The 87638-nt window shown below is 50.3% G+C and carries 77 protein-coding genes and 1 pseudogene; 39 read left to right on the forward strand and 39 right to left on the reverse strand.

What is annotated here, in order from left to right; translation table 11 throughout:
• Nucleotides 1–986: 986 nt before the first annotated feature.
• Nucleotides 987–1790: a YggN family protein gene (locus tag CX651_RS08335; RefSeq protein ID WP_101055476.1), complete on the forward strand. Its 804-nt coding sequence runs from the start codon at nt 987–989 to the stop codon at nt 1788–1790.
• Nucleotides 1791–2228: 438 nt separating this feature from the next.
• Nucleotides 2229–3176 carry a LysR family transcriptional regulator gene (locus CX651_RS08340; protein ID WP_039034912.1) on the forward strand — a complete coding sequence of 316 codons (948 nt, stop codon included), beginning with the start codon at nt 2229–2231 and terminating at the stop codon, nt 3174–3176.
• 441 nt (nt 3177–3617) lie between these two features.
• Here CX651_RS08340 and CX651_RS08345 read toward each other — a convergent pair whose 3' ends face one another.
• The 8 genes from CX651_RS08345 to CX651_RS08380 all read right to left on the reverse strand — a co-directional run bounded on the left by CX651_RS08345 (nt 3618) and on the right by CX651_RS08380 (nt 10658).
• Nucleotides 3618–5477: a DUF885 domain-containing protein gene (locus CX651_RS08345; RefSeq protein WP_101055478.1), complete on the reverse strand. Its 1860-nt coding sequence runs from the start codon at nt 5475–5477 to the stop codon at nt 3618–3620.
• A gap of 216 nt (nt 5478–5693) precedes the next feature.
• Complete coding sequence (gene hemW / locus CX651_RS08350) at nt 5694–6830, reverse strand: radical SAM family heme chaperone HemW (RefSeq protein WP_101055480.1); 1137 nt, start codon at nt 6828–6830, stop codon at nt 5694–5696.
• On the reverse strand, nt 6830–7432 hold the full coding sequence (gene rdgB / locus CX651_RS08355) for an RdgB/HAM1 family non-canonical purine NTP pyrophosphatase (protein WP_101055482.1): 603 nt from the start codon (nt 7430–7432) through the stop codon (nt 6830–6832). Before rdgB ends, hemW begins: the two co-directional genes overlap by 1 nt.
• A gap of 220 nt (nt 7433–7652) precedes the next feature.
• Nucleotides 7653–8087, reverse strand: a complete 435-nt coding sequence (locus CX651_RS08360; protein WP_101055484.1) for a DUF4426 domain-containing protein — start codon at nt 8085–8087, stop codon at nt 7653–7655.
• Nucleotides 8088–8149: 62 nt separating this feature from the next.
• Nucleotides 8150–8437 carry a DUF167 family protein YggU gene (yggU, locus tag CX651_RS08365; protein WP_037436422.1) on the reverse strand — a complete coding sequence of 96 codons (288 nt, stop codon included), beginning with the start codon at nt 8435–8437 and terminating at the stop codon, nt 8150–8152.
• Nucleotides 8437–8988: a YggT family protein gene (locus CX651_RS08370; RefSeq protein WP_101055490.1), complete on the reverse strand. Its 552-nt coding sequence runs from the start codon at nt 8986–8988 to the stop codon at nt 8437–8439. Before CX651_RS08370 ends, yggU begins: the two co-directional genes overlap by 1 nt.
• A gap of 23 nt (nt 8989–9011) precedes the next feature.
• Nucleotides 9012–9830 carry a pyrroline-5-carboxylate reductase gene (gene proC / locus CX651_RS08375; RefSeq protein WP_101055491.1) on the reverse strand — a complete coding sequence of 273 codons (819 nt, stop codon included), beginning with the start codon at nt 9828–9830 and terminating at the stop codon, nt 9012–9014.
• 132 nt (nt 9831–9962) lie between these two features.
• Nucleotides 9963–10658, reverse strand: a complete 696-nt coding sequence (locus CX651_RS08380) for a YggS family pyridoxal phosphate-dependent enzyme (RefSeq protein ID WP_101055492.1) — start codon at nt 10656–10658, stop codon at nt 9963–9965.
• Between the two features lie 36 nt (nt 10659–10694).
• On the opposite strand from CX651_RS08380, the gene CX651_RS08385 reads away from it, so the two are divergent.
• The 7 genes from CX651_RS08385 (at nt 10695) to CX651_RS08415 (ending at nt 17870) form a co-directional block, all read left to right on the forward strand.
• On the forward strand, nt 10695–11732 hold the full coding sequence (locus CX651_RS08385; RefSeq protein WP_025009461.1) for a type IV pilus twitching motility protein PilT: 1038 nt from the start codon (nt 10695–10697) through the stop codon (nt 11730–11732).
• A gap of 9 nt (nt 11733–11741) precedes the next feature.
• On the forward strand, nt 11742–12854 hold the full coding sequence (locus CX651_RS08390; protein WP_101055493.1) for a PilT/PilU family type 4a pilus ATPase: 1113 nt from the start codon (nt 11742–11744) through the stop codon (nt 12852–12854).
• A gap of 156 nt (nt 12855–13010) precedes the next feature.
• Entirely contained in the window at nt 13011–14120 is a 1110-nt protein-coding gene (locus CX651_RS08395) for a hypothetical protein (protein ID WP_101055500.1), read from the forward strand.
• Nucleotides 14121–14282: 162 nt separating this feature from the next.
• Nucleotides 14283–14774 carry a glutathione peroxidase gene (locus CX651_RS08400; protein ID WP_224866272.1) on the forward strand — a complete coding sequence of 164 codons (492 nt, stop codon included), beginning with the start codon at nt 14283–14285 and terminating at the stop codon, nt 14772–14774.
• A 34-nt stretch (nt 14775–14808) separates the two neighbouring features.
• A complete protein-coding gene (gene hemH, locus CX651_RS08405) occupies nt 14809–15822 on the forward strand; it encodes a ferrochelatase (protein ID WP_100145767.1) in 1014 nt (337 codons plus the stop codon).
• A gap of 172 nt (nt 15823–15994) precedes the next feature.
• On the forward strand, nt 15995–16729 hold the full coding sequence (locus CX651_RS08410; RefSeq protein ID WP_044733990.1) for a tryptophan 2,3-dioxygenase family protein: 735 nt from the start codon (nt 15995–15997) through the stop codon (nt 16727–16729).
• 10 nt (nt 16730–16739) lie between these two features.
• The gene (locus CX651_RS08415) at nt 16740–17870 is read left to right on the forward strand and encodes an aminotransferase class V-fold PLP-dependent enzyme (protein WP_101055501.1); all 1131 of its coding nucleotides are present in this window, start codon (nt 16740–16742) and stop codon (nt 17868–17870) included.
• Nucleotides 17871–17986: 116 nt separating this feature from the next.
• Here CX651_RS08415 and ruvX read toward each other — a convergent pair whose 3' ends face one another.
• The 4 genes from ruvX to CX651_RS08435 all read right to left on the reverse strand — a co-directional run bounded on the left by ruvX (nt 17987) and on the right by CX651_RS08435 (nt 19834).
• Nucleotides 17987–18406, reverse strand: a complete 420-nt coding sequence (ruvX, locus tag CX651_RS08420) for a Holliday junction resolvase RuvX (RefSeq protein ID WP_025009458.1) — start codon at nt 18404–18406, stop codon at nt 17987–17989.
• A 13-nt stretch (nt 18407–18419) separates the two neighbouring features.
• Nucleotides 18420–18980, reverse strand: a complete 561-nt coding sequence (locus CX651_RS08425) for a YqgE/AlgH family protein (protein ID WP_039034899.1) — start codon at nt 18978–18980, stop codon at nt 18420–18422.
• Nucleotides 18981–19007: 27 nt separating this feature from the next.
• Nucleotides 19008–19337 (reverse strand): stress response translation initiation inhibitor YciH, encoded by a 330-nt coding sequence (yciH, locus tag CX651_RS08430; RefSeq protein ID WP_025887568.1) that lies wholly within the window; start codon nt 19335–19337, stop codon nt 19008–19010.
• Between the two features lie 179 nt (nt 19338–19516).
• Nucleotides 19517–19834, reverse strand: coding sequence for a hypothetical protein (locus CX651_RS08435; RefSeq protein ID WP_101055502.1), 318 nt, complete (start codon nt 19832–19834; stop codon nt 19517–19519).
• Between the two features lie 178 nt (nt 19835–20012).
• Here CX651_RS08435 and CX651_RS08440 point away from each other — a divergent pair, with 178 nt between their 5' ends.
• From CX651_RS08440 to tpx, 4 genes are all read left to right on the forward strand, one after another.
• Entirely contained in the window at nt 20013–20570 is a 558-nt protein-coding gene (locus CX651_RS08440; RefSeq protein WP_025009455.1) for a DUF4136 domain-containing protein, read from the forward strand.
• A gap of 749 nt (nt 20571–21319) precedes the next feature.
• Nucleotides 21320–21895, forward strand: coding sequence for an OmpA family protein (locus CX651_RS08445; RefSeq protein WP_146225976.1), 576 nt, complete (start codon nt 21320–21322; stop codon nt 21893–21895).
• Between the two features lie 30 nt (nt 21896–21925).
• Entirely contained in the window at nt 21926–22750 is an 825-nt protein-coding gene (locus CX651_RS08450) for a mechanosensitive ion channel family protein (RefSeq protein WP_025009451.1), read from the forward strand.
• A 108-nt stretch (nt 22751–22858) separates the two neighbouring features.
• Nucleotides 22859–23455, forward strand: a complete 597-nt coding sequence (gene tpx, locus CX651_RS08455; protein ID WP_101055504.1) for a thiol peroxidase — start codon at nt 22859–22861, stop codon at nt 23453–23455.
• Nucleotides 23456–23500: 45 nt separating this feature from the next.
• Here the strand turns inward: tpx and nfo are convergent, their stop codons facing one another.
• Nucleotides 23501–24355, reverse strand: a complete 855-nt coding sequence (gene nfo / locus CX651_RS08460) for a deoxyribonuclease IV (protein WP_101055505.1) — start codon at nt 24353–24355, stop codon at nt 23501–23503.
• Between the two features lie 99 nt (nt 24356–24454).
• Here nfo and CX651_RS08465 point away from each other — a divergent pair, with 99 nt between their 5' ends.
• The 3 genes from CX651_RS08465 (at nt 24455) to CX651_RS08475 (ending at nt 28330) form a co-directional block, all read left to right on the forward strand.
• Nucleotides 24455–26464 carry an ATP-binding protein gene (locus CX651_RS08465; RefSeq protein ID WP_226564515.1) on the forward strand — a complete coding sequence of 670 codons (2010 nt, stop codon included), beginning with the start codon at nt 24455–24457 and terminating at the stop codon, nt 26462–26464.
• On the forward strand, nt 26452–27549 hold the full coding sequence (locus CX651_RS08470; RefSeq protein WP_101055507.1) for a response regulator transcription factor: 1098 nt from the start codon (nt 26452–26454) through the stop codon (nt 27547–27549). Before CX651_RS08465 ends, CX651_RS08470 begins: the two co-directional genes overlap by 13 nt.
• A gap of 238 nt (nt 27550–27787) precedes the next feature.
• Complete coding sequence (locus CX651_RS08475) at nt 27788–28330, forward strand: hemerythrin domain-containing protein (protein WP_039034893.1); 543 nt, start codon at nt 27788–27790, stop codon at nt 28328–28330.
• Between the two features lie 75 nt (nt 28331–28405).
• Here CX651_RS08475 and CX651_RS08480 read toward each other — a convergent pair whose 3' ends face one another.
• The 5 genes from CX651_RS08480 to CX651_RS08500 form a co-directional block, all read right to left on the reverse strand.
• On the reverse strand, nt 28406–28588 hold the full coding sequence (locus CX651_RS08480; RefSeq protein ID WP_071477005.1) for a DUF3545 family protein: 183 nt from the start codon (nt 28586–28588) through the stop codon (nt 28406–28408).
• Between the two features lie 189 nt (nt 28589–28777).
• On the reverse strand, nt 28778–30415 hold the full coding sequence (gene pgi / locus CX651_RS08485; protein WP_101055508.1) for a glucose-6-phosphate isomerase: 1638 nt from the start codon (nt 30413–30415) through the stop codon (nt 28778–28780).
• A gap of 38 nt (nt 30416–30453) precedes the next feature.
• Entirely contained in the window at nt 30454–31407 is a 954-nt protein-coding gene (gene tal / locus CX651_RS08490) for a transaldolase (protein ID WP_101055509.1), read from the reverse strand.
• Between the two features lie 243 nt (nt 31408–31650).
• Nucleotides 31651–32754 carry an OmpA family protein gene (locus tag CX651_RS08495; protein WP_101055511.1) on the reverse strand — a complete coding sequence of 368 codons (1104 nt, stop codon included), beginning with the start codon at nt 32752–32754 and terminating at the stop codon, nt 31651–31653.
• Between the two features lie 287 nt (nt 32755–33041).
• A complete protein-coding gene (locus CX651_RS08500) occupies nt 33042–35408 on the reverse strand; it encodes a phosphoketolase family protein (protein WP_101055513.1) in 2367 nt (788 codons plus the stop codon).
• Nucleotides 35409–35836: 428 nt separating this feature from the next.
• Here CX651_RS08500 and CX651_RS08505 point away from each other — a divergent pair, with 428 nt between their 5' ends.
• Both CX651_RS08505 and yaaA read left to right on the forward strand, forming a co-directional pair.
• Nucleotides 35837–37324: an alanine/glycine:cation symporter family protein gene (locus CX651_RS08505; RefSeq protein ID WP_101055597.1), complete on the forward strand. Its 1488-nt coding sequence runs from the start codon at nt 35837–35839 to the stop codon at nt 37322–37324.
• 112 nt (nt 37325–37436) lie between these two features.
• The gene (yaaA, locus tag CX651_RS08510) at nt 37437–38213 is read left to right on the forward strand and encodes a peroxide stress protein YaaA (RefSeq protein ID WP_101055515.1); all 777 of its coding nucleotides are present in this window, start codon (nt 37437–37439) and stop codon (nt 38211–38213) included.
• Nucleotides 38214–38286: 73 nt separating this feature from the next.
• Here the strand turns inward: yaaA and CX651_RS08515 are convergent, their stop codons facing one another.
• On the reverse strand, nt 38287–39690 hold the full coding sequence (locus CX651_RS08515) for a M28 family metallopeptidase (RefSeq protein WP_101055517.1): 1404 nt from the start codon (nt 39688–39690) through the stop codon (nt 38287–38289).
• Nucleotides 39691–39825: 135 nt separating this feature from the next.
• Between CX651_RS08515 and CX651_RS08520 the strand changes: the two genes are divergently transcribed.
• Entirely contained in the window at nt 39826–40122 is a 297-nt protein-coding gene (locus tag CX651_RS08520; protein WP_025011907.1) for an ArsR/SmtB family transcription factor, read from the forward strand.
• A 63-nt stretch (nt 40123–40185) separates the two neighbouring features.
• Here CX651_RS08520 and rpsT read toward each other — a convergent pair whose 3' ends face one another.
• Nucleotides 40186–40452 (reverse strand): 30S ribosomal protein S20, encoded by a 267-nt coding sequence (rpsT, locus tag CX651_RS08525; RefSeq protein ID WP_025011908.1) that lies wholly within the window; start codon nt 40450–40452, stop codon nt 40186–40188.
• A 255-nt stretch (nt 40453–40707) separates the two neighbouring features.
• Between rpsT and murJ the strand changes: the two genes are divergently transcribed.
• From murJ to CX651_RS08585, 12 genes are all read left to right on the forward strand, one after another.
• On the forward strand, nt 40708–42267 hold the full coding sequence (gene murJ / locus CX651_RS08530; RefSeq protein ID WP_101055598.1) for a murein biosynthesis integral membrane protein MurJ: 1560 nt from the start codon (nt 40708–40710) through the stop codon (nt 42265–42267).
• Nucleotides 42268–42332: 65 nt separating this feature from the next.
• A complete protein-coding gene (gene ribF / locus CX651_RS08535; RefSeq protein ID WP_039034885.1) occupies nt 42333–43268 on the forward strand; it encodes a bifunctional riboflavin kinase/FAD synthetase in 936 nt (311 codons plus the stop codon).
• A gap of 33 nt (nt 43269–43301) precedes the next feature.
• A complete protein-coding gene (gene ileS, locus CX651_RS08540; RefSeq protein ID WP_101055522.1) occupies nt 43302–46127 on the forward strand; it encodes an isoleucine--tRNA ligase in 2826 nt (941 codons plus the stop codon).
• A gap of 11 nt (nt 46128–46138) precedes the next feature.
• Nucleotides 46139–46654 carry a signal peptidase II gene (gene lspA, locus CX651_RS08545; RefSeq protein ID WP_101055523.1) on the forward strand — a complete coding sequence of 172 codons (516 nt, stop codon included), beginning with the start codon at nt 46139–46141 and terminating at the stop codon, nt 46652–46654.
• Nucleotides 46655–46659: 5 nt separating this feature from the next.
• Nucleotides 46660–47082 (forward strand): FKBP-type peptidyl-prolyl cis-trans isomerase, encoded by a 423-nt coding sequence (gene fkpB, locus CX651_RS08550; protein WP_025887209.1) that lies wholly within the window; start codon nt 46660–46662, stop codon nt 47080–47082.
• Nucleotide 47083: 1 nt separating this feature from the next.
• Nucleotides 47084–48037 (forward strand): 4-hydroxy-3-methylbut-2-enyl diphosphate reductase, encoded by a 954-nt coding sequence (gene ispH / locus CX651_RS08555; RefSeq protein ID WP_039034882.1) that lies wholly within the window; start codon nt 47084–47086, stop codon nt 48035–48037.
• Nucleotides 48038–48292: 255 nt separating this feature from the next.
• Nucleotides 48293–48838: a type IV pilus modification protein PilV gene (gene pilV / locus CX651_RS08560; protein WP_101055524.1), complete on the forward strand. Its 546-nt coding sequence runs from the start codon at nt 48293–48295 to the stop codon at nt 48836–48838.
• 4 nt (nt 48839–48842) lie between these two features.
• Nucleotides 48843–49817: a PilW family protein gene (locus CX651_RS08565; protein ID WP_101055528.1), complete on the forward strand. Its 975-nt coding sequence runs from the start codon at nt 48843–48845 to the stop codon at nt 49815–49817.
• Between the two features lie 10 nt (nt 49818–49827).
• On the forward strand, nt 49828–50286 hold the full coding sequence (locus CX651_RS08570; RefSeq protein ID WP_039034932.1) for a PilX N-terminal domain-containing pilus assembly protein: 459 nt from the start codon (nt 49828–49830) through the stop codon (nt 50284–50286).
• Nucleotides 50283–53837 carry a pilus assembly protein gene (locus CX651_RS08575; protein WP_101055529.1) on the forward strand — a complete coding sequence of 1185 codons (3555 nt, stop codon included), beginning with the start codon at nt 50283–50285 and terminating at the stop codon, nt 53835–53837. Before CX651_RS08570 ends, CX651_RS08575 begins: the two co-directional genes overlap by 4 nt.
• An 8-nt stretch (nt 53838–53845) precedes the next feature.
• Nucleotides 53846–54241, forward strand: a complete 396-nt coding sequence (locus CX651_RS08580) for a type IV pilin protein (protein WP_101055530.1) — start codon at nt 53846–53848, stop codon at nt 54239–54241.
• Nucleotides 54238–54537: a TapY2 family type IVa secretion system protein gene (locus tag CX651_RS08585; protein WP_101055534.1), complete on the forward strand. Its 300-nt coding sequence runs from the start codon at nt 54238–54240 to the stop codon at nt 54535–54537. Before CX651_RS08580 ends, CX651_RS08585 begins: the two co-directional genes overlap by 4 nt.
• A 35-nt stretch (nt 54538–54572) precedes the next feature.
• Here CX651_RS08585 and CX651_RS08590 read toward each other — a convergent pair whose 3' ends face one another.
• From CX651_RS08590 to CX651_RS08615, 6 genes are all read right to left on the reverse strand, one after another.
• A complete protein-coding gene (locus tag CX651_RS08590; RefSeq protein WP_071477011.1) occupies nt 54573–54980 on the reverse strand; it encodes a CBS domain-containing protein in 408 nt (135 codons plus the stop codon).
• Nucleotides 54981–55031: 51 nt separating this feature from the next.
• Nucleotides 55032–56780: a GNAT family N-acyltransferase gene (locus tag CX651_RS08595; RefSeq protein ID WP_101055535.1), complete on the reverse strand. Its 1749-nt coding sequence runs from the start codon at nt 56778–56780 to the stop codon at nt 55032–55034.
• A gap of 15 nt (nt 56781–56795) precedes the next feature.
• Nucleotides 56796–57662 carry a UDP-2,3-diacylglucosamine diphosphatase gene (locus CX651_RS08600; protein ID WP_101055536.1) on the reverse strand — a complete coding sequence of 289 codons (867 nt, stop codon included), beginning with the start codon at nt 57660–57662 and terminating at the stop codon, nt 56796–56798.
• Nucleotides 57663–57751: 89 nt separating this feature from the next.
• On the reverse strand, nt 57752–61402 hold the full coding sequence (locus CX651_RS08605; protein WP_146225975.1) for a two-component regulator propeller domain-containing protein: 3651 nt from the start codon (nt 61400–61402) through the stop codon (nt 57752–57754).
• 137 nt (nt 61403–61539) lie between these two features.
• Complete coding sequence (locus CX651_RS08610) at nt 61540–62898, reverse strand: YjiH family protein (protein ID WP_101055539.1); 1359 nt, start codon at nt 62896–62898, stop codon at nt 61540–61542.
• Nucleotides 62899–63188: 290 nt separating this feature from the next.
• Nucleotides 63189–64733, reverse strand: a complete 1545-nt coding sequence (locus CX651_RS08615) for a methyl-accepting chemotaxis protein (RefSeq protein WP_101055549.1) — start codon at nt 64731–64733, stop codon at nt 63189–63191.
• 526 nt (nt 64734–65259) lie between these two features.
• Between CX651_RS08615 and CX651_RS08620 the strand changes: the two genes are divergently transcribed.
• On the forward strand, nt 65260–65967 hold the full coding sequence (locus CX651_RS08620; protein WP_101055554.1) for a DUF998 domain-containing protein: 708 nt from the start codon (nt 65260–65262) through the stop codon (nt 65965–65967).
• Nucleotides 65968–66003: 36 nt separating this feature from the next.
• Here CX651_RS08620 and CX651_RS08625 read toward each other — a convergent pair whose 3' ends face one another.
• Complete coding sequence (locus tag CX651_RS08625; RefSeq protein WP_101055557.1) at nt 66004–66864, reverse strand: U32 family peptidase; 861 nt, start codon at nt 66862–66864, stop codon at nt 66004–66006.
• Nucleotides 66865–66874: 10 nt separating this feature from the next.
• Nucleotides 66875–67876 (reverse strand): ubiquinone anaerobic biosynthesis protein UbiU, encoded by a 1002-nt coding sequence (gene ubiU, locus CX651_RS08630; protein WP_101055558.1) that lies wholly within the window; start codon nt 67874–67876, stop codon nt 66875–66877.
• A 140-nt stretch (nt 67877–68016) separates the two neighbouring features.
• On the opposite strand from ubiU, the gene ubiT reads away from it, so the two are divergent.
• Nucleotides 68017–68535, forward strand: coding sequence for a ubiquinone anaerobic biosynthesis accessory factor UbiT (gene ubiT / locus CX651_RS08635; RefSeq protein WP_101055560.1), 519 nt, complete (start codon nt 68017–68019; stop codon nt 68533–68535).
• A 997-nt stretch (nt 68536–69532) separates the two neighbouring features.
• Here the strand turns inward: ubiT and CX651_RS08645 are convergent.
• Complete coding sequence (locus tag CX651_RS08645; protein WP_101055563.1) at nt 69533–70024, reverse strand: glutathione peroxidase; 492 nt, start codon at nt 70022–70024, stop codon at nt 69533–69535.
• Nucleotides 70025–70139: 115 nt separating this feature from the next.
• Between CX651_RS08645 and CX651_RS08650 the strand changes: the two genes are divergently transcribed.
• Nucleotides 70140–71510 carry a magnesium transporter gene (locus CX651_RS08650; RefSeq protein WP_101055565.1) on the forward strand — a complete coding sequence of 457 codons (1371 nt, stop codon included), beginning with the start codon at nt 70140–70142 and terminating at the stop codon, nt 71508–71510.
• Between the two features lie 123 nt (nt 71511–71633).
• Here CX651_RS08650 and CX651_RS08655 read toward each other — a convergent pair whose 3' ends face one another.
• Nucleotides 71634–72617 carry a DUF4382 domain-containing protein gene (locus tag CX651_RS08655; RefSeq protein ID WP_101055567.1) on the reverse strand — a complete coding sequence of 328 codons (984 nt, stop codon included), beginning with the start codon at nt 72615–72617 and terminating at the stop codon, nt 71634–71636.
• A gap of 233 nt (nt 72618–72850) precedes the next feature.
• Between CX651_RS08655 and CX651_RS08660 the strand changes: the two genes are divergently transcribed.
• Together CX651_RS08660 and CX651_RS08665 are read left to right on the forward strand one after the other, a co-directional pair.
• The gene (locus tag CX651_RS08660) at nt 72851–73366 is read left to right on the forward strand and encodes a GNAT family N-acetyltransferase (protein WP_101055569.1); all 516 of its coding nucleotides are present in this window, start codon (nt 72851–72853) and stop codon (nt 73364–73366) included.
• A 229-nt stretch (nt 73367–73595) separates the two neighbouring features.
• Complete coding sequence (locus CX651_RS08665) at nt 73596–75263, forward strand: GGDEF domain-containing protein (RefSeq protein WP_101055599.1); 1668 nt, start codon at nt 73596–73598, stop codon at nt 75261–75263.
• 105 nt (nt 75264–75368) lie between these two features.
• On the opposite strand, the gene CX651_RS08670 is transcribed toward CX651_RS08665, so the two are convergent.
• Nucleotides 75369–78488 carry an NAD(P)-binding protein gene (locus tag CX651_RS08670; RefSeq protein WP_101055575.1) on the reverse strand — a complete coding sequence of 1040 codons (3120 nt, stop codon included), beginning with the start codon at nt 78486–78488 and terminating at the stop codon, nt 75369–75371.
• Nucleotides 78489–78774: 286 nt separating this feature from the next.
• Between CX651_RS08670 and CX651_RS08675 the strand changes: the two genes are divergently transcribed.
• On the forward strand, nt 78775–79209 hold the full coding sequence (locus tag CX651_RS08675; RefSeq protein ID WP_101055577.1) for a GNAT family N-acetyltransferase: 435 nt from the start codon (nt 78775–78777) through the stop codon (nt 79207–79209).
• Between the two features lie 64 nt (nt 79210–79273).
• Here CX651_RS08675 and CX651_RS08680 read toward each other — a convergent pair whose 3' ends face one another.
• Both CX651_RS08680 and CX651_RS08685 read right to left on the reverse strand, forming a co-directional pair.
• Nucleotides 79274–79783 carry a GspH/FimT family pseudopilin gene (locus tag CX651_RS08680; RefSeq protein ID WP_101055579.1) on the reverse strand — a complete coding sequence of 170 codons (510 nt, stop codon included), beginning with the start codon at nt 79781–79783 and terminating at the stop codon, nt 79274–79276.
• A 104-nt stretch (nt 79784–79887) separates the two neighbouring features.
• Nucleotides 79888–80409, reverse strand: coding sequence for a GspH/FimT family pseudopilin (locus CX651_RS08685; protein WP_101055581.1), 522 nt, complete (start codon nt 80407–80409; stop codon nt 79888–79890).
• Nucleotides 80410–80753: 344 nt separating this feature from the next.
• On the opposite strand from CX651_RS08685, the gene glnB reads away from it, so the two are divergent.
• Nucleotides 80754–81092, forward strand: coding sequence for a nitrogen regulatory protein P-II (gene glnB / locus CX651_RS08690; protein ID WP_025009956.1), 339 nt, complete (start codon nt 80754–80756; stop codon nt 81090–81092).
• A 264-nt stretch (nt 81093–81356) separates the two neighbouring features.
• Here glnB and CX651_RS08695 read toward each other — a convergent pair whose 3' ends face one another.
• The 3 genes and pseudogenes from CX651_RS08695 to CX651_RS08705 all read right to left on the reverse strand — a co-directional run bounded on the left by CX651_RS08695 (nt 81357) and on the right by CX651_RS08705 (nt 83136).
• Nucleotides 81357–81854 (reverse strand): hypothetical protein, encoded by a 498-nt coding sequence (locus tag CX651_RS08695; RefSeq protein ID WP_025887940.1) that lies wholly within the window; start codon nt 81852–81854, stop codon nt 81357–81359.
• A gap of 404 nt (nt 81855–82258) precedes the next feature.
• Nucleotides 82259–82399 (reverse strand): annotated as a pseudogene (locus CX651_RS08700) (transposase); the annotation flags it as partial.
• A 185-nt stretch (nt 82400–82584) separates the two neighbouring features.
• Nucleotides 82585–83136 (reverse strand): hypothetical protein, encoded by a 552-nt coding sequence (locus CX651_RS08705; RefSeq protein ID WP_146225974.1) that lies wholly within the window; start codon nt 83134–83136, stop codon nt 82585–82587.
• A 139-nt stretch (nt 83137–83275) separates the two neighbouring features.
• On the opposite strand from CX651_RS08705, the gene CX651_RS08710 reads away from it, so the two are divergent.
• Nucleotides 83276–84250, forward strand: coding sequence for a transposase (locus CX651_RS08710; protein WP_101055586.1), 975 nt, complete (start codon nt 83276–83278; stop codon nt 84248–84250).
• A 275-nt stretch (nt 84251–84525) separates the two neighbouring features.
• On the opposite strand, the gene CX651_RS08715 is transcribed toward CX651_RS08710, so the two are convergent.
• From CX651_RS08715 to CX651_RS08730, 3 genes are all read right to left on the reverse strand, one after another.
• The gene (locus CX651_RS08715) at nt 84526–85338 is read right to left on the reverse strand and encodes a hypothetical protein (RefSeq protein ID WP_101055588.1); all 813 of its coding nucleotides are present in this window, start codon (nt 85336–85338) and stop codon (nt 84526–84528) included.
• A gap of 81 nt (nt 85339–85419) precedes the next feature.
• Nucleotides 85420–85737: a hypothetical protein gene (locus tag CX651_RS08720; RefSeq protein WP_101055590.1), complete on the reverse strand. Its 318-nt coding sequence runs from the start codon at nt 85735–85737 to the stop codon at nt 85420–85422.
• 495 nt (nt 85738–86232) lie between these two features.
• Nucleotides 86233–86709 (reverse strand): DUF2846 domain-containing protein, encoded by a 477-nt coding sequence (locus tag CX651_RS08730; RefSeq protein WP_101055593.1) that lies wholly within the window; start codon nt 86707–86709, stop codon nt 86233–86235.
• Nucleotides 86710–87638 lie beyond the last annotated feature (929 nt).

Genomic DNA, 87638 nt, shown 5'->3' on the forward strand with positions numbered 1-87638 from the left:
TGGCTCGGAAGGTCACAGTTCCGCCTGTGCCTGAAAATGAGGTGTATGTCTGCGGGCATATAGGTCGCTTCAAACAAGTTAGCTCTCACAGAATTGCACCAACTCCCCCTATGGAGCCGTCGCTGGCGTTGTTGCCAATTAGTTCGAAGGGGCGAACTGGCCCTTGTGCATGGATGCATTTGCACCACGACTTTATGCCGCTGGCACAGCGGCTAGCATTGCTTTCAGCTAAAAATAGCCAAATAACATAGACTGAACTTCCAGCAACGGATGTTGCTCATTGCCTGCCGCAGGCTTATGCACAGGCGATCCTGTGACTCGGCGTTAATACGTCCTTGTAGCCTCGACGAAAACATCCTTGTTTTCGACGGTCACAGTTCCGCCTGTGCCTGAAAATGAGGTGTATGTCTGCGGGCATATAGGTCGCTTCAAACAAGTTAGCTCTTACAGAATTGCACCGACTCCCCTTCGGAGCCGCCGCTGGCGTTGTTGCAAATTGGCGTAGCCGAGACAGGGATGTCGAGGCTCGAAGGTCGAGCAAGGATGCGAGTCCTGAGTGTAGCCAATTTGTTTCATAAGCCAGCGGGGATTTCGGCTACGTCGGGGTGTCCTTGGGGATGCAAGGGGCTTTGGACAAGCAAAGCCTCTTGCTCGGTGTGGTGTGGAACACCACGACTTCAGGCTGCTGGCACAGCGGCTATTATGGCTTTTAATCCCGAATGCAGTGAAGAAAAGGAACTGTCTTGGCCATCCAGAGTATTCCCTGTTAAACCTTTCTTTGGATTCTTGTGTCTTATTCATCATAACGGCTACAAGTTGGCAAAATTTGCCACTCGCAGATGGTGGATTTTCATGTTTTACAGCCTTGCTTGATGTTAATTCATTTAGTATCAGTTAATTATAACTTTGGCACAAAGTCTGCTTTATTCTGAGCCATAAGCGGTAACCAAGTTTACTCGGCAGATTAAAACGAGAGGGAAGACAGAATGAAACAAGCGATTGGTGGAATATCTTTGGTGTGTGCACTGTTTGCGGCGGCGCCTGCTATGGCGATCAACTTTGAGCCAAGAGATGAGCAATGCGAGATGTCGCTAAACTACGACATCTCACTGGAGCCCAAGAAGCTGAGTGTCAGTAATCAAGGGAAAGAACATTATCGAATTGAGCCGGGCCGCCTGTATGTGGAAGGTGAAGAAGTGGTCTTGAATGCCGAGCAGAGCAAGCTTGTCAACGAGTACTCGGATGCCATGGCTCAGCAGTTACCCGAAGTCATCTCTTTGGTGGAAGATGCCGTCACCATGGCGAGCGAGGCCGTGAGCATGGCCCTGACACCACTCTTGGGTGATGCCGCCGCTGCCAAGTTGGATGAAACCATGGGTAGTCTGCAACAGAGAGTCTATGAAGTGGCTCATCGCAATGGTGACCAGTACTTCCTTGGAGCCACTGAAGAGTCGCTGGAAAACGCCTTTGGTGATGAGTTTTCCAAAGAGATAGAGCAACTGGTGCAGCAGTCGCTAGGCAGTTTGATGATGGCCATGGGCAGCGCGATGATGTCAGGTGAGGGCGAAACCTTTGATGAGAAGATCAATGCCTTCAGCCAGAAGATGGAAAAGATGGGCAAGGATATTGAAGTGCAAATGGAGTCCCGCGCCCAGGAGATGGAGCAGAGAGCCGACGCGCTTTGCGACAACTTCCAACGTTTGGTGGTGCTGGAAGACAAGTTACGCAAGCAGGTCCCTGAGCTGGGCGAATTCCAGGTACTGTCCGGCAAGGTTGAACTGCAGCAATAATTTTTAAGCCGTGAGAGCTTAAGGTTCAAAACTAGGAGCCAAGGGCTTATAACCTGAAGCCCGAGTAGTTAACGGCATATTTTTACGATTACTTTGCAATAGTTTCCAATTGAAGTCTTTGACAGTTTAAGCTGGTGATTCCCCCTGTATCTTCCCCTCCCTTGATACAGGGGTTTTTTATTGGTTGTCTGCCGATTATGCCATCACTGCGGCGGTTTTTTTGGCTCAAGGCTATCCTTGGGTTAGAGTCAATAAGAAAGAATTGGTATACTTCGCAAAAATAATAAAACTGACACCCAAGTCAGGACTCAGTGACTCTACCCAGTGCGCTTTCCAAAACCCGGCAGCCCACACCCCATTATGGGGTCTTGACGGTGAGGCCCGTCGCTTTTCCAGGAAAGCTTTTACCAGTGTTGTAAACGGCTTAAGGCGACTTTCATGTTAGAACTGTTAGAACCTATCGCTATTTTCACTCATGTCGCCCGTGCCGGCAGCTTCAGTGCCGCGGCGCGCAGGCTTGGAATATCCAAATCCAAGGTCAGTACCCAGGTTGCCGATCTTGAACATAAACTCGGGATCCAGTTGATCCAGCGAACAACCCGTAGCTTAAGCCTCACCGAAGCCGGTAATCTGCTGTATGTGCAGGGGGAAGAACTGCTCCGGGATGCGGATCAGGCGGTGGCCAGTGTGCACAACCTCAATGATGCCACCCGAGGCGTGCTCAAGGTAGGGATCTCCCAGTCATTCGGCACCATGCATATTATTCCGGCACTGCCCGAGTTTATGACCCGTCACCCGGATCTCGAGCTGCAGGTGAGCCTGTTGGACCATAAGGTTGATGTGGTCAGTGAAGGCCTGGATCTGCTGCTGACCATGTCAGAGCAACTGCCTCTGGGTATGGTGGCCCGCCCGTTGATGAAGTGTCAGTTCCTGCTGGTGGCTTCCCCCGGGTATGTTGCGGCCCACGGTATGCCGGCCCGTCCGGAGCAGCTGGTGGAGCACAACTGTTTGGTTTACCACGGTGAATGGCATGAGCACAGCGTCTGGCAATTCAAGAAGGGCGATGACTACTGTGAGATAGGGGTTTCGGGTAATTTCAGAGTCGACAATGCGCCGGCGCTCAAGTCTGCCGCTGTCAGTGGGCTTGGGGTGGTTTATCTCGCCAGTTATCTGCTGGAAGATGAAATAGAAAAAGGCACTCTGGTGCCCCTGCTTCCCGATTGGCAACTGACCCATCATCTGCCGCTGCAGGCGGTTTATCCCAGACGTAAACACTTGGCCCCCAAGGTGAGTGCCTTTATCGAGTTCATCAAGGATCATATAGGTACGCCACCTTATTGGGACAAAAAATATGCAGATCTGTTTGCCCAACGCCAGGAAAAATAAAGAAATATCGTTCTCATAATAGAACAATGAAAAACACTCAAGTTCCGCTTGGGTGTTTTTTGTTTATATATCATATGGATGTTAGGATTTTATTGGTTTATTCAACCGCTTTATTATTTGATGGGCTTTAAAGATTTTTAATAACCCAGTTGCAGTCTGTTCTGAAATCAATACAATGGTTGCAGTTGATTCGGGTGGAACCAACATACGGGTGTGCCGCGGGACTGACCCCTCCTGCTGTAGACTGCTTGGTTCAACACAGAGTGTTAAGCCCTTATCAATGCCGACCCAGGTTTTCGAACTAAAACAATGTCGGCCTTAAAACCATCATCCTGATTTTGGTTTACCCCGGCCCAGGTGGTCGGGGTATTTTTATGTCTGTTTTCAGGACGGAATCAAGCGCATAAAAAGCCGCTCATGGGAGCGGCAGTTGATTCAGTTTCAAGCCTGGCTTTGCGCGGTTACCCAGTCTTTTACCTCCTGCTCCAGTACATTCAGCGGCAAGGGGCCGTTTTTCAAGACCAGAGTGTGGAAGGCGCGAATGTCGAAACGCTCACCCAGCGCCTCCTTGGCGTAGGCTCTAAGCGCAAGTATCTTGTTCATCCCCACCTTGTAAGCGGTTGCCTGCGAGGGCATAACTATGTGCCGCTCAACCATTTTTACTGCGTCAGATTCGGCATTGGGAGTGTTATCCATGTAATAGGCTATGGCTTGTTCTCGAGTCCATTTCTTGGCATGGATCCCGGTATCTACCACCAAACGGCAGGAGCGCCATAGCTCCATCGCCAATCTGCCAAAGTCTGAGTAGGGATCGCTGTAAAGCCCCATCTCCTTGGGGAAGTACTCACTGTATAGGCCCCAGCCCTCGATATAAGCCGTGTAAGAGCCGAAGCGACGAAAGCTGGGAAGTCCTTCCAGTTCCTGGGCTATGGCTATCTGCATGTGATGCCCGGGGATCCCTTCATGGTAGGCCAGTGCCTCCATTTGGTATTTGGGCATAGCCATTATGTCATAGAGGTTGGCATAGTAAGTTCCCGGGCGACTGCCATCGGCCGAGGGCTGGTTGTAGAAAGCCTTGCCGGCAGATTTCTCCCTGAAGGCTTCCACCTGTTTGACTATCAAAGGCGCTTTGGGCTTTACCTTGAACACTTCATCCAGGCGCGAGTTCATGTTATCGATAAGGGCGGTGGCCTCTCTCAGGTAGGCCCGGCGGCCGGCGTCGTTGTCCGGGAAGTAGAAGTCCTCATCTTGGCGCATAAACTCGAAGAAGGCTTTGAGATCGCCCTTGAAGCCAACTTTGTCCATGATGGCGCGCATTTCGCCGTGGATCCTGGCGACCTCGTCCAGCCCTAATTGATGAATAGTATCGGCGCTCATCTCTGTGGTGGTGGTATTGGCCAGGGCATTGTTATAGAAGGCGCTGCCGCTCGGGAATTTCCAGACTCCATCTCTGCTGTCGGCCCGTTTTTCCAGGGTTTCGAGATAGGCAATCAGCTTTTGGTAGGCTGGCCTCAATTGTTCTTTGAGGGCGATGGCGGCTTGATCCAGCAGTTTATCTTGGGTGTCTTCATCCAGCTTGAGTTTTGCCAACTTGCCCTTGAAGTCGGCCCAGATAGCGCTGTCCGGCTCACCATCAAACGGTGCGCCATGAATAATATTGCGACTGTCTGAAAGTACGTAGGGGAATACGAACTTGGGGGCGACTATGCCTTCCTCGGCGCGAACCTCGAGGGCGGTGATCAGCTGCTCGAACAGTTCAGGAACCCCGGCTATACGGCTGATATAGGCGCGGGCATCGGCTTCGTCGGCTATCGAGTGTTGGTTTATCAACAATGAAGGTACCAGCGAGTGAATGCCGTACATCTGGTTGACCGGGTAGTTGTAGTGGCGGAACTTATCATCGCGGATCAGGCGTTGCAGCTTGGCGGTCAACAGCTCCAGGCTCAACTTGCTCTGTGAGTCCAACTTTGTCGGATCCAGTTGTGACAGACGCTCAAGCTGCTGCTTGGCGCGAGCAAGCGCGGCATCATCGGCCGCATCTCCCAGTGAGTCCCATTTGCCGTAATCTGTCTTGATACCTAGAAAGGTCTGCCGCACCGGGCTGGCGGCGACATCTTCGTTGAAGATGGCTTCAAACAGGGCGTTGGCTTTGGCGGATTCGGCCTTGATGACCTCAGGAGCCAGGTTTGATGCTTGGTTACTCGGCCCGGAGACAGAGGCTTGGGCGAGAAGGGGATAACTGCTGCTTAAAACGGCGCCAAGGGCCAGCGTCAACAGACTTTTTCTTATGGTTATAGGCATGGACAACTTCCTTTTTGCTTGGCAATGGCAGGCCGGATGACGATGGCCCGAGTCAGGAAAGACGCACAGAAACCGCGACTGCTATGGCTCATTTGCGTCTAAAGAAGTTAATCCTAATGAAGTTGAGTAATTAAGTATTGGCGTAAATGTTAGAAAATATTTCCTCTTGCTGCTTTTGCTTTCGCAGCAGCAAGAGGAGGCTAATAAGAGATGGAGTTAACAAAACTGCGACAGCAGATCGTTGACGAACATATGTCCCTTGTTGGTGAGCTTCCAGTAACCGGGAGTGATCTCCACCAGCCCGCGCTCGGTGGCCTGCTGCATGCCTTTATCCAGGGTGTTGGCCGCAACGCCGGTGCGCGCTTCAAATTCGCTCCAGGGGATGGGGCTCATCAGTCGCAGCCTGTTCATCAGGTACTCCAGCGCCCTGTCTTCCGGTAATACATCGCTCTCCTCAAACAGATAATCCTCTGTGGCCAGGTATCCCTTTGGATGTTTTATCTTTACCGTGCGTACTATGCGGTCCTGCTCCGGTAGCGTCAGCTTGCCGTGGGCGCCGCAACCAATTCCCAGATAATCACCGAATTCCCAATAGTTGAGGTTATGGCGGCACTGAAAACCGGGTTTGGCGTAGGCGGATATTTCATACTGCTGGTAGCCAAGGGCCGCGAGTCTTTGCTGGCCCTGTTCATAGATGTGCCAAAGTGCTTCATCGTCCGGCAGTTGCGGCGGGCGCGAATGAAACAGGGTGTTTGGCTCTATGGTGAGCTGATACCAGGACAGGTGCGGAGGATTGAGCGCCGCCGCCGTGTCGATATCGGCCATGGCCTCTTCAAAGCTCTGGTTCGGCAGCCCGTGCATCAGATCCAGGTTAAAGCTCTGGTATCCGGCTGCGGCAACGCCTTTGGCGGCGTTGACGGCTTCGTCCTTGCCGTGAATTCGCCCCAGCAGGTTGAGCTTGTCTTTGGCAAAGCTCTGCACACCGATGGAGAGGCGAGTGACACCTGCGGCGCGGTAAGCGCTGAAGTCATCATGTTCCAAGGTGCCTGGGTTGGCCTCCATGGTGATCTCTATGTCATCGGCAAAGGCAATGCGCCGGTTCACGCCTTGCAGCAGCCTGCCTATCTGGGCAGCATCGAACAGGGAGGGGGTGCCGCCACCGATAAAGATGCTGTGCAGTTGCCGGCCTTGAACATAGTGCAGGTCGGCATCGAGATCGCCAAGCAGGGCATCGACATATTCCTGCTGCGGCAGCTCACCCTGTTTTCCGTGAGAGTTGAAATCACAGTAAGGGCATTTCTGCACACACCAGGGAATATGAATATAGAGACTCAGCGGTGGCAGCGTCAGCATCAGCCGAGGATCCCCTGTTGTTTGAAGGCTTCAAGCAGCAATTTCAGCGCCTTGCCTCTGTGACTGAGATGGTTCTTTTCATCACTGCTTAGCTCGGCGGCAGTTTGCTGGTAGCCACAGGGAATGAATACGGGATCATAACCATGGCCGTTGTTGCCCTTGGGTTCAAAACCTATTTCACCTTCCCAGGCGGCCTGGCAGATGATGGGAGTCGGATCCTTGGCATGACGCATATACACAAGTACACACTGGAAACGGGCGGTACGGGGGGCGGGCGTTGCCTCTATGGCGCCAAGCAGCTTGTTGTAGTTGCCTTCGGCCGTGGCGTTGGCGCCACTGTAACGGGCGGAATAGATGCCGGGAGCGCCGTCCAGAGCATCAACTTCGAGGCCTGAGTCATCGGCGATAGCGGGCAGGCCGGTGATTTCGGCGGCATGGCGCGCCTTGATAATGGCATTTTCAACAAAAGTGGTGCCGGTTTCCGCCACTTCAGGCACATCGAATTGGTTTTGTGGCAACACCTCAATATTGAAGGCGTTGAACATCTCGGCGAATTCTTTGAGTTTTCCCTTGTTGCCACTGGCAAGCACTATCTGTTTCATCTTGGATTTTCCTTATTTCGCAATGCCGGCAATAGTACCATTTTGCAAAAGAGTTTACTCACTCAGCGACAATGAAAAGGTGCGAAAACAAGTAGAGCTGTGGAAGGTTTGAGCCCTAATGGCTGTTGTCGTTTCTCTAAGTCGGCGGCCAATACCCACTCGGGGCGGCCATAAAAAAACGCCGCTTATTCGGCGGCGCTCTATTGACGGAATGCACAGCTCAATCGACGTAGAATTTCTGTTTGAAGGCCAGAGTGGTGTTGAGCTCGTTACCGTGTTTTATCAGGATTTGAAAGTTGATCTCCTGATCGTCGCGATAGGGCACCTCGGCAATATAGTAGATGGCATCACCCTCGCGAATTTCGCGGAATTTCAACTGCATTCTGGCATCGATAAGATTGTTGGCCAGGCCGGATATCTCGACCGGTACTGCCGGATTGCCCTCTTCGCTGGTATCCAGTACGGCGATATTGATGATACCCGTGTAACGGCTGCGTTCTATACCATAGTTCTTGGCGATGGATGGCGTCAAAAAGGTGCTGCCCAGCGCCATATAGTGGATGTCGAACTGGCCGACGGTCTGCTTCTGTTCGGCCTGAGCGACACCGGCCAGAGAGCCGAGACACAAAAGCAGGGTCAAAAATTTGCGCAACATAATGCTTTACCTGAGGTTAAGTGTGTTGAATTGATTATAGTCCCTTGTCTGCTGCCATGGCATCAGAGCAAGGCCTCGATTTCTGCGGGCAATATCTTGGGCGACTCAATACGCACCTGCTTGTGGCGGCCCAGTTCTCCCTTGACTATGGCTATCTGCCCCTTGGGCACCTTGAAGGCTTTGGACAGATACTTGGTCAGGTGGGCGTTGGCCTTGCCGTCCACAGGTGGCGCGGTAATGGCCACCTTGAACTCTTCACCATGCAGGCCAACCAGTTGATCCCGGCTGGCCTTGGGCTGGATATAGAGATTGAGCAGCAGATCCTGCTGCTCCCAGCTAACAGCTTTCATCAGGCAATGGCCCAGAAAGGAATCGTCTTGGCCAGCAGTATGTTGATGAAATTCATCAATACCATCAGCACCAGCAGCGATAAGTCCAGCCCGCCCATGGGGGGCAGGAAGCGGCGAATGGGCGCCAGCAGTGGCTCGGTCAACTGCATCATCACATACTCAATCGGATTGCGGCCCTGGCTGACCCAACTGAGGATGGCGCGGATTATCAGGATCCAGAACAGCAATACCCCAGCCTTTTTAAACAAGGACACCAGGGCAAACATCAAGGTGGCAATCAGGTTGAACGCCTGGCCCGCCATCAGGGTCAGCAAGAGTATTTTGACCACCACAACCAGCAGCGCCAGCACCACAGAGGCCGTATCCAGACTGCCTATGGAGGGCAGTATCCGCCGCATGGGCGCCACAATAGGATGGGTGGCCTTGACGATAAACTGGCTGAAGGGGTTATAAAAATCTGCCCGCACCAACTGCAGCCAGATCCTTAGTATGACTACCATAAAATAGAGGTCGAATACGACTGTAATCAGGTAAATCAATGCGTCATTCATGAAAAGTTTCGCCCTTGGGTCGTTTAGAATTCTTTGGCCATGGCTTCAGCCCTGGCAATACAGTTGTTCATTGCTTGTTTGATCAGTCCCTTGAGATCACTTCGTTGGAAGGTTTCCACCGCTTCATGGGTGGTACCGCCCTTGGAGGTGACATTCTGCCGCAGTTGGCCGGCGCTCAGCTGAGGATTTTGAATCACCATCTGTGAGGCACCCAGCGCCGCCTGCTGCACCAGTAACCTGGCCTTGGATTCATCCAGCCCCAGTTCTTTGGCCGCATCCATCATGCCTTCCATAAACAGGAAAAAATAGGCCGGAGAGCTGCCCGCCAAGGCGATCACCAAATTGAGATCCGTTTCTTTGTCTACCCACAGGGTCTCGCCGCCACTGGCCATAATCTGCTGGCAAAGATCTTTATCCGCCTGCTCAACCCCGCTTGCGGCATAAAGGCCTGTCATGCCATAGCCAAGTTGGGTTGGGGTGTTGGGCATGGTGCGGATAAGCTTAATCTGCTGGCCGAAGTAGTCATTGTATCTGGCGGCTGGGATCCCTGCCGCTATGGTAATAAACAGCTTGTCGGCCAGCGGCAGTGTTGCCAGTTGCTCACACACCTGCTGCATCAGTTGCGGTTTGACTGACAGCACTATGATATCGGCCCAGTCACAGGCGGCTTGGTTGTCTGTGGTGGTGAGGATGCCGAAATCGCGCTTGAGGGCATCGAGTTTAGCTGTACTTGGGTTGCTGGCCTGGATCAATTCAGCCGGATAACCGCTGCCCACCAGCCCGCTGATGATACTGCGGCTCATATTGCCGGCGCCGATAAAACAGATTTTCTTTTGAGCCATGCTGTCCCCTGTCACTTGTGATTGGAGTGTATCCCGCATCGGGTTTGACCGTGCGGGAGATATTAGTATTTGGGCCAATACTATCAAAAACAAGGTCTCAGCGGCCAATCTCAGATCTTATTGGCTGGTTTATCAGCCGTAGTTCCGCTCGCCGAAAATAGCGCTGCCGACTCTAACCATGGTAGAGCCCTTGGCGATGGCGAGTTCAAGATCCTGACTCATACCCATGGACAGGGTATCTACCTGGGGAAACTTGAGCTTCAGTTCGGCAAACAGTCGCTGCATGTGCGACAGCTCCGCCTCAAGCCTTGGGCCTTCACCGGCACTGGGAATTGTCATCAGTCCCCTGAGTCTGAGGTTGGGCAATGAGTCCACCAGGCTCGCCAGCTCAAACATTTCGCTCTGTGTTGCTATTCCTGCTTTGGAACTCTCACCCGAGACATTGATTTGGATACAGATTTCCAGTGGAGGCATGCCTTCTGGGCGCTGCTCCGACAGGCGGCGGGCAATTTTTTCCCGCTCCAGGGTGTGCATCCAATGGAAGTGCTCGGCGACAATTTTTGATTTATTGGATTGCAGCGGGCCGATAAAGTGCCATTCTATATCGGGACAGCGCTGCGCCAGTTCCATGGCTTTCTGTTGCCCCTCCTGGACATAGTTTTCGCCAAAGCAACGTTGCCCGGCGGCATAAGCTTGTTCAATGTCGGCGACCGGCTTGGTCTTGCTGACAGCCAGCAGCTTGATCTCGCTTGCATTTCGGGACGAAATTTGCGCCGCTTGAGCTATCCTGCGCTGGGCTAGTGCCAGTCTGTCTGCTATTGTTGTCATGATGTAAACTTTTTGGTTGAACGGATATCCCAAACTATGGAAATCACTGAATTATTGGCCTTTAGTGTAAAGCATAACGCTTCGGATCTGCACTTATCGGCCGGTGTGCCTCCCATGATACGCGTCGACGGTGAGGTCAGAAAGATTAATGTCCCTGCGCTTGATCACCAAGGGGTTCACAGACTTGTCTACGACATAATGAATGACAAGCAGCGTAAGGATTATGAAGAGTTTCTGGAAATCGACTTTTCCTTTGAAGTTCCCAATCTGGCGCGTTTTCGTGTCAATGCCTTCAATCAGTCCCGCGGCGCCGCCGCGGTTTTTCGTACTATTCCCAGCGACATTTTGACTTTGGAACAACTGGGCGCGCCGGAAATCTTCAAGAAAATCGCTTCATATCCTCGCGGTTTGGTGTTGGTAACCGGCCCCACAGGTTCGGGTAAGAGTACCACCCTGGCGGCGATGATAGATTACGTCAATGAGAACCGCCACGATCATATTCTCACCATTGAAGACCCTATCGAATTCGTGCACCAAAACAAGCAATGCCTTATCAACCAGCGGGAAGTGCACCGCCATACCCACAGCTTTAACGCCGCCCTCAGAAGCGCCCTGCGTGAAGACCCGGATGTCATCCTGGTCGGTGAGATGCGGGATTTGGAAACCATACGCCTGGCGATGACCGCGGCAGAAACCGGCCACTTGGTTTTCGGTACCTTGCACACCACCTCGGCGGCCAAGACCATTGACCGTGTGGTTGACGTATTCCCCGCAGGCGAGAAAGACATGGTGCGTACCATGTTGTCTGAGTCGTTGCAGGCGGTTATCTCCCAGACTCTGATCAAGAAAGTTGGCGGCGGCCGGGTGGCGGCCCATGAGATCATGATGGGAACCCCGGCTATCCGAAACCTTATCCGTGAGGACAAGGTGGCACAGATGTATTCTGCTATTCAAACCGGTATGGCCCATGGCATGCAAACCTTGGAGCAGAGCCTGCAAAACCTGGTGAATCGCGGCTTGATCAGTCGGGAAGATGCCATGGCCAAGAGCTCCAACAAACAAGCGAATTTCTAAGGAGTCCCCATGGACGTCAGACCTTTTCTCAAGGCTATGGTGGAGCGCAAGGCCTCGGATCTCTTTATTACCGCGGCCTTTCCTCCCAGTGCCAAGGTGGACGGTGAACTCAGGCCGTTGGCGGAAAACGCCTTTACCCCGGCGCAGTCGCTGGAGTTTGTCGAATCTTTGATGACGCCGGAGCAGAAAAAGGAGTTTCACGAGACCCGTGAATGTAACTTTGCCGTGGGCGCCAAGGAGCTGGGGCGTTTCCGGGTCAGTGCCTTCTGGCAACGGGAGTCGGCAGGCTGCGTGATGCGGCGCATCGAAACCAAGATCCCTACAGTGGAGCAGTTGTACCTGCCGCCCATTCTCAAAGACTTGGTGATGAGCAAGCGCGGATTGGTGATCATGGTCGGGGGAACAGGTACCGGTAAGTCCACCTCGCTGGCGGCACTTATCGGTTATCGCAATGCCAATGCCAGGGGACATATACTCACCATCGAAGATCCGGTGGAATTTGTTCACCAACATGGCAAGAGCATTATCACCCAGCGGGAAGTGGGTATAGATACCGAATCTTTTGATGCAGCGCTCAAGAGCTCATTGCGCCAGGCGCCGGATGTTATCCTTATCGGTGAGATCCGTACCCAGGAAACCATGGAGTTTGCTCTGTCGTTCGCTGAAACCGGCCATTTGTGTATGGCAACTCTGCACGCCAACAACGCCAACCAGGCGCTGGATCGCATCATGCACCTGGTGCCTGAGAGTAAGCACCAACAGCTGTTGTTTGACCTGTCGCTTAACCTGCGCGGTATTGTGGCCCAGCAGTTGGTGCCCAAGGTGGACGGCACAGGTCGGCGCGCAGCCATCGAAGTGCTTATCAACACTCCCAGAGTGGCCAGTCTTATTCAAAAGAACGAGCTGCACGTGCTCAAGGAGACCATGGCCAAGTCCAACGAGCAGGGGATGCAAACCTTCGATCAGGCGCTGTTCAAGCTCTACTGTGAAGGGGAGATCAGCTACGCCGATGCACTGCATCATGCTGACTCGCCTAACGACCTGCGACTCATGATTAAACTCCACAGCAATGACACCGGCAACTCAGGTTTCATGGAGGGAGTCACCCTGGATATGGACTAATGGGGGCTGCATTTCCCCATAGAATATTGACCATTCTACTTGGATGAAAAGGCGTCACTCTGACGCCTTTTGTGTTGGTATTGAGCGGATTGTTCGAAAAACAACAGTGTTTTTGTTATTGTGTTGCGCCTATTTTGTGAAAAGGATGGAAGGGGAATGCAATTGCGGCAAACCACTTTATTTTCAGCTTTGGGTCTGGCGCTGGCCGGTTGTTTCACTCTGCCGGCCGTGGCCGTGCCGGTTTCCGATGAGCTGGATATCGGCGGGGCGGTACGAGTTAACTATGGCTGGAAAGACTATGATGACGATGCCAAATTGGAGTTCGAGCTGTTTCGTGCCGATGTCAAATACGACAATGGAGAGCTGTTTGCATCGGCTCAGTATCGCTGGTATCAGGATCAGGATGTGATCCAGCATGCCTTCTTTGGCTATCGTTTTTCAGAAAACTCGGACATTCGCCTCGGGGTCACCCAGGTGCCTTTCGGTTTGCTGCCCTATGCGGCTCATTCCTTCTGGTTCGGCGCGACTTATTACCTCGGCTTTGAAGACGACTATGATGCCGGTATTCACTGGCAGTACAGCAAGGACGGCTGGCGCTACGATCTCGCCTGGTTTGCCAATGATGAATATGGCGACGGTAGTCGCTTTAAGCGTTATTCCTTCGATGTTGCCACCACGGAAAATGCTCCCTATGAAGAAGCCGGGCAGTTTAACGCCAGGGTAGAGCGTAGCCTGAAGTATGGTGAGTTTGCCCATAAACTGGGCGCTTCTGTGCAATATAGCCGTTTGGACTACAAGCCAATGGCCGGCGCCGTTGCCGGTGAAGACACAGATGGCTTGGCGGTAGCCGCCCATTGGCAAATGGATTGGCACGCCTGGCAGACTCAGGTGCAGTATCTGCATTATGACTATGACATGCCCGGCGAGCGTTTGGCGCTGTCGGCCTTTGCCTACCCGTTTGAGATAGCGGCCGAGGCCGATGTGCTCACATTTAATTTGTCGCGCAGCATAGATGTTGATTGGGGCCCTATCACTCAGCTCAACTGTTATAACGACTACAGCCAGGTATTTGCCTCGGGTACCGGGTTGGATGATTCGGTGCAGAATGTCACAGGTTGCGCCATCAGCGCCGGTAAGTTTTACTCTTATGTCGACTGGATTGCCGGTAAAAACATGTGGTTTGTCAACGGCCCGGGCATAGGTATTGCCGAAGGCGACAGCAGCTGGCATTCGAGGCTGAATATCAATGTCGGCTTCTATTTTTAATTGCTGAAGCTAAACTGCTGTAGAGTGCAAACAAGAGATTAAACAAATGGAGGTGTTATGGTGAAGGTGTTCAAGCCCATGGCAAGATTGAATTTAACCGTGCCGACATTGAAGGGACTGGCTTTGACTGGTTTGGCTTTTACAGCATGGGTTTTGGCGCCCATGGCGGCTGTTGCCGGTCAGTGCCCCGATTACCTCAATATCAAGTTGAGAAAGCTCCATTCCCAGGAGTCTGTCGACCTGTGTGAACTCACCCAAGGTAAACCTGTGCTTCTGGTCAATACCGCCAGCAATTGTGGTTTTACGCCTCAATTCAAGGCGCTTGAAGCCCTGCATAAGGACTACCGCGAGCGCGGGCTGGTGGTGATAGGTTTTCCATCCGATGACTTCTTCCAGGAAGAAAACCAAGAGAAAGATACCGCCAAGGTGTGTTACATCAACTATGGCGTGACCTTTACTATGGTGGCTACCTCTGCGGTTCGTGGTAGTGATGTGAACCCGGTATTTGCCTATCTGGGGCAGCAGGCCGGCGCGCCCAAGTGGAACTTCTACAAGTACCTGGTCAGTGGCGACGGTAAACAGGTGCAGAGCTTTAACTCCAGAGTCAAACCCGATAGTGATGAATTGATCAAAGCGATTGAATCTGTGCTTTAATATCTGACTTATTGATTTTCTATCTGAGGTGATTTTGGCTAAGTTTATCGGTCTTGATAAAGACAAGGGCCACGCCGGGCGTGGTAAAACCGGGATATTGCTGTTGAATCTGGGGACGCCGGACGCACCGACACCCGCGGCGGTGCGGCGTTATCTGGCCGAATTTCTCTCCGATCCCAGGGTGGTGGAGATCCCCAAGGCGCTGTGGAAGCTTATTCTCCATGGCATTATTCTCAGGGTCAGGCCGGCCAAATCGGCGGCCCTTTACCGTGAGGTGTGGACTGATAAGGGCTCGCCACTGATGGATATCAGTGAGCGCCAGACCCGGGCCTTGGCAGAAAAACTCAAGGCCGAAGGCGTTGAAGCCGAAGTTGCCTTGGCGATGCGTTATGGCAACCCGGCGGTGGGCGATGTGCTCAAACGCCTGCACAACCAAGGGGTTGATAAACTGGTTGTACTGCCGCTCTATCCTCAATATGCCGGCCCTACCACGGGCTCTGCGTTTGATGCCATAGCCAAAGAGTTGACTCAATGGCGTTACCTGCCGTCGCTGCATTTTATCCATACCTACCACGATAATCCGCTGTTTATCGAGGCGCTGGCCGAGTCCATCGAAGCAGACTTTGCCCAACACGGCAAACCGCAGAAATTGGTGCTGTCGTACCATGGTATGCCGGAGCGGAATCTCAAGCTGGGCGACCCTTACTACTGCTTCTGTATCAAGACCTCAAGATTGTTGGCCGAGCGTCTTGGGCTGGCAGAGGATGATGTGATCAGCAGCTTCCAGTCCCGTTTCGGCAAGGCCAAATGGCTGGGCCCTTACACGGATGAAACCATGATGGCTCTGCCAAAGCAGGGGATCACAGATGTAGCCGTTGCCTGTCCGGCATTCAGCGCCGATTGCCTGGAAACTCTGGAGGAGATTGCCGGGCAGAACCGTGAGTTCTTCGAGCAGGCCGGTGGTAAGTCATTCCGCTATATAGCGGCGCTCAACGACAGACCGCGCCATATAGAGATGATGGCGGAGTTGGTTCGTCCCTATCTGTAAGCGCTCTTTCCCCCTATTCAGGGCTGCAATCCGGCAGCCCTGCCAACAATATTTGACACTACCTTTCTTTGCGGATCGCTTCGCTGCCCTTGTTGCCTGCCACGCTATGCCTTAGCTTGGCAAGTTGAATGTTAATTTATGGTTAACAATAGAAAAATAAGGATAAGGCATCATGGATCGCGAGCAGATATATGCCAGCATGGCCGGAGAGGGTCGACTGGATTATGAAAAGTACCTCAATACTCCCAAATTGCTCAGCTGTCAGAAGCCCTATGAGCAGCTGTGTAACGCCGATGAGCTGCAGTTTCAAATAGTGCATCAGTCGGAGGAGTTGTGGATGAAGCTCATCTGTTACACCCTGCTGGAGATTGATGAGCGTATGGCCGCAGGGGAGACCTTTAAGGTGTTGACCCTGTTTGCCCGGGTACATAAGGCGATGGGGTTTCTTATCGAGCAACTGAGTATTCTTGATACCATGTCCATCAAGGATTATCAGGCAATTCGGCTGCAGCTGGGCAACGGCAGCGGTCAGGAATCACCGGGATTCAAAACCCTGTTGCAGCTTTATAAGCCGCTGTGGCTCACCTTTGAGCGAGTCTACCTTGAGCAAAAGGGGCTGACGGTCGAGCAGATATACAACAGTGAATACCGTCACGATGAAAGCTATATGGTGGCTGAGGCCATGATAGAGTACGACCAGCTGTTTCAGCACTTCCGTTACCATCACATCAAACTCATCCACAGAAGCATAGGCATAGACAGCATGTCGCTGAAGGGGCGCAGCACTGAAATCCTCAACTCAGGTATGAAGATGCAGTTTTTCCCTAAACTATGGCAAATTCGCGGTCAGATGACAGATATCTGGGGCGGTGTTTACGGCGTCAAACGCGACTCGATTGCCGACTGAGGAGCCTGGAATGTCGTTGAAATCGCGTTTTCATCTGCCCGAAGGGCACTATTTTTTGTCCCACTCTGTGGGCGCCATGCCAAAGGGCTGCGAAGCTGCGGCCAGCGAGTTTCTCGGCGCCTGGAAGCATCAAGGCGGTGACGCCTGGCCTGTGTGGCTCGAGGGGGTTGAGCAGTTTTTGCAGCAACTTGCGGCTTTGACCCGAGTTCCTGCCAGTGGCTTTTGCCCGCAGCTGAATCTCTCTTCGGCTTTATCCAAGCTGGTCGGCGCCCTGCCGAATGCCAAGCCCGGTCAGCGGATCTTGGCCACCGAACTGGATTTCCCCTCCATGGGGTTTGTATTGCAACAGGCCGAGAAGAAGGGCTACCGCCTGCAGCTGCTTGAGCCGCAAGCCGGGCTGGTGTCTTTGAACCAGTGGCAACAGGCCTTGGGAGAGGATGTGGCGCTGGCCTTTATCACCCATGCCATTTCCGAAACCGGTCAGTTGCAGTCCGTGAGTGAAATTTGCGCTTTGGCCCGAAGCTTAGGAGTAATGACTGTGGTGGATATTGCCCAGTCTCTCGGAGTCATACCGATAGATTTGGGGCAGTGGCAGGCTGATGCTGTCTTGGGTTCCTGCGTTAAATGGTGTTGCGCTGGCCCGGGGGCGGCCTTTTTATGGCTCAGCGATAGGTTGGCCCAGACGCTGGAGCCTGTGGATCTGGGATGGTTCTCCCATGAGGCGCCGTTTGAGTTCGATATCCATGACTTCCGCTATGCCAAGGGAGCAAAAAGGTTTTGGGGGGGCACGCCTTCCGTATTGCCTTACATGCTGGCGGCGGCGTCACTGCAGCAGCTGCGCGCTTTCGGCGATAGTCAAATTTATCAACACAATCAGCGCTTGGGGCAGGGGATCCTGGATTGTGCCCTGAGTTATGAACTCAAGGTGGTGACGCCCAATATCAGCGGCGAGCGCAGTGGCACTGTGGTAGTCGATTTCGCCGATAGGCAGGCGGCGCAGCAAGTGTTCAATAGATTGGGGATCAAGACAGACTTGCGCCCAAGATTCGGCTTTCGCTTTTCGCCGCATATCTATACCGATGGTGAGGATATGGAGGCTTTGCTGCAGGGGCTCAGACAGTTGGGCGGCAAAAGGCTCTGAGAGCTTGTGGGCAGGATCTGGGGCCGATTTAGATGAGACTCATTCCTGGGGAAGCCGAAATAAGATTGGGCCAGCTGCGGCTTAAATTCTCCGGGAGTCTTTAAGCCACTGAGGTTTCAGTACTGGTTCTCGAAATAGCTTTCGATGATCAGCACAGCAGAGACGGCATCGATCTGGCCCTTGGTCAGCGCCTTGAAGCCACCGAGTTCAAATAACCTGGCCTTGGCATCGGCCGTGGTCAGGCGTTCATCCTGGGTGGCCACTTTGACACCGAAACGCCCGGCAATACGGTTGGCAAACTTACGGGCTCTCTGGGTCATCTCCTGCTCTGTGCCATCCATATTGAGTGGCAGTCCCACCACCACGAGATCTGGCTGCCACTCTTCGATTAAAGCCGCTATCTGCTGCCAATCGGGAATACCATCCACTGCCTTGATGGATGTCAGTGGGCTGGCACTGCCGGTCAACTGCTGACCTATGGCTATGCCTATACTCTTGGTGCCGAAATCGAAGCCCAGTACGGTTTTTGCAGTCATTTTGCCTCTGTAATCAAGCGTGTCCCATCTGGCTGGACATTTGCCAGATATCGAATCCCAGTGACTGGGTGGCCTTGAGCCAACGATGCTCATGGGGAGTATTGAACAGTATCTCGGGTGTGGCGGGAATGGTCAGCCAGCTGTTTTCCGCCAGTTCTTGCTCCAGCTGGTGGCGGCTCCAACCCGCGTATCCCAGCGCCACCAGAAAATGTTCCGGCGCCTTTGAGGTGCCAAGAGAGGTGAGAATATCCCGTGAACTGGTCAGCATTATCTCGTCATTGATGGCAGTGCTGTTGGCCCAATAGGGTTGACTGCTGTGCAGTACAAAGCCCCGCTCCGGGTTGACCGGGCCGCCCACCAGTACGCTGTTGTCTACTGATGGCTTGAGGGATACCTCTTCTGCCAACTCCATCTGCAGTAGCAACTCGTCAACTTCAATACCTATGGGGCGGTTGACCATGAGTCCCATGGCCCCCTTGTTGTCATGCTCGCACACATAGATGAGTGAACGCTCGAAGAAGGTATCATCGAGCGAAGGCATGGCGATAAGAAAATGATTTTGCAAACTGTCCATCATACTGCTCCTGGTACTTGTTGCCTGTCAGCCGCCGGCCAGCTTCACCTTGTAGCCCAGCTTCTCCAGCAGGCCCTGGAGTTGCTCTCGATTGTCGGTTTGAATCTCGATATCGAACGCTTTTACTGTGCCGCCGCAACCGCATTGCTTCTTGAGTTTTTGCGCCAGATCTTTCAGCGCCTTGGCGTCTAGTCCCAGCCCTTTGATCACTGAAACACCTTTGCCTTTGCGGCCCTTGCTGTCTTTGTGGATCCGGACGATACCATCGGATGTCGGGACTGTGGCTTGTTCCTTGGGCTGGCTAATACGGCCTTTGTCGGTACTGTATACCAAACTGACATTGGGATCTGTTTTCATTGTTGATGCTGAACTATGGCTTATGGGCGCAGTCTAACAGATTTAGCTTAAGCGCCCAATGGCTTGCTCCAAGCCGCTGAAATCAAAAAAAAGCCACCGTTAAGGTGGCTGGTAAAAACTGAAATTGCGCAGGGAACAAGATCAGTAACCGGCGTGGATGCCGGCAATCACAAGAAATGTCAGGAAAGCAGTATTCCGCCAAGCACTGCCATCACAGATAAAAAGGCGCAGGGCAGCATCAGTATTCTTAGCTTGGGCAACAGTAGTGTCAGTGTCGTCAGGACGAAACCGAAAGCGGCCAGATCAAAAGGTGAAATCTGTTGCTCGACCAATCTGGCACCGAGCCAACCGAGAATGAGCAGCGGCAGGATAAGCAAACGTCTGGCTTGATTGATGCTGCCTATTCCAGCCAGTTGCTGGGTTTGTTGCAGCAAAGAGTTTCGAGTCAGCAAAACACCACTGGCAATAATAAAGAATGCGAGATACCAAAGCATCATGAGTCATCCAAGGTTTAATCTAGATGATAATCATTATCATTTGATGGTGTGCTGAAGTCAAGCTGAATCGGTAAACTAAATTTTGTTAAATTCGGTTGTAGAGCAGAAGATTGAAATGTAAGCTGATTTCATGGGGTTTTGTGGCCATTTTCAGGCCTGGGTAAACGAGGAAATTTCGATGAAGTATCTGATAACAGCCGCAATGGCACTGATGCTAAGTGCTTGTAGTACACTGAATACTGGCTGGGATTATGACCCGGGTGTGAACTTCAGCCAGTACAAGAGTTATGCCTGGGTGGAAAAGCAATCCGAAGACACCAGCTATCATCTGGATGGTTTGATGGATCAGCGAGTACGTGATGCCTTGGATCGGCAGTTGGCACAAAAGGGCCTGCAGATTGCTACCAAGGAAAACGCCGATATCCTGGTTAACTATCTGACCAAGGTAGACAAGAAAATCAATGTCGACACTTTCAACACCAACTATGGTTACAACCCATACTGGGGGCCGGGTTGGGGCTGGGGCGGCAATATGCAGACCCAAACCACAGTACGCGAATATGAAGTCGGTACTTTGATTGTGGATCTGGTGGACGCCAAGTCCGGCAAACTCATCTGGCGCGGATCAGTGGCTGACACCATTCGCGACAGCGATACTCCGCAAAAGCGAATTGCCAAGGTTAACGAGGCGGTTGCCAGTGTTATGAGCAACTTCCCGCCCAAGGTGGAAAAATAACCTCTGAGTTCCACTAGGTCCATTTAGGAAATCCGGTATCGGAATAAAGCGGCGCAAAGCCGCTTTATTGTTTTTTAAGCAGTTCACACAGCAGTTGCCTCATTCTGACATTGACTCTGGATATCTGGCTGACCGATGACTGGAGTACATCTGCATTAGCCTTCAAGCCGCCTAGTTCAAAATCCAGTTTTACGGCCAGCAATTCCCCCCTTGCTCATTGCCTCTTGGACCAAGGGCAGTTCTGTGGACACAGTGACAGGCGTGAGTGTTTTCTTAAGTCTTATGCCATTGAGTGGAACTACTTGTACAACCTGGGGTTTAAGCGGTTTTACGGCAATAACCCTGATGCGTATGGTATTGGACTCAGGTTATTGCATACCCTTGGGGGGAAGGCCGACTCATTTTGGTGACGGTTCCAGCTATTACCTGGGCGCTGGAAGCCGGTATTCTGGGAGCTTCTTATTCTACAACCCCTTGTTTAACTGGCTCTATTACTGCTTGCGGCGCACGTCCATCGGTCCATCAAGGTGTTTTATTAAAAGGTAACTACTATGTAGGAGATTTCTGCTGCAGTAGCAACTCATTACCGCAGATGTTGGTTTATCTTGGCTAAAATTAAAGACGATTATACAATGCGTTAGCCGGTGACCTGTGACTTGGCGCACTAAAGCCAAGTGAACCGGCGGTGGATTGTGTTCTGCCTGAAACTCATCTATATAGTTGAAGGATTGATAGTTAGGGAGGCCTGGGTGAATCGTTATTTGGGCTTGGCGGGGGGGATTCCGCTGCTGTTGCTGAGCAGCGCTGTGCTTGCCTGGGAAGATTCTGACGGTGACGGTGTCCCTGACACTAAAGATGCCTGTCCCGATACCCCGGCACAGGCAGCTGTGAGCGCCAATGGTTGTGTCTTGGATAAGACCCCCTCCATGACGGATATCTGTTTACCGACAACGTCCGGTGGTGTCTATCCCCAAAATTGCGATACAGCCAATCCAATAAGGCTGTATTTCGACTTGGGTTCGGCGCAGATCCCCCTGGCGCAGTGGCCGCAACTTGCCAGAATGAAAGCATTTCTTCATCAATATAAGGTAAACTTGCATATTGAAGGACATGCCGACATCAGCGGCTCAGATGCCATAAATCAACCTTTGTCAGCAGCTAGGGCCGAAAGTGCCAAAATGGTGCTGATTGAGGATTATGGTTTTCCGGGGGCACAATTCAGTACTCACGGATATGGCAGCAAGCAGCCTGCCGCAGATAATACCAGTGTCTTGGGTCGCAGCCTTAACCGCAGGGTTGAGTTTGTGGTCGATTTAAAAAAGTAAGTTAAATAAGGTTTGTAAGGGAGTATTTTAATGGAAAATCTCGAAGGGCTGTTCAAACAAGCGCCCGAGTTAATCGCGGCCTATGGCATCAAGATACTGCTTGCCATTGTCATTTTCTTTGTCGGTAAGTATTTGTCCAATGTGGCCAAGAAAGTCACTGCCAAAATGTTGGGCAAGCGCAAGATAGATCAGACAGTGGTTTCCTTTGTTGCCAATATGGCTTGGGCCGTGGTGTTTGTATTTACCGTTATCGCTACCTTGGGGCAGCTAGGCATTCAGACTGCCTCTCTGGTTGCAGTTCTCGGTGCCGCCGGTTTGGCTGTGGGCTTGGCGCTGCAGGGCTCACTGTCCAACTTTGCCGCCGGTGTCTTGATGGTACTGTTCCGCCCTTGTCGTGTGGGTGACTATGTTGAAGCCGCAGGTGTTGCCGGTACTGTAGATGAAATCACCATCTTCTCTACCCGCCTGAAAACGCCGGACAACAAGGTCATCATAGTGCCCAACTCCACTATCATGAATGGTAGCATCACCAACTACTCTGCTATGGACAAGCGCCGTATCGATCTGGTGATTGGGGTTTCTTACGATGCCGATATCCGTCATACCAAGCAAATACTGACAAGCATTCTCGATAATCACGAGAAAGTACTGAAAGAGCCTGGCTATACTGTGGGTCTGCACACACTGGCTGACTCTTCGGTTAACTATGTGGTTCGCCCTTGGGTGAAGTCCGCTGATTACTGGGGGGTCTACTTCGAACTGATGGAGCAGATTAAACAGTCTCTGGACGAAAACGGCATTGGCATTCCATATCCTCAGATGGATCTGCATGTCAAAGAGCTGCCTTCCAAGTAAGTTCAGCTTTGGACAAAGACCGGCAGATGCCGGTCTTTTTTTACCTGTATTCTGACAATGGGTTATATTAGCCAGGATGAATTTGAACCGGGATTGAGGGAGAAAACTATGTTGAAACTGACAAAGTGGAGCGCCGTGTGTGTATTGGCCTTGGCGAGCGCCTCGGCTATGGCGACGGAAGGGAAGGTGGCGGCCGAAGTCAAAATGGGCGGCCAGAGTGTCACCTTGATGGGTAAGTTGCCCGAGCTTAACCAGCTTGCACCAGGGTTTAAGGTGGTGGATGACAAGTTTGCCCCAGTGACTTTAAGTGACTTCAAGGGTAAGACAGTACTTATCAGCGCGGTTCCCAGTCTGGATACCGGCGTCTGTGCCCTGCAGACCAAGAGATTCAATAAGGAGTTCAGCAAGTTTGATGATTCTGTGGTCATGTTGACCGTCAGTGAAGACTTACCCTTTGCCCAAAAACGTTTCTGCAAGGTGGAGAATGTAAATAAAATCAAAGTATTGTCAGACTCTGTCTGGCGCGACTTTGGTAATAAGTATGGTTTGTTGATCCCAAATCGAGGCTTGCTGGCCAGAGCGATATTTATTATCGATACCAATGGCCAGCTCAAGTACCGTGAGTTGGTGGCGGATGTGTCTCACCACCCGGATTACGATGCGGCGCTCAAGGCCTTGAAAGAAATCAGCCAGGGACAAATATAAGGCTAAGAACACCATGTGTCTCGGCCCTTTGGCGCTGGCTTGGGTTCAGCGGCTGAGGCTTTTAAGCCAGGCAATTTCTTCGGGCCAGATCTCTGGGCGTATGGTTTCTAATATCAAAGGTATCCTCTTGGTGGCGGGGTGGCCGAGAATATACTCGAAAGCGGTTTTGCCTATTTCGCCCATACCTAAGGAGTCGTGGCGGTCGACCCGGCTGCCGAGCCCTGTCTTGCTGTCGTTGAGGTGCATGCCCTTGAGGTATTGAAAGCCCACGATATGGCCAAAGGCATCAAAGCTTTCCCGGCAGCTTTCCTGAGTACGGATGTCGTAACCTGCGGCAAACATATGGGCGGTATCCAGGCAAACGCCGACTCGGGATTTATCCTCAACCCCGTCTATGATCTGCGCCAGTTGTTCAAAGCTGTGTCCCAGGTTGGAGCCTTGGCCCGCGGTATTTTCGATGACGGCACAGACGCCATCACAAGCTGCCAATGCCAGGTTGATTGAATCGCTGATGTTACGCAGACAGTGGTTTTCACTTATCTGTCGCAAGTGGCTGCCGGGATGAAAGTTTAGCAAGGTTAATCCCAATTGTTTGCAGCGAAGCATCTCATCGACAAAGGCATCGCGGGATTTTTCCAGCAGCAAGGGATCCGGGTGTCCCAAGTTAATCAGATAGCTGTCGTGGGGCAGAATTGCCTCGGGTCTGAACCCCAGCTGTTGGCAGTTTTCCTGAAAGGCGGCGATGGACTGTTCGGTTAAAGCTGCTGCCTGCCAGCGCCGTTGATTTTTGGTAAACAGTGCAAAGGCACTGGCCCCTATCTTGTGGGCATTAAGGGGAGCATTTTCCACGCCACCCTGGGCGCTGACATGGGCACCAACCCACCTTTCCTGACTCGTCACCCAGACTCCTCTATAGCGTTTGGCAAGCTGGATAAGTCGCTAATATTGCAAACTTGTCTATGCTTGAATGACTGAAAAACAACGGAAAGGGACTTTAACGTGTTTTCCTCTGCGGCTCAAACCGAATTCCCTGGCGACTGGTCCCGACTGCTGATTGAACTGGCTAAATTGCAACTGGGTTTGACCCAGGGACAGGACGTATTGCCGGCCCTGTGCCAGACCTTGGTTCATACCTCAGGGGCAGAGGCCTTGCTGATGGTGGAGCGTTCAGAGTTAGGGGGCAACGATATGCCTGAGTCAGTCACCTGCTGGTGTCGGGATCCGGTTATCTATCTGACGCTTTGGAGCAGTGTTAATCAGTGGGTCAAAGAAGCGGGCCAGCAAGAGTTGCACCAATGGTTGAAGTTTACCGTCTGGCCCATCAAAGATTCGGAACTATTGCTGTTTTTTCACTCATCGGCTCCCGGGTGGTTTGAGTATTTGGCTGCATGCCAGGCCAGTATCGGCCCTTTGGTGGGCGCCATCTATCAATGTCAGCTCAGTCGCAGTTCATCACAGTCGGTAGAGGATGAACTCTGCTTCAAGGCCGTTATAGACGGTGCCGATAGTTTATTGCTGCTTTTTCGTCTCGAACCTGAGCAGGAACCTATTCTTTATGCCAACCCGGCGGCAACTGCTGTGACCTTATATGCCAACCGGGAGTTGGTGGGTGCCAATTTGACCGCCCTGTTGTTTGAAGGCGAAGAAAGTGATTCCTTTCGAGAACAGTTACACCGCAAGAGCAGTTATAGCGGGGAACTTTGGTGTCATAAGGGCGATGGCGGCAGGGAGTTATTGCATCTCAACTGTTACTGTATTTCCCGAAGTCGGCGTGTATACGCCATTATAGGTCGCGATTACAGCGAGCAGCATCAGTTGCAGCAGGCCGTGGCCAGAACCCAGAAGATGCAGGCCATTGGGGAGTTGGTCGGTGGCATAGCCCACGACTTCAACAATATTCTCGGGGTATTGAAGGGCAACCTGGAGTTAATGCAGCTTAAAACCTCTGATCCCAAAGCTGAAAAATACCTCAATACCGCCTTTAAGGCCTGCCAGCGAGGCACAGATCTGACTCGCAGACTGTTGTCATTTTCGCGCCAGGAACAGTTCAATGCCGCGCCTTGCCAGGTCAATGAGGTGATTGAAGGTTTGCAGGAGTTGTTTGCCAAGTCCTTGACCAGTCAAATAACGCTGAGTATTGAGCTGGCACCGGATAACAAGCCTGTGATGCTCGACAAAGGGGATCTGGAAGACGCCTTATTGAATCTGCTGCTCAATGGTCGTGATGCCATGGAGGGCAAGGGAGAGCTCAAGATCCGTACCGGCAGTTGCTATTTGAGTGGTTATCTGCCCGGGATCGCCATAGGCAAGACCCAGGTGGAGCCCGGGCATTATGTATGGATCAGTGTGATTGATAGCGGCAATGGAATTCCAAAAGCCTTTCAGGACAAGGTATTCGACCCATTTTTTACCACCAAGGACAAGAGCAAGGGCACAGGTCTTGGACTAGCCATGGTGTACGGTTTTGTTAAACGTTCCAAGGGTTATATCGCCATTTTGAATACTGGGGCGAGTGGCACTGAGTTCAGATTATGGTTTCCGCAGAGTCGCAAACTGACACTTGAACCTCAGCTTGGCTCCTACACAAGTGAAGTGCCCAGAGTCAGGCGTCCGATAAAGGCGATAGTGGTGGATGATGAGCCGGAAATGTTGGAAGTAATGGCTGACTATTGCGACCTGCTGGGAATAGAGGCTGAGTTGTTCCACGACCCCCTCATAGTGCTGCAACGCTACGAGCAGCAGCGTTGTGATGCCGAGCTTCTTATCACAGATGTGTTGATGCCTGGCGGTATCAACGGCTATGAACTGGCTCAAAAACTCAATGTTAAACACTCCCTGCTGGTGTTGCTGATCTCCGGTTTTATCCAGAACATAGGGATTTCCAGTGCCGATGAGATGCCGTTTCCGGTACTGCATAAACCCTTTGAACTGACAGGATTGATTCTGGCGCTCAAGCAGGTGGGAATAAGGTTTGCTGATGACAGTAAGGGAGAATTATGGACAATTTAACTGTCTGGGTGGTGGATGATGATCTTGATTATCTGACTTTGATAGAGGAAGTCTTGCAGGATGATTACTTAGTCCAAGTTTTTGACTCGGCAGCAGTTTATTTGTCGGCGTTGGAATCGGCGACACCGGAAATCATCCTGATGGATATCAACCTACCGGATTCCAGCGGTGTGGACCTCTGTGCTCACTTGCAATCACAGGGGCGGGAGGCGTCAGTGGTATTTGTTTCCGGTATGAATACCCTCAATGAGCGCCTTAAAGCCTATGAGGCTGGGGCGGTGGATTTCATCGCCAAACCCTTTGAGTTGAAAGAGCTGTTGGCCAAGGTTCGCAGTGTGGCGCAATATCAGCAGCGCAAACAGTCGCTGATGCAGGCTGAGTCCATGTCGAGAAACATGGCGTTTCAATCCATGAGTGAATCGTCCCAATATGGCTGCGTGCTGCAGTTTTTCCGCCAATGTTTCCTTTGTAATAACTTTCGTGCCCTTGCCGATGCCTTTTTTGAACTGATGAGTCAGCTCAATCTCAATACCTGTCTGAAAATATGCACAGACAGCACCGAGTACTTTGTGCCGGACAATGCCCAGATAAGCCCGATAGAAGCCAATATTTTCGAGCTTTTGGATAAACAAGGACGCTTGTATGACTTTGGTAACCGAACCATGTGCAACGACAAGCATGTGTCATTCTTGATCAAGAATATGCCCGTCGAGGATGAGGTGTTGTATGGCCGCCTCAGGGACGTAATTGCCGTTGTGGTCGAAGGATTGGAGGCCAGGGTATTGGATATAGAACGCCAGCAGATGCTGCGTCGGGTGATGGATAGGTTACACCTGTTGATGAAACAACTGGGCGATTCCATGCAGCAACAGGATCAGCGTTTCTGTGATGCCTTATCGGGGATCACCACAGAAATTCGCAGTAGCTTTCACGTGTTGGACATGACAGAAGAGCAGGAGAGCTATTTTACCTCCATGGTTGAGCGGCACCTGCGCGAAGCCAGCTCTGCCGGTGAAGCATTTAATCGTATCCGCAGTTCTCTCAAAGGAATGTTGGTGATGATGGAGGAAAGTCTGCGGGGCTGATATGCTTGCTAAAGCTTGGATAAGAGCCAATAACAGTATGGCCGGATAGCCTCACGGGACAAACAGTGCTTAGATAATAGATGTTGTACTTACCGCTAATTTATGAATTGTTGATTTAGAAGGTTATTTTCCTTGATCTTTATCATGTCCCTGGAAAACATCTATGGTTAGTATTGAGTAATCTTTGGCCTGTTTACTACTATTACCTAGAAAGGCCCGACTCAAGATGGAGTGCCCTATGCTGCAAAGATTGATGAATGACCACAAGCATATTGCCATATTGCTGAAGTTGCTAAAGGGGAAATACCAGAAGCTGGCCGAAGGTGAGCATGTCAATTTTAATCTGGTACGGGATGTTGTTGAGTACATGCAGGGCTATGCCGAGCATAGCCATCATCCGCTCGAAGACATCATTTATGACTACTTTCTTATCAAGGAGAGCCGTACCGAGCCAACCAGGCGCCTTGAACAGGAACATCAAAAGCTAATCGATGCCTCATCAACCTTGATGGCGACCCTCAACCTTATTCTCAATGATGTCGTCGTGGCCAAGGAAAAATTGGTTACTGAATTAAAAGAGTATGTAGATTTGCAGGAAAAGCACATGCTATACGAGGAAAGGGAAATTTTTCCTCTGCTTGCCAAGAGCCTGCAGGATGAGGATTGGCAGAAGATCCAAAGTATGTGTGAATTGAAGTTGATAGAGGATCCTTTGTTCAGCAGTGATGATAACCAGTTGTTTGATGAGCTGAGAAACTACATTCATACAGCCGATAGATAATTATATATTCTTTAACTTGCATTGAATGGATATTAAAAAAGAGCGCTACGCGCTCTTTTTTAATGACTCTCATATTCAGAGGAGGCTATCGATATCATAATTAAAACTGCTGTCTATCTCCTGTAACTCTTTCAGCAGACGATGCTTGTCTTTCAATGCTTCAATCTCTCGCCATTTACGCTTCTTGCTGGAGCTTCGAGAGCGGCTTGGTCTTTCAACGACTTCATCTAGCGCACTACCATAATCCAAACGATCCATGGCAACCTCCTTTGTTGTATGTTTTATCAACACTTAAATATCATACTTGGCAAACAGGGTGCAAGAAGAATGTTTCTTTTTTGTTAAAGCGAGATGATGCTTTGATGAAGTCGTTTAGATGAGATGGGTGGTAAAAAAATACCAGCCAGTGGAGCTGGCTGGTATTTCTTGATTTGTAAGCTGAAAAGGCTAGATTTTACCTTGTCTGAAGAGATTAATTAGAGCATTGCTGGAAGAGTCTAGATCCTTACTGTCTAGCTCTGCACCAATACGCGACAGTACTTCATTCCCTAGCTTTTTACCCAGCTCGACCCCCCATTGATCGAATGAGTTAATATCCCAGATAGCGCCTTGAACCAGCGTCCTGTGTTCATAAAGGGCAATCAAGGCGCCCAGGGTTATAGGGGTCAACTTGTCCATCAACAAGGTATTGCTCGGCTTGTTGCCTTCCATGACCTTATGTTTGGCAATAAGCTGTTTCTCTGCCTCAGTGAATGAGCTGTCTGCCAGTTCGGCCAAGGCTTCATCAAAGGTTCGTCCCTGCATCAGCGCCTGGGTTTGACCAAAACAGTTGGATGCCAGTTGCGCATGATGCTCCCCAATAGGGTTATGGCTTTGCAGCGGCAGGATAAAGTCAGCCGGGATCAATGCAGTACCTTGGTGCAACAATTGGTGGTAGGCGTGTTGGCCATTTGTGCCTTCTCCGCCCCAAATGACCGGGCCTGTACTGTAATCCACTGCATTGCCGTCCAGAGTGACGGACTTGCCGTTACTCTCCATATCCAGTTGCTGGAAATAGGCCGGAAGTCCTCTGAGGTAGTGGTCGTAGGTCAACACCACATGGGACTGGGCATTGAAGAAGTTGTTGTACCATACAGAGAGCAGGCCCATGATCACAGGCATATTCTGCTCAAGGGGCCTGGATGCGAAATGTACATCCATAGCTCTGGCGCCTGCCAGCAGTGCTTTGAAGTTATCCATGCCTATCAGGGCGGCTATGGGCAAACCTATGGCCGACCAAAGAGAATAACGCCCGCCAACCCAATCCCACATGGGGAAGATATTGTCTTCATCTATGCCAAACGCCGTTGCCTTGGCGACATTGGAGGTAATTGCCGCAAAGTGCTTGCCGATATCTTGCTGTGAGCCACCTTTGGCCAGGAACCACTCTTTGGCGCTGAGGGTGTTGGTCAGGGTTTCCTGAGTGCCAAAGGATTTTGACGACATCAGGAACAGGGTGGTTTCAGGATCCAGCTTCTTCAGTTTTTCACTGATGGCCGTGCCGTCGACATTGGCGACGAAATGACACTGTAGCTTACCGTTCCAATAGGGACGCAGGGCCTCGGAGATAATCTTGGGGCCGAGGAAGGAACCGCCAATACCTATGGAGACAAGATCTGTGATTTTCTTGCCGGTATAGCCGCGCCACTGACCTGAATAGAGCGCCTCGACAAAAGCCTCCATTTGAGCCAGGGTTTGCTGAACTTCAGGGACTACATTGACGCCATCGACGCGAATATCCGCATCGGCCGGTGCTCTCAGGGCTGTGTGCAACACGGCACGCTGCTCCGTGGTATTGATTGCTTCGCCGGCAAACATTGCCGCTATTTTTTGCTCAAGTCCGGCTTCTCGGGCGAGCTTGAGTAACTCCTGCAGAACCGCCTCAGTGAGGCGGTTCTTGGAGAAATCTAACAGCAATCCACAATCTTTAATCGACAGTTGATCAAAGCGCTGCGGGTTTTCGGCAAAGAGTTCACGCATGTGAGGCAGATCTGCACTCATCGCCTTGAGAGTCTGCCAGGTAGCAGATTGAGTCAAATGTGTCATGAGTAGTCCCTGATCTTCAGTTTCAGAACAATCCTTGATTAGCTCAGTTTAGCTTTAAGCATGGTCTCGAGTTTGCCCTGATCTATGGCAAAGTTACGGATACCTTCGGCCAGTTTTTCCACTGCCATGGGATCTTCGTTGAACTCCCAGCGGAACTCAGCCTCGGTCAGTGGCTTGGGTGGCTCTTGGGTTTCAGTGGCCGGTTGCAGCTTGGTTATTATCTGGGTGTTTGAGTTGGCCAGTTCTTCCAGCAAAGATGGGCCTATAGTCAGACGATCACAGCCGGCGAGTTCAATGATTTCACCTGTGTTACGGAAGCTGGCGCCCATAACCACAGTCTGATAACCATGCTGTTTGTAATAGTTGTAAATCTGGGTCACTGAGATCACACCAGGATCTTCACTGGCATTATATTCTTTGCCAGTATCTTTTTTATACCAGTCGAGAATGCGGCCGACAAAGGGTGAAATCAGGTAAACTCCGGCTTCGGCGCAGGCTCGGGCCTGGGCGAAGCTGAACAAGAGTGTCAGGTTGCAGTTGATACCCTTTTGTTCCAGTTCCTTGGCGGCGCTGATGCCTTCCCAGGTGGAAGCCAGTTTGATCAGAATGCGAGACTTGTCGATACCGGCCGCTTCATAGAGTTTAACCAGCTTGTTGGCCTTGGCAATTGAGCCGGCTTTATCGAATGAAAGGCGAGCATCTACTTCGGTTGAAATACGTCCCGGTACCAGCTTGAGAATTTCCACCCCTATGTTGACAGCCAACTTATCTGCGGCGTCTTCCAGTTGTTGCTGTGGATCCTGGCTCTGAGCTTTAGCCCAGGAAATCGCATCATCGATCAGTGGCGCATACTCTGGGATTTGCGAGGCTTTGAGGATCAGCGATGGGTTGGTGGTGGCATCCTGTGGATGATAGAGCTTGATCGCTTCGATGTCACCGGTATCAGCAACTATGGTTGTAACGGATTTGAGTTGCGTGAGTGTGTTTGCCATGAAAAACATCCTTCTCAGATTGCGGCCGTTTACGCGGAAATTGCATTACGCTATTAAAAGCGATTTTGCCTCTGTTTCCAACCAGGATTGAAAAAAAATTACAAAAATGGTGAGAAATTGTCAATGAAGGCCGTTGTCGGTTAAAGGAAGTGTACTCCCATAGCCGAGGGAATTCTAATGACAAAAAAGAGTGAAAATAAAAAAGTCGCTGCAGGGCAGCGACTTTTTCAGAAGAAGTTCAGCTTATTTCAGCAGGGCTTCTTTTTCTTTAAAGCTCAGGAGAGCTTCGATACGGCGGTTAACCTTGTTGGCTTCTGCAGAAGAACCCTGCATCAGCGGCTGGCTTTCACCGTAGCCCTTGGCGCTGATACGGCTGGCATCGATGCCATACTGTTCAACCAGTACTTTGGCAACTGCGTCGGCGCGCTTTTGAGACAGCCACTGGTTGTAATCGGCTTTACCTGGCAGAGAGGCGTGGCCGGCGATTTCCAGATCAGCTTTAGGATACTTGCTCATAAAGTCAGCAACTTTCTGGATTTCAGCCATAGAGTCGGCTTTCAGTACAGATGAGTTGTTATCGAACTCAGCTTTAACTTCCAATGTTTCCAGTTTTTCAACATAGATAGAGCAGCCATTGGCGTCTACCTTGTGGTTGGCTGGTGTGTTTGGACACTGGTCCATATCGTCGTTAACACCGTCGTTGTCGCTGTCAACGGGTTCTACGACCACAGGAGCGACTACAGGGGCTGGTTTTGAAGTGCTGCCGAAACGGTAGCTCAGTTCAAGACCCCAGTAGTTACTTTCCATTTCCAGAGTGTTCCACTTTTCTTCGTCGAGGTTTTCATAACGACGATACTTGGCGGCCAGTTTCAGGTTCTCTGTGATGTTGTAACCGATACCGGCACCGAAGTAAGGCGCAACACCGCTATCGCTGTAGTACTCGCTACCCCATTGTTTGTTGTTGGAAATGTGGTAGTTCATGGCACCGGCTTCAGCAGACAGGCTCCACTTATCGGCGAAAGGCCAGAAAGCCACCAAGCCCAGAGTGGCGCCCTTGACACCAACGTCGTTGAGTTTGTTGCTATAGTCGGTCCATTCGGCACGACCCAGGTCGCGGTACCCCAGTTCTACACCGAAGTAATCATTGAACAGGTAACCTGCAAATACGTCCCAAGCATATGGATCGTCTTCACCACAGGTTTTCATGGTTTTCTGATCACAGTTTGGTTCGTAGTTGTTTACGCCGAGGCCAGCACCGACATACCATGGGCTGAGCTCATCTGCTGCAGATGCTGCAAAAGGCATCATAGATGCAAGCAACAATACTTTAAATGTCTTATTCATCATGTTCTCCAAGTCCATTGCTATTTAATTACCCATATGTCCCGTATAGGAAACACGACTAGCACTTAATGTGGGGTTCCGTTTAGTGTTTTAGCTAGCTGGCTCAATTATCCATTGAAATAAAGCAATTTTCCACTTTTCAAGCGATAATTTTATTGTTCACTATTTGAACTGCTTGGTTTTTTAACAATTGAGACTAAAGAAAAAGCGCCTGTTAGAAGGCGCTTTTTTATTTTTGCAAAACAATTTCTTAACTAAAATTTTTGCTTTTTGTTTAGCTATGGTTCAGCTTAACGGGTCCAAATCCAGTTTTCGATATACTCAGGATCAACACCATTGGCCTTGATATAGTTTCTATGGTCAACCAAACGTTGCAGCATATCTGTGGTAATCGCTACGTGACGGGTCTCATCAATAACACCTTGCTGGAATAATTTGTAAGCCATATCTATTACCAGGTGATAACGAGAAGTACCGTTACGTACGCCCATATCAAATGGCGTGGTGGTTGAGCCTTCTTCTTCATAACCCTTAATTCTGAATCTATGGCTACCTTTGTAATCGAAGATCAGTTTTTTGATGGTGTTTGGATAACCGTGATAGTTAAATACCACACCTTTGTCTTCGGTAAATATCTCATCCATCAACCAAGGCTTTTCCTGGAATTTAAGGCTACCCAGACCACTGCTGTGTAATTCAGTGACGCTGACAAAGCGGATACGCACTCTTGGCAGTAATTCGCGGATTAATACCAATGCCGCCATACACTCCTGAGTGACATAGTCACCACAACCTGCCAAGACGACATCCGGGTTTTCATCAGAGGCAAAATCCCACACCATTACACCTTCTTTGGCTTGTTTACGGGCCTCTTCAAGGCTCAGCCATTGCGGCAGCTCTTTCTTACCGGCGACCAGAATATTCAACTTGTCACGGTCGGCGAAAGCTCGCTCTGTGTAAACCAAAGTGGTGTTGGCATCGGCTGGCAGGTAAGCCGAGATTATCTTGGGGTGTTTCTCAAGCATGGCCCCCAGGAAAGAAGGGTTCTGGTGAGAGTAACCGTTGTGATCCTGACGCTCCAGCAGAGAGGAGAGAACTACGTTACAGGCCGGCAGCGGCTTACGGAAGTGAACCCCTTGGCTGGCATAGACATACTTACAATATTGGTCGGCCATGGAAGACACTACCTGAGAGAAGGATTCATAGGTAGGGAACATGGCGTGACGGCCGGTAACTGTGTAGCCGTGCATCATGCCGAACAGCAGGTTTTCAGATAACAGCTCCATGACCCGACCATCACGGCTCATATCTTCATCCCAGCTTTCAATTGGCCATTGCCAGGCGCGATCTGTGGCTTCAAATACTGCTTGCAGCTGGTTGGAATAAGTTTCATCCGGGCTGAAGATCCGCAGGTTGCGCTGATCTTTATTGAGGCGGAAGGCTTCGCGCATCCACTGACCCATTTTCAGCATGGAGTAACCACGATGGCCTCTTGGGACTTCAGGGCCGTAGGCCAGCTTGGATAGGTCAGGATTGCTGAGGGCGCGCACCACTTCACCACCATAGCTCATCTTTTGACGGCCACAGCAGAGCTCCGCAGGGGGCAGCAGTGACTGGATGTCTTTGTCGAAGACAATCTGGTTCTGCTCGTTGATGGAGTAGAGTTCGGAGAACTTGTAGCTGTCGAGCCAGCCATCTAATGCGGCCAGATGACCTTTGTCGGTGGCACACTTATTGACAATTACCTGGTGAGACTCGCAGTTGCCTTCGAGTTTCTTGCCATCGTATTCGGGAACACCTGTCCAGCCTTTTGCTGTACGCATCAGGATTACCGGCCAACGTGGCTTGACGACATCTTCGCCGTTGCGGGCACGTTTCTGAATATCGTTAATCATCTCATAAGCCGTATCCATCGCCTTGGTCATCTGCAGGTAGACATCTTCTTCCTGCTCGCTGTCCACTATGATGGGATGGTAACCCAGGCCTCTGAATTCAAGTTCCAGCTCTTCGTGGCTCATGCGTCCCATACGGGTAGGGCCGGAAATCTTGTAACCATTAATATGAACAATCGGCAGTATGGCACCGTTGGTGGCGGGAGAAACCAGGCGGTTGGCATACCAGGATGCAGCCAGTGGACCAGTTTCAGATTCGCCGTCACCGACAAGCACTGCGGCAATCAAGTCTGGATTATCCAGCACCGCACCCCAGGCTACAGACAAGGAGTAGCCCAACTCACCCCCTTCAAGGATTTGTCCCGGAGCTTCGGGGTTGGCATGTGAAGGGTAACCGTAAGCGGCGGAGAATTTACGGCAGATATCTTCAATACCGGTTTCGTTGTAGGGGATGGTTTCTGGATAGAAGTGGCTTAGAGAGCCTTCAAGGAAGAGGTTGGCCTGTACGGCGGGGAAACCGTGGCCCGGGCCAACCAGATAGAGGAACGGACGCTTGTGCTTGGTAATCAATCTGTTCACGTTAGCATATACAAAGTTGATCCCCGGGCAGGTTCCCCAATGGCCCAAGAGCCTTGGCTTTATATCACTGTGTTGTAACGGGCGTTTGTACAATACATTGTGCTTGAGGTAAATCTGTGAGGTTGCCAGGAAGTTAGTGGCCCGGACAAATTTCTTCAGTGCACCTATCTCTTGCTTTTGGGTCATATCGTGCCTCGCTTGAGCTAGCTAAAAGTGAATCAGATTATCTTGTGGCTACTATATTTGTAGTTTTATTACAAAAACGTGCCAAACATCCAAGTTTTGAAAGTTTGTTTAGCTGGTGGTTTTTTTAGAAAATTCGTGTGACACCATTGTTGTTCAAGTTAAAACTCTAGTTTGTTCTGGTATTTTTATGGTGAATTTACTGTCGGTCGAGTGATTAAGTGTGATCTTGATCACGCGGTAATTTCAAGTTCCTATGCTATTTTCTTCGCCCTCAAGCCCGGCCGGCATACCTTGGGGTATGTAGGATAATTCGAAAAGAAACTGGCCGATGCTTATCCTTTTTCATTCAGGAAGGAATCTTAACCACAAACTTGGCGATATACCGTCAGAGATGGGCCAGGTTTGTCACGGGAAAGCTTACAATTATGATAATAGAAACCATAGTCGATTTTTTGAACTCTCTGCTTTGGGGAAAACTATTGGTCTATGCCTTGGTGGGCGCTGGCTTGTACTTCACTCTAAGGCTTTTGTTCATTCAGCTCACTCACCTGGGGCATTCTGCCAAGGTGATGGCTACCAGTAGGCAGGGCTGTGACAGCGGCTTGTCTTCATTTCAGGTATTTTGTACCAGTATGGCCGCAAGAGTCGGTGCCGGTAATATGGCCGGGGTGGCCGTTGCCATAGGTGCAGGTGGCCCTGGTGCAGTTTTTTGGATGTGGCTCATCGCTCTGTTGGGTATGGCTACGGCCATGATTGAGTCTACTCTGGCTCAGATCTATAAAGTAAAAGATAAAGATGACCAGTTTCGTGGCGGTCCTTCTTATTATATGGAAAGGGGGCTTGGCCAGCGCTGGATGGGGATTCTTTTCTCCGTATTCTTGATCATCGCCTTTGGTTTGGTTTTCAATGCCGTTCAGGCCAATACCATTACGGGGGCATTGGAAATTGTGTTTGATGTCAAAGAGGCTTACTGGTTTGACATTAAAGCAACTTATTGGATAGGTATTCTGCTGGTGATCACCAGTGGCTTGGTCATCATGGGTGGGCTGCGTAAAGTTGCGCGGGTATCCGAGGTAGTTGTACCTATTATGGCTTTTGCTTATATCTTGATCGCCTTGGTCGTTGTCGGGATGAATATTGAGCAATTGCCGACCATTCTCAAACTGATAGTCAACAGCGCCTTCGGTTGGCAAGAGGCCGCTGCCGGTGGGGTGGCTTATACTGTGGCTCAGGCGATGCAGTCCGGGATCGCTCGTGGTTTGTTCTCTAACGAGGCGGGCATGGGGAGTGCTGCCAACGTCGCTGCCAGCGCCTCACCGACACCAAACCATCCTGCCTCCCAGGGGTTTGTACAGATGATAGGGGTGTTTATGGACACTATTGTTATCTGTAGTGCAACAGCCGCAATAATTTTGCTGGCCGGTGATCTCAGCAGTGTTAATATCGGCGAGGGGGACAAAGGGATCCAACTGACAATAGCGGCATTGACCACTCATGTTGGAGATTGGGGTGGCTTTTTTGTGGCTTTTGCCATCTTACTGTTTTGTTTCACCTCAATAATCGCCAACTACTCTTATGCCGAAACCAATGTGCTGTTCCTTTCCAATAATAGCCGTAAGGTGTTGCCCCTGTTCCGCTTGTGTGTGCTAGGCATGGTGATGTTTGGAGCTGTGGCGAAAATAACCTTGGTATGGAATTTGGCCGATCTTTCCATGGGCTTGATGGCGACAGTCAACATCATTGCCTTGGTACTACTTTCCGGTATTGCCATGCGGGTGATTAATGATTACCGCGATCAGTTGAGTGAAGGCAAAGAACCTGTGTTTGACAAGAGCAAGTTTCCTGAGCTTGAAGAACATATTGAAGAGGGTATCTGGACCGGTGAACCTGTGGTTCGCAGTGACAAAGGCTGGTAACTGAATCCGGCCCCAGATTGGGGCCATCGGAAAAACCACGCTATCAATGCGTGGTTTTTTTATTTACTGCCAGTATCATGGGCAGTTCTATACCAAATAAGACGGAGTGAATATGCTGATTTTGGTTTCACCGGCCAAGACGCTGGATTATGACAACCCGGCGGCGGTATCTGAATACAGCCTGCCACAGTTTCTCGAGCACAGCAGCGAGCTTATTCAGGTTTGCCGGGATCTGACCCCAGCCAATATTGCTTCTTTGATGAAAGTCAGTGACAAAATTGCTGGCTTGAATGCCGCCAGATTCGCCGAGTGGCAGCCTGAATTCACCCCCGAGAATGCCAAGCAAGCACTCTATGCTTTCCGTGGTGACGTATACACAGGTCTGGATGCAGACAGCCTTGCCCCGGAAACGGTTGCTCGGGCTCAGCAGCATCTGCGTATTTTATCCGGACTCTATGGCCTCTTGAGGCCTCTGGACTTGATGCAAGCTTATCGGTTAGAAATGGGTACCTCTTTGGCTAATCCCAGGGGCAGTAACCTGTACGCCTTCTGGGGGAATATCATCACAGATGCCATTAATCAGGCATTGGCTCAGCAAGGGGATGATATTGTAGTGAATTTGGCGTCCAACGAGTACTTCAAGGCGGTTAAGCCCAAGCAGGTTGCCGGACGTATTATCACGCCGGTGTTCAAAGACTGCAAAAATGGTCAGTATAAGGTAATAAGCTTCTACGCCAAGAAGGCCAGAGGCATGATGGCGCGCTACCTGTTGGAGCAAGAGGAACAGAGTCTGGAGCGATTAAAGGCATTTAACAGCGCCGGCTATTATTACAGTGAAGCCGAGTCCAGCCCAGGCTCCCCTGTGTTTTTGCGGGAAGAACAGAGCTGATACCCTTTCCCGCTATATAAAGATAAGAAAGCCGTTCATTATTGAACGGCTTTTGGCTTCTAAAGCGTGTGATTTACTGTTTGGCAGGCAGCGGTCGCAGTTCCAGTTCTGACTGTGCCATCAAATAGGCGAACTGGGCATAGGCCGCAACGTTTTGTGCCAGCGCCTTGGGATCTATCTTGTCCAGGGTATCGTTGGGGGTGTGGTGGTAGTCAAAGTAATCGGTACCATCCTGGCGCAGGGAGGCCACAGGAACGCCACTGGCCGGCAGCATGGAAACATCCGGGCCACCATAGGCGCTGTTGTCACCTGCGGCAACGCCGTTTCGCTGCATTACTTGGGTCAGTTGCTGTAGTTTGGGCAGCACTTGCTCATTGACCTGAAAGTCGATGCGATAGATAGGGCCAGCCCCGAAATCGGATTCGGCGGCGATATAGTGTTTATCCAGCTCTGCAGCGTGGGCCTTGGCATAAGCCTTACCACCAACCAAGCCTATCTCTTCGGCCGCATAGAGCACGACACGTACTGTGCGTGCAGGTTTTTCCGGTAAATCCTGGATAAGCTTACCGGCAGCGGTGACAATCGCGACCCCGGCACCGTCATCTATGGCTCCCGTGCCTTCATCCCAGGAGTCCAGATGAGCGCCAATCAGCACGATTTCATCTGGCTTGCTGCTGCCGGTGACTTCGGCGATGACGTTATAGGAAATGGCACTGCCCTTGTTCTCGGGTGACATCTTTAAAGCGAGGGTGATATCGGCAGATCGCTTGAGCATGGCATTGACCAGATCCGCATCCGGCGCCGACATGGCCGCTGCCGGGATCCGCTTTAAGCCTTCTTCATAACGCATGGTGCCGGTATGGGCCATACGGTCATGATCTGTACCTATCGAACGGATAACTATCGCCAAGGCACCTTTTCGCGCGGCCTCTATTGCTCCTCGTGAGCGGCCACCTACGCTCTTGCCATAACCTTTACCTGTCTTGTGGCGCTCGGTTTTCTGATCGATAAAGACAATTTTCCCGGTAACATCATCAGGATTGGCTTCTTTAAGTGCAGCCAGGCTGTCGAAACGAACTATCTTGGCCGTGATCCCTTCTGCCGGAGTGGCCACACTACCTCCTAATGCCGTGATAACCAGAGGCTGTTGGAAGGGGGCCACTATGCTGGCACTGGCTTCACCGCGTTCCCACACCGGGACTTCCACTGCTTCTTTATAAACACGGTCAAAACCCAGTGACTGCAGCTTTTTTTCCGCCCAGGCAACCGCCACAGCGTCTTTTGGGCTACCAGCCAGGCGAGGGCCAACTTCCACTGTTAAAGATTCCACAATTTGAAAGCCGAGGTCAGAACCTAGGGCTTTTTGCTGCAATGATTCAGCAAGCAGTTGATTTGTATCGGAAGGTGAGGGGGATTGACAGCCAATAAGTGATGAAATCAACAGTGGAAGTAACAGGGCGGTTCGATAGTTTTTCATGTGTTTCCTTTGTTTTTATTAGGTATGTCCCATTTTTGAAAACAATCTAACAAAAAGTGTGCTTTATGTCCCGACTATCTCCGTAAGGCAAGGCTATATTAGGGACGGAGTTTGTATTAGGAGAATAGGCTCGTCATGAATATTGAGTTGATGCAGCAGCGAGCGGACCATGCCGTCGTATTATTGAAGGCGCTGGCCAATGAGAGGCGTTTATTTATTCTGTGCTATCTCCTGAGTGAGGGAGAGATGTGCGTTGGGGAAATGAACAAGAAACTGGGATTGAGTCAGTCGGCTTTGTCTCAGCATCTGGCTTGGTTGCGTAAAGACAATCTGGTGGCAACCCGCAAAGAAGCCCAGACAGTGTACTATTCGCTCAAGAGTGAAGAAGTGCGCGAAATCATCAAGCTGTTGAATAACATCTATTGTCATTGATGTTATTGAATTTCAGATATAAAAAAACCGGCAAATGCCGGTTTTTTTTATGCTTGTATCGAATTAAGCAGCCAGTGCTTTGATACGAGCGTTCAGACGAGCCTTATGACGGGCAGCCTTGTTCTTGTGGATCAGGCCTTTGGTTGCCATACGGTCAAGAATGGGTTGTGCAACAGCGAAAGCTTCAGTAGCCGCTTTGTGATCGCCAGCTTTGATAGCAGCGATAACTTTTTTCACGTAGGTACGCAACATAGAGCGACGGCTAGCGTTGTGTTGACGACGCTTTTCTGATTGAAGCGCGCGCTTCTTTGCAGTCTTGCTATTAGCCAAGGTGCAACTCCTAAAAACTGGATTTGATACTTTTAAAGGCCGAGGAGAATGCCCGGTTTTCGCCACTTTGTCAATGACAATGATTGAATATCCATCATAAAGATAAATTAATCCAACCTGATTTGGCTATCCTCAACCCAACTCGTGTAAGATGTGGCGCAATTCTACCAGCAATTGCTGGCATGTGACAGAGCTTAAGTGGAATTTTTGAGACTTGTCGCCGTTTATGGCGGCCTGAGTCTTCTGGGGGAATATTTGAGCAAAAAATTGGTACGGTCCGGCGCCATTGTCAGCGTCATGACCTTGATTTCCCGTGTGTTGGGATTAATACGGGATGTGGTAGTCGCCAACTTGATGGGCGCAGGCAGCAGTGCCGATGTGTTCTTTTTTGCCAATAAGATCCCTAACTTTTTGCGGCGATTGTTTGCTGAGGGTGCCTTTGCTCAGGCCTTTGTACCTGTATTGACTCAATATCAGGAGAAAGAGTCCAGCGAAGAAGTCAAAATCTTATTATCAAAGGTTGCCGGTACCTTGGGGTTATTGGTGACAATAGTGACCCTGATTGGGGTTCTGGCTTCGCCAATACTGACGGCTTTGTTCGGTGCCGGCTGGTTTATGGCCTGGGTTAATGGTGAGCCTGACGGCGCCAAGTTTGAACTGGCCTCGTTAATGTTGAAGATTACCTTTCCCTATCTATGGTTTATCACTTTCACCGCCTTGGCCGGCTCGATTCTCAATACCCGGGGCCGCTTTGCCGTTTCAGCTTTTACCCCGGTATTTCTCAATGTTGCCATTATCGCTGCAGCCCTGTGGTTGAGCCCCACCCTTGATAAGCCTGAAATAGGTTTGGCCTGGGGGGTGTTCTTTGGTGGTGTGATTCAGTTTTTGTTTCAAATTCCTTTTCTGCTGCAGGAAAAAGCGTTGGTCAAGCCCTCATGGGGCTGGAATCATCCCGGGGTGGTCAAAATCCGTACTCTGATGATCCCGGCATTATTTGGGGTTTCTGTGTCGCAAATTAACCTGCTGCTGGACACTTTTATCGCCAGTTTTTTGGTCACAGGTTCCATCAGTTGGCTCTATTATTCTGACCGCTTGTTGGAGTTTCCGCTGGGGTTATTTGGTATCGCCATTGCCACAGTTATTTTGCCTGCCTTGTCCAAAAAACATGTCAATGCCGAGGGTGAGGGCTTTGGTCGCACCATGGATTGGGGGATTCGCGCCATTCTGCTGCTGGGTTTACCGGCCATGATGGGGCTGATTGTATTGGCTCAGCCCATGTTGATGGTGCTTTTTATGCGTGGCGCTTTTAGCATTAGTGACGTGGAAATGGCTTCCTATTCTCTGGTGGCCTACGGCACAGGTTTGTTGAGTTTTATGCTGATCAAGGTGCTGGCGCCCGGATATTATGCCCGTCAGGACACTAAGACACCTGTGCGTTATGGCATCATTGCTATGGTTAGCAACATGGGTTTCAATATTATTTTTGCGGTGCCATTTGGGTATGTAGGACTGGCGATCGCCACTTCGCTGTCTGCTTTACTTAACGCCGCCCTGTTATATCGAGGTTTGCACCTGGCTGGTGTATATAGAGTTAGTAGGCAAACTATTATCTTTTTTATCAAGACTTTATTGGCAACAGCGGCAATGGTTTGCCTGCTGATCTATTTTTCACCAGAGCAGGCTCAATGGCTTGAGTGGTCATTTATTGAGCGAGTTAGTCATCTGTTTTCCCTGATACTCGGCGGTGCTTTAGGGTACTTTATGGCACTGGTACTACTTGGGATCCGTCCGTGGCGGCTCAAAGCCCGGAACTGAGGGCTGATTCTGCTGCCGAGCTGTTATATAATCCGCCAATTTACGTTTGAGCAGTCATTGATTTCATGGAACTGATTCGCGGAATACACAATATATTGCCGGCCCATCGCGGTTGTGTGCTGACCATAGGTAACTTTGATGGTGTACACAGGGGCCATGCCGAAGTGATAGCCAATCTGGTCAAGAAGGCGCGTCACTTTGGTTTGCCCGCCACCCTGATGACATTTGAGCCGCAACCGCAGGAACTGTTTCGCGGCCAGGATGCCCCTGCGCGCTTGAGCCTGCTTCGTGATAAGGTCAGGTTGCTTGCTGAACTGGGAATAGACAGACTTGTGTGTGTCAATTTCAATCAAAAGTTTGCCCAAATGCCGGCCAAGGAGTTTGTCGAAGAGCTGCTGGTGCGTAAACTTGGGGTCAAGTATCTGGTGGTTGGTGATGATTTCTGTTTTGGACGGGCGCGTCAGGGCAACTTTGAACTGCTTCGAACAGCCGGTGAACAACATGGTTTTGCGGTAGTCAGTACCCAAAGCTTTTTGGTTGGCGATCACCGGGTCAGTTCCACCATGGTCAGAGAAGCGCTGGCCAAGGGCAATCTTGATCAGGCCAGACGTTTATTGGGACATCCCTATACTCTCAGTGGTAAGGTGGCCCATGGCAAAAAGCTGGGCCGGACGCTGGGGTTCCCCACAGCTAATATTGCTATGAAGCGTAAAGTGGTTCCTGTTAGGGGCGTCTTTGCGGTCAGGCTCTGGTGGGACGGCAGTGAGCAATACGATGGTGTTGCCAATGTGGGTTTTCGCCCGACGGTTCAAGGACAAAACTGCCAGTTGGAAGTGCACCTGTTTGACTTTGACGGTGACCTCTACGGGCGTAAAGTAGAAGTGGAATTAGTGGCCAAGATCCGTGACGAGAAACCGTTCGAGTCCCTTGAGGCACTTAAGAAACAAATAATGAATGACGCTGATGAGGCTCGCGCCTTACTCAGCAATGAAGCAGGCTGAGCTCTCTTAGCTAAATTAATGGTATTAGGATCAATGAGCGACTATAAATCAACTTTGAATTTGCCGGAAACCGAGTTTCCGATGCGTGGTAATTTGGCAAATCGCGAGCCAGAGATGTTGAAACGCTGGACCGAGGAGAATCTGTACCAACAGATCCGTGATAGCCGTATTGGCCGCAAGCTTTTCGTTCTGCACGATGGCCCTCCATATGCGAATGGCGATATTCATATTGGTCACTCAGTTAACAAGATCCTCAAAGATATTATTATCAAATCCAAGACTTTGTCTGGCTTTGATGCGCCTTACGTTCCCGGTTGGGATTGTCATGGTCTGCCGATTGAACTCAAGGTAGAACAGAAAGTGGGTAAGCCAGGGCAGAAAATCTCTGCCGCCGAGTTTCGTGACGAGTGCCGTAAGTATGCCGCCAAACAGGTGGATGGTCAGCGCAATGACTTTATCCGTCTCGGTGTGCTCGGTGACTGGTTTAAACCTTACCTGACCATGGATTTCAGCACTGAGGCCAACATCATTCGCTCATTGGCCAAAGTGATTGATAACGGCCACCTGCACAAAGGGGTTAAGCCGGTGCATTGGTGTACCGACTGTGGTTCTGCCCTGGCCGAAGCCGAAGTGGAATATGAAGACAAGACTTCACCGGCTATAGACGTGGCCTTTACCGCTGCGGACAAGGCTAAGGTTCTGGCCGCTTTTGGTGTTGACGCCTACCAAGCCCAAGTCTCCATGGTTATCTGGACCACTACTCCCTGGACCTTGCCTGCCAACCGCGCGCTGTCTCTGAGCCCGGATTTGGACTATGTGCTGGTAGAGGTAGAGTCTGAAGACGGCGCCAAGCAAGCCGTTATTCTGGCTGAAGCCCTGGTGGAAAGCTGTATCGCCCGTTATGGAGTTAAGAGCCATCAGATCCTTGGTCGTGCCAAAGGTGCCGAGCTTGAGTTGATGCAGTTCCAGCACCCTTTCTATGATTTCAGTGTACCGGCGATTCTTGGCGATCACGTAACCACAGAATCAGGTACCGGTGTGGTACACACAGCACCTGGACACGGTCAGGACGACTTTGTGGTTGGCCAGCAGTATGGTCTGGAAGTGGCTAATCCTGTGGGTGATAACGGCGTTTACAAGGCGGATACCCCGCTGTTTGCCGGCAAACATGTGTTCAAGGCCAATGATGAAATTGTGGCGCTGCTGCAGGAAAAAGGTGCCTTGCTGCACCGCGAAGCTTATCGTCACAGCTACCCTCACTGCTGGCGCCACAAGACTCCTATTATCTTCCGTGCCACACCGCAGTGGTTTATCTCCATGGATAACAAAGGGCTGCGTACTCAAGCTATGGGTGAAATTGAGCAAACCCAGTGGATCCCGGATTGGGGACAGAGCCGGATTGAGAAGATGGTCGAGAACCGTCCTGACTGGTGTATCTCGCGCCAGCGTACCTGGGGCGTGCCTATCACTCTGTTTGTTCACAAGGAAACCGAAGAGCTGCATCCAGACAGCGTGGCCTTGATGGAGCGTGTTGCTCATCGCATTGAGCAGCAGGGCATTCAAGCCTGGTGGGATCTGGATGAGTCTGAGATCCTGGGTGAAGATGCGGCCCAATACCGCAAAGTGACCGACACTCTGGATGTTTGGTATGACTCAGGTTCGACCTTCTCATCAGTGGTTGCCGCCCGCCCTGAATTCCAGGGGCAGGGAATTGACCTCTATCTGGAAGGCTCGGATCAGCACCGTGGTTGGTTTATGTCATCACTGATGATTTCAACTGCCATGAACGGCAAGGCTCCTTACAAGCAGGTACTGACTCACGGCTTTACCGTGGATGGCAAGGGCCGCAAGATGTCCAAGTCTATCGGCAATGTGATTGCACCACAGCAGGTAACCAACAAACTGGGCGCCGATATTCTGCGTCTGTGGGTGGCTTCTACCGACTACAGCGGTGAAATGACGGTATCCGATGAGATCCTCAACCGTAGCGCCGATGCTTATCGCCGTATCCGTAACACAGCCCGCTTCCTGCTGGCCAACCTGAGCGGTTTTGAGCCAGAGACAGACATGATCGCCATCGAAGACATGGTGGCGCTGGATCGCTGGGTGGTGCGCCGCGCTGCCAAGCTGCAGGAAGAGTTGTTGGAAGCCTATGATGCTTACAACTTCCACATAGTGACCCAGAAGCTGATGCAATTCTGCTCGGTTGAATTGGGCAGCTTCTATCTGGATATCATCAAGGACAGACAGTATACCGCCAAGCGTGATGGTCACGCCCGTCGCAGTTGTCAGTCGGCTCTGTATCTGATTGCCGAAGCCATGGTGCGTTGGGTTGCCCCTATCCTCAGCTTCACTGCCGATGAAATCTGGCAGTTGCTGCCGGGTAAGCGTGACGCCTATGTGTTTACTCAGGAATGGTTCCAGGGCCTCAAGGCCGTACAGTTGGACTCAGATCTGAGTGATGAATACTGGGCTCAGTTGCTGCAGGTTCGTGATGAAGTCAACAAGGCGCTGGAGCAGGGCCGCCGCGATAAACTGATCGGCGGCGCGCTGGAAGCCGAGGTAACTCTGTTTGCCGATGCAGCGCTGACTGAAGCTTTGGCCAAACTGGGTGACGAGCTGCGCTTTGTGCTGCTGACCTCCAAGGCTGTGGTCAAGCCGCTTGCCGATGCACCTGCCGATGCCCGTGAAACTGAACTGGCATCACTTAAGCTCTGCGTCGCCAAGTCCGAAGCGGCCAAGTGTGACCGCTGCTGGCACCACAGAGAAGACGTTGGCCAGATCGCTGAGCATCCACTGCTGTGTGGCCGCTGTGTGACCAATATCGAAGGAGAAGGTGAACAACGCCTGTTCGCCTGAGGATAATAAACATGCCCGCAGACTGGAAACAAAGTGGCCTGCGCTGGTATTGGGTGGCTGTGTTGGCTTTTTTGGCTGACCAGCTGTCCAAACAGTGGGTATTGGGTAACTTCAAGCTGTATGAGTCGGTGCAGCTGTTGCCTTTTTTTAATCTGACCTATGTGCGCAACTACGGCGCAGCCTTCAGCTTCCTTAGTGATGCCGGTGGCTGGCAGCGTTGGTTGTTCACCGCCGTCGCCGTCGGCTTCAGTGTGTTGCTGACCGTTTGGCTTAGACGGCAATCGGCTGGATTGTGGCGCCTAAACCTGGCTTATACTCTGGTGATTGGCGGCGCGCTGGGAAATCTTGTCGATCGTCTGATGCATGGTTTTGTGGTGGATTTCCTCGATTTCTACTGGAAAACCAGCCACTATCCGGCATTCAATATCGCTGACTCGGCTATTTGTGTTGGCGCAGTCCTGATCATCTGGGATTCATTTTTCGGCGGTGACAAGGCCGCTTCCAAGCAGAATGAAGCCAAGGAGTAACGCAGATGTCTGATGTAAAATCCCTCTTGTGCCACCTGAATATCCTGCTGGAAGACGGTTCGACCGCCGACAGTACCAAAGCCTCCGGTAAACCTGCCAGGCTCAATATTGGCGACGGCAGTTTGAGCCCGGCGTTTGAAGCTGAGCTCCTTAAGCTGAAAACCGGCGATAATCACAGCTTTACCTTGGCCCCTGCCGATGCTTTCGGCGAGTCCAATCCCGACGCCATTCATCATCTGGATCGCAGCCGATTTCCGGCAGATATGACGCTGGAGCCTGGGGTTATTGTCAGCTTTGCTGGCCCTGGCGGTAGTGAAATACCCGGAATCGTGCGGGAGATAGCCGGTGATTCTGTAACAGTCGATCTTAACCATCCGCTGGCGGGCCATCAGGTGACCTTCGAACTGGAAGTATTGCAGGAGCTTTGATATGTCAGTAGCAAAATCTACCGGTCTTAACATATTGCTGGCCAACCCCAGAGGCTTCTGTGCCGGTGTTGACCGGGCTATCAGCATAGTGGAACGGGCGCTGGAACTCTTTTCCCCGCCTATCTATGTGCGCCATGAAGTAGTGCATAACCGTTATGTAGTTGAAGATCTCAAGCAGCGCGGGGCGATTTTTGTCGATGAACTGGATCAGGTGCCCGACAACAGCATAGTGATTTTCAGTGCCCATGGGGTGTCGCAGGCGGTGCGCAATGAGGCCAAGCGTCGTGGTCTTAAGGTGTTTGATGCCACTTGTCCTCTGGTCACCAAGGTGCATTTGCAGGTGACTCGTGCCAGCCGCAAGGGGATTGAGTGCATTCTTATCGGTCATGCCGGCCATCCCGAAGTGGAAGGCACCATGGGGCAGTACGATAACCCGGAGGGCGGTGTTTATCTTATTGAGTCTCCGGCCGACGTGGATGCATTGCAGGTGAAAGAGCCGGACAACCTTTGCTTTGTTACCCAAACCACGCTGTCGGTGGATGATACCCTGGATATTATTGCCGCGCTGCAGAAGCGATTCCCTTCGATTGAAGGGCCCAGGAAAGACGATATCTGTTATGCGACCCAAAACCGTCAGGATGCGGTACGTAAAATGGCCCAGGATGTGGACTTGCTGATTGTGGTTGGCTCCAAAAACAGCTCCAATTCCAACAGACTGCGGGAATTGGCGCTCAAGTCTGGCACTCAGGCCTATCTGGTCGATAATGCCGATGATGTCGAACGTGAGTGGTTTGATGGTGTCAGCAAGGTTGCGGTTACTGCCGGGGCTTCTGCTCCTGAGGTGTTGGTGCAGCAGGTTGTTGAGGCTATAGCCAAACTGGCGCCGAGCGTGGTGACCGAAGTGGAAGGGCGCAAGGAAGACACAGTATTTGCCGTGCCGGTTGAGCTAAGGTAAGAAACCGCGAGTTTATCGCGCTTATTTAAGCGAACAGCATTTTAAAAAGAGGCTATCTAAGCCTCTTTTTTTTATGGAAAAAATACTTCTTATCAGGCTTGAATTTATTAGCGATGCTTGTTACTGGCGATTTACATTCGACTCAACTATCATTAACAGGTATTATTGTTGCGTTTAGCTAACTATAAGATATTAAAGAACTAATAGGCTGAATTTATTGTCAAAAACATGGCGCTGTCTGGAGATTTGACACCTATGAAAAAACGCAGGGAGGGGTTCTCTCTGATTGAGGTTATGGTAGCGCTCGTCATTTTGGTGATAGGGCTTATCGGGATATTTAATTTACATATAGTCGCCAAGCGCGCCAGTTTTGAATCATTTCAACAGACTCAGGCGGCATATTTTGCCAACGATATCCTCAATCGAATGAAGCTCAATAACAAGGTTTTGAGTAGTTATGAGGGCTCCTATGATGGGGGCGAAACTGCCCCGGCTAAATCCTGCGATGTGGGCCTTGGCGCCACTGTGACCTGCACAGCTGCCGAGACTTTGGCTTGGGATCTTTACCAATGGCAGGAGCTTTTTACCGGCGCTGCTGAAAAGGCAGATAGCCGGAATGTCGGTGGCCTCGATAGCGCCACTGCTTGTCTGACTGTCGATGGCAGTGATGTCACTATCGTGATGGCATGGCGAGGCATTCAGGAAACCGCCGGCACCGCTTATGAAGCGACTGACTGCGGCGATAGCCTGGGGAAGCGTCGGCGGGTTTTTATCCTCAAGACTGTGATTAACCAAGGTTAAGGCGATGAGAGTAACAAATTCAAAGCAGTCGGGCTTTTCTCTGGTTGAGCTCATGGTGGCAATGGTTATCAGCCTGTTTCTGACGCTAGGTTTGTTTGCCATGTTCAGTATGTCTGCCACCAATGTTACTACCACAGGGCAGTTCAATCAGTTGCAGGAAAATGGCCGTATCGCGCTGGCTATCATGGTGCCGGATCTGAGCCAGGTAGGTTTCTTCGGAGATATGACGGGTACAGACTTTGTGCTGGATACCAACACTCGGGTCGATAATACAGTTGGGACAGATTGCTCCGGCGAGGGGCTCAACAACGCCACTCTGCCTAATGATAAACCTGCCCACTTCAGACGTCTTTGGGGCTATGAGGCCGGGGTGAGTACCGGCTCACTGAGCTGTGTCAGTTCAGTGATTGATAGGACAGATGTGATTCAGATTAAACGTCTGGTGGGGCCTCCCGGTACCGGCGGTGGTTTTCGGGTAGCGACAACGGCCAGCCAGGCGGTGTTTTTTAACGATACAGATCCTGGCCTTGAAAACCAAAGGGTGTGGGAATATCAACACCATGTCTACTTTATCAAAGACAACAACGGCGTGCCGGTTCTGACCCGTAAATCACTTTCTAAAAGTGGAATGGATGTGGACGAACCCTTGGTCGAAGGCATAGAGAATATGCGCATTCTCTATGGGTTTGATGAGGATGGTGATGACACAGCCGATAGCTTTATGCCGGTGCAGAGTGTGACGGATCTAATGTGGGATAACCAGCTGTTTCAGCGAATTGTGGCCTTGAGAGTCTTTTTACTGGTACGTTCAGTTGCAGAGGACAAGGCATATACAAATGAGAATACCTATCAAATAGGTGATAAAACAATTACATACCCAAGGCCAGACGAGAATGACAATGTAAAACCTGATCACTTCCGCCGTAAGGTGGTTTCGACCACTGTGGTACTTGAAAACCCGGTGTTGATAAGGAATTAAGTAGATGAAGATAAGGCAGCAGCGGGGAGTTGTACTTTTTTTTGCACTTATCCTCCTGATTATTTTGACCTTAATTGGTGTGGCACTGGCGGTTAACTCCAGTCAGTCGCTGCGTATGGCCGGCGCCGGTGCCGAGCGGGTGGAAGCCAAAGCCTTGGCCGATGGTGGGCTGCAGGCGGTATTGAACGCCAAGAGCCAGGCAGAATTGGCAACGATGACAGCGGTTGATGATGATAATAGTTTTTTGGGTGGTAGTCAGGTTTTGACACCTTTGCCATTGAAGAGTGATGGCACTGTGGACGCCAAGAATGTTGCCTGTCAACGGAGCAGAGCTGCCAGCGGTACAGATCTTATTAAGTGCCGGCGAGTTGAGGTTTCAAGCCAAGTGCAGTATGGGCGGGATAATCTTGGACAACTGACAGTTATCGAAGGGGTTGAGCAGGAAGTGCTTAACGGGAGCGGATCATGAAACTCAAAAAGTGTTTATGCGGTTTGTTGTTTGTGCTGGTGGGCTCTTCCGGGCAGGTTTCTGCCGATGATACAGACCTATACCTGATACCTCCTCCTAATCAAGGGCGAGCCAAGGTGTTGATTATCTTTGATAACTCAGCGTCCATGGATACTATAGAAACAGGAGTGCCAGGTGGGTACGATCCTGACGAAGAGTATCTTCCCGTAGGTTCTTCCCATTCCTATGATGAGCGGTTGATCTACTTTACCGTTGGCTCCGGAATGGATGAAAGCGCATTACCCGTACCGGACAGCCCCTCGGAGTCGCGCCGCTTCAATCAGCTTCTTAATGGTTGCGCTGTAGCCCAAGAAGCTCTGGATACTTATGGTCGTTTTACCGGTTATATCCGGGAGTTTGTGTTTTCCGGCAACGGCGCGGGTACTTGGCAACCTATTAAGGAAAACAGTGGTGCAGAAAGGAACAACCCGATTGATTGCTGGGAAGATATTGCAGGAGGTAAAGCAAGCAATAATGACGTGTATCCTGATGGCTACCCACAAAATAGCGTTGGAAATAATAAAAATTATCAGCCATATGGTGGTACAGATGCTGCGGCGTTGGAAAATGCTGAAAAACTTGGCTTCAATCAAGGTGAGTTGGTAACCCTCTACACAGATAATTATCTACGTTGGTATACCCGCTATAAGAACGATTTACTGGATGATGTTCAGGATCTTAGCCGGTTGGATATTGCAAAAACTGCGATTTCCGGGGTGATTAGCTCTATGCCGTCGGTTGATTTCGGCCTGGCAGTATTTAATATGAATTATGATGTGGAAGGGCAGCGAGATGGCGGCCGAATCATTGCCGGTATTCGTAATCGCACCGCATCACAGAAAGACGTTCTGCTTAATACAATTGAAAATCTACCGGCTGAAACCAACACTCCACTTTGTGAAACTTTGTTTGAAGCCTATCAGTATTTCAGTGGTGGCCCCATTACTTTTGGTCATAGTGACTTTAAGTATGATGGGAATGGCATACATTACACTCCTAATCGACCCCCATACGATATAAATGTAGAGGATAATGGTAGTTACCTGTCTCCAATGAGTGTTTGTAGTGATATTGCTTATATCATTTATATTACCGATGGTGTGCCTACCTTGGATGCTTCGGCTAACGATAAGATTACTTCTCTTGTCAATGAGGCGAATGACGAGGGAAATTACTTTCCTTATACTTTCATAGGTAATAATGGCGAAGAAATCAGCTATCTGCCGGCGTTGGCCAGCTATATGGCGCATAACGATATACTGCCGGATACGGAAAAGTTTCAACGGGTGGTGACTCACACTATAGGCTTTGCGCTCGAGGAAGGTTCTGCCGCTGAGCCTTTGCTGGAAGAGACGGCCAGGAGAGGTAACGGCCATTATTATACCGCCAACAGTGTGGCCGATTTGCAGCAAGCCTTCAGTAATGTGCTTGACAGTATCACGGATGAAGGCCAAAGGTTTTCGGCGCCCGGGGTGGCCTTTAGTAATGCTGACCCAACTCGGACCCTGGACTCAGCTTATTATGCGCTGTTTCGTCCATCTCAAGGACCCAGATGGGTCGGCAATTTGAAAAAGTTAAAAGTTAATCCCTCAGGGGTTTTGATAGATGCCAATGGTGAAGCAGCCATTTCAAAAACAGGTGGTATTTCTGATTCGGCCTGTAGTCTATGGAGTAGCTGCTCTCCGGACCCTGATGGTAACGATGTACAGGAAGGCGGGGCGGCCAGAACCATAGTGCCTGATAGCCGTACTATCTACAGTAACATCAAGGTAGGTGGTGACCTGGCAATTTTGAGTAAGAACCAGGCTTCCAGCTATGCCGGTGGTGACATTGACTTGTTGGCCCATATGAACATGAGTGTGGCCGCCGGTACTGAAAGCGCTGAGCTTGAAAAAGCCTTTGAGTGGATCAAGGGGAAAAATGTCGATATAGATGAAAATGACGAGTTTACCTCTGACGATTATAATGGGGTTCGCGGCGATATCATGGGTGACCCCATGCACTCGCAACCACTAGCCATTGATTTTAGTAGCGGTGATAGCACCAATGTGCGCATTTTCGTTGGCACCAACCATGGTATGTTGCATGCCTTTAAAGATACAGGTAGCAGTGTTGAAGAGAGTTGGGCCTTTATGCCCTATGAGTTTCTCAGTAATGTGCAGGAGCTCAGGGATAACAGTTATGCCAATGGCCACAGTGTTTATGGCATAGATGGTTCGCCGGTTTCCTATTTGGAGCGCAATGAGTCGGGTGTTATTACCAAGGCCTGGCTATTCTTCGGTATGCGTCGGGGCGGGAGTGCTTACTATGGCTTCGATGTTACCGCACCGGATTCACCTATACTGATGTGGCGGATTGACAGCAGTAGCGCCGGTTTTGCAAACTTGGGACAAACTTGGTCGACACCTGTTGTGACTAAGGTGCCGGGGTCAGATAACCCTGTAGTGATCTTCGGCGGTGGTTACAATCTGGGCTATGACGCCAACACAGGCAGTAACTCAGATGGCCGCAATGTGTACCTGGTCGATGCCGAAACCGGGAAACTTCAGCATAGTTTTGGTGTTGATGGCAACACGGCTTTGACCGGCATAGAGCACAGTATTGCCGGTTCAATTGCCACCCTCGATAGCAACAGCGATGGCGCAACTGACAGGCTGTATGCCGCAGACCTTGGCGGTAATGTCTGGCGCATGGATATGCCCTCTGAAAATACCGCCAGTTGGAGTGGCTTTAAGTTTGCCTCTTTGGGAGGTGCGCTGGCTTCTTCTGATCGTCGTTTTTTCTATGAACCAGTGGTTGCTCAGACGGTATTTACCAATGTCACCCAGGTGACAGTGACAGATGCTGATGGTAATACCAGCACGACTACGGCCTATCAAAATGTACCTTACGATGCTGTGACTTTGGGCAGTGGTAACCGGGCCTCACCTTTGGACAGCGCCGTGGAGGATATGTTCTTTGTGCTACAGGATCGTCATGTGGTGACCAAGACTTTTGGCGGCTCCGGCGCGACTGTTCCTAGTCCCATTACCTTGACCAACCTCTATGACGTGACATCGGCGGCTCCGAGCAGCGACAGTGAGAATATTGAATTTGGTACCAAGCTGGGTTGGTTCCGTAATTTCTCCATTGCCGGGGAAAAGAGCCTGTCGCCTTCGGCCATTATTAAGGGTGACGTTTATTTCACCTCCTTTGTACCCGCGCAAACAACACCGGAAACTGCAGACAGTTGTCTTATCTCCTCGACTGGGCGTTTATACCGCTATGATCTGCATAAAGGTGGGCGTTACAACTATGAGTTTTTGGAAGTGTGTGAAGATTGTATTCCTCAGCCGCCCAAAATTATTACCCCGCCCAAAGATCCTGATGATCCGGATAATCCGGACAATCCAGATGCTGCCTTGATTATTGGTCGCGGTGAGTGTGATGAAACCGGTGAAAACTGTTCAGGTACAGTGGCATTGGAGACGGGTCTGACTACCAACAAGATTTATTACCATGTAAATGAGTAGGATAAGAGATGAAAAGACCAGCGGGTTTTACCCTGATAGAAGTCATGATCACTGTGGTCATTATCGGCATACTGGCGTCTATCGCTTATCCATCTTATGTGCAGTACATTGCCAAGAGTACTCGCTCCGAGGCTCATGCGGCCTTGATGCGACTGGCCAATCTGCAGGAGCAATACTATTTGGATAATCGCACTTATGCCACGGATATGACCAAACTGGGGCTCAATGCCAGTCCCTTTATTACTGAGAGTGGTCATTACAGTATCGCGTCAACCGGCACAGCGGATTTCACCCTGACCGCAACGGCACAAGGAGCGCAGGCCAGCCGCGACAGTAAGTGTAAAACGCTGACCTTGACCGATGCCGGGATTAAAAGTGGTGCTTCAACGGAGTGTTGGAAATGATTAGATCAATTAAATATGGTTTGCTCCTGCTGCTGCCCGGTATGCTATTTACAGCCCAAGCCGCCGATCGGCAGGATGTTAAGTGTCACTTGATTACCAGTAAGGGAGAGCAAATCGCCTTTTATCGCTGGGACTTGGACAAGCAGCAGCTATTTATGGCACGTTTGAGCGGTAAGTCGTTAAAGGATGCCCGCGGTAAGCGTTACTTTATCAGGGAAGCCAGAGAGTGTGTGTTGCTCAAGGAAGCATTCAGCTCTGAGAAGGCCCGTAAGTTGGATGAGATGACTCTAAGATAACTTTCCCTAAGTCATGACACTTGAGCTTGTTCGGGTTAACAGCAATAGGCTCGTAATAGATCCTTCCAGGTCACTATACCGACAATTTCGCCGTCTTCCAGTACCGGCAGTGAACCTATATCTTTCTCCAATAAGAGCCTGGAAGCCTGCGCCAGGCCTACGTGGGGCGCAACGGTTACAGGGTTACGGCTCATTACTTGGTGTGCCCGCTTATTGAGGGTTTCCAGATCTCTGCTGCTGGCGGTATCGCTGCCAAGGTTGGGGCTTAAGGCTCGCAGCAGATCGCGCTCGGACAGGACGCCTTCCAGCTTGCCTTCATCATTCACTACCAGTAAGTGATGAAAGCCTGCATGATGAAATATCTCTTTGGCCACACTCAGGCGATCGTCCATTTCCACTGTGACAACCCGGGTGATCATGATATCGGCGATGCAGAGCTGCATAGGGATCCTCCATAACCTTTTCTTTGTTATATCAGAGCCCTGTCAATAATGCTAACTCAGAGCATTTTCATCTTGCTGATTGAGCTCCTGCAGATGGCAATCGATATAGCGGCTGCGTTTTTTGAACTTGAGTTTGTCCAAGTCTACCAGCACCAAGCCATCGATACAGTCGGCAAAGTCGGCATCCACTCCAAAGGCGAGGAAGCGCACCCCATCAGGCTGACAAAGTTCGCCGTATTGCTTGTAGAGAGTAGGCACTGCGGCTCCCATACTGGCAAGGGTCTGCTTGAGCTGTTTAAACGCGTCTTGATAATCTGAATCGATATAGAGTTTGTCCAGCTCAGTCTGGCGCTCAGGTGACAGACCAAAAGGCGCGAAAGACTGTGCCAGTTGTGTTTTACAGGGAAACTGCTGCAGGTAGAAGTGTACTAACATCTCCTTGGCTGGTGCCGGCAGTTGGTTGCTTATGGTCACCGGCCCGAACAGATAGCGGTAGCCGGGATGACGAGCCAGAAAGGCACCTATGCCGTACCAGAGGTAATCGAGACTGCGCTTTCCCCAATATTTAGGCTGTACAAAGCTGCGGCCGAGTTCCAGGCCCTTGGCGAAATAGGGCGCAAATTCTGTTTGATAGTGAAACAGTGACTCACTGTAGAGGCTTTCTCCGGCGCTGTGCAAGTTCGCAACTTCGGCAAAGCGGTAGGCGCCGACTATTTCCAGCTCCTTGGGATCCCATAGCACCAGGTGCAGATAACTGGAGTCGTACTTGTCTATGTCTCTGCGTTTTCCCGTACCTTCACCCACGGCGCGAAAAGCCAGTTCCCGCAACCGACCTATTTCCCGCATCACAGGGCTGCAGCCCTGATGGCGGTAGAGGAAAATCTGCTTGTCATCCTGAGTTTGGCCAAGCTGCTCGCACAGCAATAAAGCCTGTTGCAATTCACGACGTTTTTCCGGATGGGCGATGGCGCTTTGGGTGTTGAACAGTGGGCTGCGGTTCTTGCCGATGCGATAGAGGTGGTTCTTCAGCAGACTGACCCGGGTTTTGAGCGGGAAGTCACTGCCGCTGACCGCTTCGGCCGGGATAAGCTCGCCGATACGCACCGGCAAAGTGTTACTGGCTTGTTTAAACATCTCCTTGACCAATAGCAGAGTAGCCAAAGGTTTATATAACATGGAAGCGCCGTAAAAGGTGGCCGAGTTCTTGGCATCGACATACATGGGCAGCAGCGGCGCATTGCAGCTGATAGCCATCTTCAGGAAGCCGGTCTGCCACTGTGTATCGCGAATGCCGTTTGGTCTGAGCCGGGAAACCTCACCCGATGGAAAAATGAGCAAGGCGCCTTCACTGCGCAAATGTTGATGGATCTTCTCCAGGTGTTGTCTGGGGGTTCCGCCAGTCATATTGCGAACCGGCAGCAGGATGTTGTGCAGTGGCGTCAGTGTCATCAGCAGCTCGTTGGCAACCACTTTAATGTCAGGCCTGACTTCGCTGATAAGTTTTATCAGCACCAGAGCATCCAGCGAACCTATCGGATGATTGGCGAAGATAACGACCCGGCCCTGATGGGGAATGTTTTCCACCTCACTGTCCGGCACCGTATAGCTGACGGCAAAGCTTTCCAGCACTTGTTCAACAAAATCCACGCCCTTGAGAAAACTGAATTGGCCAGCGATATCATTGCACTCCCGCTCATTGAGCAGATAACGCAGTAAGGCCTTGGTTGGCTTGGCGAGCCAAGGCTTGCTGTTGATATTGGGCAGATTGGATTCCACGACTTTATCGACGGTAAACATCATAATGGGGTACCTGATTTAAGCAGCTTGTTGTTCTTGTCCCTGCCAGGCGAAGCGTTTCAGTACTTCGGTCCGGCCCAGTTGTTCATTCCAGCGCTCGAGTTGCAGTTCGCCCTCAAGGGTTTCAGTCAATAGGGTGCAGTTCTCTACCCAGTCACCATCATTGGCATAGATAAAGCCGCTCATTTCCGTGAGCTCAGGCTGGTGAATATGACCACAGATGATGCCGTCCACCTTCTGTTTGCGACCATAGCGCACTACGGCTTCGCGAAAACTGTTGATGGCTTGTTGAGCCTTGCCGACTCTTTGCTTGATAAAGCCGGCCAAAGACCAATAGGGATAACCGAGACGGCGGCGAACCTTGTGCAGATGGCGGTTAAGAAACATCAAGACATCGTAGAGGTGATCGCCGAGACGGGCGGTGATACGGCCGATACAGACTTCGGAGTCAAACTGATCGCCATGCAGCATTAGCAGGGTTTTGCCGCTCAGGGTTTGATGTCGGTACTCTTTGCTGATAATGACATCGGCGAGTTGCAGCTGGTGGTAGTCCTTAAACAGCTCGTCATGGTTGCCGGGCAGATACACAAGTTTGATGCCGCTCTGCGTCATCTGCAGCAGTTTTTGCAGCAGTTGGTTGTGACTCTCGGGCCAGAATACCCGGCGTTTGAGGGCCCAGATGTCGACTATGTCCCCCACCAAATACAGCACCTTGGGTTGAACGCTGTTTAGGAAATGCAACAGGTATTCGGCCTTGCAGTCAATGCTGCCCAGGTGAATATCCGAGAGCCAGAGGGCGTTGAGCTTGGTGACAGACTCGGCTGCGCGGCGGGAGTATGGGTGAAATGTCGATGGTTTGTTGACCAATGACTTGCTGCCTTTCATCGCGGCTCCTGGATAAAACCAGTGAAACGGGTTTGACTGTGAAAGACTCTAAGTCAGCTATTTGACCTTGAAGTGACGTCTTGATGACCTTATTGTGACGCCCTGGAACTTGCCTCGATATCATAGGGCAATATGATGCGAAACTCGCTGCCATGCCCCGGCGCACTGATCAGACGGATCTCGCCGCCAAGCACTTGAGTCACCAGGTTATAAACTATGTTCATTCCCAGACCACTGCCGCCTTGACCACGTTTGGTGGTAAAAAAGGGAACAAAAATATTCTGTTGTACCTCGGTATTCATGCCGCAGCCATCGTCACGATAGACAAGCTCTATACCACAATCGCTACGGTTGACATCAAGCGACATCTGTCCCTCGCTTCCTTCTGGAAAGGCGTGTACCAGCGAATTGGTAAACAGGTTGCTGATAATTTGGTAAAAGACGCCCGGAGTGGAGTTGAGGGTGATGTCGGCTGGGCATTGATAGCTGTACTTGTGAGGCGAGCGGTGCAGCATGGGGTTGAGCGACAGGAAAATCTCATCCAGATAGTGCCCCAGGTTAAATTCCCGCAGTTCTTCATGGGACTGATCGACGGAGAGTTGTTTGAAGCTGCGGATCAGCTTGGCGGCGCGCTCCAGGTTGGTCAGCATCAGACGGCTGCAGTCGACCACTTCATTCTGGTACTGTTCGAAATCCTGCTGATCGACATCCTCGGCGTAAAAGCGTTTGTTGAAGGCTTTAACATTCTCCGCCAGATGCGAAGCCGCGGTGACACAGATACCTATGGGAGTGTTGACTTCATGGGTGATGCTGGCAACCAGACCACCCAGAGTGGCCATTTTCTCCTTATCCAGCAGTTCAGACTGCGCCAGTTGTAACGCTTCCAGGGTGTGGTTCAGTTCATCATTGCTCTGTTGCAGCGCTTCAGTGCGCTGTTTAACCCTCAGCTCCAACTCCTGATTGAAGCGGCGCAGTGCCGATTCGGTTTCTTTCAGTTTCTGAATATCCTTGATGGTTCCTGTAATCCTTAAAGGGCGCCCCTTTTGATCCCTGGTCATGACCCGGCCACGATTGAGTACCCAAAGCCAGCGCTCATCACGGGTTTTGCCGCGATAGCTGAGTTCAAATTCTTGCCGGCCTTTATGAAGGCAGGCATCAATCTCGGGCCAGATGAGCGGCAAGTCCTCTGGATGGACACAGCGCTCCAACGTATCTTTCAGGTGGGTTTCGGGCTCGGGATACCAGAGAAATGCGTTATTGCGATTGGCCTCCTGTGCCTGCAAATCCCAATCCCAAAACTCATCGCCACTGCCGATAAGTGCCAGTTGCAGCTTTTGCTCGCTGCTCGCCACCTGTTGCAGCAGTTTTCGTTGCTCAATAAACTTCTGCCACCTGTTATAGGCAAAGCCAAATATCAGGCTCAGCAACAATAAGCTGTAAATAGTATAAGCCCAGGGGCTTTGCCAGGGCCTGGGGGTTATGCTCAGCTGCAGGCTCTGCGCCGGGCTGGTATTGCCGTCAATATCCACGGCTCTGACCATAAAGCGATAGTCACCGGGTTTGAGCGCCGGAAAGAAGGCGGTTCTGGCCCCCCGGGTATTGAGCCACTCCTGCTGCATGCCTTCGAGTTTGTATTGATACTCAAGATGCCTGGCGTGATGCAGGTTCGGACTGTGGAATTTGAGACTCAGCGGCAAGGCATCAACCCCCAGAACCAGTTTCTGTCGGCTCCAGGTCTTTGGTGCGTGCTCTTGTGTCTGCCCCAGCGCCTGCAGTTCATCTATGATCGGCTGCTCAGGTGGTTTCCTTGCGGTTATAGCGGGGGGCTGAATATGGTTGAGGCCTTTTACACCGCCGAGAAACAAGCTACCGTCCCGATCGAGAAACCCGGCACCAAAGTTGAACTCGTTGGCTTGCAAGCCATCTTCATAAGCAAAATTCCGGCTTGTGCCTGTTGCGGGATCCAGCCATGACAGGCCGCTGGCGCTGCCAATCCAGAGTTTGTTGTCGGCATCATGTTGCATCAGGTAGGCAACATCGCCTATCAGGCCATGTTGGCGGTCAAACATTTGATACTGCCCGCTATCCGGGCTGAATGAGAATACGCCGTCGCTGGATGCTACCCATAACTGTCCATCCGGATGTTGGTAGATGGAAAACAGATGCTTGCTGGGTAGAGGGACTTCAGTATCCGTGGACCAATGAGATACACTGCCATCCGGCTTGAGCCTGAATAGGCCTTCACCGTAACTGGTGATCCAGATATTGCCGCCGTTATCCTCCAGTATCGAGGTGGTTTCTGTTTTTGGCAGCGGCGTGGCATCCGGCGCGGCAAAGCCTTTTACGATACCAAGATAACGGCTGACTCCGGCTTCTTTGGTGGCTATCCAGGCGATGCCACTTTGATCAAAGGTTAAACTGTAGAGGGTGTTGGCCGGTAGTGAGCCCGGTTCATTGGCCTGATGGCGATAGTGCAGATAGCTGTCGCGCTCGGCATTGAAGATCAGTAAGCCTTCGCCCCGGGTGCCAATCCACAGCCGGCCCTGACTGTCTTCTTTGATAAAACCGATAAAGGCCTTATCCAGCAGTTGGCTTGCCAGCGGCGAGGGTTTGAAGCCTTGAATTTTGCCCGAGTCAGACTCCAGTGCCTGATAAAGGCCGCTGGCGGTGCCGACCCAGAGTTGCCCCAGATGATCGCGAAAAATCGCTCTGACATCGCCATTACCCAGGTTGTGGCTTTCGAAACTGTTGGGGAGCAGTTTTCCCATGGCTTCCTGATTGAGATCCAGCTTACCGAGACCGGCTCCCTTGGTTGCTATCCAAAGTTGGTTGCTGTCATCCAGATGCAGCGTCTGAATGGTCTTGCCATCGCTGTTTGGTTGCCAAAGAAGCTCCCGGGTTTGAGGTGTAAACCGCACTAGACCGAATTTATCCACCGCCAACCAGAGCCGTTGCTGTGGATCCAAAACCATATGTCGAATGCCGGCATCGCCAAGTTGGTTGATGGAGTAAGGTACAACTTCGGTTCCCAAAGACCAGTGCCAGAGTGCTCCTTTGCCCGCGAGCCATAAACTGCCGTCTTTGGCCTGTATCAGAGACTCGACTTGAGCAAGTGCTGGCAATATTGTCATCTGTTGCCATGACTTGCTGTCATCCAGCTGCCAGAGCGAGTCTCCTGCAAGATACAAGTCGCCGGAAGGCGTTGCATAAAACCTCAGTTGTGAAACGGCATTGGTCTGAAGCTGCTGGCTACCCAGGCGTTGGCGGCGTTTGGGGTCGTAGCGCCAAACCTTGGCATCATCCATCAGCAGCCAGAGCATGCCTTGCTTGTCTTCTGCCAGCTCGCGGATCCCGGTCAGCGGCAGATCGGCTTCGGCACCCAATATTTCAAAGCGACCACTGTCCGGATGATAAAGATTCAAGCCATCACTCAAGGTCAGCAACCACAGCTCATCTTGGCTTGAAAACAGCAACCTTTCAATGTGATTGCCACTGGGACCGTAGGGGGCGTCTTGCTTACTGTAGAGCCTGAAGTGTTCACCATCGAAACGGTTCAATCCGGCTTGAGTGGCTATCCAAAGATGACCGCGATCATCTGTGGCGAGGTCATTGACAGTATTCATCGACAAGCCGTCTTCGGCCTGAAATTGCTCAAGGACGGGGCGATAGCCCAATGACGGCGTCAGGCTATCGAGACACCAAAGTGCCGTAAAAAGGAGTAGAAGCGCAGAGATTTTCACCGAAAAGCCTCAAAAACGAACTTTTTTCAGTGTAGATGCTGGTGGCTCAAATGCGAATTTTGTCAGCACATTCTAGTGCTTATAAATAAAACGGCCACATGTAGCGGCCGTTGTCGTGAAGTCCGGTTAAATGGCTTTTAGAACAGTAGATGTGCCATCCCGGCAATGACAGGCAGGGTGACCAGGGTACGCAGCAGGAAGACGGCGAACAGCTCCCAAATTTTCACTGGTATCTTGCTGCCGATAAGCAAGGCGCCTACTTCACTCATGTAGATCAATTGGGTGACCGACAGCGCCGCAATCACAAAGCGTGTCATGTCGGCTTCTATGCTGGTGGCCAGAATTGAGGGGATAAACATATCGGCAAAGCCAACGACTATGGTCTTGGAGGCCTGGGTGGCTTCGGGAATTTGCATCAATTCCAACAGCGGAATAAAAGGCATGCCGAGATAGTCAAATACCGGGGTGTATTCGGCGATGACCAAAGCTATGGTGCCTATAGCCATTACGACAGGGAGCACCCCGAAGATCATATCGATGACATTCTTTATCCCTTCGGAGAGCACCTTGAATATACCGCCGGTATTGGCTGCCTTGGTGAGCGCCAGATCCAGCCCCCAGGACAGGGAGTTATGGCCTTCGGGCAGCGACTCATCATCTTTCTGCCTGGGGCTGCCATCAACATAGACATCTTTCTTGCGTGACAGCGGCGGCAACTTGGGTACAACTATGGCGGCAACAATACCGGCCAGGCAGACGGTCAGGTAAAAGGGCACAAACATCGCCTGCAGTTTTACTTGAGTGAGCACCACAAGGGTAAAGGTGATGGAGACTGCCGAGAAGGTAGTGCCGATAACCGCCGCTTCACGTTGGGTGTAGAAGCGGTTTTCATACTGCTTACTGGTTAGCAGAATACCGACACTGCCATCCCCGAGCCAAGAGGCCATGCAGTCGATGGCGCTGCGTCCCGGCAGGTTGAACACCGGCCGCATCAATTTGGTCAGCAAGGTACCGAAGAGTTCCAGCAGGCCAAAGTTGAGCAATAAAGGCAGGAACATACCGGCAAAAAAGAACACACAGAAGAGCAGCGGCAGCAGGTCATTCATCACCAAGGCGCCGGTGGAATCCGCTCTGAGCATCTCTGGGCCAACCTGGAAGAAGGTCAGGCAGATAAATATAGCTCCCAACACTCTGACCAAGAGCCAGGCAGGGCTGATATTCAACAGGGAATTGAGAAACTTGCTGTGGCGAACGAAGCCGGGACGAAGGAGTTTTACCAACACACTGGCCGTGGCCATAAATACCACTATGGCGCAAATTATGCCGGTCAAATAATCATTGAGCAAACTTTTAAGTTCACCGGCCAACACAGCTACAGGGATCGTCAGTTCGTTGTTATAACTGATAGGTGTCATAAAGAGTAAGACACCGAGCAGAGATGGCACCAGGAAGGTGAGTATGGTTGCTATGTTGCGGGGTTGTTTTTCGCTTGCCACGTTTGTTACACCCTGAATTTACACTAATGAATGAGTAAAAAATTACTCGCCAGGGGCAATATTGGCTTTGGATGCATTTTCATTCAGCCAGCCCCAGAATTTAAGGGGGCAAGATTACCCCCTTAATGCGGCTATGTAAATTCATTCGCTGTCAGTTCTGTCTCTTTGATCACAACAGCATAGTTATTAGCAGTCTTTGCGTAATTATTGTTTGAGCAGTTCCTAATGAAAAAGTCTTCAAAAATAAATAGTTAAATAGTTGTTGCTCAAGCCGGATCCGGGCTTGAGCGTTAACCGAAGGTTTGTCTCAGATTTAGTGACCTGTCGGCACTGGCCTTTAATTGCAATACGGCTTGCTCTACTTGACCTAGGGCAGAAACGTTGTCATTGGTGGCGCCATGAATCATCTGGATGCCGTTTGCTATTTCCTGTACCACTTGCCCCTGCTGGGTGGCTGCCACGGCATTTTGTCTGGCGAGATCGTGTATTTCACTCATTCCCTGGTTAACTGTGTTGATGGACTCAACTGCCGATAATGCTTCGGTTGCACATTTCTGTGCTTGCTGTCTACTGGCTTCCATCTCAGTGGCCCACTTGGTCAGCATGTTGAACATAGTCTCTATGCTGGCTGAAATGCTTTTGGTGGACTCTTGGGTGCGAGCCGACAAGGCTCTGACCTCGTCGGCGACCACGGCAAAGCCGCGTCCTTGCTCACCGGCTCTGGCTGCTTCTATGGCCGCATTGAGGGCCAGTAGATTGGTTTGATCGGCAATGGCATCGATTTCCGACATGGCATTGGCAACCTGCTGAGCTTCATCGTTCAGATGCTTGGCATTGGAAGCCGCTCTGGCTACATCATCGGCCAGGTGGAGAATATGTTCGCTGTTCTGATGCATCACATCCCGGCTTTGGCGGCAGAGACCATAAGCCTCATCTATACGGCCAGAAGTTGCTCGGGTATTGTCGGCTACCTCGCTGATAGTAGCGTGCAACTCTTCAATGGCGCTGGCAATTTGATGCATCTGTTGCTGCTCCAGATCCATACCGACTCTGGCCTGCTCGGTGGCCACCACTAATTGAGCGGCAATATCATTGGTTTTAAGCGCCTGATCCTGAGTCCGGCCCAATACGCCTTGAAGCATGGCAGCTTTACGTTGTAACTGGAATTCGAGCACAGATGAGGTATCGTGCCCGGCATAGATGAAGCGACTGACAGAGTCGTACTCTTGCTTGAGTGTTATCAGTCGGGCGGGAATACGAAAGGCTTCGTCATAGAAGATTGCCAGATTGAGCGCCATCAGTATGGCTCCGGCCAACATCACGCCCCAACCCCAAATATAACCACAGAGCAGCAGACCTGCCCCGGCCATCAGTGCTGAAAGTAAGCGTTTTTGTGTCAGCGTCAGTGGATCTTTAACTACTTTCCCTTGGTTCAGGCGGCGGTAAACTTTGATGGCCCGCTTAACAGTCTCTTGGCTTGGCTTAACTCTGACGGATTGATAACCAATGATTTTTCCCTGCTCAAAGATAGGAGACACGAAAGCATCGACCCAATAAAAGCCACCGTCTTTACAACGATTTTTGACCAACCCTCGCCAGGATTGGCCAGCCTTGAGGCATTGCCACATTTCGGTAAAGGCCAACTTGGGCATATCGGGATGGCGAACCAGGTTGTGACTGTGGCCCAATAACTCGGCTTCAGAGAAACCCGATATCTTGGCAAAGGCAGGATTGACGTAAGTGATAACGCCGCGAAGATCTGTAGTAGAGATGAGTTCGTCGGTGGATTGCAGACAGACTTCCCTGTCTGTAGTGGTGGAATTCCTTCTGGACATCTTTATTCCGGCTCAGAGTTAGTGGCCCTATGTCGATCCGGGCCTTATTATTACTTTAAGTGTGATAAGCATAACATTTTTGTGGTTATTGGAGTGAGTGCTTTTTTGACAAATATTCTAGAAACCAGTATTTGCATATCATTGATATGAATACTAATTGTAAAATTCGGCGGTCAGAGTTTTGGCCGGGATAAAACGCTATAAACAGACAGACTATCGGCTGGCTACAGTGAAATCTGCTGCCGCTTTTTTTGCCCTTGGATAAGTCATAACAATTTACGTGGTTGTCATCATCTTGACGATTAGAATCAATATCATCAGTTAGTTACTGAATATGCCAGAGCATCAACGAACCTGAATCTATACTCTGACGCCAAAATGCAATAATTCGACCGGGAGCGACTTTTGTTGTTTAAACTCGGGTAAATAAGCGATCAGTAACGCAAAAAGACCTTGCCCGGACTTTAAAAAAAATCTGGAGCATGTAAGTTAGACTGCAGAAACCTAATCTGGGGCAAACACTGGCATGTTAAGAAGACAGAGACTGGCAAGAATGGCGTTGAGCTTTGGTTTGCTGGGACTCTTTGGACTGCTGCTGGGCCTGGGGTTGGTTGTCTGGGGCTATCATAGTAGCGATGGGCGGGACTTCAGTTTACTCAATCACAGTTTGAGTGAATTGGGCAGTTATGGTCATTCATCTTTGGCTGTGGTTCTCAATGGTGGCCTGTTCTTCGGCAGCTTGAGTTTGGTACTCTGCTGGTTGTTTACCCTGCAGCTATCTCGCCAATTGAGTGGTCATCTTCTATATCTCAGTTTGACTCTGACTTGCATGGCGCTCGCCGGGGTGGGTTTATTCCCGGTCAATGTCTATCACCTCCACACTATGATGCTGAAGTGGTTTTTCATCTTTGGCAGTATCAGCGTAGGTTGTTATTTAATTTATCTAGTGCAACGTCCCTTTGTCGCAGCAACCTTATGGACTTTGATCCCGGCGCTTATCAGCGGCATCAGTTTGGGGGCTTTTCTGATTTTGCCATATCTGGAGCTTGGTATTACCGAGGGGGACAATCCTTTTTACTATGAGTTGGTACTGCAATTACCGCGGCCCGATTTTTGGTTACCGGCGGTGCTCGTATGGCTGGGACTCGGTAGTTTTATGCTCTGGGTCCTGTGTTTGCTGCTGTGTACAAAAGAGGCTCCCGATGAACAGGAGCCTGTTGAAAGTCCATATTAAAGGCTGGAAAGTCCAAAGTACCGGCTTGCTTAAGACCTAACGTCTATAGTCCATGCCTGGCGCGCCGTGCCAGTATCCATTACAGGCTTCTTTGCCTATTTCAGGGTCGACTTCACTCCCTGCACCTTGCCGTAAAGATTCTGCCAGAGCGATAGAATCATGGCCATCCGGTGATACCCTGAACCAGTCAACGCCCAAACGTTCCATTTCTGGAATATCCCGTCTGAGATCGCAGCGGCCTGCCGACTGAGTCTGGATACCATTGAGTCGCAATAGCGGCTGTTGCTCCTGGGTTTGGGCGACCAGGCCTTTGGGGTGCTGGATGCATATTGTCTGACAGTCATCTTTGGCTAGTCCCTGATGGCGGGCGGTGAAGCAGCGAGCCGAGTGGGCCAAGGGCAGATAACCATAGCCCAATAACTCGACTTCAAAGCTTGGTGTCGGAGTGATGACTTTCTGTAGCCAAGTCTTCGACAGTTCAATGGGCATCACAAAGCGCCGCATACCCCATTGATGCAGCTTGTCCAGGCTGGCCCTATTGTAGTTATTGATACTGGCGCCACAGACAAAGGGCAGTCCCTGCTCTCGCGCCATACCTACTGCAGCCATATCGTTGGCTTCAACAATAAACTCGCCATTATCGAGTTGTTTCTTAAGCTCTTTAAGCTCTGATTGTGCTTCTATCAAGGCCAGGGTAGAAAGTACAACCTGTTTACCGGCATCTTTGAGTTCATGGGCCAGGGCCAGATAATCGGCAAACTTCATCTGCCTGCGGCGGCTGCAAACGGCTTCTCCCAGATAAACCAGTGGAATAGTGCTGTCTGCAACTTCACGGTAGAAGGCCTGTACCTGTGTTTTGGGCCAGCAATAAAGCAGCGGGCCAAGAGAAATATTCATAGAAAACTTCCTATTGCCAGCTGCGCTCGTAGGCACCCAGCGTAGTGGTTTGTCCCTCGGAAACTTTGGCCAGCGCGGCATGCCATTCTGGTTTGGATTGGAACCGCTCAGGTGCATTTTGATAGGTGTCCAGAGCCTGACGCCAAACCCGGGTAACCTGTTCTACATAGGCGGGGCTGCGCTGGCGGCCTTCAATTTTGAGCGACACTATGCCAGCCTGAGCCAGGTCTGGTAACAAGTCCAGGGTATTGAGGCTGGTGGGGGACTCCAGCAGGAACCCTGGTTGGCTGTCTTCTTCGGTCAAATAACGTCCCTTGCACACAACCGGGTAACCCATCTGTTCATTCAGTCCCGAGCTGTCAATCAAGACTTCGTTGAGGCGGGTCTGGCGACAGCCTTGATTTTCCTGCCAGCGCACATGTTTTGCCGGTGAGCAGGAGCCACCTGAATTGGGCGATTCCCCGGTCACATAGGAAGACAACTGACAGCGGCCTTCGGCCATGATACATAGACTGCCGAAGGCGAACACTTCCAGATCAACCGGACTGGCTTTGGCGAGATCCTTGACTTGCTTGATGGAAAGCACTCTGGGGAGTACGGCGCGCTCAATGTTGAATTCACGCTTATAGAGTGACAAGGCGCCGATATTCGTGGCGCTGGCTTGTACCGATAAATGCAATGGCAGGTGAGGGTAGTGGCTATGGGCATAATCCAGCAGCGACAGATCGGCCATGATCAGCCCATCAATATCAGTGTTGGCAGCCAGATCGACGGCTTGATACCAACGTTTCTCTTCACCCGGTTGCGGAAAGGTATTAATGGTCAGATACAGTTTGCGCCCTTGTGACTTTACCTCTTTGGCTGCCTGTTGCAGCTTGGTCGGTGTGAAGTTCAACCCGGCAAATGAGCGGGCGTTGGTGTCGTCTTTCAGCCCCAGATAGAGGGCATCGGCGCCGGCGTTGAGAGCGGCCTTGAGTGAAGCCAAGTTCCCGGCCGGACACAGGAGTTCCATGTTAATTTTCTCCCTAATTACAAACAAAGCCGCAGTTTATCGACCTTTGGATCTCATAGAGTTGATATAAAACAGGTTTATGATCATAAAACTTGGTTAGACTGCCGGAGTTTAGGCTTTTTTATCAGGAGTAACTCAAGATGCGCACGGCTTTAGCCGCCAAGGCGGCGCGCGATATTCTCACCCTGGCTCCCAAGTTGGCCGGGAAACCGCTGACTTTGGTTCCTTTCACTATCAAAGCGAGTGTACTGCAACAGTTATTGGCGGTATTGCTCAGCGAACAGGTTCAGGATGGCGAGTTGGATTTTCTTGAAGGGCAATGGGTTGGCGTTCGGGTCGAGGATATGGAATTGGCATTTGAAGTCAGTTTTGAGCAAGGTTTCAAGGTGCGACCTTTTACGGCACCGGAAGTCACCTTCAGCGCCAATAGCGCCGAACTCTTGCTGGTAGCAGCGGCCAAAGAGGACCCTGACACCCTGTTTTTCCAGCGCCGACTCAGTATTGAAGGCGATACCGAATTGGGGCTCGAGGTTAAAAACTTGCTGCTCGGCATAGATGTTCAAAGTATGCCAAAGGGGGTGAAGCTGATGTTGGATAAGCTGGCCAATATGCTGACCACACTCCTGCAAAGTTCACAAACTGCACCTCAATGGGCCTGACAAACAGTAAAATCCTGACATAAAAAAAGCGACCCATTTGGGTCGCTGTCAGAGTTCAATCTAAACTCTGGATGGTGCGCTAGAAACCATCTTGAAGGGAGGATAATGATGAAACACTCGGTTCACTAATTCTGACTGCCGATTTTTCCGCGAGTTCCCGCACCAAGCAAAATAATTCAGTTTTATTTGCTTCACGCCTATCTGTAGTTCACCAAAAAGTCTGTCACATTATGGTCTTACAGTGAGTTTGATTCAGCTTTTTCATTTTCTTGAATGGCAATATTGGCATTAACTATTTATCTATCCGAATGAGTCGAGCTGTAGGATAAAAAAATGGCAACCCAAGGGGCTGCCATACAAACTCGTACAAAACTGATTCGTACAAAAAGTCGTGCAAAGAATGAAAACCCGCTGCGCTAGCGTCGGGCCCCCATCCAAGGGAGGTGATGATGAAACACTTAAAAAAGGTTCTGTTATTCAGAGTCGGCTTTGATGAAAAAGTTTCCTTGAAGGAGAAATTTTTTTGCTGGCCTTGGTATGCAATGAAAAACCGGGGATAAAAAAATGGCAACCCAAGGGGCTGCCATACAAACTCGTACAAAACTAATTCGTACAAAATTAAGTCGTGCAAAGAATGAAAACCCGCTGCGCTAGCGTCGGGCCCCATCCAAGGGAGGTGATGATGAAACACTTAAAAAAGGTTCTGTTATTCAGAGTCGGCTTTGCCGAAAAAGTTTCCCTGATGGAGAAATTTTTTATGTCAGTCCTGGTTTGTGGTGAAAAATACCAAAATTCAGAGACATAAAAAAAGGCAGCCATTAGGGACTGCCTTATGATCTATCGAAGATCAATGGGGCCGCGCTAGAAGCCCCTTAGGGAGAATGATGAACATGAAAAAGTAAATTCACTGCTCATTATGTTGGAGTCTGTAGTGATGTTTTGGTTCCCCCTGAATGGCGAAAAATAATCATGTTTTTTTAATTGGTTTATTTTTCAATTAATTATCCTGTAACAGCTGGAGAATCTGTTCACGCAGAGCCTCGGGTTTGGTTGTGGGAGCATAGCGCTTGATGACTTTGCCATGGCGATCGACCAGAAATTTGGTGAAATTCCATTTAATTCCTTCCGAACCCAACACGCCAGGGGCCTGCTGCTTGAGCAGTTTAAACAAGGGATGAGCATTGGGGCCATTGACTTCCAGCTTGGCAAACAGTGGGAAGCTCACACCAAAATTCAATTCGCAGAAGGACTGGATCTCCTGCTCATTGCCCTTTTCCTGAGCACCAAACTGGTTACAGGGAAAGCCGAGTATCACCAGGCCTTGGTCTTTGAATTCCTGATACAGGCTTTCCAATCCGGCATACTGAGGGGTAAAGCCACAGGCACTGGCGGTATTGACCAGTAACATGACCCGGCCTTGAAATTCGCTGAGATCCGTTTGTTGTCCTTGGATATTCTCCAGTGGGATAGCGTATATTGAGTTAGACATAGTGGCTCCTTGGTTGAAGCTTTACTATATAACACAATTTCCATTGTCAGCAATTTATTGGTGTGCAATTTAAATTTTGGCCCAAGCGCATACTAAAAAGAAAGAGGAGAGTTGAGTGACACAAACAGCAGCCGAGCCGGAGCTTCAACCTCAAGCAGAAGTGGGGCAGGTGGTACAGCAGTTAACGCTATTGGAGGGCGAAGCTCAGGCCGAGGTTTTTGGTGAGATCCTTGAAGAGGCCGAACCTGGCACTATAGCCTTATTGCTGGAATCCTTGCCGCTGGATGAACGCTATGAGCGCTGGGATCAGATAGCCTTCGCCGTGCGGCCTGCAGTGCTCAGCTTGATGCGCGCCGAACCCAGGATGAGCCTCCTTAGGCAGATGTCGGTGGAAGAGGTGGATCTGTTGCTGGCGCAGTTGTCAGCTGAAGAGATGATTGAATGGAGCGATTATCTGCCCGACAGCTTTATCGACCGCGCTTTGGCGCAAATGGGTGAACGGCAACGCAAGCGCTACGAGCTTTATGATCAGTACTCGGAAAATGAAATAGGTCGTTATACAGAGCATCAGGCCTTGGTGCTCAGTAACAAGAGCCGGGTGGAACAGGCGCAACGTTTTTTCCGCCGTATTGACTTGGATTGCTGCGAAAATCTCTATCTGGTGGATGAGGATAATCACTACCAGGGAACCGTCAGTCGCTATGAGATTTTTCGCCAGGATCCACAAACCCCGCTTATTTCGCTTATTGAACCGGACAGCCGGGTATTGTCGGCCGACTCATCCTTAATAGAGGCGGCCGAAGCGATAGAGCACAGCTCAGATATTGAGTTGCCGGTGGTCGATGAAGAAGGCACCTTAATCGGCCGCTTGACGCTGCGAACGGCAACCGCCTTGGTCAGGGAACACTATGAAGCGCGTTTGATGGCTTCGGCCGGTATGGATGAGTCTGACGACCTGTTTGCGCCCATTGTCAAGGGCGCGCGTCGCCGTGCCATTTGGCTGGGGATCAATCTACTGACGGCATTTTTGGCCTCTGCCACCATAGGTTTGTTCGAGGATGTATTGGCAAAAGTAGTGGCGCTGGCGGTATTGATGCCGATAGTGGCCTCTATGGGGGGGATTGCCGGCTCGCAATCATTGACCTTGATGATCCGCGGCATGGCGATGGGACAGATTTCCATAGGCAACCTGTTTTCCTTGATGAAGAACGAACTCGGAATAGGGGCACTCAACGGCATTCTCTGGGCCATACTCATAGGTTTGGTGGCCGGGCTCTGGTTTGACGATAACCTGATTGGTATGACAATAGCCGTAGCAATTTTGGTCAATATGCTGGTTGCGGCCTTGGCCGGGGTGGCAGTACCCATGATATTGCAGAAATTCAATCAGGATGCCGCGCTTTCCGGCTCGGTGATTCTGACCACTGTCACGGATGTTGTCGGCTTCTTTACCTTCCTTGGATTGGCGACCTTGTTGTATCTATAGTCGTTAGCTTTTTATGTGGCAGCATTTTATGGTGCAGCATTGGCCCTTCTGCAAAGTGAGCTCAATAGAAGACAGTCAAAAGAAAAGGGAGCATAGGCTCCCTTTCACATAAGGCTTTGAAAACTATTGGGCGACAACGGCGTTGAAGTCTTGCACAGTGTCGGTTTGGTTGCTCAGGGTGACCTGATGCAATTGAGGGGCAGGGTTGGGAATGATGAGACCATCATATTGCTCGGGATCGTCATTTTCCGCGCTGCAGCTGAAGGCTACTGTATAATCCCCGGCGGGAATAAAGCCAAAGGCGTATTTGCCGAAGTTACCCGCTTCATACTCCACTTCGACCGAGTTATATGGCACTACCGCGCCTTCTGGTACGGCATTCTGATTGACATCCGGATCCAGGTTGTCGGTCAGCAGTGTTGGGTCCAGATCGTGGCCGGGATAGAGGTAGACAAAGTTGCCGCTATCGGCAGCACACTCACCTGCGTTGAACAGGTTGATATCCACCTCACCGGACAAGGAAGCCACAGTCGCGTTGTCGACTATAGTCACGCCATGAGGCTTGAGGTTGTAACGCTGGCCATTTTGGTTCTCCACCAGACTACGGCGCAAGTCAAACTCTATGGTAAAACGCTGAACGCCGGCGCTGCCGACCTCAAAGCTGCCCAAACGCAGTTTATTACTGGGTTGTTTGAGTGGCACTTGACCGGTTTCGTCGATCACATAGCTGAGATCTGAACCGACCGATTCATCCAATACATGCAGGATGAGTTCTGAATAAGTGCCTACTTCCAACTCGGCATCGCTGAGGATGAGGGCGCTGTCGCTGCCTTGATATTCCAGCAGATCCAGTTGGCGGTAGTCCTCGCCATTGGCGCCGGAGACCTCGAGGAGGATGTTATCCTGTCCTGCCCTTACCAGCTCAATTTTGTCAAATGCCACTACCACTTTTTCGGCGCTGTCGACCGGGGCATCAGACACGGCAAAGCTGACTTTGGCGGTATCAGGCGTCGGTGTCGGCGGGGTGTCATTGTCGCTGCCGCCACAGGCAGTCAGCAGCAGGCCTGAGCCACAAAGCAGTGCGATACTTGAGATACTATGGTTCATCTTGTTTCCTCTTGTTGTTTCCCGGAGCGTGACAGCTACCCAGTTACCTGGAGTTACTCAGAGAATTGTGTTTGTTGTCTGCCATAAACTCCCTCAATGGGGCTAAGATACTAACTAATTGCGGCTTTTACCTGTAGTCATACGTTAATCTGGTTAAGCCGAGGTTAAGTTTTATCGGGGCGCCTTTTCAATAGCGCACATATCCACCAAGTATAGTCACCAAAGGAGTATCTATGCCTAATCCTGTCCAGGAGATCACGCTTTCCCTGGCTCAAAGCCCTGACCTGACTGCAGCCGCCTGCGCTTTGGTGGACAGTCGCGACGATAATGCTCACCCCTTGGATCATCAGGCCTTTATGGCGTCCCGCGCCGTGATAGTGGCGCAGAACGTGGCCGGGGAGCTGGTGGGCTGCGCTGTGATCAAGGCCGGTCGCGGAGATATCGCCGAGCTCGGATATTTAATGGTGCGCCCCGACTATAGACGGCGAGGGATTGCGGCGGCCCTGACTCAAAAACGGATCCAAATCGCCCGGGAAATGGGTATCCGGCTATTGTTTGCTACAGTTAGAGAAGAGAATCGTGCCAGTCGTGATAATTTGCTCAAGTCCGGGATGCAGTTTTGGGGTAATTATCTGAGTATCAGGGGCACAGGCAATACTGTGGGGTGGTACTTTTTGGTGTTGGATAACCAAGTGGATGTCACTACAGAAATGCTCAAGTTGGTGGGGGATAGGGTCAGAATCGATTGAAGTTACACTTTTTCGTCACCGGAGCGTGGCAAACTGGCATTTCTTGACAGGATTTTATCACGAATGCTGTGAGCTGGATTGCAAAATGTGGTTCACCGAAATAGAGTTAAATCATTAACAATAAAAAATAGATTCAGTGCCTTGGGCGTTTGTGTACTCAAGGATAAGGATACCGCCATGGCCTTGGACGGAAATCGATTTGCCGACAGACAAACGTTCGCCCTTCAATATGGATAAACACCCAGGTTCCCTGCTCAGGCTATTGCTGGCGTTTGTTCTGCTCCAGTTCAGTGTGAGTGCCTGGGCCACTCAGGTGCTCGACAACAGCTACATTCTTAAGGCTGAGCCACAACAACTGGCACCGACTTCGTTCGAGGCGGTACCAGCCTGGATCCGAGAGCAACAGGAAACCAGCTTGAGTTTGACCGGCGGCAGTTACTGGCTGGTGCATCCTTTACGAGTGGCAAGTCGTGAACAGACTTGGGTCATAGACGTACGCAACTCCATTATAGAATCCATTGATCTTTTGCTGCTGGGGCAAGACGGCAGCAAACAGCAAGCCCACTCGGGTTATGATGCCGACTATCAGTATCTGTTTGATTACGGAAGGCGGTTTACCATCAAGCCGGGGATAGATTATTGGCTGGTGGTCAAGGTTGAAAGCCGTTACTACTCATCGGCACCCGAGATCCGCCTGGCTCCGGAAAGGGAACACAGGCTCAGCGCCGACAGGCATGCCACAGCCGTGGTGCTATGCCTCGGTGGCTTGATTTTTATCGCCTGCTATAACCTGTTCATCTTCTTTACCACCCGCGACAAGGCATTCTTCTGGTACGGTCTTTATGTGCTGGCCTACTTCTGTGGCTGGGCCCTGACCTTCCACTTGCCCGCGCACCTGTTTCAGTTCCGGCAACTCGAGTTGCACCACCTGTTCTTTATCAGCCTGCCCATATTGAACATTTTGTTCTATAACAATTTTTTGCAGCTTTCTCTCTATTCGCCCAAGCTTTGGCGCCTCAGTCGCATCTTGCTGTGGGCCTGCGTGCTGGCTCTGCCTACCAGTATCTGGCTTTTGTCCTATACGGCGATTATTGCCTCTGTGCTTATCATGCTCTGGATTGGGCTGGCGATAGTTTGCGGTAATGTCTGTCTGATGAAAGGCTTCTCGCCGGCACGCTATTTCATTATGGCTTTCAGCTGTTTGCTATTGCCGGCAATCATCATATTGCCCGGTAACATGGGTATCACCCCGGACTTCTTTGAGTATGCCGAGCTGGCGACTCTGCTGGGCGGCACTGCCGATGCTTTGCTGCTGTCCCTGGCGTTGGCAAGTAAGCTTAAACTCTTGTCGGAAGAGCGCCAGGAGTATATCCGCAAGTTGGGTATTGCTTGGGAGCGGGCCCGCAGTGATAGCCTCACAGGTCTTGCCAACCGCTTGGCCTATGATGAGAGTCTGGCGGATACTTGCCTGAGTAGTGGCATGCCCAAGCCGGGATATCTGTTGGTATTGCTGGATATTGAGGGGCTGAAACGGGTCAATGACACCCTGGGGCATGGGGAAGGGGACAGGCTGCTGCTGGCGGTAGCAGAAGAGTTACAAAGCTGGTCTGAAGCCAAGTTCAAGCCTTTTCGCATTAGTGGCAATGACTTTGCTTTGCTGCTGCCGGAAGCCGAGGCGCAGCAACTGCAGAACTTGCTGCCGAGGCTTGAGCAGCGTATTGCCAGTGAAGGTTTTGCCGAGCTCTGTGTCAATCATGGCTCTGCCACCAGTACAGATAAAGAAAAGATCCAGGATTGGGTCCGCGCCGCCGACAAAGACTTGTATCAGTGCAAGAGTCTGCGTCGCCGTGAGCTGCACGCCAGACAACTGGCTGCAGCCGAAGGATTGCCCCGCTGAACTCACGGGGCTAATTCCTAGGCTAAGTCCGGCGCTAAGTCAGAAGCTCAGTCCGGAGCAAGTCCAAAGCTGAGTCGAACCGGCTAAATCTCGCCTGTATGCCTATCAGAAGTCTTCTTCACCCTTGATATGGCGCGGATAGCCACAAATAGCCTTGGAAGTGTGCATACCCGCCATGGTTGCGGCTTCGACGCAGCCCACATTCAGCCCTGTTTTTATCCAATCGCCGGTGACATAGAGGTTGTCCAGCCCAGTACCGTCTGTGGTGATGCGAAAACGCGAGCTATCTTTCACCGACAACACATACCGCTCGGACGGGTCGATATTGGCACGCCAGTATTGGCTGTCAAAGCGCTGTTGTCCTTGACGCTCCTCTGGGTCGTGCAGCCAATCCCAGACAAAACCATTTTTGGCTTCCGACCAGAGATTGCCTATTTGATGCTCGAGTTGCCCCAGAGCCCCGGACTTGGCCAAGGCATTCATTTGCTGGTTAAAGTTACTCTGCTCTTTGGGGGGATATTCGGCAACCGGCAGTGCTGAGCAGAAGTAACTGGCATTCTTGACACTGCCTATCGGCCAGCTTTCTTTGTCAATCAATTGATCCATGCTGGCCCAGGTGTCATAGGGCTCGCTGAAGGCCGACAGCACAGGCTCTTCGCCGGAAGCCGGGAAGAGCTGCCAGCCAAGGCCGTTGAGATCTGTGTTGAGCCACAGCTGATAGGCCTGGGTCGCCACGGTTTGCACCTTGGCCACAGCTTGGGATAGCGCCGGACTTTGGGTCATCACCTCTTTAGCTACATGAGGAAGGGCTCCTATGGATAGACCGAAGATCACCTTGTCAAAATCCACCCCCTTACGCAGCTGTTTCACCGGCAGAGCGTGGCCGGTTTCTTGCTGGTACAGCTGCGGCCAATCACTCCAGAAGTGTTCCAGGTTGACCCGGTTTTCGGCAATTAATCTGGCTTGAGTTTCATCCAGTTGTGATAGCAGAGGCTCACTTGGCCAGCAGCCGAGTCCTTTGACATCCACCAGCGGCTGATACTCGCTGAGTCCGGGTTTGAGGCTGGCCTGCTCCACTATCTCTATGCTGCTGACGGATTGCCCCTGACAATGCAGCTGTTGTACCTGATGGAAGAAGTGAAAATGCACTCCGCGGCGTTTCAGCACTTCATAGTAGGGGGTGAATACTGTGTCGCCCATTCCGGCCTGCATTTTCCACATCACGCCCCCTTGGTAGCAGAGGGCAATTCGCAGCATGGAGCGGATTATGGTGCCGGCTTCCACATTGGGGCGGGAGAAATCGCCCTGTTCGTAGGCGAACACCAGATCGTAGAAGCCCCTGACCGGTGCGGAATCGACAGTGTAGCGCTCGCTGGCGCCATGGCGACGCAGCCATTCGCGGTAGTCATAGCCGTTGATAACATCGAATCCGCCCTTGAATACCCCATCGACAAACATCCCCTTGAGTATGGTCAGGCCGAGGTCGGCACCTATGTAGAGGCGCCTGAGCTCGTCATTGCCACTCAAGTGATCGCCAAAGCGGCGCTTGAGACGCCGATGCAGTATATCGACGGCATTCTCGATTAGGCCATCGTCCTCGACAGCCTGGTGGTGGTGTTCGTCACACTCTTGGCCTATCAACTGGTTGAAGCGGCACTCCAGCTTATCCCCCAGGGTTTCCAGGCTATCTTTGGCGTCATCCAGCGCCTCTTCGATGCGATCGTTCAGACGTTCAAACCAGTCGCGGGAGAACCAGTCTCTGGGGCTATCCTTGGCCACGGCCTCATCGACTTCATCCATCTGTTTTAACCATTGGCGGATCCAGTAGAAGGCCGCCTTGACCAATTTCCACAGCGTCAGGGTTTCTGTGCTGTCGCCGGGGATACCCGGCATGGGCGGGAACTCTATGGGCCAGCTCAGGCTGCGACCCTCTATCTGCTCCTGCAGCACAATAAAGTTATGGGGCTTGAAGGCTTCGACAAAGCTGGCCAGCGGCGCTTCATCCGCTCGCCCCAGTTCTTCATAGGCCTTGCGCATCAGGGCCGCGGCATTTTGGTAGAAACCAAACCAAATATGCAGCCCATGCTCTTCGATACGATCCCCCATGGCGGCATTGCGCCCGGAGGCTCCCTTGCCACCAATGCGCCAGCCCTGTTGATAGATATCTATCTGGTACCGGTTTTGCCAGCCAGGTTGTTCGGTCAGGCACATGGCAGCGGTAATGGCGGCAACGCCTCCACCGAGAATGGCAATTTTCTCTTTTTTGACCACAGAGTTGTCCACCAACACTTCGCCCGGCGGTACCTCAAAGTCAAAGTTCACATGGTAGGGCAGCAACACCTGCTGCTCGCCGAGTTGCACCCCCAGGGTGTCGGCCAGCGGGAAGCTGTCGTTGGCAAAGACGGTGGCCACCAGGGAGTTATCCAGCAGCGACAGATGATGCACCTTGTTGACTCTGGCGGGCGCCTGCAGCAGCGCCTGATATACCGCTTTAGTGCCGGAAGCATCGGGGAACTGTTTCAGGAAAACTTGCTCTACCGCAGGTTTGAACAGCAGTTCGAATACCAGCTCGGCTCCAAGAGCATCCAGATCGGGAATAAAGTCGGTTTGGGTCTGAATAAAGTCCCAGGTTTGGCCTATGGCTTCGAGTGGTGAGAGGGAGTTCTCCTGCTGCGGCCTGCACTTAACCTGGAGCAGTGGTGCCATTGCCAGTTCGGCATCCGGGGAAAATTTTTGAAAACTCTTGGCCGACAACGACAGCTCGGTCAACGGCTCATCTACGCCAGGCATCCGGTATTCGCAGGCGTATTTGGGATAACCAAACAGCTCGCGGCCATTGATCAATGCCATGGCATCATTGACCCAGATATGCAGCGGCTGAAACAGGATTTCGCTGATTTCGCCGGAATCTGGATTGGCCTGTTTACCCACCATCACCCAGGTGATGATATCGGTTTCCTGGATCCAACCCTTGTTGCGATCCACCTCGACACTGGAATAAGCCTTGGCGATTTGAGTGAAAGTTGTCAGTACATAGGGGGACAACACCTTGAAATACATCTTGTTGTTGGCGACCCGGTTCAGGGTTTGATCGACACTCCGTTGCAGATTGGCAAGCTTGCCCTTGAGGAAAAAGCCGTACATATCGGCCTGGGTTAACACCAGAGGAGAGTGCATAAGCACTGAGCCGGGAGGGTAGATAAAGTCGGGGCGTTGTTCGTTCATGGCGACCATCCTTGTGTACTGACGTTTGTCAGATTTATCTGACTGAATTAACTGAATAAACCTAGCGTATATTCATGCTCCTTACAATTACACGTTCGTTGCCTGATGTGTGTTCCTTAGTGTAAGCAACAGTAATAGGTTGCTGATTGACAGTGTTGCCTTCTCCACTTTCTATGGCTTGGCTGGAGTAAACTTCTTTTGGGCAACAATACTTATTGATGACTGGACATAACCGCCGGATTGGCGTTAATTTGAGCAGGTGAACAGTTTTTATTACTAGCAATGGATGAACCCAAGCATACGCACCGCCAGGTTAAGCGATATTCCTGCCATAATGGCGTTGAGATTGAATGTGCGCGAAAACCGCCTGCAGGATCCCGGGCGGATCACTCAAGCTTGCTATCTCAGCTATTTGACAGGTCGGCGGCGCACTTGGGTTGCAGAGGATGAAACACAACTATTGGGTTTTGTCTGTAGCGATCGTGATGATGCCAGAATTTGGGCGCTTTTTATCGCGCCGGAGTCGGAAGGAAAGGGCATAGGTAAGGCCTTGTTACAGCAAGCGGTTGATTGGCTCCATGCCGGAGGCTGCCATAAGCTACAACTCAGCACCGAACCGGGTACTCGCGCCGAAGGTTTTTATCGCCATCTTGGTTGGCAGTCTCTGGGGCTGACTGAAGAAGGTGAGGTGGGTTTCCTGTTGACTTCACCATCAGATTAAAGTGACTTGTGATCATGGCTCTGACATAGATTCACTCTACTGAAACCGGCATGACCTCTGTCATTTAATTTGGGCAGGCCAGGCCATCAGCGCCGTATTTGATCATCCCTGAGCTGGAAACCGTCACACTTCTTGAGCCATTGGCTTGCTTGGAAGGGCAATAGATAAAGGTCACTTCGCCTGTGGTGTTGCTGAGGCCATCGGCATGAAAGCCAACATTGCTGCCCACGATGGCATCCTTGCTGTCGATGCCTTCCACTACCCGCAATATTTTTTCGCTACTTCCGGCCTCGGTATAGACCTTGAGGCCATCATTAAAATTGGCGGCACAACCTGTATCACTCTGATAGCCACAAACTTTCACCTCCATACCATAGCTGATGGCCTGGTTGCGAGCGAAGGACAGGGCTTGTTCAATTCGGCTTATTTCCGACTTACTGCGATAGCTTTCATATAAAGAAGTGAGTGAGGGAACTCCCACAGACAGCAGTATGGCGGCAACAGCAATGGTGACCATGAGTTCGACCAGAGTAAAGCCGCTGATTCTGGAACTGGAAAAATGTACTACAGCCATAGTCAACTCTTCACGTGAATAGATACACTTAAGTATAAGTGAATGAGTTGTTAATTACAGTAATCTTTGCAAATCCTGTGCAGTGGTCGTTAATTCCACCAGCATCAACCATCCTGACAACTGATGTTTTTATCCTGAGAGTGGCGAATTCGTCCGGCTTGATTGATTATCAAGGCTTTTGAGTGGGGGCTATTAGCCTTACCAGGACAATACTTGAAGGTGCCATTGGTTCCTGATGCCAGTCCATCTGGCAGAAAGCGTATCGCTTTTCGGTTGTACTTGAGTATGTCTTTGCTATCAAAAACGCCGCTTTGAAACAGCAGCTTGTCGTCATCATCCAGGGTCAGATTACCGTTGCGGTCGCTGAAAACCGTAATCCCTTGCTGCCAGGCATCGGCTTCACAGCGGCCATCCTTGAGCACACAGACACTGACTCTGACACCATAACTGATGGCTTGATTACGGGCGAATTGCAGCAGTTGTTGTACTTGTTTGATACCGGTTTGAGCGCGATAACCTTCATAGAGCGACTTGAGTGATGGGGCCCCGACTGAGGCCAGTATTGCCAGCAGCACCATGGCGACCATGACCTCTAGCAGCGAAAAACCAAGTGGTAAATGACGCATAATCTCATCCTTGAGCGTTGGGCGGCCCGCATCCGGCGAACCTTAGTGTTAGTTTAGTCCAGGCAGTGGCTCGGCTCTGGTGTCCTTTTAGATGAGTTTGCACTAAATATTGCACTTGCTTACCTAAGGGATGAATAAGTACACCGAGTTGAACATGGCTACTACCAAAGAATAGGCCTTGGTTTTTTCATCTGAGCGGACAATCACTTCTTGCCCGCAGTATGTCGTGATAAGCTATTGCGATTGTATCCGAACAAGCAAAGTCGCGAGCTATTTCTCCGGTCAAATTGCCGAGGGAATGGTCATGAGTCGCAAAAGAATTCCAAGCCCTAAAGGAGTGCCTGATGAAGAAAGTGGAAGCCATAATCAAGCCGTTTAAACTGGACGATGTCCGTGAGGCGTTGGCTGAGATAGGAATAACCGGTATGACGGTTCTGGAAGTCAAAGGTTTTGGCCGCCAGAAGGGACATACAGAGTTGTACCGTGGTGCCGAGTATATGGTCGACTTTCTGCCCAAGGTGAAGATAGAGCTGGTTATTCAGGATGATCTGCTGGAACAGGCACTGGATGTGATTGTCGAAACCGCCCGTACCGGTAAAATCGGCGACGGCAAGATCTTTGTGACCGATATCGAACGCATTATTCGTATCCGTACCGGTGAAGAAAACGAAGAAGCGGTATAAAAACGAACGTAAAAAATGAGGTTCATTGCAGGTTAGCGTGAACTGAAAATGAAAACGGTTGGAGAGTTATTGTTTAGTTGCCAAATAAACACAATGACCCACTCCAATCGTTGTCGATGTCGAATATTACCTGCACTAGCTCAGACTTGTGCTGACAGTGTAGTGGTCAAGTTAATTGACCACTACAAGCCAATCACACTCAGAACCAAAACCACCGAATGTTCCTGCGTCCATTTAAGCAGTTTGTTATGTGTAAAATCACGATTATCGGAGTAAAGAAAAATATTTATCCAAGGTGATCTCTGCTACCCAACACTCCAGCGTACCTTCACAGGATAAACCTAATGGGTTCAAAGGAGTACAGGCACTTTTGATAGGTACTAGAGAGTTTTCAATTTGATATTCAAAAGTGTAATATTCCGTTTTATATATGAATTTATCCCCCAATAAACGACCATTCTCATCGTCGTGCCTCATAAAATAACGCGTAATTACGTGGACTTCCTCATCGTTCTCTTCAACTAATTGAGAAACAACATTGGCCATTCCTTCGTAACATTCAAATATTAGTTCAGAGAACTTATATTCATTAAAAGTATCAGTCATATTGATAGGGCGAAAATATATATGAGGTCTAAGAATAACACCTTCCTTAGAACTAAAAGCCACATTTAATCCACTATGAGGCACTTGTTCATATAAGCTTTTTTTAAGAATCAAATGTTGGTCGAAATATATAACCTCATATAAATCATCACTCATTTACACTACATCTCCTTAACTTGTTGGCAGATTCAAATCCACACATAAAAATCAAGCCACCCACTGTAAAACAATAACTTAATCTTCTTTCTGTCTGCGTTCAAGCACCAGTAGGGGATTTGAGCACCCGGAGGTAGAAAGATATCCATGAGTTGCAGAGGTTTGATGAAATCGAACCTATTTCACGCAAAAATGCGAGATTTGAGCCGTGCTAGCCCAACCCATGCTTCAGGGGATTTCAACAACTGTGGTTGAGATAGAGTGGGGTTCAGGCCGTTTGAAAGTACTGACAGCTGGTTGCAAAATGCCGTCGTCGCTTCTCCAAGTGTTCGCAGTAGCAGCTGAGCTCTTGCAAGGTGCCTACCGGCCCATGAAATAGTCTTCCAAATTCAGGGGAAAGGTCACACCCAACCACGGCGGTGGTCATAATTCTTGCCCGAGTAGGCATCATCACCACACAGAAAGGCACGCCGCACCACGCGGCTGCAACAATGGTAGTAAGGCGTATCTTCAAGGCTGATTTGAGTTCGGCGAGGGAGCGGCATAATAACCTCCTTGTTAAATGCTTAAACAAAGCATAGTCGGAGGCTAACCTCCGCGCCATTAACGTTGGGTGTCCATTTTTTCTTTTAATAGCCTTCTTGTTAAATGCTTAAACAAAGCACAGTCGGAGGCTAACTACCGCGCCATTAACGCTGGGTGTCCATTTTTGTTTTGCATTTTGTTTATTTTACTGCACTTGTTGTACGGCTTCTTCTTCATCTTTACCTTTACTACTAGGTCTACTTCGATTGATAGTGCTATTGACAAGCTTAAAGACTTTATCCCGAAATTCAGGTATGTTTTTTAAAGCTTCTTTAAAGTCACTCGAGTCGGCCAATTCATGCCAAGGAGTTCCGTGAGACGGGTCATCCACGAATCTTAAAGGTGCCTCCTCCACTCGGCTCAAAGCTGATTCAAATAACCTCGCTTCTAATTTTTCATCAATGCGAGCCGCTTCTTTTCTATAACCTTCATATGCTTTTGCGACTGAGGCTTTGAAACCATAGTCTTCAGCAAGCTTGAATCGCTGACCGATTTGTTTAGTTGAAAGCCAAGCAAACCACAATGGTGCACCGAGACTGACTATAGCTAGAAGAAAATGCATTAAGACCATTCCCCATTTGGGGTCGGGATCGGATAATGAGCCTGTAAGTATTTCTATTCTCTGCGCACCGACATACCACGCAGCTCCTAGCGCACAAAGCAACCCAAAAACCCAAACCCACATAGATCTAGCCAATTGCTTCGCCCGTAGATCAAAAGCCCCAGCCAAGCCTTTGCTTGTTGTTATTCAACAAAATGAAGACACCCATAATTCTTGGCAGATTGTTGGCTCCTTGTCTAGGCTTGAATGGAGCCTTTGAAAAGGAAAGGATGCCATGCCGAGGCCAAGATATGCTCAAGTTAGTCTTCAGGACACCCCCTTCTATCACTGCATCTCCCGCTGTGTCCGCCGCGCCTTTCTATGTGGCGTTGATGACTATTCGGGCAAGAGCTATGAACATCGTCGTGATTGGGTTGAGTCGCGCTTATTGGAACTGGCGGCAGTGTTCGCCATTGACTTGTGTGCCTATGCGCTCATGTCCAATCATCTGCATTTGATACTCAGAGTTGACTTGAAAACCGCCACTGAATGGACATTGGAGCAGGTTTTACAGCGTTGGCACCTGCTTTACAGTGGAACCCTGTTATCCCAGCGTTTTCTGCGCGGTGAAACACTTTCTGATATTGAATATCTGACCCTGCAACAAACCACTGAAGTCTATCGCCAACGTTTGATGGATATCAGTTGGTTTATGCGTGCGCTCAATGAACCTATTGCCAGACAAGCCAATCGGGAAGACGGTTGCAGTGGTCGCTTTTGGGAAGGCCGCTTCAAATCCCAGCCATTGTTGGATGACGCAGCCGTATTGGCCTGCATGGCTTATGTTGACTTGAACCCTATCCGCGCGGGAATAGCCAAAACCCCAGAAGACTCAGACTATACCAGTATTCAACGGCGGATACGGGCCGCGATGCAAGGCAAAAACACACCTGAGCTGTTACCCTTTGTCGGCAATGAACGGCTGAACATGCCACAAGGATTGCACTTTGAAGCCAAGGATTATCTGCAACTGGTCGATGATACCGGACGTATTATCCGCCACGACAAGCGCGGCCACATTACTGCCGGCACAACAACCATTTTGAATCGTTTAAACATCCCCATCGACAACTGGCTCAAGTTGACGACCAACTTTAGCCGTCTATTCAAAGGGCCGGTTGGTACACTGGAATCTCTTACGGACTACTGTACTCACCTGCAACGACGACGAAGGCAAGGGGCCGCTAATTGTCAGCAGCTGTTTAGCTGAATCCCCGAGGCTCCAAGATATTTCTCTCCAATCGAACTTTGTCCGACCTCCACCGTGTCTGAAATTCGACTTTTGCGCTCATTTCAATAACTGAATGGCCCTCAAAAGGCTTGAAAGATGATTTTCTCCCAGTGAAAACATCAGTTTTTCTGAGCTAATAATGGGTGTCTTTGTTATTTCTCTCTGCTGACACTTCAGATATTTCAAGCTACTCAGCGCTAACACAGCTAATAATGGGTGTCTTTGTTGTTTTCTCTTAAACAGTTTGTTATGTGTTAAAACTCAAAGCCAGTCGTTCTTAGTCGCTTTTTTTTGTGCCTTTTAGATTTCAAACTCACCTTTGCTTGAAGTTTATCGATTAAAGTATCGAGCTCTGCGTCCCCCATTCTTTCAGAATAAAGTTCAACAATTGATTCTATTCTTTCGTCGGAAAAATCATAAAGATACTTTGTTAATTCATCAGCTAACTTCGTTAAGAACGGTTTCACTTTGCAATTTACCCGATTATAGAAAAGCTCTAGATTGTCACAGTTATACTCGTCATCGTTCTTGAACTCCTTAATGTTTTTTTTAACATTTCCCTCGATGTAAGGGGAATGTTTTATATTATTATTTACTAGTCTAAGTTGGTTGATGAATGGATACTCATTAATTTCCCCAAATTTTATTTCATGTTCAGCCATTAGACCTTTAACATTTTCCCATTGATACAGTGACTTATTACTCTGGTTCGGGAAAGTATGAGATATTAGTTCCTTTAAAATAATCTCGTATGTTTTATACAAGTTTAGAACTTTCATCTCAACGAGGGACTTCAGCTTCTCTTTTGATACTTCTAAATCGAAATGTAAATCCGACAACTCGTAAAGAATATCTTCAACATCATCTGGAATACCATTTACCGCAATATCGAGGTCATCCCAGGAAATACAGCTGTGTTTTTCATTAACCTCATTAAATCTTTTTTCTAATTCATTTATATCATTGCGAAGTTCATTCTCAGAATTTTCAATAGCTTTATCAAAAAGGAAGTCTAACCTTTCTGGAATCCCTTGAATAAACAGTTTTTTACTTTCTCTATTTCTCACATTAACACCTTTTACACATAACGCCAAAAGCACCGGTGCGCGTTAGCGCATCCGGTGCCTTTTCTTGTTAGGCTTTCCCCTTCAGACATCGGCTTCAACGTCGATTAAATCAACGCATGTCTGAGGCCTAGAGTGGTTATCACCCGTATGCCACTCCCCATTTACAATACGAATATTGTCCAGTCTGTCTACTGGCATGCAGCGCCAGTTTTGAGGGGAGTTCGGGACAATAGGGCCGCTGCTGCTACTACCGCCAAACTGATAAAACAGGGCCTGCTCCCTGCCATTTTTTGTCCCGATAACATGTGGGCACATTTCCCTAGGATGGCCGTCGTAGTCAGCGAAAACCTGCTGCTTATTAAGAATAGCCCCACGAATAAGATCATAGTTGTTGCTCATCTGCCTCTCCTTTTGCTTAGTTGTTATTCCTTTTCACGCACAGCCTAACGCTTTAAACAGCGGAAAACGCGAGCGCAGCGAGTGGTTTTCCGATGATTTAACTTGTTAGCAGCACGATTCACCGAGGTTCACCAGATTTGATTAGATTATGCCGTTCGTCTGTCCACGGAAAATCGGACAATGTAAGAAATACTGCATCGTATGATCTCAAAATTTCTACGGATTCTAGTGAAAAACAGCCTCCAACAACTACTAACTTTTCGTTACTTCCTTCGTTGATTTTCTTTAGTGCTTTCTCAACAAGACTGCTCTTCACTACATCTTTTCGATTGTGGGGAAACGTAATCAAAGTACAAACATCTGGAAGCTCGACTTCACTAGCGACAGCTAAGCTTTTGTATTCGGTTGGTACTCGCTCCTTTATGAGTCGAGACTTAACATTCCTATCTATTCGAAACTTCATAGTGCCTGCTAACGCTCAAAGCAGTGGCCGCATTAGCGGTCCAGCTGACTTTGCTTGTTAGCTGGGGTGATATATCTACAACATTCTTTTAACTCTTTCTCAGCTATTGATTTTTCCATATATAGTGCCTCAGAACCCGCACGATACTTAAGACCTAAATTTTCGAAACTACCAGTAATTTTTAAAAAGTGTTCTTTTCCTGCTTCAATAGGAATTTCAAAACTTAAATCAGGCCACCCAGCATCCCATGCCCAGTCAACGGTCACGTTATGGTTGCCTGGTGATAGATAAATCCATGTATATGCTTTTTCTGGTGGATCGATGATCTTATTGCTGTCAACTAATATACTTGGTGTTCTTAAAATTGGATACGCGCCCACACGATAAATGTACAAGGTACCACTGTTATCATTAGCTATAGGTGCAGGTCTATAAGGCGGCGCATCTTTTGGTATAGAGGCACAACCAGACAAGACAGCTAACATTATAATTGGTAAGATTTTTCTCATAGTTTTTCCTTTAGTACAGCTAACAGCTGTATAGTGCGCATGCGCGTTTTAGTCCTCGGAGGAGTGTAAACGCGCATCGCTATCTGTTTGTATTAGCTGGATATAATTGAGTTTAGTCTTAATATCCCTTGCAGCGAAACGCGCATGCGCGGTTTCCAAACCTATTATCTACCAGCTGTATTTTTTAACATTATGAATTTAATGCCATTTTCTAAAATGTTACAGAAATAACGCGCAAACTTAGCTACAAATTCCCGGCATTTTGTCGAGAAGGTCAATAATACTGTATAGAAAATCAGTTCTGAGGTGCTTGTCATGAGCGCGCCAAGCCGTACAACCAAGGGTCCTACAACCCAGGCCTTACAAAAACGTTGAGTAAGGCCATGGCTACCGCACGGGTCCAAACTCTGTTCGTCCCTGCATTCCGCTGAAAGCGGAAAAGTGTTGCAGCTTCTGGCCTTAAGCTTAAGAAAGTGCTAAAGCTAAGCGTTTGAATTAGTTATACAATACCCAGTACTGAATTTGAAAACAATTAGCCAAAGGTCAAGTTTTTGACAAAGGCCACAAAACCCTGATTTGGTTTGTTTTTGAAGCAGAATTGACTGAGTGTTTGCATTCTTCCCTGTTTTCGACGGTCACAGTCCCACTTAGTACTGGCCGAGCTTCCGGCCACGGTGTAGCCAATCACCTGCGGTGCGCCTTTCGCACAGGCGATCCTGTGACTCGCTGCGAGTACGTCCCTGTAAGCTCTGCCTCGCCATCCCTGGCTCGGAAGGTCACAGTTTCGCCTGTGCCTGGAAATGAGGTGTATGTCTGCGGACACTTCAGATGTTTCAAGTTATTTAGTGTTAACAGAATTGCACCAATACCCCCTTCGGTGTCGCCGAAAGCCGTTGGCGCAAATAACGTGGCTGAGGCATGGATGCCGA

Origin of the sequence: Shewanella chilikensis (assembly GCF_002836945.1) — a bacterium.
In the GTDB taxonomy this organism is placed as follows: Bacteria; Pseudomonadota; Gammaproteobacteria; order Enterobacterales; family Shewanellaceae; genus Shewanella; species Shewanella chilikensis.

What these genes read in the sequence shown, in the direction of transcription:
- CX651_RS08335 (WP_101055476.1), top strand. Translation starts at nt 987, where the DNA reads ATGAAACAAGCGATTGGTGGAATATCTTTGGTGTGTGCACTGTTTGCG.
- CX651_RS08340 (WP_039034912.1), top strand. Translation starts at nt 2,229, where the DNA reads ATGTTAGAACTGTTAGAACCTATCGCTATTTTCACTCATGTCGCCCGT.
- CX651_RS08345 (WP_101055478.1), bottom strand. Translation starts at nt 5,477, where the DNA reads ATGCCTATAACCATAAGAAAAAGTCTGTTGACGCTGGCCCTTGGCGCC.
- hemW (WP_101055480.1), bottom strand. Translation starts at nt 6,830, where the DNA reads ATGCTGACGCTGCCACCGCTGAGTCTCTATATTCATATTCCCTGGTGT.
- rdgB (WP_101055482.1), bottom strand. Translation starts at nt 7,432, where the DNA reads ATGAAACAGATAGTGCTTGCCAGTGGCAACAAGGGAAAACTCAAAGAA.
- CX651_RS08360 (WP_101055484.1), bottom strand. Translation starts at nt 8,087, where the DNA reads ATGTTGCGCAAATTTTTGACCCTGCTTTTGTGTCTCGGCTCTCTGGCC.
- yggU (WP_037436422.1), bottom strand. Translation starts at nt 8,437, where the DNA reads ATGAAAGCTGTTAGCTGGGAGCAGCAGGATCTGCTGCTCAATCTCTAT.
- CX651_RS08370 (WP_101055490.1), bottom strand. Translation starts at nt 8,988, where the DNA reads ATGAATGACGCATTGATTTACCTGATTACAGTCGTATTCGACCTCTAT.
- proC (WP_101055491.1), bottom strand. Translation starts at nt 9,830, where the DNA reads ATGGCTCAAAAGAAAATCTGTTTTATCGGCGCCGGCAATATGAGCCGC.
- CX651_RS08380 (WP_101055492.1), bottom strand. Translation starts at nt 10,658, where the DNA reads ATGACAACAATAGCAGACAGACTGGCACTAGCCCAGCGCAGGATAGCT.
- CX651_RS08385 (WP_025009461.1), top strand. Translation starts at nt 10,695, where the DNA reads ATGGAAATCACTGAATTATTGGCCTTTAGTGTAAAGCATAACGCTTCG.
- CX651_RS08390 (WP_101055493.1), top strand. Translation starts at nt 11,742, where the DNA reads ATGGACGTCAGACCTTTTCTCAAGGCTATGGTGGAGCGCAAGGCCTCG.
- CX651_RS08395 (WP_101055500.1), top strand. Translation starts at nt 13,011, where the DNA reads ATGCAATTGCGGCAAACCACTTTATTTTCAGCTTTGGGTCTGGCGCTG.
- CX651_RS08400 (WP_224866272.1), top strand. Translation starts at nt 14,283, where the DNA reads ATGGCGGCTGTTGCCGGTCAGTGCCCCGATTACCTCAATATCAAGTTG.
- CX651_RS08410 (WP_044733990.1), top strand. Translation starts at nt 15,995, where the DNA reads ATGGATCGCGAGCAGATATATGCCAGCATGGCCGGAGAGGGTCGACTG.
- CX651_RS08415 (WP_101055501.1), top strand. Translation starts at nt 16,740, where the DNA reads ATGTCGTTGAAATCGCGTTTTCATCTGCCCGAAGGGCACTATTTTTTG.
- ruvX (WP_025009458.1), bottom strand. Translation starts at nt 18,406, where the DNA reads ATGACTGCAAAAACCGTACTGGGCTTCGATTTCGGCACCAAGAGTATA.
- CX651_RS08425 (WP_039034899.1), bottom strand. Translation starts at nt 18,980, where the DNA reads ATGGACAGTTTGCAAAATCATTTTCTTATCGCCATGCCTTCGCTCGAT.
- yciH (WP_025887568.1), bottom strand. Translation starts at nt 19,337, where the DNA reads ATGAAAACAGATCCCAATGTCAGTTTGGTATACAGTACCGACAAAGGC.
- CX651_RS08435 (WP_101055502.1), bottom strand. Translation starts at nt 19,834, where the DNA reads ATGATGCTTTGGTATCTCGCATTCTTTATTATTGCCAGTGGTGTTTTG.
- CX651_RS08440 (WP_025009455.1), top strand. Translation starts at nt 20,013, where the DNA reads ATGAAGTATCTGATAACAGCCGCAATGGCACTGATGCTAAGTGCTTGT.
- CX651_RS08450 (WP_025009451.1), top strand. Translation starts at nt 21,926, where the DNA reads ATGGAAAATCTCGAAGGGCTGTTCAAACAAGCGCCCGAGTTAATCGCG.
- tpx (WP_101055504.1), top strand. Translation starts at nt 22,859, where the DNA reads ATGTTGAAACTGACAAAGTGGAGCGCCGTGTGTGTATTGGCCTTGGCG.
- CX651_RS08470 (WP_101055507.1), top strand. Translation starts at nt 26,452, where the DNA reads ATGGACAATTTAACTGTCTGGGTGGTGGATGATGATCTTGATTATCTG.
- CX651_RS08475 (WP_039034893.1), top strand. Translation starts at nt 27,788, where the DNA reads ATGCTGCAAAGATTGATGAATGACCACAAGCATATTGCCATATTGCTG.
- CX651_RS08480 (WP_071477005.1), bottom strand. Translation starts at nt 28,588, where the DNA reads ATGGATCGTTTGGATTATGGTAGTGCGCTAGATGAAGTCGTTGAAAGA.
- pgi (WP_101055508.1), bottom strand. Translation starts at nt 30,415, where the DNA reads ATGACACATTTGACTCAATCTGCTACCTGGCAGACTCTCAAGGCGATG.
- tal (WP_101055509.1), bottom strand. Translation starts at nt 31,407, where the DNA reads ATGGCAAACACACTCACGCAACTCAAATCCGTTACAACCATAGTTGCT.
- CX651_RS08495 (WP_101055511.1), bottom strand. Translation starts at nt 32,754, where the DNA reads ATGATGAATAAGACATTTAAAGTATTGTTGCTTGCATCTATGATGCCT.
- CX651_RS08500 (WP_101055513.1), bottom strand. Translation starts at nt 35,408, where the DNA reads ATGACCCAAAAGCAAGAGATAGGTGCACTGAAGAAATTTGTCCGGGCC.
- yaaA (WP_101055515.1), top strand. Translation starts at nt 37,437, where the DNA reads ATGCTGATTTTGGTTTCACCGGCCAAGACGCTGGATTATGACAACCCG.
- CX651_RS08515 (WP_101055517.1), bottom strand. Translation starts at nt 39,690, where the DNA reads ATGAAAAACTATCGAACCGCCCTGTTACTTCCACTGTTGATTTCATCA.
- CX651_RS08520 (WP_025011907.1), top strand. Translation starts at nt 39,826, where the DNA reads ATGAATATTGAGTTGATGCAGCAGCGAGCGGACCATGCCGTCGTATTA.
- ribF (WP_039034885.1), top strand. Translation starts at nt 42,333, where the DNA reads ATGGAACTGATTCGCGGAATACACAATATATTGCCGGCCCATCGCGGT.
- ileS (WP_101055522.1), top strand. Translation starts at nt 43,302, where the DNA reads ATGAGCGACTATAAATCAACTTTGAATTTGCCGGAAACCGAGTTTCCG.
- lspA (WP_101055523.1), top strand. Translation starts at nt 46,139, where the DNA reads ATGCCCGCAGACTGGAAACAAAGTGGCCTGCGCTGGTATTGGGTGGCT.
- fkpB (WP_025887209.1), top strand. Translation starts at nt 46,660, where the DNA reads ATGTCTGATGTAAAATCCCTCTTGTGCCACCTGAATATCCTGCTGGAA.
- ispH (WP_039034882.1), top strand. Translation starts at nt 47,084, where the DNA reads ATGTCAGTAGCAAAATCTACCGGTCTTAACATATTGCTGGCCAACCCC.
- pilV (WP_101055524.1), top strand. Translation starts at nt 48,293, where the DNA reads ATGAAAAAACGCAGGGAGGGGTTCTCTCTGATTGAGGTTATGGTAGCG.
- CX651_RS08565 (WP_101055528.1), top strand. Translation starts at nt 48,843, where the DNA reads ATGAGAGTAACAAATTCAAAGCAGTCGGGCTTTTCTCTGGTTGAGCTC.
- CX651_RS08575 (WP_101055529.1), top strand. Translation starts at nt 50,283, where the DNA reads ATGAAACTCAAAAAGTGTTTATGCGGTTTGTTGTTTGTGCTGGTGGGC.
- CX651_RS08580 (WP_101055530.1), top strand. Translation starts at nt 53,846, where the DNA reads ATGAAAAGACCAGCGGGTTTTACCCTGATAGAAGTCATGATCACTGTG.
- CX651_RS08585 (WP_101055534.1), top strand. Translation starts at nt 54,238, where the DNA reads ATGATTAGATCAATTAAATATGGTTTGCTCCTGCTGCTGCCCGGTATG.
- CX651_RS08590 (WP_071477011.1), bottom strand. Translation starts at nt 54,980, where the DNA reads ATGCAGCTCTGCATCGCCGATATCATGATCACCCGGGTTGTCACAGTG.
- CX651_RS08595 (WP_101055535.1), bottom strand. Translation starts at nt 56,780, where the DNA reads ATGATGTTTACCGTCGATAAAGTCGTGGAATCCAATCTGCCCAATATC.
- CX651_RS08600 (WP_101055536.1), bottom strand. Translation starts at nt 57,662, where the DNA reads ATGAAAGGCAGCAAGTCATTGGTCAACAAACCATCGACATTTCACCCA.
- CX651_RS08615 (WP_101055549.1), bottom strand. Translation starts at nt 64,733, where the DNA reads ATGTCCAGAAGGAATTCCACCACTACAGACAGGGAAGTCTGTCTGCAA.
- CX651_RS08620 (WP_101055554.1), top strand. Translation starts at nt 65,260, where the DNA reads ATGTTAAGAAGACAGAGACTGGCAAGAATGGCGTTGAGCTTTGGTTTG.
- CX651_RS08625 (WP_101055557.1), bottom strand. Translation starts at nt 66,864, where the DNA reads ATGAATATTTCTCTTGGCCCGCTGCTTTATTGCTGGCCCAAAACACAG.
- ubiU (WP_101055558.1), bottom strand. Translation starts at nt 67,876, where the DNA reads ATGGAACTCCTGTGTCCGGCCGGGAACTTGGCTTCACTCAAGGCCGCT.
- ubiT (WP_101055560.1), top strand. Translation starts at nt 68,017, where the DNA reads ATGCGCACGGCTTTAGCCGCCAAGGCGGCGCGCGATATTCTCACCCTG.
- CX651_RS08645 (WP_101055563.1), bottom strand. Translation starts at nt 70,024, where the DNA reads ATGTCTAACTCAATATACGCTATCCCACTGGAGAATATCCAAGGACAA.
- CX651_RS08655 (WP_101055567.1), bottom strand. Translation starts at nt 72,617, where the DNA reads ATGAACCATAGTATCTCAAGTATCGCACTGCTTTGTGGCTCAGGCCTG.
- CX651_RS08660 (WP_101055569.1), top strand. Translation starts at nt 72,851, where the DNA reads ATGCCTAATCCTGTCCAGGAGATCACGCTTTCCCTGGCTCAAAGCCCT.
- CX651_RS08665 (WP_101055599.1), top strand. Translation starts at nt 73,596, where the DNA reads ATGGATAAACACCCAGGTTCCCTGCTCAGGCTATTGCTGGCGTTTGTT.
- CX651_RS08670 (WP_101055575.1), bottom strand. Translation starts at nt 78,488, where the DNA reads ATGAACGAACAACGCCCCGACTTTATCTACCCTCCCGGCTCAGTGCTT.
- CX651_RS08675 (WP_101055577.1), top strand. Translation starts at nt 78,775, where the DNA reads ATGAACCCAAGCATACGCACCGCCAGGTTAAGCGATATTCCTGCCATA.
- CX651_RS08680 (WP_101055579.1), bottom strand. Translation starts at nt 79,783, where the DNA reads ATGGCTGTAGTACATTTTTCCAGTTCCAGAATCAGCGGCTTTACTCTG.
- CX651_RS08685 (WP_101055581.1), bottom strand. Translation starts at nt 80,409, where the DNA reads ATGCGTCATTTACCACTTGGTTTTTCGCTGCTAGAGGTCATGGTCGCC.
- glnB (WP_025009956.1), top strand. Translation starts at nt 80,754, where the DNA reads ATGAAGAAAGTGGAAGCCATAATCAAGCCGTTTAAACTGGACGATGTC.
- CX651_RS08695 (WP_025887940.1), bottom strand. Translation starts at nt 81,854, where the DNA reads ATGAGTGATGATTTATATGAGGTTATATATTTCGACCAACATTTGATT.
- CX651_RS08710 (WP_101055586.1), top strand. Translation starts at nt 83,276, where the DNA reads ATGCCGAGGCCAAGATATGCTCAAGTTAGTCTTCAGGACACCCCCTTC.
- CX651_RS08720 (WP_101055590.1), bottom strand. Translation starts at nt 85,737, where the DNA reads ATGAGCAACAACTATGATCTTATTCGTGGGGCTATTCTTAATAAGCAG.
- CX651_RS08730 (WP_101055593.1), bottom strand. Translation starts at nt 86,709, where the DNA reads ATGAGAAAAATCTTACCAATTATAATGTTAGCTGTCTTGTCTGGTTGT.